Genomic DNA, 115343 nt, shown 5'->3' on the forward strand with positions numbered 1-115343 from the left:
CGAGCGGCTGCGCCGCATGGGCTGGCGGCAGACCGGGCCCGGCGGGGAGGAGGGGTTCGCCGCCGGGCAGCCCCGGTACGTGTGCCAGGTCCCGCTCGGGGACCGCTCCCTGGAGGACGTCCACCGCGGGCTCAACCAGCAGTGGCGGCGCAACATCAAGAAGGCCGAGAAGGCGGGTGTGAAGATCGTCCGGGGTGGCCCGGAGGACCTGCCGGTCTTCTACGGCCTCTACACCGAGACCGCCGAACGGGACCGCTTCGTCCCGCGCCCCCTGCCGTACTTCCAGCGCATGTGGGCCGCTCTCACCGCGGAGGACCCCGACCGGATGCGGCTCTACCTCGCCCACCACGACGGGGACGTCCTCGCCGCGGCCACCATGCTGATCGTCGGCCGGCACGTCTGGTACTCCTACGGCGCCTCCACCAGCCGCAAGCGCGAGGTGCAGCCCAACAACGCCATGCAGTGGCGGATGATGTGCGACGCCCATGAACTCGGCGCGGCCGTCTACGACTTCCGGGGCATCACCGACACCCTGGAGGAGTCCGATCATCTGCTCGGCCTGCTCCGCTTCAAGGTGGGCGCGGGTGGTGAGGCCGTCGAGTACGTGGGGGAGTGGGACTTCCCGCTGAACCGGCTGCTGCACAAGGCGTTCGACATCTATATGGCCCGTCGCTGAGGTCGCTCTCAGGTTCTTCGTCGAATTCCCAGCTTTTCCCAGGGGATTCACAGCGCCCCTTTGCCGTTTTTGCCGTTCGGCGGCTGGAGAAGCGTGTAACTTTTTCGGTGTCGGGTTCCGGACGCGGAATTCGGCACCACAAGAAAAGCGCGAAATCAGGAGTCGGAAATGAGCTTCAAGAAGCTTGCCCCGCTGCCCCCCAAGTCCAAGACGAAGCAGCTCCCGCCGGTGCCGAAGCCGAAGCCCAAGAAGCACGCGCACAAGCCGCTGCCCAAGCCGGTGGCCGGCCGGGACCAGTGATCGGGCGCTGAGCCGGAAGGGGTCGACGGTGCGCCGTCGACCCCTTTTCCTCTTCCTCTGGGAAGGTGATTCGGAAAGGATTTCTGATGGCTGACGAGGGTGAAGGATTCGAGTACGAAACACCCAAGATTCCCGCCCGTACCGCGTTCCGCCGTTTCTGGCCGCTGACGAAGGGGCTCAGGAAATGGCTGCTGGTCGTCTGGCTGTGCACCGTGCTCGCCGCGCTCGCGGAGACCGAGGCCATCCTGCTGTTCGGTGATCTCACCGACCACGCCCTCCAGCAGGGCTCGCTCGCCGCGTTCTGGAGCCCGGCCGTGAAGTGGCTGGGGATCGCGGTGGCCGGCGCGCTCGTCGCGTACGCGGGCAACTCGCTGGCCGCGTGGGCCACCGAGCGCTTCGTGATGCGGCTGCGCGAGCACGTCTTCGACCACGTCCAGCAACTGCCCCCGCACTTCTTCCAGCGGCACCGCCAGGGCGATCTGCTCTCCCGGCTGACCGGCGACGTCGAGGCGATCGAGACCATGGTCGTGTCCGGCCTGGTCGGCGCCGCCTCGGCGGCCTTCTCCGCCCTCTTCTACGCCGTGGCCGCGTTCTGGCTGCGCTGGGACCTGGCCGCCGCCACCTTCGTCCTCGCCCCCCTGTTCTGGCTGGCCGCCCGCCGCTTCTCCGGCTCCCTCAAGGACGTCTCCCGCGAGGGCCGGGTCGCCGACGGCGCGATCACCTCCGTGGTGGAGGAGTCCCTCGGCAACATCGTGCTCACCCAGGCGTACGACCGCCGGGACGCCGAGCGCCGCCGGCTGCGCGAGGAGGCGAACGCCTGGTTCCGCGCCTCCGTCCGCTCCACCCGTCTGAACGAGGCCTACGAGCAGCTGGTCCAGGTCATCGAGACGGTCTGCGTGCTCGCCGTGATCGGCATCGGCGCCTGGGAGATCTCCACCGGCCGGATGACCCTCGGCCAGCTCCTGGCCTTCGCCGCCTTCCTCGGCTACCTCTACCCGCCCGTCCGCGGCCTCGCCCAGCTCGGCCTCACGGTCACCGCGGCCACCGCCGGCGCCGAACGCCTCATCGAGATCCTGGACGTGCGCCCCTCGGTCACGGACCCCCGGCACCGCGCGGAGACGGGCCGCCCGGACGGCACGGTCGAGGTGCGGGACGTCTCCTTCCGCTACCCCGGCGCGGAGACGACCGCCCTGGAAGACCTCTCCTTCTCCGTCAGCCCCGGTGAGCTGGTGATCGTCACCGGTCCGAGCGGCGCGGGCAAGTCCACGGTGTCCAAGCTGCTGCTGCGCTTCTACGACCCGGACCGCGGAGAGGTCCTCCTGGACGGTGTACCCCTGCGGGACTTCCCGCTGGCCCGGCTGCGCGAGTACGTCACCCTGCTCCCGCAGGAGACCCTGGTGCTGCACGACACGGTGCGCGCCAACATCGCCTGCGGCCGGCCCGGCGCCAGTGACCAGGCGATCGAGGAGGCGGCGAAGGCGGCCGACGCCCACGACTTCGTCCTGCGGCTGCCCGACGGCTACGACACCCGGGTCGACCCCCACTCGGCCCGGCTCTCCGGCGGCCAGCTCCAGCGCCTGGCCATCGCCCGCGCCATCCTGCGCGACGCGCCCGTCCTGGTCCTGGACGAACCGACCACCGGCCTGGACGCGTTGGCCGCCCGCCGCGTCGTCAAACCCCTGCGCCGCCTGATGGCCGGCCGGACGACGATCATGATCACGCACGACCTCAACCTCGCTCCCGACGCCGACCGCGTCCTCGTCGTGGACCGGGGCCGCATCGTGGAGACCGGCCGCCACGACGAACTCCTCGCCCGGGGCGGTGCCTACGCCCGGCTGCACCGCTCGCAGAACAACGCGGTGCTGGACACGGGAGAGCTGCGCATGCCGCTGTGGGAGGAGCGGCGGACACCGGCGCCGGGGTACCCGTACGAGTACGGGCAGGGGCAGGGGCAGGGGCAGGGGCAGGGGTACGGGAACGGGTACGCGTACGGGCATGAGGCGTACGCCCAGACGCCCCCGGCGGCACACACCTCGGCGGTACACGCCCCGGCGGCCCACACCCCGTTGGCCCCGGCGCACGTCCCGTCGTACGGGGGCGCGGGACACGTGCCCTCGGCCCTGCCGGACGGCCGTCCGGCAGGGCCGTGACGAGGAGGCGTGGCCGGGCGGCTGATCCCAACATCCGGGACAGTTCCGTCAAGGGTTCACGCACCTGTCGGAGTCCATTACTCTGGACCTGGTAGTACATCGAGATGCACGAATCCGATCAAGCCCAGGACCGCTCGTGACCGCCCCACTCAGCAGCACCACGCCGACCCCGACCACCTCCGGTGACGGCAGGCGTCCCTCCGCCCCGCGCGGCCCGCTCCGCTCACTCGGCTCACTAGGGCCCGTCGGGCTGGTGCTGGCCGGTGGCATCTCGGTCCAGTTCGGCGGCGCGCTGGCGGTGACGCTGATGCCGAGGGCCGGCGCCCTGGGCGTCGTCACCCTGCGCCTGCTCGCGGCGGCCGTCGTCCTCCTGCTGGTCTGCCGGCCCCGGCTGCGCGGGCACTCCCGGGCCGACTGGGGCACGGTGATCGTCTTCGGCATCACCATGGGCGCGATGAACGGCCTGTTCTACGAAGCGGTCGCCCGTATCCCGCTGGGCCCGGCGGTCACCCTCGAAGTCCTCGGCCCCCTGGCCCTGTCCGTCGTGGCCTCCCGTCGCGCGATCAACGCCCTCTGGGCCGGCCTGGCCCTCGCCGGCGTCTTCCTGCTCGGCGGCGGAGGCTTCGGCAATCTGGACCCCACAGGTGTCGGCTTCGCCCTGGGTGCGGGCGCCATGTGGGCGTCCTACATAGTCTTCAGCGCCCGTACGGGCCGCCGCTTCCCGCAGGCGGACGGGCTGGCGCTGGCCATGGCGGTCGCGGCCCTCCTCTTCCTCCCCCTGGGCATCGCCGAGGCCGGCAGCCGGCTCCTGAACCCCACCACCGTCGCCCTCGGCTCGGCGGTGGCCCTGCTCTCCTCGGTCCTGCCCTACACCCTCGAACTGCTGGCCCTGCGCCGGCTGCCGGCCCCCACCTTCGCCATCCTCATGAGCCTGGAACCGGCCATCGCGGCCACGGCCGGCTTCCTGATCCTCGGCCAGTCCCTCACCCCCACCGAGGCCGCCGCGATCACCCTGGTCATCGCGGCGACGATCGGCGCGGTACGCACCCAGACGTCCCGGACGAAGTCCGGCCTGCGGGCACCGGAGGCCTGACGCCCGACGGCAGCCCGGTCCACGGGACCCGCTCACTCTGCGCGTTCCGCCCCTCTCCCGCACACTCCTGTGTGGGGCCTGAAGGGGCGAAGAAGGACGGAAGGCGGATCTCGTGACCGACGCTCGTGACACCGACACCAGCCCGCTGAGGGTCACCGCCCGGGGGCGGGCCGTCCTCGCCGACCCCCGGATCAACCGCGGTACCGCCTTCACCGAGGAGGAGCGCCGCGCCCTCGATCTCGTCGGACTGGTCCCGCCCCGCGTGCTCACCCAGGACGAGCAGGCCGAACGCGCCTACGGCCAGTTCCGGGACCAGGCGGGCGACCTGGCCAGGAGCGTCAACCTGACCGCGCTGCACGACCGCAACGAGGTGCTGTTCTACCGGCTCGTCGGCGACCACCTCGAAGAGATGCTGCCCATCGTCTACACCCCCACGGTGGGCACGGCGATCCGCCGCTACAGCACGGAGTACCGACGCCCGCGCGGGGTCTACCTCTCCGTGGACGCCCCCGGCGACATCGAACGCTCCCTGCGCGCGCACGGCCTCGGCGCCGACGACGTCGACCTGATCGTGGCCACCGACGGCGAGGGCATCCTCGGCATCGGCGACTGGGGCGTCGGCGGCATCGACATCGCCGTCGGCAAGCTCGCCGTCTACACGGCCGCCGCCGGCATCGACCCGCGCCGCACCCTGCCCGTCATGCTCGACGTCGGCACCAACCGCCAGGAACTCCTCGACAACCCCCTCTACCTCGGCAACCGCCACCCGCGCGCCGACCGCGACACCTACGACGCCTTCATCGACGCCTACGTCACCACCGCGACCCGGCTCTTCCCGCACGCCCTGCTGCACTGGGAGGACTTCGGCACCGCCAACGCCCGCCGCATCCTCGACCGCTACCGCGACCAGGTCTGCACCTTCAACGACGACATCCAGGGCACCGGCGCCGTCAACCTCGCCGCCGTCCTGTCCGGCGTCCGCGCCACCGGCACGCCCCTGCCCGAGCACCGGATCGTCGTCTTCGGCGCCGGTACCGCCGGCATCGGCGTCGCCGACCAGCTGCGCGACGCCCTGGTCGCCGAGGGCCTGTCCGCCGAGCAGGCCACCGCCCGCTTCTGGTGCGTGGACCGGTACGGCCTGCTCACCACGGACCAGGGCGACCAGCTCCGGGATGTCCAGAAGCCGTACGCCCGCCCCGCCGACGAGGTCGACGGCTGGCGCCGGGACGAGAACCTGCCCGGCATCCCGCTGGACGAGGTGGTCCGCCGGGTCCGCCCGACCATCCTGATCGGCACCTCCGGCCAGGGCGGCTCCTTCACGGAGGAACTCGTCCGCGAGATGGCCCGGCACACCGAACGCCCGATCATCCTGCCCATGTCCAACCCGACCGACCTCGCCGAGGCCACCCCCGCCGACCTGCTCGACTGGACGGGCGGCAAGGCCCTGGTGGCCACCGGCAGCCCCTTCGCCCCGGTCGAGCGGGACGGTACGACGTACGAGATCGGCCAGGCCAACAACGCGCTGGTCTTCCCCGGCCTCGGCCTCGGTGTGATCGTCGCCCGCGCCTCCCGCATCACCGACCGCATGCTCCGCGCGGCGGCCGACGCGGTGGCCCGCCGGACCGGTGACACGGAGGTCGCCCGCGCCGACGCGCCGGTCCTGCCGCCGATCCGCGACCTGCGCGCCACCTCGGAGGCGGTCGCCGTGGCCGTGGCCCGCACGGCGGTGCAGGAGGGCGTCGCCCGGGCCGGCCTGGACGACGTCGAGGCGGCGGTACGGGCGGCCCGGTGGGAGCCGGTGTACCCGCCGGTGGAAGCGGTGTGACCTTCAGGTCCGGGCGGAGTGACAGCCGATCCGCCCGGACCGCCCTCCCGCTGGCACCGGGCCCTGTCGGCTCGCCAATTCATGCAAGCACGCTTGATTGTTTCTTCCGTCGCTGCCATGCTCCCCCCATGGCCGACCCGACGCCCGTCATCGACGACCTGCGTGCCGAAAGCGGTGGACTCGACCAGCTCGTGGCCGACTTGAACCCTGCCCAGTGGGCCTGGCCCACCCCGGCACCCGGCTGGACCGTCGCCCACCAGATCGCGCACCTCGCCTGGACCGACCGCTCGGCCCTGCTGGCCGTCACCGACGCCGACGCCTTCCGGGCGCTGGTCGAGAAGGCGCTCGCCGCACCCGGCTCGTTCGTGGACGAGGGAGCGGAGGAGGGCGCCGTGCTCCCGCCCGCCGAACTGCTGGCGGCCTGGCGCGGCGGGCGCACCGCCCTCGACCGGGCCCTGCGCGACGCACCGGCCGGTGCCCGGTTCCCCTGGTACGGCCCGCCCATGTCCGCCGCCTCCATGGCCACGGCCCGGCTCATGGAGACCTGGGCCCACGGGCTGGACATCGCCGACGCTCTGGGTGTGGTGGGCCCACCCACCGACCGGCTCCGGCATGTGGCCCGGCTCGGGGTGCGGACCCGTGACTTCGCCTTCGGAGTGCACGGACTGACCCCGCCGGACGAGGAGTTCCGGGTGGAACTGACCGCGCCCTCCGGCGAGGTGTGGGCGTACGGCGACGAGCGCGCCGCCCAGCGCGTCACCGGCCCCGCCCTCGACTTCTGCCTCCTGGTCACCCAGCGCGCCCACCGGGACGACCTCGCGCTGACGGCCACCGGCCCGGACGCCGACCGCTGGCTCGACATCGCCCAGGCCTTCGCGGGCCCGCCCGGCACCGGCCGCCCGCCGAAGGGGACCGGCCGGTGAACCCGCTGCGCATCGGCAACTTCTCCGGCTTCTACGGCGACCGCGCCGACGCCCTGCGCGAGATGCTCACCGGCGGCGAGGTCGACGTCCTCACCGGTGACTACCTCGCCGAACTCACCATGCTCATCCTCGGCCGCGACCGGCTGAAGGACCCGGCCGCCGGGTACGCCCGCACCTTCCCGCGCCGGCTGGAGGACTGCCTGGGCCTCGCCCACGAACGCGGCGTGCGGATCGTCACCAACGCGGGCGGCCTCAACCCCGCCGGACTCGCCGACCGGATCCGGGAGCTGGCGGACCGGCTCGGCATCCCGGCGCGGGTCGCGCACGTCGAGGGCGACGACCTGACCGCAGCCCACCCGGGCGCCCTCGCCGCCCACGCCTATCTCGGCGGCTTCGGCATCGCCGCGTGCCTGCGGGCCGGCGCCGACGTGGTGGTCACCGGCCGGGTGACCGACGCGGCGCTCGTCACCGGCCCCGCCGCCGCCCACTTCGGATGGGGGCCGGCGGACCACGACCGGCTCGCCGGTGCCGTCGTCGCCGGGCACGTACTGGAGTGCGGGACCCAGGCCACGGGCGGCAACTACGCGTTCTTCGCCGAGGGGGACGTACGGCGTCCCGGCTTCCCGCTCGCCGAGATCCACGCCGACGGCACCAGCGTGATCACCAAGCACCCGGGCACCGGCGGCTTCGTGGACGTGGGCACGGTCACCGCGCAACTGCTGTACGAGACCGGCGGCGCCCGGTACGCCGGACCCGATGTCACCGCCCGGCTGGACACCGTACGGCTGAGCCAGGACGGGCCGGACCGGGTACGGATCGAGGGGGTGCGCGGGGAGGCGCCGCCGCCCACGCTCAAGGCCGGGGTCAACCGGCTCGGCGGCTTCCGCAACGAGGTCGTCTTCGTCCTCACCGGGCTGGACATCGAGGCCAAGGCGGCCCTGGTGCGGGAGCAGTTCGCCGACGCGCTCGCCAAGTCGCCGCCGCGGGAGGTCCGCTGGGAACTGGTGCGCACCGACCGGGCCGACGCGGACACCGAGGAGACGGCCAGCGCGTTGCTGCGGCTCGTCGTACGGGACCCGGACCAGCGGGTCGTGGGGCGGGCGCTCAGCGGGGCCGCCGTGGAGCTGGCCCTCGGCAGCTACCCGGGCTTCCATGTGCTGTCCCCACCCGGAAATGGCGCCCCCTATGGGGTCTTCGAGGATGTGTACGTGCCCCATGGGGACGTGGACCACAGGGCCGTCCTCCACGACGGACGCCGTGTCCCCGTGCCGCCGCCCCAGGACACCCGGCCCCTCGACGCCGTGGTGCCCCCGCCCCTTCCGGAACCCCTCCCGCCCGGCCCGACCCGCCGGGCGCCCCTCGGCCTGGTCGCCGGGGCACGCAGCGGGGACAAGGGCGGGAACGCCAACGTGGGGGTGTGGGCACGGTCGGACGAGGCCTGGCGGTGGCTCGCCCGCGCCCTGACCACCGACGCCTTCCGGCGGCTGCTGCCCGAGACCCGCGACCTGCCCGTCACCCGGCACGTGCTCCCGAACCTGCGCGCGCTCAACTTCGTCGTCGAGGGCGTCCTCGGCGCCGGCGTCGCCGCGCAGGCCCGCTTCGACCCGCAGGCCAAGGCCCTCGGTGAATGGCTGCGATCCCGCCACCTGGACATCCCGGAGACTCTGCTGTGACGGTTCTGCGGACCACTCTCGACCCCACCGCCCCCGACCACCGGGCCCACCGCGAAGCCATGCTCGCCAAGCTCGCCGAGCTGGAGGCCGAGCACGCCAAGGCGCTCGCGGGCGGCGGTGAGAAGTACGTCCAGCGGCACCGGGGGCGCGGCAAGCTGCTGCCCCGCGAGCGCATCGAGCTGCTGCTGGACCCCGACACCCCGTTCCTGGAGCTGTCGCCGCTGGCCGCCTGGGGCAGCGAGTACCCCGTCGGCGCCTCCCTCGTCACCGGGATCGGCGTGGTCGAGGGCGTGGAGTGCCTGATCACCGCCAACGACCCGACCGTGCGCGGCGGCGCCAGCAACCCGTGGAGCCTGAAGAAGGCCCTCCGGGCGAACGACATCGCGCTCGCCAACCGGCTGCCCTGCATCAGCCTGGTGGAGTCGGGTGGAGCCGATCTGCCCTCCCAGAAGGAGATCTTCATCCCCGGCGGCGCGATCTTCCGCGACCTCACCCGCCTCTCCGCCGCCGGCATCCCGACGATCGCCGTCGTCTTCGGCAACTCCACCGCCGGCGGCGCCTACATCCCCGGCATGTCCGACCACGTGATCATGGTCAAGGAGCGCGCGAAGGTGTTCCTCGGCGGGCCGCCGCTGGTGAAGATGGCGACCGGCGAGGAGAGCGACGACGAGTCGCTGGGCGGCGCCGAGATGCACGCGCGCGTGTCCGGCCTCGCCGACCACTTCGCCCTGGACGAGCCGGACGCGCTGCGCCAGGCCCGCCGGGTCGTGGCCCGCCTCAACCACCGGAAGGCCCACCCGGACCCCGGCCCGGCCGAGCCGCCCGCGTACGACCCGGAGGAGCTGCTGGGCATCGTCCCCGGGGACCTGAAGATCCCGTTCGACCCGCGCGAGGTCATCGCCCGGATCGTGGACGGCTCCGACTTCGACGAGTTCAAGCCGCTGTACGGCACCAGCCTGGTCACCGGCTGGGCGGCCCTGCACGGCTACCCCGTCGGCATCCTGGCCAACGCCCAGGGCGTCCTGTTCAGCGCCGAGTCGCAGAAGGCCGCCCAGTTCATCCAGCTCGCCAACCAGCGCGACATCCCGCTGCTCTTCCTGCACAACACCACCGGCTACATGGTCGGCAGGGAGTACGAGCAGGGCGGGATCATCAAGCACGGCGCGATGATGATCAACGCGGTCAGCAACAGCAGGGTCCCGCACCTGTCGGTCCTCATGGGCGCGTCGTACGGCGCCGGGCACTACGGCATGTGCGGCCGGGCCTACGACCCCCGCTTCCTGTTCGCCTGGCCCAGCGCCAAGTCCGCCGTCATGGGCCCGCAGCAGCTCGCCGGCGTGCTGTCGATCGTCGCGCGGCAGTCGGCGGCGGCCAAGGGACAGCCGTACGACGAGGACGCGGACGCGGCCCTGCGCGCCATGGTGGAGCAGCAGATCGAGTCCGAGTCGCTGCCCATGTTCCTGTCCGGGCGGCTGTACGACGACGGCGTCATCGACCCGCGCGACACCCGCACCGTCCTCGGCCTGTGCCTCTCCGCCCTGCACACCGCGCCCTACGAGGGCGCGCGCGGCGGCTTCGGCGTCTTCCGGATGTGAGGGATCCCGTGATTTCCAGTGTGCTCGTCGCCAACCGGGGCGAGATCGCCTGCCGTGTCTTCCGCACCTGCCGTGAGGCGGGAATCCGGACGGTCGCGGTGCACTCCGACGCCGACGCGAACGCGCTCCACGCGCGCGTGGCCGACACGGCGGTACGGCTGCCGGGCGCGGCACCCGCCGAGACGTACCTGCGCGGCGACCTGATCGTGAAGGCGGCCCTGGCGTCCGGCGCCGACGCCGTCCACCCCGGCTACGGCTTCCTCTCCGAGAACCCCGGCTTCGCCCGCGCCGTCCTCGACGCCGGCCTGGTCTGGATCGGCCCGCCCCCACAGGCCATCGAGGCCATGGCGTCCAAGACCCGCGCCAAGCGGCTCATGGGCCTCGCACCGCTCGACCCGGCCGCCGTCACCGGCGCCGACCTGCCCGTCCTGGTGAAGGCGGCGGCCGGCGGCGGGGGGCGCGGGATGCGGATCGTGCGCCGCCTGGACGAGTTGCCGGCCGCGCTGGAGGGCGCGCGCGCCGAGGCCGCGAGCGCCTTCGGCGACGGCGAGGTCTTCGTGGAGCCGTACCTCGAACACGGCCGCCACGTGGAGGTGCAGATCCTCGCCGACACCCACGGCACCGTCTGGCCGCTCGGCACCCGCGACTGCTCCCTCCAGCGCCGCCACCAGAAGGTCGTCGAGGAGGCCCCGGCGCCCGGACTCACCACGGCGCTCGCACAGGAACTGCGCACGCTGGCCGTGCGCGCCGCCCGCGCCGTCTCCTACGTCGGCGCGGGCACCGTCGAGTTCCTGGTCGCCGACGGCCGCGCCCACTTCCTGGAGATGAACACCCGCCTCCAGGTCGAACACCCCGTCACCGAGGCGGTCTTCGGCCTGGACCTGGTCGCGGAACAGATCCGGATCGCCGAGGGCCACGCCCTGGAGAGCGAGCCCCCGCGCGCGCGGGGCCACGCGGTCGAGGCCCGCCTCTACGCCGAGGACCCCGCCCGTGACTGGGCCCCCCAGACGGGCACCCTGCACCGCCTCGCCGTACCGGAGGGCGTCCGCCTGGACACGGGGTACACCGACGGCGACACCATCGGCGTCCACTACGACCCGATGCTCGCCAAGGTCGTCGCCCACGCCCCCACGCGCGCGGAGGCGGTCCGCAGGCTCGCGGGCGCGCTGGAGTCCGCCGCGGTCCACGGCCCGGTCACCAACCGCGACCTGCTCGTCCGCTCCCTGCGCCACCCCGAGTTCACGAGCGGACGCATGGACACCGGCTTCTACGACCGCCACCTCGACGCCCTGACCGAGCCCGCTTCCGACCCCCACGCCCCCTTGGCCGCGGCCCTCGCCGACGCCCACGGCCGCTCGCGCTTCGGCGGCTGGCGCAACGTCCCCTCCCAGCCGCAGGTGAAGCGGTACCGGATGGACGGCGAGGAGCACGAGGTCCGGTACCGGCACACGCGGGAGGGCCTGGCCGCCGACGGCGTCCGGGTCGTGCACGCGGACGCGGGTCTGGTGGTGCTCGAAGTGGACGGCGTGCGGCGGAGGTTCGAGGTCGCCCGGTACGGCGACCAGGTCCACGTCAACACCACCCGCCTCACCGCCCTGCCCCGCTTCCCCGACCCGGCGGACCAGCTCGCGCCGGGGTCCCTGGTGGCCCCGATGCCGGGCACGGTGGTCAGGATCGCCGAGGGTCTCACCGAAGGGGCAACGGTTCAGGCGGGCCAGGGACTCATCTGGTTGGAGGCGATGAAGATGCAGCACCAGATCTCGGCCCCGGCGGCGGGAACGCTCAGCACGCTGCATGCCAAACCCGGGCAGCAGGTGGAGCCCGGCATGGTGCTGGCGGTGGTGCAGCCGACCTGAGGGGCGCGGGGAACTGCGCGACCAGCCACCCACAACCCGCACGCGGAGGAATCGCATGACCACCCTCGTCGAATCCGAAGAACACAAGGCCCTACGGTCGGCGGTAGCCGCCCTCGGTAAGCGCTACGGCCGCGACTACCTCACCCGCACGGTCGCCGAGGGCAAGCCGCCCACCGAACTGTGGAGCGAGGCGGGAAAGCTCGGCTACCTCGGCGTCAACCTCCCTCAGGAGTACGGCGGCGGAGGCGGCGGCATAGCGGAACTGTCCATCGTGCTCGAAGAGCTGGGCGCCGCGGGCTCGCCGCTGCTCATGCTCGTCGTGTCACCCGCCATCTGCGGCACGGTGATCTCCCGCTTCGGCACGGAGGACCAGAAGCGGCAGTGGCTCCCCGGACTCGCCGACGGCACCCGCCTCATGGCCTTCGGGATCACCGAGCCCGACGCCGGCTCCAACAGCCACCGCATCACCACCACGGCCCGCAAGGACGGCGCCGACTGGCTGCTCACCGGCCGCAAGGTGTTCATCTCCGGGGTCGACATGGCCGACGCCGTGCTGATCGTCGGCCGCACCGAGGACGCCCGCACCGGACGCCTCAAGCCCTGCCTGTTCATCGTCCCGACGGACGCGGAGGGCTTCCAGAAACGCCCCATCGACATGGAACTCAACGCGGCCGAGAAGCAGTTCGAGCTGGTCCTGGACGACGTACGGCTGCCCGCCGGCGCACTTGTCGGTGGGGGCCCCTCCCACGCTTTCGGCAGTGGGGGAGAGGACGCGGGGCTCCTCCAGCTCTTCGCGGGACTCAACCCCGAGCGCGTCATGACCGCCGCGTTCGCCATCGGCATGGGCCGGTACGCGCTCGCCAAGGCCGTCGAGTACGCCCGCGACCGCACGGTGTGGAAGGCCCCCATCGGCGCCCACCAGGCCATCGCGCACCCCCTGGCGCAGGCGCACATCGACCTGGAGCTGGCCCGGCTGATGATGCAGAAGGCGGCCCATCTCTACGACGCCGGCGACGACATCGGCGCGGGCGAGGCCGCGAACATGGCCAAGTACGCGGCGGGCGAGGCCTGCGTGCGGGCCGTGGACCAGGCCGTGCACACCCTCGGCGGCAACGGGCTCACGCGCGAGTTCGGGCTCGCCTCGTTGATAACGGCCGCACGCGTGTCCCGTATCGCCCCGGTGAGCCGGGAGATGATTCTCAACTACGTCTCCCACCAGACCCTGGGCCTGCCCAAGTCGTACTAGGCGCCCTGTGCGAGGAGGAACCGTGTTCCGCAGCGAGTACGCAGACGTTCCGCCCGTGGAACTCCCCATCCACGAGGCCGTCCTGGGCCGGGCCGCCGCCTTCGGTGACCAGCCGGCCCTCATCGACGGCACGGACGGCACCACCCTCACGTACGAGCAGGTGGACCGGTTCCACCGGCGCCTGGCCGCCGCCCTCGCCGAGACGGGCGTCCGCAAGGGCGACGTCCTCGCCCTGCACAGCCCCAACACGATCGCGTTCCCCACCGCCTTCTACGCCGCCACGCGCGCGGGAGCCGCCGTCACCACCGTGCACCCGCTCGCCACCGCCGAGGAGTTCGCGGGGCAGCTCCGCGACAGCGCGGCCCGCTGGATCGTCACCGTCTCCCCGCTGCTTCAGACCGCCCGCCGGGCCGCCGAACTCGCGGGTGGCGTACGGGAGATCCTCGTGTGCGACAGCGCCCCCGGGCACCGCTCACTGACCGACCTGCTCGCCACCACCGCCCCCGAGCCGGAGACCGGCATCGACCCGGCCGAGGACGTCGCCGCGCTGCCGTACTCCTCCGGCACCACCGGCACCCCCAAGGGCGTCATGCTCACCCACCGGCAGATCGCCACCAACCTCGCCCAGCTGGAGCCCGCCGTCCCGGCCGGACCGGGCGACCGCATCCTCGCCGTCCTGCCGTTCTTCCACATCTACGGCCTCACCGCCCTGATGAACGCGCCTCTGCGCAACGGCGCCACGGTCGTCGTCCTGCCGCGCTTCGAACTGGAGACGTTCCTCGCCGCGATCGAGAAGCACCGCATCACCGGCCTGTACGTGGCCCCGCCGATCGTCCTCGCCCTCGCCAAGCACCCGGCGGTCAGCCGCTACGACCTCTCCTCGCTGAAGTACGTCATCAGCGCCGCCGCCCCGCTGGACGCCCGGCTCGCCGTCGCCTGCGCCGAGCGCCTGGGCCTGCCCCCGATCGGCCAGGCGTACGGCATGACCGAACTGTCCCCCGGCACCCATGTCGTCCCCCTGGACCGGCTGCGCGAGGCCCCCTCCGGCACGGTCGGCAGGCTCGTCGCCGGCACCGAGATGCGGATCGTCTCCCTGGACGACCCCGGCGAGGACCTCCGCACCGGCGAGTCCGGCGAGATCCTGATCCGGGGCCCCCAGGTGATGAAGGGCTACCTGGGCCGCCCCGACGCCACCGCCGCGATGATCGACGCCGACGGCTGGCTGCGCACCGGGGACATCGGGTACGTCGACGCCGGCGGCTGGCTGTTCGTGGTCGACCGGGTGAAGGAACTGATCAAGTACAAGGGCTTCCAGGTGGCCCCCGCCGAACTGGAGGCGCTCCTGCTCACCCACCCGGACGTCGCCGACGCGGCCGTCATCGGCGCGTACGACGAGGACGGCAACGAGGTCCCGCACGCCTTCGTCGTCCGCGCCCCCACCGCCGACGGCCTGACCGAGAACGACGTCCTGCGGTACGTCACCGAACGTGTCGCCCCGTACAAGCGGGTCCGCCGGGTCACCTTCGTCGACACCGTCCCCCGCGCCACCTCCGGCAAGATCCTGCGCCGACAGCTCAGGGAGCACACATGACGGATCCGACCGCACTGATCGGGCGCACGCGCGCGCGTGCCGTCGAGACCCTCAGCCTGGACTCCGCCGGCACCCGCAACGCCCTGTCCGCCGCGCTCGTCACGGAACTCGCCGAGGCCCTGACCGACTGCGCCGAGGACCCGGGCGTACGGGCCGTGGTCCTCACCCACACCGGTACGACGTTCTGCGCGGGCGCCGACCTGCGCGACCCGCCCGACCCCGACGCCCTGGTGGCCCTGCTCCGGCAGATCGTGGAGCTGCCCCGCCCCGTCGTCGCCCGTGTCACCGGCCATGTCCGCGCCGGCGGCCTCGGCCTGCTCGCCGCCTGCGACATCGCCGCCGCCTCCACCGGCGCCACCTTCGCCTTCACCGAGGTGCGCATCGGCGTCGCCCCCGCCGTGATCTCCTTGCCGGTGATCCCGCGCGCCGACCCCCGCGCCCTGGCCCGCTACTACCTCACCGGCGAGCGCTTCGGCCCGGCCGAGGCCGTGCGCCTGGGCCTGCTGACGGTGACGGCGGACGACGTCGACGACGCCCTGGCCCCCGTCCTGGACGGCCTGCGCCGCTCCTCCCCGCAGGCCCTGGCCGAGACGAAACGGCTGCTCACGGCTAGGGTGCTGGAGACATTCGACCGGGACGCGGCCGAGCTGACCGCGCTCTCGGCCCGGCTGTTCTCCTCCCCCCGGGCCCGGGAGGGGATGACGGCCTTCCTGGAAAGACGTGATGCGGCATGGGTGGTGTGAGTACGACGGAACGGGAGCGCGTGCCCAAGCAGGACCGCAGCCGGGCCACCCGGCAGCGGCTCCTGGAAGCCGCCGTGGCCTGCCTCGCCGAGCGCGGCTGGGCGGGCTCCACGGTCGCCGTCGTGGCCGAGCGGGCCGGTGTCTCCCGGGGCGCCGCCCAGCACCACTTCCCGACCAGGGAAGACCTCTTCACCGCCGCCGTCGAGTACGTCTCCGAGGAACGCTCCCTCGCGCTGCGGGCCCTGTTCCCGGACGGCGCCGCCGACCGCCGGGCCGTCGTGTCCGCCCTCGTCGACCTCTACACCGGCCCCCTGTTCCGGGCCGCCCTGCACCTGTGGGTCGCCGCCTCCGACGAGGAACAACTGCGCCCCCGCGTGACCGAGCTGGAGGCCCGGGTCGGCCGCGAGACCCACCGCATCGCCGTCGACCTCCTGGGCGCCGACGAGTCCCGCCCCGGCGTCCGCGAAACCGTCCAGGGCCTGCTGGACATGGCCCGGGGCCTGGGCCTCGCCAACCTCCTCACCGACGACACCGCCCGCCGTGAACGGGTCGTCGCCCAGTGGGCGGCGCTGCTGGAGGAGGCGCTGGGCTGAGGCCGGGCCCGGCCGCACCGGTCCTGCGTACCGGGTCCGGGATCGTGCCGGGGGGCCACCGCGGGGGCGCGTTACCCTTGGCCCATGCTTCCGATGCTCGTTCGCCGCCGCCACGTGGACTACGTGCGCGTCACGAGCATGGGCTGTCGGCACCTCTCCGCCTGACCAGCCCCCTTCTCTCTCTTCCTCCCTTTTTCCGGCACCCGGGGGCCGCCACCACCCCTCGGCGGTCACCCCTGCCCCGTACACCCCGCGGACGCATCATGACCACGCACACAGTGACGTCGTACGACCAGCTCCCGATCATCGACCTGTCGGCCGCCGACGGCGACCCGCGGTCCCGCGCCCTGCTCCACGCCCGGTTGCACAGCGCCGCCCACGACGTCGGTTTCTTCCAGCTCGTCGGCCACGGCGTGACCCGGGCCGAGACCGACGCGCTGCTCACCGCCATGCGGGCCTTCTTCGCCCTCCCCGAGGCCGACCGGCTCGCCCTGGACAACGTCGGCTCCCCGCACTTCCGGGGCTACACCCGCACCGGCGACGAGCGCACCGGCGGCGCCCGCGACTGGCGCGACCAGCTCGACATCGGCGCCGAACGCCCCGCTCGTGTCCCCGGCCCCGGCGAGCCGCCGTACTGGTGGCTCCAGGGCCCCAACCAGTGGCCGGCCGCGCTGCCCGGACTCCGCACGGCCGCCCTGGCCTGGATCGACAGGCTGAGCGGGGTCGCCCACCGGCTCCTGCGGGAACTGCTGACCGCCATCGGCGCCCCGGCCGGCTTCTACGACCCGGTCTTCGGCGACCATGCCCACCCGCACCTCAAGCTCGTCCGCTACCCCGGCAGCGCGGACGACGGCACCGGCCAGGGCGTCGGCGCCCACAAGGACTACGGCTTCCTGACCCTGCTCCTCCAGGACACGGTCGGCGGCCTCCAGGTCCAGCGCGAGGACGGCCGCTTCCACGACGTCCCGCCCATCGAGGGCGCGTTCGTCGTCAACCTCGGCGAACTCCTGGAGGTCGCCACCGACGGCTACCTCCTGGCCACCAACCACCGGGTCGTCAGCCCGCTCGGGGCCACCGAGCGCTTCTCGGTCCCGTTCTTCTACAACCCCCGCCTGGACGCGAGGATCGAGCCGCTCCCGTTCCCGCACGCGGCCAAGGCCCCCGGCATCACGACGGACCCGACGAACCCCCTGTACGCCGAGTACGGCTACAACGAACTGAAGGGCAAGCTGAGGGCCCACCCGCTGGTGGCGCAGCGGCACCACGGGAGCCTGCTGACGCCGGCGTGAGCAGCCGGCCCCGGGGCACGGGCCGTCACGACGCACCCGCGCCCCGGGCACCCCTCTCAGTGGGCGATGTCCGCGAACCCCTCGATGTCCCGCGGGCTGCGCGGACCCGGCCCCACGTACCGGGCGGAAGGCCGCACCAGCCGCCCCGTCCGCTTCTGCTCCAGGATGTGCGCCGACCACCCGGCCGTACGGGCGCACGTGAACATCGACGTGAACATGTGCGCCGGCACCTCGGCGAAGTCCAGCATGATCGCGGCCCAGAACTCCACGTTGGTGGCGAGCACCCGGTCCGGCCGCCGGTTGTGCAGCTCCTCCAGCGCGGCCTTCTCCAGCGCCTCGGCGACCTCGAACCGCGGCGCCCCCAGCTCACGGGCCGTGCGCCGCAGCACCCGGGCCCGGGGGTCCTCGGCCCGGTACACCCGGTGCCCGAACCCCATCAGCCGCTCGCCCCGGTCGAGCGCCCGCTTGACGTACGCCTCCGCGTCCCCCGTGCGCTCGATCTCCTCGATCATCCCGAGCACGCGCGAGGGCGCGCCGCCGTGCAGCGGCCCGGACATCGCACCCACCGCGCCGGACAGCGCGGCGGCGACGTCCGCGCCGGTGGAGGCGATGACCCGGGCGGTGAAGGTGGACGCGTTCATGCCGTGCTCGGCGGCGGAGGTCCAGTAGGCGTCCACGGCCGCCACGTGCTTGGGGTCCGGCTCGCCCCGCCACCGGATCATGAACCGTTCCACCACCGAGTTCGCCTTGTCGATCTCGCGCTGCGGCACCATCGGCAGCCCCTGGCCGCGCGCGGACTGGGCGACGTACGACAGGGCCATGACGGCGGCCCGCGCCAGGTCCTCCCGGGCCTGCCCCTCGTCGATGTCGAGCAGGGGCCGCAGCCCCCACACGGGGGCGAGCATGGCGAGCGCCGACTGGACGTCCACGCGGATGTCACCGGAGTGGACGGGGATCGGGAACGGCTCGGCGGGCGGCAGGCCGGGGTTGAAGGCGCCGTCGACCAGCAGTCCCCACACGTTCCCGAAGGAGACGTGGCCGACCAGGTCCTCGATGTCGACGCCCCGGTAGCGCAGGGCGCCGCCCTCCTTGTCCGGTTCGGCGATCTCCGTCTCGAACGCGATGACCCCTTCGAGCCCGGGTACGAAATCGGACATCAGGCGGCTCCTCGTGATGTGTGGGCGGCGGTCACCCCGGTGATGCCCCGATCTGCCGGTGGTCACCCGTGGTCAACCCAACCGCAAAGGGAGCAGCACGATAACCCCCCGTGCCACAGTTGGGGATACCACACGACACTGAGTGCCATACCCGTTCGATACGGCAAGATGACCGCGTGACCGACCGTGAGCCGCTCCTGGATCCCGTCCTCGATCCCGCCGCCATGCGCAAGCAGTACCGGGCCGACGGCCTCGCCGAACAGGACCTCGCCACCCATCCGATGGACCAGTTCACCCGGTGGTTCGAGGACGCCGCCCGCGCGGCCCTGCACGGCACGCTCTACGAGCCCAACGCCATGGTCGTCTCCACGGCGGACGCCGAGGGCCGCCCCAGCTCACGCACGGTGCTGATGAAGCAGTACGACACCGAGGGCTTCGTCTTCTTCACCAACTACGACTCCCGCAAGGGCCGTGACCTGGCGGAGAACCCGCACGTCTCGCTGCTCTTCCCCTGGCACCCGCTGGCCCGCCAGGTCATCGTCACCGGCACCGCCCGGCGCACCGGCCGCGACGAGACCGCCGCCTACTTCCGCACCCGCCCGCACGGCTCCCGGCTGGGCGCCTGGGCCAGCGCCCAGTCCACGGTGATCGCCTCCCGCACGGAGCTGGACACGGCCTACGCCGCGCTCGAAGCCCGCTACCCGGAGGACGAACAGGTCCCGGTCCCCCCGCACTGGGGCGGCTTCCGCGTCACCCCGGAGACGATCGAGTTCTGGCAGGGCCGCGAGAACCGCCTCCACGACCGCCTGCGCTACGTCGCCCAGCCGGACGGCACCTGGAAGGTCGAACGCCTCAGCCCCTGACCGGGGGCCCGGAGGGGGCGGGCGAGAACGCAGACGACCCGCGGGCTGGGTTCCTCAAGGAGGAGCCGGCCGGACGTACCGGCAGCCCGCGGGTCGGGTGACTGCTTGGGATTGGGCCGGCTGCACGCACCGTTCGCGTGCTGGTCCGGCACCGCACATGGTGTGGTGACGGGCCGCTAGCCCGCAGCCACCTCACGCGTCCGGTTCTCATACATCTGCCGAACCACCTCCCTTCTCGTGTAACCGACACCCTAGGAAGCCCCCGCGACGGACTCAACCCGTTTTTTCACCTGCCGGTTCTCCGCCCGCTCCGACCACCTGTGGACGGCGGTCGACGAGACCGGGCCCCTCGGGCGGCCCGGGGCGTTGACGGGGGCATCGATCCCCGCGAACTTGCGGGAACAGGGTGTGGGGTGTGTCACGTTCCAGTTGAATGAAGGGCAGTGAGCGAACCGAGCGCCGTGCGTGCGCGGACGCGGTCTCCAGGGGGTCCAGGTGAGTGCTTCGCGGCGGAGTGGGGCCACTGATGAACTGGGGCCGGACGAGCCCGGTGAGTCCGGCGGCTCCGACCTGCTCGCCGCGCTGCTCGACGGCATGGACGCGGCGCTGTGCGCCTTCGACGCCGACGGGGTCGTGACCCACTGGAACCGGGAGGCCGAGCGGATCCTCGGCTGGACGGCCGCCGAGGCCGTCGGACGGCACGGGTTCGCCGGCTGGGCGGTGCGCAGCGCCGACGCCGAGGAGGTGCAGGCCCGGCTGATGTCGGCGATGCGGGCGCCGGGCCGGCAGGTGCACGAGTTCGCGCTGGTCACCAAGGGCGGCGGGCGGGTGCTCGTGCGGACGCAGTCGGCCGCCGTACGCGGACCCGACGGGAAGCCCGCGGGGGTGTACTGCGCGTTCAGCGAGGTGCACGCGCAGATCGACCTGGAGCGGTCGATCGCGCTGAGCGAGGCGCTGTTCGAGGACGCGTCCTGGGGAGTCGTCCTGGTCGACGCCGACCTGCGGCCCGCCGTGGTGAACGCGCACGCGGCGCGGGCGCTGGGGGTGGGGCGCACGTCCGTACTGGGACGTCCGCTGGGCGAACTGCTCGCGCAGGGCGTGGAGGAACTGGAGGGCGCGCTGACCCACGTCCTGGCCGAGGGCGCGCCGCCGGCCCCCGCCGATATGTGGGTGACCGTCCGTGCCCCCGAGGGCGAGAAGCGGCGCTGCTGGCGCAGCGGGTTCCTGCGGCTGGCCTCACCGCTCGCCGAGGAGCCGGTGCCGCTCGGGGTGGGGTGGCTGTTCGAGGACGTCACCGAGGCCAAGCAGAGCGAGCAGGAGGCGGCCCTGCTGCGGTTCCGGACCAACCAGCTGCACCGGGCGGCACGGGCCGCGGCCGAGTGCGAGGACCCGGCGGAGGCGGCCACCGTCCACCTGGACTTCGCCCTCGCCGGCTTCGCCGACCACGCCCTCGTCGACCGGGTGGCGGACCGCCCGCGCGCGCAGGGCCCGGACGGCCCGGGTCCCGTCCGGCTGGTACGGCTCGCGGCCACGCCCGCCGGGGCGCCGGGCCCGAGCCTGCTCACGGGCGCGGCCGGGCTTCCCCTGCGCTACCCGGAGGGCCACCCGGCGCTCCGGTGCGTGGAGCGGGGCGGCACCGTGCGCGCGGACGCCGGATCGGTCTCCGCCCAGCGGGCCCGGGAATGGGCGCTGGAGCGCCAGTGGCCCGGCGACGCGGTGCACGCGCTGTGCGTGGTGCTGCGCAGCCGGGGCCGGACGCTGGGCGTCGTGACGTTCCTGCGCGGTTCCGGCCGCAGCCGCTTCGAACGGTCCGACACGGCGTACGCGGAGGACGTGGCCGTACGGATCGCAACGGCCCTCGACCTGGCGGAGACGCTGCGCGACCGCCCGGAGACGCGGGCACCCTGACGGGTGCGGGACGTTCCCGGGGCGCGTGGTCAGTGCCGGTAGAAGATCCGGTCGCCGTACTCCGTCATCACCCGGCCGTTCCACTCGTGGCCGCCGTCGACGTTGCCGGAGCGCAGCAGCGGGGGTTCGACGCCGCGGTCGGCGAGGGTGGCGGCGGTGGTCGCCATGACGGCCTGCATCAGGGCGCTGGTGACGACCGTGGACGCGGGGGCGAAGGGCGCCGGGATGGTGTCGAGGGTGAGTTCCGCGTCCCCGACGGCGATCTTCGAGTCGAGGACGACGTCGCAGTGGTCCTTGAGGAAGGTGCCGGAGGAGTGCCGGGACGTCGTCTCCGAGGCGTACGCCACCGAGGTGACGCCGATGACCTTCACGCCGAGGGAACGGGCGGTGAGGGCCATCTCCACGGGCAGCGCGTTGCGGCCGGACAGGGAGATGATCACGAGGGCGTCACCGGCGCGCAGCGGCGACGTCTCCAGGACGGCGCTGGCGAGACCGTCCACGCGTTCGAGGGCGGAGCCGAGGGTCGCCGGGGTGACGTCGACGCCGACGACCCCGGGGACGGCGAGCAGGTTCATCAGGGCCAGGCCGCCCGCGCGGTAGACGACGTCCTGGGCGGCCAGGGAGGAGTGCCCGGCGCCGAAGGCGAACAGCCGGCCGCCGGCCGCGACGGTGTCGGCGAGCAGGGTGCCGGCCGCGGTGATCGCCCCGGCCTCCTCGTCGCGGACCCGTTGCAGCAGGCCGATGGCGGCGTCGAAGAACAGGTCGGCAGGCGTGCCGTCGCTCATGCGGTGCCCCTTCGCAGCGTCTGTGTCGCGGATCACCGTGCGGTCTGGACCAGTGCGGTGTCAATACGGCCGGGCGGACCCGCCCGGAGGGGCGAGCGGAACCGCGCGACCAGCCACCCGCACACCCGCCCCCGCTCCCGCCCCCGGAACCGCCCCCGCCCCGGGACCGCACCGCACGCCCGAGTCGGCCCCCGTTTTCCCGGTGCCGCCCGCTTGTCAGTGGGATCCGGCAGAATTGGTGCAGGGCCAGCGCACGCGGCCGGCCGCCGGCAGAGGTAATCGAGGGGCACGTATGTCCGGACTGATCGACACCACGGAGATGTATCTCCGCACCATCCTCGAACTCGAAGAGGAAGGCGTCGTCCCCATGCGCGCCCGCATCGCGGAGCGGCTGGACCAGAGTGGGCCGACGGTGAGCCAGACGGTGGCGCGGATGGAGCGCGACGGCCTGGTCTCCGTGGCCAGTGACCGCCACCTGGAACTGACGGACGAGGGCCGCCGGCTGGCGACGCGCGTGATGCGCAAGCACCGCCTGGCCGAGTGTCTGCTCGTCGACGTGATCGGGCTGGAGTGGGAGCAGGTGCACGCGGAGGCGTGCCGCTGGGAGCACGTGATGAGCGAGGCCGTGGAGCGCCGCGTGCTGGAGCTGCTGCGGCACCCCACCGAGTCGCCGTACGGCAACCCCATCCCGGGCCTGGAGGAGCTGGGCGAGAAGGACGGCGCGGACCCGTTCCTGGACGAGAGCATGGTGTCGCTGGCCGACCTGGACCCGGGCTCGGACGGCAAGACGGTCGTCGTCCGCCGTATCGGCGAGCCGATCCAGACGGACGCGCAGCTGATGTACACGCTGCGGCGCGCGGGTGTGCAGCCCGGTTCGGTGGTGAGCGTGACGGAGTCGCCCGGGGGCGTGCTGGTGGGCAGCGGCGGCGAGGCGGCCGAGCTGGAGGCGGACACCGCCTCCCACGTGTTCGTCGCCAAGCGCTGAGACGGAGAGGGCCCCGGCGCTTGCGCGCCGGGGCCTGTCCTCCCCTGTGCTGACCCGGAGCCCCGAGCTCTCAGGGTCATCCCCTCGGACCGGCTTTTCCCCGAGCGGTCCGCCTCCCGCCAGAAGACATCCCCTCGGCTGAGGCGATCATTCCCTGAGGGGTGTCACTCAAATGAGGGGTGTTGTCGGCGGATACCCAATTTTCGAATAGGCATTCGATAGCCTGAAGCGGCTGGGCGACGAGGACGCGGAGCTGGGGGGCCAGGTCAGATGGCACGGCGTATCGAGGTGACGGGAGCGGGCGGGGTGCGCCTGGCCGCCTGGGAGTTCGCCGACCCTCCGAAACCGGAGGCGGATCCGGACGCCGAGGGGGGCGCACAGCCCGGCGCTCCCGGCGTGCTCTTACTTCACGGTCTGATGGGCCGCGCCTCCCACTGGGCGCCCACCGCCCGCTGGCTCGCCGGCCGCCACCGCGCCGTGGCGCTCGACCAGCGCGGCCACGGCCGGAGCGAGAAGCCCCCGCGCGCCGCGTACACCCGCGAGGCCTACGTCGAGGACGCGGAGGCCGCCGTGGAACAGCTCGGCCTCGCCCCCGTCCTCCTCATCGGCCACGCCATGGGCGCGCTGACCGCCTGGCAGCTCGCCGCCAAGCGCCCCGACCTGGTGCGCGGCCTGATCGTCTGCGACATGCGGGCCTCCGCCCTCGGCGCGGCCTCCCAGCGCGAGTGGGCCGACTGGTTCCGGTCCTGGCCCGTCCCCTTCGCCAGCCTGGCCGACGTCCGCAAGTGGTTCGGCGAGGACGACCCCTGGGTGGAGCGCCCGAACCCCGCGCGCGGGTCCTTCTACGCCGAGGTGATGCACGAGTGCGAGGACGGCTGGCGGCCCGTCTTCGACCCCGAACAGATGCTCAGCTCCCGCGAGACATGGATCTACGACGCCCACTGGGAGGAGCTGGCGCAGGTCCGGTGCCCGACGCTGGTGGTGCGCGGCGTGGACGGGGAGCTGGGGCGGGCGGAGGCCCAGGAGATGGTGCGGGTGCTGCCGCGCGGGGAGTACGCGGAGGTCCCGGACGCGGGGCACCTGGCCCACTACGACCTGCCGGTGGCTTGGCGGGCCGCCGTGTCACCGTTCCTCGACGGCTTGCCCGGGGACTGAGCGCCTAGGAGTCCGCCGGGTCGTTCCTCCGCCGGCGGCTGCGGGAACGACCCGGCGGACGAGTGGGCGCACCGGCTAACGATCCCTCCCGCAGGCATAGGCCAGCGGCGAGATCAACTCCTCCGCGTCCGGCAGCCACCGGTTCGCCGGCGTCGGCCGGCGGGCCCACTGCACGGCCCCCCGGGACCCGAACCGCGTGGGCGGCGCCGCCACGTACGCGCCCTCGCCCAGCGTCATGAGGTCCAGTGACGCCGGTGACCAGCCGAGGTTCCGTACCAGCTCCGGCACCTTCGCGGTCGCGCCGGGCAGGACGAAGAACTGCATGCGCCGGTCCGGGGTCAGCGTGACCGGCCCGAGCGTCAGCTCCATCCGCTCCATACGGGCGAGCGCCAGGAACCCCGCGCTCTCCGGGACGGACAGCGCGTCGAACGTCCGGCCCGTCGGCAGCAGGATCGCCGCCGCCGGCTGCTTCTGCCACATCCGGCGCACGCCGGTCGCACCGCCGGTCGCCTGGGTCGCCCAGTCGGGGCGCGCGGGGTGCGCACCCGGCGCAGGGCAGGAGGCGTCGCCGCACGAGCAGCGCTGCCTGCCGTCGACGGCTTCCAGCCAGGTGCCCGGGAACACGTCCCAGTGCCGTTCCTCGGCGTAGCGTACGGCGGTCTCCAGCAGCGATTCCCCGCGCTGCTGCGGGATGTGACCGGCCGTCTGAGTGTCTTGGGCGCCCGCGATCGTCTCTTCCACGTTCCACTCAACTCCCGCGCCCACCTGGAGTTACGGCCGTAACGCGCGCGGGGGAGGAGCATCGATTCGGCAGTCGGGGCGCATGGGTGCATGGCCGGGGGCGCGCGGGAGGGGGCGGGGCGTGAGATGGGTAGCCAGGGATGGGGGCAAGCGTCTTACCCCGGCAAACCGCACATGTCGCGCATTGACGGTATGTCAGCTGGGCAGTGATCTTCCGGCCGGAACTTTGTGCTCCGGAAGATCGCAACATGCTCCAGGGGATCGCACCGCAGGGGGTAGCACATGGCCGCAAGGCCTCTCGTGGCGAGGCAGCCGAACGAACGGTTGCAGGCACTCATCCAGGAAGCGGGGTGCTCGAACGCCGGACTGGCCCGGCGGGTCAACATGTGCGGCGCCGAGCACGGCCTCGACCTGCGCTACGACAAGACGTCCGTGGCCCGCTGGCTGCGCGGCCAGCAGCCGCGGGGCCGGGCCCCGGCGATCATCGCCGAGGCGCTCGGGCGCAAGCTCGGCCGTACGGTCACGATCGACGAGATCGGCATGGCCAACGGCAAGAACCTCGCCTCGGGGGTCGGTCTCCAGTTCTCGCCGACGGTACTGGGGGCCATCGAGCAGGTCTGCGAGCTGTGGCGCAGCGACGTGGGGCGCCGGGACTTCCTGTCCGGCTCCTCCGTCGCCGCCTCCGCGCTGGTCGAGCCGAGCCGCGACTGGCTGATCTCGGCGCCGGACCCGCAGGTGGCCCGGCAGGCGGGCCCGCGGGTGGGCCAGTCCGACGTGGCGGCCGTACGGTCCATGACCCGGGCGCTGGTGGACCTCGACCACCAGTACGGCAGCGGGCATGTGCGCCCGGTCGTCGTGCACTACCTCAACAGCGTCGTCTCCGGGCTGCTCGCGGGCTCCTACCGGGAGGCGGTCGGCCGGGAACTCTTCGCCGCCGTCGCCCGGTTGACGGAGCTGGCGGGGTACATGGCCGTCGACACCGGGCAACCGGGCCTCGCCCAGCGGTACTACATCCAGTCGCTGCGGCTCGCGCAGGCCGCCGGGGACCGTGGATACGGCGGCTACGTGCTCGCCGCGTCCATGAGCCACCTCGCCGCGCAGCTCGGGAACCCGCGCGAGATCGCCCAGTTGGCGCGGGCGGCGCAGGAGGGGGCGCGCGGGCAGGTGACCCCGCGCGTGGAGGCGATGTTCCACGCCGCCGAGGCGCGCGGGCACGCCCTGCTCGGAGACGCGCGCGCGGCGCAGGCGGCCTGCGGGCAGGCGGTCACCGCGATGGAACGGGCGGACGACTCCGCCGGGGACGACCCGGTGTGGATCGCCCACTTCGACGGGGCCTACCTGGCCGACGAGTTGGCCCACTGCCACCGTGACCTCGGGCAGGCCGACCAGGCCGCGCGGTACGCCGAGCAGTCGCTGGCCGGGCACCCGGAGTCCCGGGCCCGCCGGCGCGCCATCGGCTATGTGCTGCTCGCCACGGCCCAGGTGCAGCAGCGCGAGATCGAGCAGGCCTGCACCACGGGCATGAAGGCGGTGGACCTGCTGGAGACGCTCCGCTCCAACCGGGGCGCCGAGTACCTGGACGACCTCCAGCAGCGGCTGGAGCCCTTCCGGGAGGAGGCGGTGGTACGGGAGTTCGGGGCGCGGCTCGATCTCCAGCAGGCCGCGTGAACACCAGCCCCGCCGGCGCGTGAACGAACGGGAAACGGCACCCGGGTGTGCGCCGGGTGCCGTGCACGGCGCATCGCGGAGCGGTGGTGTTACCGCTGTCACAGGGAGGAGGTCGCGAACCGCACTGCGTGGCACGGGGCTCGGGGGAGCCGGTAGCGTGAGCCGACGATTCACAAGGTCCCCCATTAGTAGGAGTCCCGGTGACGCAGAGTGGACAGGGCGAGGAGCCCTCGGCGCGGACCGCGCGCGAAGGCATCGTGCTGCCCTCCGACGGAGGAGAGCCCCTGCTGCCGGGCATGACCGGGACGCCCGCCCCCGTCCACCCGGCCGGCGGACAGTCCTGGGGCGGTTCCTGGGGCCCCGAGCAGCAGGCGCCCCAGTCGGACCAGGGCTGGCCCCCGGCGGCGGCGCCGCAGTGGGACGCCCCCGGCGGCCCCGACCAGCGGCCCCCGTCCGCCGCGAACCCCGGTCCGCTGCCCCCCGAGGGCGCCCCGTCCCCGTCGTACGGCGGCCAGGCCCCCGGCTACGGCGGCCCGACGGCGTCCTACGGCGGCCAGGAGGCGCAGTACGGCGGCGGCCAGGCCGGCCCCGGTGCCTACGGCGCGGCCCAGCAGCCCGCTTACGGCGCGCCCGACCCGTACCAGCAGCACGCGCAGCAGCAGCCGTACCCGGCGCAGCCCGCCGCCGCGCCGCAGCCGCCCGCGTACCCGGCCGCGGGCGCCCCGCTGCCCCCGAACGCGGACGGCGCGACCCAGTACCTGCCGCCGGTCCCCGCCGGCCCCGCCGCGCCCGGCGACGAGGGCGCCACCCAGTACATACCGCCCGTGCCGGCCGCGTCGGCCGACGGCGCCACCCAGTACATACCGCCGGTTCCCGCCGGGAACGGTGTTCACGAGGCGGCCACCCAGTACATGCCGCCGGTCGCGCCCGGCGCGCTGCCGCCGGAGTCGGCCGGCGAGGAGACGCGGTACCTCGGCCAGGCGCCCCGGCAGGCGGCGCCCGCGCCCTCGGACGCGGAGGCCACGCAGTACATCCCGCCGTACGCCGCCCAGGCCCAGGCCCAGGGGGCGGACCGGCAGCCGCCCGCCGAGTTCGACAACCTCTTCCGCGGCGCCCCCGGGGGCGGCGACAGTCCGGCCGGGTCCACCCAGCAGTTGCCGCAGGTGCAGCAGCCGGGCGCTTATCCCGGCCCGGCGCAGTCGTCGTACCGCCCGGCGCAGCCGTCGTACGACGCGGGTCCGGACGACGACGGCGGGCGGCGCCGGGGCCGGTCGCGGGTGCCGCTGATCGCCGCGATCGGCGTCGGCATCGTCGTGCTCGGCGTCGGCGCCGGCGCGCTGCTCAGCGGCGGCGGCGACAAGGACCAGGGCGGGGACGACAAGACGGTCGCCGCCGCCTCCCCGGCCACCCAGGACTCCGCCTCGCCCGCCGTCGACCCCGCCCGGCAGCAGGCCGTCGAGCTGGACAAGCTGCTCGCGGACAGCGGCAGCAGCCGGGCCTCGGTGATCCAGGCGGTGGGGGACGTCAAGCAGTGCGACAACCTCGACCAGGCCGCCTCCAGCCTGCGCGACGCGGCCCGGCAGCGCGGCCAACTGGTCACGCGGCTCGGCAAGCTGTCCGTGGACAAGCTGCCCGGCAACGCCGATCTGAGGGCCGCGCTGACCAAGGCCTGGCAGGCGTCCGCCGCGGCCGACAACCACTACGCGGCCTGGGCGGACCAGGCGAAGGGGCACAAGGTCTGCCGCAAGGGACACGCCCGCACCACCGGCGAGAGGCAGGCCGGCGACCGGGAGAGCGGCACCGCCAGCGCGCAGAAGACGAAGGCGGCGGCGCTGTGGAACGTGATCGCCAAGCAGTACGGCCTCACCCAGCGCCAGCCGACCCAGCTGTGACCGCCGGCCGTCACGGCACGTCGGCGTTCTCCAGGGTCGAGGTCATGTCGGCGATCCCGTGGGCGCCGCCGATGCCCTGGCGGGCCGCGACCAGCTTGCCGTCCCGGACCACCTGGAGGGTGACGTCGGCGTTGACCAGCCGCGGGAAGCCGACCACGGCCAGCTTGCCCTCGTAGGGCCAGTGCAGGGTCGGGGTGAGGCCGCCGGTGGAGACCCGCAGGCCGTCGTTGAGGGTGCGCCGCACGGTGTCGGCGCTCACCTCGCCCTCGCCGATCTTCTCCAGGACGGCCTTGAGCACGGTGTAGGCGATCCACGTGGTCTGCACGCCGGCGTCCGCGGGGTCGATGCGGTTGTCGCCGAAGGCCTCCTCGTTGATCACCTTCTTCATCGGGTCCCAGCGGTGGTCGGAGGCGACCGGGTACCAGCCGGTGATGTACGCCCCCTCGTACGGCCCCGACGCCCCGCCCGTCGTGTTGATGACGGTCTGGTCGACGCTGCCGAGCACGGTCGCCGTGCGCACGGCCGGGAAGTCGTCGCGGGCCCGCCGGAAGGAGTCCATGAAGGTGTCCGTGCGGTCCCCGAGCGCGGGCACCACACAGCCCTTCCGCGTGCCGCCCCCGGTCGCGTGGCGCAGCGCCTGCTCGGCCTGCCCGCCGTACTCGGTGGCGTCGTCCGCGGCGAGCTGGTCGCCGGCGTCCGCGTGGCCGCCCGCCTTGAGACCGGCGTCGAGCATCGCGGGCAGCTGGTCGCCGGCGATGCTGTCCGGGCGGACCAGGACGACGTTGCCGCAGCTCTGCGCGAGGGCCTTGCCGAGGCCGGCCAGGAGGGCGGGCTGGCCGCCGTTGACCGGGTAGGACATGGCGCCGGTGAACTCGTCGTTGGTGACGCCGTAGCCGCCGATGTAGGGGATGCCTGCGCCCTCCAGCGGGGCGAGGTAGGAGTCGCCGAACTGGCTGTAGGAGCCGACGACCGCGACCACGTCCTCGGTCGCGGCGCGCCGGGCGCACTTCGCGGCGCCCACGCTGTCGTTGTGGTCGTTGCAGGTCAGCACCTCCAGCCTGCGGCCGTCGATGCCACCATGGGAGTTGATCCACTTGGCGTAGGCGCGGGCCATCGCGGGCATGCCGGGCTTGTTGGTCGCGTCGGTGTCCTGCGGGGCCCAGGTCATCACCTTGACCGGGTCATCCCCGGAGCCCCCCGTGGCACCGGGGATGACCCCGCATGCGGCGGTGAGCGACGCACAGAGGGCCACCGCTCCCGCCGCGAGGGCGGTGGCTCTGACGGGGCGGGGAAGGGCGGGAAGAGGGCTACTGCGCGTGCGTCGCCTGCCGGTCATGCACACACACGATTCCCTCACAGCGCTAACCCGGGAGTGACCCTTGGTCAACGAAGGGTGACGCGGAGGTGAATTACGGGGGCATGTGAGGCTTCTGGGGTGGGGAACGTACGATCGATGACCGTGCAAGGTTCGGAGAACTCTTCCCGTCGCGGCCGTCGCTCCTCCACCATGGGCGGCATGCCCTTGAACGACATGCCGTGGTGGCGCTGGCGCAGCAATGTGCGCTCGGCGCTGCACATGCTCTCCGACCCGGTGTTCCAGCGGGACGTCTGGCTGGCCGGCGTGGACGGCTACGGTGACGTCACGGACGCCGTGTACCGGCTGGTGGAGGACACCTGGCTGGACAGCTGGTCGGCCGAGAAGTACGTCGGCACCATATTCCGGGACTCGCAGGAGGCGGCGCTCGTCGACACCGCCGTGCTGCGGGTGCTGCGGATCATGCACCAGGTCGGCCCGGACGCGCCCGTCGCCGCCTACCTGGAGCACTCCGGCTGGCCGGACGCGGTGCGGGCGGCCCGGGACGCGCACGTGCGGATGTCGGCGAGCGACGGGGAGGACCCGGACACACCGCCGAAGAGCCTGGACGTGCTGCGGATCATGACGAGGTCCTGACGAGGTCCCGACGGGGCCCTGACGGGTCCTGGCGGGGTCCGCGTGGCGGACGGCCGCCCCATGGCGGGCGGCCGGTGTGGGACCCTGTGGTGCATGACCGATCAGTCCGCCTCTTCCGCCGCCGCACCGGCCGACCAGTACGTCCTCACGCTCTCCTGCCCGGACAAAAAGGGCATTGTGCACGCCGTGTCCAGCTACCTGTTCATGACCGGCTGCAACATCGAGGACAGTCAGCAGTTCGGCGACCACGACACGGGACTGTTCTTCATGCGCGTCCACTTCTCGGCCGAGGCGCCGGTGACGGTGGACAAGCTGCGGGCGAGCTTCGCCGCGATCGGTGACTCCTTCCACATGGACTGGCAGATCCACCGGGCCGACGAGAAGATGCGCATCCTGCTGATGGTCAGCAAGTTCGGGCACTGCCTGAACGACCTGCTGTTCCGGGCCCGGATCGGCGCGCTGCCGGTGGAGATCGTGGGCGTGGTGTCCAATCACACCGACTTTGAGGAGCTGGTGGGCTCCTACAACATCCCCTTCCACCACATCCCGGTGACGAAGGACACCAAGTCGGAGGCCGAGTCGAGGCTGCTGGAGATCGTCCGCGAGGAGAAGGTCGAGCTGGTCGTCCTCGCCCGCTACATGCAGGTCCTCTCCGACGACCTGTGCAAGCAGCTCAGCGGCCGGATCATCAACATCCACCACTCCTTCCTGCCGAGCTTCAAGGGCGCGAAGCCGTACCACCAGGCGCATGCGCGGGGTGTGAAGCTGATCGGTGCGACGGCGCACTACGTCACCGCGGACCTGGACGAGGGCCCGATCATCGAGCAGGAGGTCGAGCGGGTCGGGCACGACGTGACGCCGGACCAGCTGGTGGCCATCGGCCGGGACGTGGAGTGCCAGGCGCTGGCGCGGGCCGTGAAGTGGCACGCGGAGCGGAGGATCCTGCTCAACGGGCGCCGGACGGTGGTGTTCGCCTAGCCGGTCGGGCGCCCCCCCGGGGGCGCGGGGAACCGCGCGAGCAACCCCCGGCCACCCGCAACCCCCGGCCAGCCGCAGCCGCCGACGCGTCCGATCCGGCCCCTACATCCGGCTCAGCGACGCGACCGCGAACAGCACGTCCTTGATCGCCTCCCGGTCGCCCACCTGACCGGCCGCGGCTTCCGCCGGAGGCACATGCCCTGCCGCCAGCTTGCAGAACTCCACGCCGTCCAGGGCCACGTGGGCCACCTCGAAGTCGGCGGAGCCCACCGCCGCCGGTGAGTCGAGGGGGATCAGCCACTCGCCGCCGGCCGGTCCCTCGATCTCCAGGCGCAGGCTGCGGCCGGGCGCGCCCGCCGGGACCAGGTGCGGGGTCCGGCGGCCCGGCGCGGACAGTCCCGCCCGGCGGCGCGCGGCGAGCGCCGTCGGCAGCAGACGGGCCGCGAGGTCGATCATCCGGTTGAGGTGCCGCGGCGCCGGCGGCGCGTACGGATAGTCCACCGCCTCGGCGATGTCCTCGGCGTGCACCCAGCACTCGAAGGCGCGGTCCAGCATCGCGTCGTGCAGCGGCAGCGCGAAGTCGCCGTACGGCACCGTGAGCCCGCCCGCGTGGCCGCCGGTGAAGGACACGGTCCGCACCAGGCTGTGGCTCTGCTCCCGCCACGGCCCCCGCACCGAGCGCGTCGGCGGGAAGTGCGAGGCCCGCCAGTACGCCTCCGTGCGGCCCGCCGGACCCACGGCGCCCTTGTCGGCGTCGGCGACCTCGGCCAGCGGGTCCTCCAGACCGAGCGCCGTCGCGATCAGCCCGTCCACCGACAGCAGGTGCGCGATCACCCCGGCGACGGTCGAACGACGGCTCGTCGGCGCGTCGGCCTCGAACCAGCGCAGCCGCACCGGCGCGTGCCACTCCGCGTCCCCGAAGTCCTGGAGCAGCGCGTCCAGCCGCGCGGTCTCGGCGTCGTACGGCGTCGCCCACCCGGGCACCGGGATGCGCGGCGGCCGGCGGTTCAGGCAGGCGGCCAGGACGCGGGTGCGCAGCGCCGGGTTCAGGTCCAGGCTCTCCGGCTGGTGCAGCAGGCCGACCGCCTCGCGCAGCCGGCGGGCCTCGTCGGCGCAGGATCCGCAGCCGCCCAGGTGCTCCTCGACGGCCGCCGTCTCCGCCGCCGAGCAGGCGGCCAGCGCCCAGGCGCCGAGCAGCGACTTCAGGACGTCGTGCGACAGGTCGAGCGGCACGGGTGCGAGGTCCCCCGGATCGGCGAGGTCGGGCAGCGGGGGCCCGCTGTCCTCCACGGACGCGCGGGGCATGGGTATCCGCGGCGCCGGGGCGGGCCCGGACCCGCCGGCACCGGGCGGCACGTCCCCCGAGCCGCGCCCGTCGGCGTCGCCCCGGGGCCGTTCGCCGCGTGCGGCACCGCCGTGGCCCGCTTCCCCGTAGCCGGCGTGTTCGCCGTACTCGCCGTACTCGTCGTGTGCCCCGGAGCCGCCCGTCCCCTTCACACCGCACCCCGGTATCCCGGCGGTGTGCCGGTGTCGTGGGCGGTGGAGAGGAGTTGGAGGCCGAGGCGGAGCCGGCGGCGGGCCTCGTCCTCGGTGACGCCGAGGTCGGCCGCGGTCTGGCGGTAGTCGCGGCGCTGGAAGTAGGCCAGGTCGAGGGCGGCGCGCAGCGGGGCCGGCATGGAGTGCACGATGTAGTCGGCGCGGGCGGCGACCGAGGCGCGGCGGACCTCGCTCTCCAGTTCCTCGCGCCGCGGCTGCTCCGGTTCCTCCCGGTCGCGCAGCCGCTGTACGGCGACCCGGTGGGTGACGGCGGCGATCCAGGTGCGCAGGGGGCCCTGCTGGGGGTCGTAGGTCTCGGGGTGTTCCCAGACGTGGGCGAAGACCTCGCGGGTGACGGCGTCGGCGTCCTACTCGTCGGAGAGGACGCGGTGGGCGAGGCTGTGCACGAGGGAGGCGAAGCGGTCGTACAGCTCGCCGAGGGCTGCCGCCTCACCGCGCGCGAGCCGTTGCTGCATCTTGCGGTCCCAGCGGGGCGGTACGTCCTTCCTGGCCATGCGGTCCCCTCCCCTCCCCCTGTCCGGCCCGTCCAGCCTGTCGGTCCTGCCCTCTCGAATGTAGTCGGCACGCCTGACGGCGCACGCCCCTTTGTGTCAATGTGCGCCCCTGGAAGGGCCGCAGGTGATAGTGCCCCCTTCACACATCCTTCACGCAAGACGCGTGCACCTCTGATCGAACAGGATCGATAGTGACCGAAACAAGCCCCTAGTCGATCGACTGCCGTTTGTCGCGTCACGTTTCAGGGAACGGCCGCTGGGCAGCCGCGCGACAGGAAACGTAGGAACTGCTTCCGTTTCCGGGCGGTTCCGGGAGATCCGGCGAGCGGAGGGCAGGGCCGTGGCATTCAGCGTGACCGGCGTCGAACAGGGCGAGTGGGCCGTCCTCCGGGTGTCCGGGGAACTGGACCTGATGACCTCGCCGGTGCTGCGCCAACGGGTGCACGACAGCGTCGCCGAGGGGCACCACAGCCTCGTCGTGGACCTCTCCGACGTGTTCTTCTGCGACTCCAGCGGGGTCGGCGTCCTCATCGCCGCCCGCCGGCTGATCCGCTCCTGCCAGGGCCGGCTGCGGCTGATCCTGCCGGACCGGGGAGCCGAGGACGGCTCGCACGTCAACCGCGTGCTCGGCGCGCTCGGCGTGCGCCGCCTCTTCGACGTCCACCCCGACGTGGACTCCGCGACCACGGACGAGGCCGGGCCGCTCTCCGCCTGAGCGGCCGTCACGGCATCGCGACACGGCCACGCTGTTGTCGCGGAATTCCCCCGGTCTTGGCACAACCGCCGGTTTCCCGCCGTCCGCCGGCCGTCCGCGTCGTACGCTCCCTGCCAGGTCACCCCCACCCACGGGCAGGACCACCCGTACGACCCCCAGGTAAGGCGGCCCGAACAGACATGGTCAGCACCGAGTACGAGCGCAGGATCGCCGCCCGGTTCGCCACCTTCGACCAGGACGGCAACGGCTACATCGACCGGGAGGACTTCAACGCGGCGGCCAAGGCGCTGCTCGCCGAGTTCGCCGTACCCGCCCGCTCCGACAAGGGGCAGGCGCTGTACGCCGGCGCGGAGGCGTTCTGGCAGGGCATGGCCGGCATCGCCGACCGGGACGGCGACCAGCGCATCACCCGTGCGGAGTTCGTCACCGGCGCGGTCAAGCGGCTGCGCGACAACCCCGGCCGCTTCGCCGAGATCGCCCGGCCCTTCCTGCACGCGGCCCTGGCGGTGGCCGACGCGGACGCCGACGGCCGGATCGGCACCGCCGACACCGCGCGCGTGCTGCGCGTGTTCCACGTCCCGGAGGAGACCGCCCGCCAGGCCGCCGCCGCCCTCGACGCCGACGGCGACGGCAGGGTCGGCGAGGCGGAGATCGTACCGGCGTTCGCGCGCTACTTCACGGTCCCCGAATAGCGGGGACCCACGGCACGGTCCGGCCGCGGCCGACCGGACCGCCCTCACCCGAACCGCTCCCGCAGCTCGTACTTCAGCACCTTCCGCAGTGTCCCGTTGCGCGGAAGGGCGTCCACCACCTCCAGGCGCTCCGGGAGCTTGTGCACGGACAGTCCTTCCGCGCGGAGGAAGGACACGACATCCGGCAGGGTCAACCCGGCTGTGCCCGGCCGCGGTTCGACCACCGCGCAGACCAGTTCGCCGCGCTCGGCGTCCGGCAGGCCGATCACGGCCGCGTCGCCCACCGCCGGATGCGCGGCCAGCAGGTCCTCGATCTCCTTGGCGGAGATGTTCTCGCCCTTGCGGATGATCACGTCCTTGAGCCGGCCGGTGAGGACGAGGTGGCCCGACGGCGTCAGGTGCCCGAGGTCGCCGGTGCGCAGGAAGCCGTCGGCGTCGAAGGCGGCGGCCGTCTGCGCGGGATCCAGGTAGCCCCGGCAGACGGCCTCGCCGCGCAGCCGTATCTCGCCGTCGGTGATCCGGACCTCCATGCCCCGCGCGGGCCGCCCCTCGGTCGTGGCCAGGTTCTCGGCTGTGTCCTCCGGGTCGCCCATGGTGATCATCGGGACCTCGGTCATGCCGTAGCCGTGGGTGAGCTGGACGCCCATCTCGCGGACCACGGCGTGGTACAGCCCGGGCGGCTTCGGGGCGCCGCCGCCCGCGAGCAGCCGCAGGGTGGGGATCACCTTCTCGCCCGGCCGTCTGCGCTGCTCGGCCAGGAACAGGGAGTAGAAGGCCGTGGAGCCGCCGGCCACGGTGACCCCGTGCCGCCGGTACTCCGCCAGCGCCTCCGGCAGCGCGAAGTGCTCGCACATGAGGGCCGGGAAGCCGTAGAGCAGGAGCATCACCGTGTAGTCGGGGCCGCCGATGTGGGCGTAGGGGAAGGCCATCGAGCCGACGTCGTCCGCCGACAGGCGCAGGGCGTGTGCCAGGCAGGAGCCGCCCGCGATCAGGGAGCGGTCGGTGTGCAGCACGCCCTTGGGGTCGGAGGTGGTGCCCGAGGTCCAGTAGATCCAGCGGACCGAGGTGCCCTCGGCGGGCGGCGGGGGCAGGACGGACGGGTCGCCGTCGGGGAGGTCGTCGTACGCCTCGAAGATCCCCCTGGCGCCCAGCCGCCGGGCCGTCTCCGTATGGTCGTGGCCCCGCCACACTCCCGGTACGGCGAAGAACTCCGCCTTCGACCCGCGCAGCGCGAAGCCGACCTCACGGTCGCGGTAGAGGGGGATGACCGGGGACTGTACGGCGCCCAGGCGGGCCAGCGCGAAGGACAGCAGGACGGTCTCGATGCGGGTGGGCAGCTGCCAGGCGACCACCGTGCCGGGGCGCACGCCCATGCCGTACAGGCCGGCCGCGACGCGCTCGGCCCGGGTGCGCAGGTCGCCGAAGGTGAGCACCCGGTCCCCCTGGAGCAGGACCGGCCGGCCGGGGGTGAGGTCGGCGCGGCGGGTGACCAGCTCCCACAGCGTGCGGGCCGAACCCAGGGCCTGCGGAGTCTCGTTCACGGCTGCCCCCTGCTTGGCTGACGACTCGTCAGATGTCATGCTATCTGACGGGCCATCAGATCAGCAGGGCCCAGTCGAGCACCGTCCGGCGGAGGGGACCCATGGCGACCGAACTGCCCCGCATCATCAGCGTCGACGACCACGTCATCGAGCCCGCCCACCTCTTCGAGACCTGGCTGCCCGCCAGGTACCGGGACCGGGGGCCCCAGCCGCTGACCGCCGGGATCGGGGAACTCGCCTATGTCGGCGGGAAGTACCAGATCACCATGGACCCGGCGGGACAGCCGACGGACTGGTGGATCTACGAGGACCTGAAGTTCCCGTACAAGCGCAACATCGCCGCCGTCGGCTTCGACCGGGACGAGATGACCCTGGAGGGGATCACCCGGGAGCAGATGCGGCGCGGCTGCTGGGACCCCGGGGCCCGGCTCGCCGACATGGACCTCAACCACGTCGAGGCCAGCCTCTGCTTCCCGACCTTCCCGCGCTTCTGCGGGCAGACCTTCGCCGAGGCCCACGACAAGGAGGTCGCCCTCGCCTGCGTGCGCGCCTACAACGACTGGATGGTGGAGGAGTGGTGCGGGGACAGCGGCGGCCGGCTGATCCCGCTGTGCCTGATCCCGCTGTGGGACGTCGGGCTGGCCGTCGCCGAGATCCGGCGCAACGCGGCACGCGGCGTGCGGGCCGTCACCTTCTCGGAGATCCCCACCCACCTCGGGCTGCCCTCCATCCACTCCGGCTACTGGGACCCGTTCTTCGCCGTCTGCCAGGAGACGGAGACGGTCGTCAACATGCACATCGGCAGCAGCTCCCAGATGCCCGCGGCCTCCCCCGACGCGCCCCCCGCCGTCCAGGCGTCCCTGAGCTTCAACAACGCCATGGCCTCGATGATGGACTACCTCTTCAGCGGGGTCCTGGTGCGCTTCCCCCGGCTGAAACTCGCCTACTCGGAGGGCCAGATGGGCTGGATCCCGTACGCCCTGGAACGCGCCGACGACGTGTGGGAGGAGCACCGTGCCTGGGGCGGGGTCAGGGACCTGGTCCCCGAGCCGCCGTCGACGTACTACTACCGGCAGATCTTCTGCTGCTTCTTCCGCGACAGGCACGGCGTCGCCTCGCTGGACGTCGTCGGCCGCGACAACGCCACCTTCGAGACCGACTACCCGCACGTCGACTCGACCTTCCCGCACACCAAGCAGGTCGCCCTCGACCATGTGAAGGGCCTGGACGACGAGACCGTCCACAAGCTGATGCGGGGCAACGCCATCCGCATGCTCGGCCTGGACCTCGACCGGTGATGGACCTCTCCCGCACACCCGAGGAGGAGGAGTTCCGGACCCGGCTGCGGACGTGGCTCGCCGCGGTGCTGCCCACCCTGCCGGCCAGGCCGTCCCCGGACGACTGGCCCGGCCGCCGCGCCTACGACCTGCGCTGGCAGCGGATGCTGTACGACGCCGGGTACGCCGACGTGCACTGGGACGCCTCCCCGACCGTCCGGATGATCTTCCTGGAGGAGACCGAGAGGGCGGGCGCGCCCTACGTGGGCGCCAACTTCGTCGGACTGCTGCACGCCGGACCGACGATCGCCGCCGAGGGCACCGCCGACCAGCGGGCCCGCTGGCTGCCGCCGATCCTGCGCGGCGAGCAGGTGTGGTGCCAGGGGTTCAGCGAGCCGGACGCCGGCTCCGACCTCGCGTCGCTGCGCACCCGCGCGCACAGGGACGGCGACCACTACGTGGTGACCGGGTCCAAGATCTGGACCTCGCACGCGGAAGTCGCCGACTGGTGCGAGCTGCTGGTGCGCACCGACCCGGACGCGCCCCGGCACCGGGGCATCACCTGGCTGGCCCTGCCGATGGACGCCGAGGGCGTCACCGTACGGCCGCTGCGCACGCTCGCCGGGTCGGCGGAGTTCGCCGAGGTGTTCCTGGACGAGGTGCGGGTGCCGGTCGCCAACCGGGTCGGGGAGGAGAACGACGGCTGGCGCGTGACCATGGTGACCCTGTCCTTCGAACGCGGTACGGCCTTCGTCGGCGAGGTCGTCGCCTGCCGCCGGGTGCTGGGCGAACTCGCGTCCGCCGCACGGGAGAACGGCCGCTGGGACGATCCCGTGCTGCGGCGCCGGCTCGGCCGGCTGGACGCGGAGTTCCGCGCGCTGTGGCGGCTGACCCAGTGGAACGTGAGCGAGGCGGAGGCGAACGGCGGGGTGCCCGGCGTCGGCGGCTCGGTCTTCAAGCTCCGCTACTCGCACGCCCGGCAGGAGCTGTACGACGCCGCAGCCGAGGTCCTCGGCCCCGACTGCCTGGATCTGGACCGCCCCTGGGTGCTCGACCGGCTGTCCTCGCTGTCGTACACGATCGCCGCCGGCACCTCGCAGATCCAGCGCGGCATCGTGGCCGAGCGGATCCTCGGCCTGCCCAGGGGGAGATGACGTTGCGTCCTCGGCCCACACGGGATCGCGCGGACCGCGCGGAGGGGAGGTCCGGTGCGTTTCCGGCTCACCGATGACCAGCGGGCCCTGCGGGCGGGTGTGCGGGACCTGCTGGAACGCCGCTTCGGGCGGGAGGCGCTGCGCGCGGCCGTCGCCGCGCCGGGCCGGCTCGACCGGGCGCTGTGGCGGACCCTCGGGGAGGCCGGGTTCTTCGCCCTGCGGCTGCCCGAGGCGGACGGCGGGGTCGGACTGGGGCTGCCCGAGGCCGTGCTGGCCTTCGAGGAGGCCGGGCGGGCCCTGCTGCCCGGCCCGCTGGTGGCCACGCATCTCGCGGCCGGCGGTGTGCCCGGCGCGGCGGGCGGGGAGACGGTCGTGGCGGCCGTCGACGGCGGGCTGGTGGAGTGGCTGGAGGCGGCGGACGTCGTCCACGGGGACGCCTCCGGTGCCGTACCGCTGCGGTCGGTGGACCCGCTCACCCCGCTGCACCGGGTGCCCGCACCCGGCCCCCCGGATCCCGTCGCCGTGCTGCTGACGGCCGCCGAGCAGCTCGGCACCGCCGGACGGGTGTGCGAGCTGGCCGTGCAACACGCCCGGACCCGAGAGCAGTTCGGGCGGCCCGTCGGCGCCTTCCAGGCGGTCCAGCACCTGTGCGCGGACCTGCTGGTGCGGGCCGAGACCGCACGCGCCGCCGTCTACGCCGCCGCCGTCACGGCCGACCCCGCCGACGTCGCCGCCGCCCGGCTGCTCGCCGACGAGGCCGCCGTGCGGGGGGCCCGCGACTGCCTCCAGGTGCACGGCGGCATGGGGTTCACCTGGGAGGCCGACGTGCACCTGCACCTGAAGCGGGCGTGGGTGCGGGCGCGGCGCGCCGGGGGGAGCGCCGAGGGCGAGGAACTGCTCGCCGCCGCGCTGGCGCGGTGAGCCGCCGGTGGCTTCCCGGGCCGCCGTACCCCGGAAGTCATGGCCCACGATGGTGCGGATGGTGGCCTGTCGGCGTCACGGAGCGTTGATACCGGGTTGTGTCCTTCACGGGACTCGTCACGGCCCGGAGTCGGTGTCCGCTCGGGTACCTTGTGTGAGATGCGAGTGGCTGCGCGGACGAGCCGGGCCGGCGGTGCCCCTGGGGCGGTGCCGGGTCGCGCGGTGTGCGCCGCAGCTCGCGGGGCCGTCAGGCCCGTTGTCCCCGTCTGTTCGACTCCCCGGCACGAGCGTCGCACAGTATGCCCTACGCGTACTCCTTCGCGCGGGAATATGCCCGAAGCGCTTGTTGGGGTGACTGTACGTCAACCATGCTGTCTCGCAAGGGAGTCACGGTCCGTGACCCTTGCTCTGGCCGTTGTTCTGGCCATGCAGAAAATGGCTGGGATCGTGGCCCTCGTGATCGCCGCCGCGGCTGAGACCGCGGCGCGCGGTTGGCGCGGGGTCATGGATCCGCCGGTTCGGATGGTGTGAGCGGTGCAGGTGCTTCAAGTGCAGCTGGAGATCCGGCCCGACCCCGCGGAGGTGGGACGGGCGAGGAGGTGGGCCCGCTCGCGGCTCGCGGGATCGGGGATAACGGCCGACGAGCCGCTGGCCGAGACCCTGATCCTGCTCGTCTCCGAGCTGGTGACCAATGCCGTGGTGCACACCGGCCGGCCGGCCGTGCTGCGGCTGTGTCTGCCGGGTCCGGCGGCCGAGAAGTGTCCGTCGGCCACGGTGCGGGTCGAGGTGACCGACCGCAGCTCGCGCGCGCCCGTGCCCCGCTGCGCCGACGACGACGCCACCGGCGGCCGGGGTCTGGCCCTCGTGGACTGTCTCGCCGACCGCTGGGGCTGGAGCCCCGAGGGCGCCGGCAAGAGCATCTGGTGCGAACTGGACCGCTGTTCACAGCCCCGGCAGAGCGCCGCGCTGGCGTGCGGGGGCGGACTGTCCGCGTACGAGGGTCTCGCCTTCGAAGCGGTGTAGCGGCCCTGGGCGGTGGTGCGCCGGGGGGTGCGCCCGTGCGCGGGTGCTGTGAGCGGGGCTGCCGCAACACGGGTCCGTACCGGCGTTGACGTTCCCTGGGTGCCTGATCAGGCTGGGGTGCGTCGGTCCGCCGCGAGGGGACGGCGAGGGCCCGAGGCGACGGCGGTCCCCGCCGAGTGCGGGTCGTATCGGACGGCGGCGCGTGCGCGTGACGGTGGGGGGCACGCGCCGCCGACCGCGGACGCGCCGCCGCCGTTCACAGGATCGCCACCGGGGCCACCGGTGTCCCCGTCGCGCCCACGAACGGCTCGGGCATCGCCGACAGCAGGAACGTGTACCGGCCCGTTTCTCCACAGGCTGTGGACAACTCTTCGAGATTCCAGTTCTGGCCCTGGAGCATCCCCATCTCCACCAGGTGCAGCGCGTGCACGGGCAGCCACAGGTCCTCGATCTCGGGCGGGAAGACCTCGAACGTGAGCGTGTCGTTCGCGACCGCCGCCACGTTGCGCGCGTGGAACCACTCCGGGCAGCGCACCGAGAGCCCCGGCGACGGATAGCCGTAGCCGTGCTTGTCCCCGGACAGGTACACCCGCACCTGTCCGGTCCGTACGAGCACGATGTCACCGGCACGCGCGCGCGTACCGGCGAACTCCTCGGCCGCCTCCAGGTCCTCGGGGGTGACCGCGTGGCCCCCCGGCAACCGGTCCACGCCCCGTGCGCGTGCCACGTCCAGCAGCACCCCGCGCGAGACCAGGTGCCGCACCTTGTCGATCCCGCTGAACTCGGCACCGCCGTGCGCGGTGACCGTGTGCGCGGGGCGGCCGTTGTAGAGCTTCCCCGAGTGCGAGACATGGGTCAGCGCGTCCCAGTGGGTGCCGGCCTGGAGCCCCATGGTCACCGCGTCGTCGCTGCACGCCACCGTGCCCGGCCCGAACAGCTCCTGGTTGAGCTGCACCATCGCGTGCAGCGGGTTGACCCGGCCGGCGATCATCCCCGTCTGCACACCGTCCTGCGCCAGGGGGAGGGCGAGCGGGACGCGGCGCCCGGTGCGCACCTCGCGGACGGCCTCCCGCACGACGTCGTCCGTGATCAGGTTCAGGGTGCCGATCTCGTCGTCGGCGCCCCAGCGTCCCCAGTTGTTCACGCGCCCCGCGATCGTGTGGAACTCCTCCGGCAGTGCCATCCGGTGCCTCCCCGGGGCTTGTGCCCGCGCGGTCGGCGGGTCATAAAATCTAACGCACCGTCAATCTAACAAACCGTCAGAAACTGCGGGAAGGGGCCGGGCGTGGGGAACTTCTTGGCCGGCAAGGTCATCGCCGTGACGGGTGCCGGGCGCGGGATCGGACGGGCGGTCGCGCTGGCGGCGGCGGCCGAAGGGGCGAAGGTCGTCGTCAACGACTACGGCGTGGCCGTGGACGGCGCCTCGCCCACCAGCGAGGTCGCCGAGGCCGTCGTCAAGGAGATCGAGGTGGCGGGCGGCGAGGCCGTCGCGGTCGCCGACGACATCTCCACCATGGCGGGCGGACAGCGGGTCGTGGACACGGCGGTGGAGACGTACGGCCGGGTCGACGGGGTCGTGTGCGTGGCCGGCATCCTGCGGGAGCGGATGCTGTTCAACATGACCGAGGAGGAGTGGGACCCGGTCGTCGCCACCCACCTGAAGGGCACGTTCACCGTGTTCCGGGCCGCCTCCGCCGTCATGCGCCGGCAACGCTCCGGCACCCTCATCGGCTTCACCAGCGGCAACCACCAGGGCTCCGTCGCGCAGGCCAACTACAGCGCGGCCAAGGGCGGGATCATCTCCCTCGTGCGCAGCGCCGCGCTCGGCCTGCACAAGTACGGGGTGACCGCGAACGCGGTGGCACCGGTGGCGCGTACGCGGATGTCGGCGAACGTGCCGGTGCGGCTGGCGGAGATCGGCGAGCCGGAGGACGTGGCCGCGCTGGTGGTGTACCTGCTGTCCGAGCGGGCCGCCGCGCAGGGCATCACCGGGCAGGTGTACACGGTCGCCGGGGCGAAGATCGCGGTGTGGGCCCAGCCGAGGGAACTGCGTTCCGTCTACGCCGAGGGGCCCGGCTGGACGCCCGAGCGGATCGCCGAGGTCCTGCCGGGGTCGGTCGGGGCGGATCCGATGCCGATGCTCTCCGAGCTCGCGGCGATGGAGGAGGCGGCGCGGGGATCGTACCGGCCCAACGCACAGTAGCCCCGGGGAGCTCGCGCGGCGGGCCGGCACCCGGCCGACACCTACGCCGGTCACCGATCAGAGGTGGTGGACATGGAGTTCGGGTTCAGTGACGAGGATGAGGGGTTCCGTGCCGAGGTGCGGGGCTGGCTGGGCGAGCACACCCACGCCTCGATGACGAGGCGTGCCTGGGAGAGGACCCTTGGTGCCGCCGGCTGGATCGGGCTCGGCTGGGCGGAGGCGGGGTACGGCAACCGGACCGTGCCCCTCACCCAACAGGTCGTCTGGGCCGAGGAGTACGCCCGGTCGGCCGCGCCCCCGCGCTCCGGGCACATCGGGGAGAACCTGCTCGCCCCCACCCTCCTCGCCCACGGCGACGAGGAGCAGAAGAACCGCTTCCTGCCGCCGGTCGCCGCCGGAGAGGAGCTGTGGTGCCAGGGATACAGCGAACCCGGCGCCGGCTCCGACCTCGCCGCGGTGCGCACGGCGGCGGTGCGGGACGGGACGTCGTACCGGATCAGCGGACAGAAGATCTGGACCTCGCTCGCCCATGAGGCCGACTGGTGCTTCGTGCTGGCCCGGACCGACCCGGACGCCCGCCGCCACCACGGCCTCAGCTTCCTGCTCGTGCCCATGGACCAGCCCGGCCGCGTCGAGGTCCGCCCCATCCGGCAGCTCACCGGCACGAGCGACTTCAACGAGGTCTTCTTCGACGGGGCACGCGCGCGCGTGGAGCACGTCGTCGGGGGAGAGGGACAGGGCTGGCGGGTGGCGATGAGCCTGCTCGGATTCGAGCGCGGGGTCTCCACCCTGGCCCAGCAGATCGGCTTCGCCCAGGAGCTGGCGGGGGTCGTCGCGGCTGCCGTGGAGACCGGGGCCGTACGCGATCCGGTGCTGCGCGCCCGGCTCGTCCGCCAGTGGGCCGAGCTGCGCGCCATGCGCTGGAACGCCCTGCGCACCCTCGGTGGCTCCGCCGACCCGGGCGCGTCCAGCGTGGCCAAACTGCTGTGGGCGAACTGGCACCAGCGGCTGGGCGAGCTCGCCGTCCAGGTCAGAGGCGCGGCGGCGGCCGTGGGCCCCACGGACTGGTCGCCCGTCTCGCCGTACGCGCTCGACGCGGACCAGCACCTGTTCCTGTTCTCCCGGGCCGACACCCTCTACGGCGGCTCGGACCAGATCCAGCGCACGATCGTCGCCGAGCGCGTGCTCGGTCTGCCGGGTGAGCCGAAGGGGGCCGTGTGATGCGGGGTGTGGTGTTCGACGGCAGGCGGGTCCAGGTCGTCGACGATCTGACGGTACGGCAGCCGGGCCCCGGCGAGGTGCTCGTCGCCATCGCGGCGGCCGGGCTGTGCCACAGCGATCTGTCGGTGGTGGACGGCACCATCCCGTTCCCGGTACCGGTGGTGCTGGGCCATGAGGGCGCCGGGATCGTGGAAGCGGTGGGGGCGGGCGTCACCCATGTCGCGCCCGGTGACCATGTGGCCCTGTCCACGCTCGCCCACTGCGGGACGTGCGCGGACTGCGACCGGGGACGGCCGACCATGTGCCGGCGGGCCATCGGGCGCCCGGCGAAGCCGTTCACACGGGGCACGGGCCCGGTGCACCAGTTCGCCGCCAACTCGGCCTTCGCGGAACGCACGGTCGTCAAGGCCGTGCAGGCCGTGCGCATCCCCCGGGACATCCCGCTGACCTCCGCCGCGCTGATCGGGTGCGGGGTGCTCACCGGCGTCGGCGCGGTCCTGAACCGGGCGCGGGTGGACCAGGGGGACAGCGTGGTCGTCATCGGCACGGGCGGGATCGGGCTGAACGTCCTCCAGGGCGCGCGGCTCGCGGGCGCCCTCGCCGTCGTGGCCGTCGACGCCAATCCCGCCAAGGAGGCGGTGGCCCGGCAGTTCGGCGCCACCGACTTCCTGACCTCGGCGGACGGCGTGCGGGACCTGCTGCCCACGGGGGCCGACCACGTCTTCGAGTGCGTGGGCCGGGTGGAGCTGATCCGCCAGGCCGTCGACCTGCTCGACCGGGGCGGACAGGCGGTCCTGCTCGGCGTGCCCCCGGCCACGGCCGAGGCGTCCTTCCTCGTCTCCTCCCTCTACCTGGACAAGTCGGTCCTCGGCTGCCGGTACGGCTCCTCGCGTCCCCAGCGGGACATCGCGCTGTACGCCGAGCTGTACCGCCAGGGGCGGCTGATGCTGGACGAGCTGGTGACGGAGGTCCATCCGGTGGAGGACTTCGAGAAGGCACGGGCTCAGGCGGAGGCGGGCCGGGTGGCGCGGGCGGTACTGACGTTCTGACGGCTGGTGAGCCCCCGTCAGGTGCCCCGGCCGAAGTTGTCCACAGGCTCGGGACGAGGAGGCGGCGGTTGTCGGTGGCGGCCCCTACCGTCGAGGCATGAGCTACCGCGATGTCGTCTCCCGGCGGGTCCTGGCCTGGGCCCTGGTGGCCGTCGGCGCCCGCATGCCGGTGGCCATGGCCCCGCTGGCCCTGGTCTTCCTGGTCCGCGAGCGCCCCGGCGGCTACTCCCTGGGCGCGGCCCTCGCCGCCGCCTACGTCATCGGCGAGATCATCGGCGCCCCCGTGCTCGGCATGCGCCTGGACCCCCGGCGGGCCCGCCCGCACCTGGCCGCCGGACTCGTCGCCGGTGCCGCCGGATGCGCGGGCCTCGGCGCGTTCCCCGGCGCGCCCGCCGCGCTGCTCACCGCCTTCGCGTTCCTCGCCGGGGCCGGGCCCGCCGCCGCGCCCGGCGGGCTGCGCACGTGGCTCACCTCCCTGGTGCCGGCGCACGCGGCGGCCCAGGCGCTGTCCGCCGAGTCGGTGCTCACGTTCGGCGTCTGGGCCGTCTCCCCGGCCACCGTCACGGGGCTCGCCCTCGGCGCCGACCCCCGCCTCCCGCCGCTGCTCGCCGCCGCACTGATGGCGTCGTCCGCCGCGGGCCTGTGGCTGCTCCCGGCCGGCTGGGCGGCGGACGGGCCCGGCGGTCCGGCCGAGAGCGGCGACCGGGACGGCGGGGGCGCGTCGAAGCACCGCCTGCTGGCCCGGGCCTGGCCGGTGTACGTCACGGGCGCGGCCAGTCTGTCCCTGCTGGCCCTCGCCGAACTCGTCCTGCCCGCCCTGCTCGAACAGCGCGGCATCGGCGTCGGCTGGGCGGGCCCGCTGCTCACGGTGATGGCGGCGGCCTCCGCCGTCGGCGCCTTCCTGTACGGCCTGCGGTCCTGGCCGGGGCTGCTCCGCACCCGCAGCGCGCTCCTGATGACCGGCATGTCGGCCGCGGTCGCCGTGGTCGCCCTGATACCCGGCACGCCGGGCATCGCGGCGGCGCTGGCCGTGGCCGGGCTGCTCCAGTCCGGCGCGATGCTCACCCGGAACCTGTCCCTGCGCGAGGTGCTCCCGCCGCACGTCCTGGCCGCCGGCTACTCGGTCATGTACGCCGCCGTGGGCGCCGGTTACGCGGCGACCGGTTCGCTCGCGGGCGCCCTGCTGCCGCACACCGCGCCCTCCACGGCGATCCTGGCCGGGGTGGCCCTCACCCTGCTGCTGACGGCGGTCGGCTGGTGGGGTGAGAGACGGACCGGCCGGTCAGTGCCGGGTGCCGACGCGGTCCTGCCGCTCGGCGCCGCCGGTGCGGAAGGCGCGCCGGTAGGCGGTGGGCGTGACCCCGAGGGCGGCCTGTAGGTGCTGGCGCATCGACTGGGCCGTGTTGAAGCCCGAGTCCCGGGCCACCTGGTCCATCGACAGGTCCGTGGACTCCAGCAGGTGCCGGGCGCGCTCCACGCGCTGCTGGGTGAGCCACTGGCCGGGGCTGATGCCGACCTCCTCGCGGAAGCGGCGGGTGAAGGTGCGTACCGACATGGCCTCCTGCTCGGCCAGGTCGCGCAGCTGGATCGGCTCGTGCAGCCGGCCCAGCGCCCAGGCGCGGGCGGCGGTCGTCGTGGCGACCTGCGGGTCGGGGACCGGGCGGCGGATGTACTGGGCCTGGCCGCCGTCGCGGTGGGGCGGTACGACCGTGCGGCGGGCCACCTCGTTGGCGACGGCCGTGCCGAAGTCGCGGCGGACCATGTGCAGGCACAGGTCGATCCCGGCGGCGACCCCGGCCGAGGTCAGCACGTCCCCGTCGTCGATGAACAGCACGTCCGCGTCCACCTCGACCTTCGGGAACATCCGCTGGAAGCGCTCGGCGTCGGCCCAGTGCGTGGTGGCCGGGCGTCCGTCGAGGTAGCCGGCGGCGGCGAGGACGTAGGCGCCGGTGCAGATGGAGGCCAGCCGGGTGCCGGGGCGGACGCGGGCGAGGGCGGCGGCCAGTTCGTCGGTGAGCCGGCCCTCGTCGTAGAGCGGGCCGAGTTCGTAGGACGCCGGGACGATCACCGTGTCGGCCGTCGCCAGCGTCTCCGGGCCGTGCGCGATCTGCACGGCGAAGTCGGCGTCCGTCTCGACCGTGCCGGGCGGCCGGACCGAGCAGGTCACGACCTCGTACAGGTGCCGGCCCCGGGCGTCCCGGGGGCGGCCGAAGATCCGGTGCGGGATGCCCAGTTCGAAGGGCAGTATGCCGTCCAGGGCGAGGACGGCGACCCGGTGCGGCCGGAATTCCCCTGCGGCTGCGCTCGTCATGGCCCGATCATAGCGAAGTATGTCCAGCGGGCCACTCGATGCACGGGCATGCGCACGGGAGGGTGGGGGCGTGACTCAGACAACCCCAGCCGCCGCTCCCGTCCAGGTCCCGCCCGCCCGGCGTGGCCGCGTGCACCGTGCCTGGTTCGTCGCCGCCGTCACGTTCGTCACGATCACCGGCGCGGCGGCCTTCCGATCCCTGCCCGGCCTGCTCATCGACCCGCTGCACCAGGAGTTCGGCTGGTCGCGCGGCACGATCGGCGCCGCCGTCTCCGTGAACCTCGCGCTCTACGGCCTCACCGCGCCCTTCGCCGCCGCGCTGATGGACCGTTTCGGCATCCGCCGGGTGGTGGCCGCGGCGCTGACCGTGATAGCCCTCGGCTCCGGCCTGACCGTGTGGATGACGGCGGCCTGGCAGCTGCTGCTGTGCTGGGGCCTGCTGGTGGGGCTCGGCACCGGCTCCATGGCACTGGCCTTCGCGGCGACGGTGACCAACCGCTGGTTCACCGAACGGCGCGGTCTGGTCACCGGCATCCTCACCGCCGCCTCGGCCTCCGGCCAGCTGGTCTTCCTGCCGCTGCTGTCCTGGATCGTCGAGCGCCACGACTGGCGGCCCGCCGCGGTCACGGTCGCCCTGGCCGCGTTCGCCGTCGTCCCCTTCGTCTGGCTCCTGCTGCGCGACCACCCGGCCGACGTGGGCGTGGCGCCGTACGGGGCACGGGAGTTCGTGCCCAAGCCGGCACCCGTCACCGGCGCCGCCCGCCGCACGCTCGGCGTCCTGTCCACCTCCGCCCGCACGGGCACCTTCTGGCTGCTCGCCGGCACCTTCGCGATCTGCGGTGCCTCCACCAACGGCCTGGTCCAGACGCACTTCGTGCCCGCCGAGCACGACCACGGCATGCCCGTGACGACGGCGGCCTCGCTGCTCGCGGTGATCGGTGTGTTCGACGTCGTCGGCACGATCGCCTCCGGCTGGTTCACCGACCGCTTCGAACCGCGCCGCCTGCTCGCCGTCTACTACGCCCTGCGCGGCCTGTCCCTGCTGTTCCTGCCGATGCTGCTGGGCCCCGCCGTCCACCCGCCGATGCTCTTCTTCATCGTCTTCTACGGCCTCGACTGGGTCGCCACCGTCCCGCCGACCCTGGCCCTGTGCCGCGAGCAGTTCGGCGAGGACAGCGCCATCGTCTTCGGCTGGGTGCTCGCCTCCCACCAGGTCGGCGCGGCCGTCGTCGCCTACCTCGGCGGAGTCGCCCGGGACGCCTTCGGCTCCTACGACGTCGTCTGGTACGCCTCCGGCACGCTGTGCGCGGCGGCGGCCCTGATGGCGCTGGTCATCCGGCGCACCACACCGGCCGCCCGCACACTCGCCGTATCCTGACCGCACCACTGAACGCACCCCGCGGAAGGGAAAGTCCGTGACACTCGGCATGGTCCTCTTGCGGCCGAGATCACGTCCCTGCGGCGCCTGACCCCGCGCTGACGGTCAGGCTCGGCCGCCGTCGAGCCGCGCGAACCGCCCCCGGTGGAAGAGCAGCGGCTCCGCCGTGCCGTCCGCGTCGAGGGCGGCCACCCGTCCCACGACGACGAGGTGGTCGCCCCCGGTGTGCACGGCGTGGACGGCACAGTCGATCCAGGCGGCGGCACCGGCGAGCCGGGGCGACCCGGAGACGGGCGCCGGGTCGTACGCCACCCCGGCGAACTTGTCGGCGCCGCTCACCGCGAAGGCCCGGCACAGTTCGTGCTGGCCGGCGCTGAGCACGTTGACGCAGAAGACGCCGGCGCGTGCGATGCGCGGCCAGGTCGTGGACGTACGGCCCACCATGAAGCAGACGAGGGGCGGTTCCAGGGAGAGGGAGGAGAAGGACTGGCAGGCGAACCCTGCGGGCCCGGGTTCACCCCCGGTCGCGGGCGCGGTGATCACGGTGACCCCGCTGGCGAAGTCCCCCAGCACCCGCCGGAACTCCGTCTGCCCCACCGGAGCCCGCTCACCGTCCCGCACACACCGCAACTCGGGCCGCGGCAGGGCCTCCACGGGCCTGCCCCCCAGATACCGAACGGCGAAGGCCGCCGCGCCTGCGTGTCCCATCACCCGTCCATTGAAGCTGACGGAACGTCAGATCGGAAGGGGGTGGAACGGGCCGTCAACGGCCCCGGAACCGCGGGTCCCCGCGTGCGGCGAACGCGCGGAGGCCCTCCCGGGCGTCCTCCGTCGTCATGTTGAGTTCCTGGGCCCAGGACTCCGCGGCGAAGGCCGTGGCGCGGTCGGTGTCCAGGGAGGTGTTCACCAGGTGCTTGGTGAGCGCGAGGGCCCTGGTCGGGGCGGAGGCCAGCCGGGCCGCCCAGGCGCCGGCCGTCTTCTCCAGGTCCGCGTCCGGGAGGACCCGGTTGACCAGGCCCAGGCGTTCCGCCTCCGCTGCCGGGAGCGCGTCGGCGAAGAACATCAGTTCCTTCGCCCGGTGCGGGCCGACCAGGCGGGGCAGGAGGTAGGCGCCGCCGCCGTCGGGGACCAGGCCGCGGCGGGCGAACACCTCGATGAAGCGGGCCGATCCGGCGGCCAGGACCAGGTCACAGGCGAAGGCCAGGTGCGCGCCCAGGCCGGCCGCCGTACCGTTCACGGCGGCCAGGACCGGCTTCTCGCAGTCCAGCACGGCGCAGATCAGGCGCTGCGCGCCCCGGCGCAGCACCCGGGCCACATCACCGGCGATCCGGTCGCCCGAGCCGGCCCCGCCCCGCAGGTCCGCGCCCGCGCAGAAGCCCCGGCCGGTGCCTGTGAGGACCACCGCCCGGACGTCCGGGGACGCCGACGCCTCCTCCAGCAGGCCGATGAGGTGGTCCCGCATGGCGGGGGTGAGGGCGTTCAGGGCCTCGGGACGGTTCAGGGTGATGTGGGCGACCCGGTCACGGACCTCGTGCCGTACGGGCTCGTTCACGGACCCGTCACCGGCGTCACCGCGTCCCTGCGGCTCGCCGACCGTCCCGTCACCAGCGCGTCCGGCGTCACCGCGTCCGGCGTCACCGCCTCCCCGCGGCCCGTTCACCGGCACACCGCCAGCGCGTCGAGGGCCACCGCGCCCTGGCCCCGGGGCAGCACCATCAGGGGGTTGATGTCCAGCTCGGCGATGTGCGAGCCCAGTTCCAGGGCCATGCGCTGGACCCGCAGGACGACCTCCACCAGCGCGTCCACGTCGGCCGGCGGGCGGCCCCGGACGCCGTCCAGCAGGGCCCGGCCGCGCAGCTCGGTGAGCATGGCGTGGGCCTGGTCCTCCCCGAACGGCGGGACGCGGACGGCCGTGTCGTGCAGCACCTCGACCAGGATGCCGCCGAGCCCGACCGTCACCGTCGGCCCGAACAGTTCGTCGTGGGTGATCCCGGCCACCATCTCCACGCCCTGCTCGACCATCTGGCACACCAGGACGCCGTCCAGCCCGACGCCCTCGTAGCGCGCGATGTCGGTCAGCTCCCGGTAGGCGTCGCGGACCTGGCTCGCCGAGGTCAGGCCGATCTTCACCAGGCCCAGCTCGGTCTTGTGGGCGATCTGCGCGCCGGACGCCTTCATCACCACCGGGTAGCCCACCTGCCCGGCCGCCCGCACGGCCGCCGCCGCGCTGGTCACCAACTGCTCGCGCGGCACCCGGATGCCGTACGCCCGCAGCAACTGCTTGGCCGCGTGCTCGCTGAGCTGCCGGCCGGGCTGCATCAGGGCCTCGGCCTTGCGGAAGGAGGGGGACGGGGTGCGCGGGGCCATGTCGAAGGGGGAGCGGTAGTCGGTCACGAAGCGGTGGTGGTCCAGCCAGGCCCGGACGGCGGTCAGACAGTTGCCGACCGTGCGGAAGGTGGCCACGCGCGAGGAGCCGAGCAGGACGTCCCGGTACGCCGGCTCGGTGCCGGCCGGTGAGCCCCACACCACGCACACCAGCTTGTCCGTCTCCTCGGCCGCCTCGACCAGGTCCTTCACGAGCCGGTCGCTCAGCGGCGGGAACGGGCCCGTGACCGGGCAGATCAGGACGCCCACCGCCGGGTCGGCGAGCAGCGCGTCGATGATCTTCCGGCCGCGCCGGTCACCGACCGGGTGGCCGCCGTTGTCCACCGGGTTGGCCACGCTCAGATACCCCGGTATCCACTGGTGCAGCTCGGCCTGCTTCTGCGGCGACAGCGTCGGCAGCCGGAGCCCCGCCCCGGCGGCCAGGTCGGCGACGTGCGCGCCCGTGCCGCCGGAGATGGAGCAGATGACCACGCCGTCGGCCCGTGGCGCCCGCGCCCGCGCCAACAGGGCGGCGGTGTCCTGGAGTTCGTCCAGGGCGTCGACGCGGATCACGCCGTACTGCCGCATGGCCGCGTCCACCACGTCGTCGGCGCCGGTGAGCTTGCCGGTGTGCGAGGCGGCCGTCCGGGCGCCGGTCTCGGTGCGGCCCACCTTCACGGCGACGACCGGGACCTTGCGGCGGGCGGCGCGGTCGGCGGCCAGCAGGAAGGCGCGGCCGTCCTTGAGCCCTTCGACGTATGCGGCGATGGCGCCGACCTCGGGCTGCTCGGCGAACCAGGAGAGGAAGTCGGCGGTCTCCAGGTCGGCCTCGTTGCCGGTGGGCGCCCAGTGCGAGAGCCGGATGCCGAGCTCCTGGAGGGCGAAGACGGGCCGGCCCTGGTGTCCGGACTGGGTGATCAGCGCGATGGCCGGCCCGGTCAGATCGTCCCGGAAGCGTTCGAAGGCGTTGAGGTTGGTGTTCGGCCCGAGCAGCCTGATGCCCGAGCGCCGTACCGCCTCGGCCAGCCGTTCCTGCGCCTCGGCGCCCGCCCGGCCGGTCTCCGCGAACCCGGAGGCGAAGGCGACCGCGAACCGCACCTTCGCCTCGCCGAGTTCCTCGATCAGCGGCAGCGGGTCGGCCACCAGCAGCACGGCCAGGTCGACCTGTTCGGGCAGTTCGGCCACGGAGGCCGCGCAGGGCAGGCCGAACACGGCAGGCCGGGTCGGGTGCACCGGGTGCACGCGGGCCCCGACCCGCCCGGCCCAGTCCAGCAACTGCCGGGTGATCCCGGTGTTCGGCCGGCCCTCGGCGTCCGACGCGCCGATCACGGCGACCGACTCGGGCCGGAAGAACCGGTTCAGGTCCGGTACGTCCGCGTGCAGCGGGCGCCCGCTGACATCGAGGTCCGCCACCCGGTCGTGGACGGCGGGTCCGGGCCGCTGGTCGCCGCAGGCGATGACCCGGGCCCGGCGGGAGTCGGTGGTGAGGGTGCCGTGGGTCGATCCGAGCATCGTTCCGCCCGCCTCCTCTGAGACAGCCACCAGTACCTGACGCCATGTCAGGTTACTGAACTGACGGAGTGTCAGGAACGGGTCGGTACGGCAAAGTTGCCGCGCGGCTAAGCCGGCCTCTTGTCGACCGCCCTCGCGACCGCCTTCGCGATCCGCCCCGCGTCGATCGCCAGCTCCCGGAGCATCCCGCTGAGGGGATTGGTGAACCCGGTGAAGTACAGGCCGGGCGCCTGCGCGGACGTACGGCCGCCGTGCACCACCGGTCTGCCGTGCCCGTCCAGCACCCCGAGGTGCCCGACCAGCCCCTCCAGCGCCCGCACGTACCCGGTCGCCGCGATCACCGCGTCGGGCGAGACCCGGCTGCCGTCGGCGAGGACCACCTCGCCGTCCTCGAACGCCTCCACGGCCGCCACGATCTCCACCTTGCCCGTGCGCACGGCGTCGATCAGACCGGCGTCCTGGACCGGGATCGCGCCCTGCTTCACCCTGCTGTACAGGCCGGTGTCCGGACGCGGCAGCCCGTGCGCGGTCAGGTCCGGGGTGCTGAGCCGCCCCACCGGTCCGGCGAGCCGGTCCACGAGCCACACCGGCAGCCGCCGGACCAGCACGCCCGAGTACTGGGAGGCCCAGCCGAGCGTCGACCGGCGCAGGATGTGCGGCGCCGTGCGCACCGCCAGCCGTACCCGCGCGGCCCCGCCCTCCACCAGGTCCACGGCGATCTCCGCGCCCGTGTTGCCGACGCCGACGACGAGCACGTCACGGCCCCGGTACGGCCCGGCGGCGCGGTACTCGCCCGCGTGCAGGAACTCGCCGCCGTACGACTCCCGGCCCGGCCAGTCGGGGATGCGCGGGGTGTGGTTGAAGCCGGTGGCGACGACCACCGCGCTGCCGGTCAGCTCCCGGCCGCCGGAGGCGCGCAGCAGCCACCCGGTGCCGTCCCCGCTCCGCTCGACGCGGTGGACCTCCACCCCGGTGACGATCTCCAGTGCGTGGTGCTCGGCGTACTTCTCCAGGTAGCGGACCACGTCGTCCCGGGAGACCCAGCGGCCGAACTTCCGGGGGATGGCGAGCCCGGGCAGCGAGGACAGCCGCCGGGTGGTGTGCAGGCGCAACCGGTCGTAGTGCCGGCGCCAGGAGGCGCCCACCCGGTCGGACTTCTCCAGGACCACGGCCCGCACGCCCCGCGCCCGCAGCGCGTACGCGGCGGCGAGACCCCCGGGACCGGCGCCGATCACATAGACCGGGCGGCCGGCGGGGGTCGGCGGGAGGGGGACGGGCGAGGGACGGGAGACGGCCATGAGCGGGAGCGTAATCACACACCCGGTTGATGGGTCTCGGTCAAGACCGGAATTGGTTGCGGATTGATCACGGGTGTACGGGAAGGGTGTCCCGGCCGTGAAGGAAGGCGCCCGCACCGGCCGTGGCGCCGATGCCCATGACGACCGCTCGTGGCCTCGCGCCGGCGAACGTATCGAGGACTCACGGGTGGGCATCGCGGCACATCTGACGTACCGTCAGATCCATGGACGCTCTATGGCTGGACGGCGCTCAGTGGCTGGCCGTGCTGCGCATCGGCCTCGGCCTGTGGTGGCTGGAGAGCTGGCGGCACAAGGACAAGAAGGCCTGGTTCGAGCGGGGCAGCGGGATCGCCTGGGCGGCGGACGTGGCCGCGAGACACCGGTGGACCCCGGTCCGGGCGGGCTTCGACACGGTGGTCGGGCCCCACCCGAAGCTGATGGCGTACGTGGTCGCCTACGCCGAACTCTCCCTGGGCCTCGGCCTGGTCGCCGGCTTCCTGACCCCGGTGGCCCTGCTGGGCGGCCTGCTGCTGAACCTCCTCTACTTCGTCCTGATGATCCACGACTGGGCGGAACAGGGCCAGAACTCGATGATGGCCCTGATCTCCCTGGTCGGCTTCTTCGGGATGTCCTGGCAGACGTGGTCGCTGGACGCGGCGCTGGGCTGGTTCTGATGGACGGCCCGCGCCACGACGTCCCGCGTCATGACGTCCCGGAGCCCGACGCCCTCACCCGCCCCTACTGGGAGGCGGCGGCGCGCGGCCGGCTGCTGGTCCGCCGCTGCGGGGCCTGCGGCCGGGCCCACCACTACCCCCGGGAGTTCTGCCCGCACTGCTGGAGCGAGGAGGTGTCCTGGGAGGAGGCGAGCGGCCGGGCCACGCTCTACACGTGGTCCGCGGTGCACCGCAACGACCTCCCCCCGTTCACCGGCCGCGTCCCCTACCTGGCCGCGGTGGTCGACCTGGCCGAGGGCCCGCGGATGATGACGGAACTGGTGGACTGCCCGCAGGACGGCCCGCGGGCCGGGATGCCGCTGGAGGTGGCGTTCCGGGACGGCGTACCGGTGTTCCGGCCGGGGCCGGGGCGTGCGGCGGGGCCGGCCGGCTGACCCTCACGGCCACAACAGCGCCCTGCTCCAGCCGAACCCGGTGCTGCGGTACTCCAGGCGCACGTGCCGCCGTTCCGCGTCCCCCTGGAAGAACTCCACCGTCTCCGGGTGCAGCCGGTACAGGGTCCAGGTCGGCGACGGCTCGGCGGGGTTCTCCCGGGCCCGCTCCCAGGCCGCGTCCGAGGCCCGCCGCAGCTCCTCCGTGGAGGACAGCTCCTCGCTCTGCCGGCCGGTCAGCGCGGCGGCCAGCGCGCCCGTGGACCGCGCGTGCAGATCGGCCTGGCTCTCCTCGGCCGGCGCCGACGTCACCGGCCCGCGCACCCGCACCTGGCGGCCGAGCACCGGCCAGTAGAAGGCGAGGGCGGCGTACGGCCGGGCGCTCAGCGCGCGGCCCTTGCGGCTCGTGGCGTGGGTGGCGAAGGACCAGCCGTCCGCGTCGGCGCCGTGCAGCATCACGATCCGCACGTCCGGCCTGCCGTCCTCGTCCGCGGTCGCCAGCGACATGGTGTGCGGCTCCGGCTGCCCCGCCGCGACGGCCTCCGCGAACCAGTTCGTGAACAGGGCCAGCGGAGTGGGCGGGGCGGTGTCCGGGTCGAAGGGCCGCAGCTCGGTCACCTGGGCGTCCCAGACCCGCAGCGACCGGAGCAGCTCGTGAAGATCGTGCTGTGCCATGGGGCGAGTATCACCCGGGCCGGCTCGCGACCCGGGCGGCACAGGGCCCGTACCCTCACTCCCTCCCCAGCACCACGGTCCCCGAGGAGCAGAACCACCCCCCGGTCCCGGAGGCCACGCCCAGCCGGGGCAAGCCGCCGTCCCGGCGCCGCACCTGCCGCTCCCCGGCCTCCCCGCGCAGCTGCCGTACCGCCTCCACCAGCAGGAACAGCCCCCGCATGCCCGGGTGCTGGGCCGACAGGCCGCCGCCGTCCGTGTTGACCGGCAGCTGACCGCCCCGGACCAGCAGCCGGTCCTCGCCCACGAACGCGCCGCCCTCGCCCTTGGCGCAGAAGCCCAGGTCCTCCAGGGTGACGAGGGTCATGTAGGTGAAGGCGTCGTAGATCTCCGCGAAGTCGATGTCCGCCGGGCGCACCCCGGCCCGCCCGAAGGCCAGCCGGCCGCTCACCGCCGCCGGGGAGACCGTGAAGTCCGGCCACCCGGACAGGGTGGCGTGGGAGACGTGCTCGCCGGTGCCGAGGACCCAGACCGGTGCCGTACGGCAGTCCCGTGCGTACTCCTCGGCCGCCAGCAGGACCGCCGCGCCGCCGTCCGAGCGCAGACAGCAGTGCAGCTTGGTGAAGGGGTCGGCGATCAGCGGGCCGGACAGGACGTCGTCGACGGTGACCGGGGTGCGGAACATCGCCTCCGGGTTGAGCGCCGCGTTCGCCCTCGCCTGGACCGCCACCCGGGCCAGCTGCTCGACCGTCGTCCCGTACTCGATCATGTGCCGGCGGGCCGCCATCGCGTACTTGGCGATCAGCGTGTGGCCGTACGGCGCCTCGAACTGGAGCGGGCCCCCGGCGCCGAAGGACAGGGTGCCCGTGCGGCGGCCCGCCCTGACGTCCGCGCGGGCCGTCGAGCCGTACACCAGCAGGACGGCGTTCGCGTGGCCCGCCGCTATCGCGTCCGCCGCGTGCGCCGCCATCACCTCCCAGGTCGAGCCGCCGACCGAGGTGGAGTCGACCCAGGTGGGCCGCACCCCCAGGTACTCGGCGACCTCCACCGGGGCCAGCGTGCCGAGGCCGGCGGAGGCGAAGCCGTCGACCACCGTGCGGTCCAGGCCCGCGTCGGCGAGGGCCCGCCGGGCCGCCTGGGCGTGCAGCGCGTACGCCGTCGCGTCGTCCACGCGTCCGCAGTCGGACAGGGCCACGCCGACCACGGCGACCTTCCTGCTCCCGCGCGCCATGAGAGGGCTCCTCCCTCTGTGCATCTCGTTCCGACCTGCCTAATATGACGCACCGTCAGATGGGGAGGGAAGGCCATGGACACGCGCCTCACCGCCGAACAGGACGAGATCCGCCGGACCCTGCGCGAGCTGCTGCGCACACGCTGCGGCCCGACGGAGGTGCGGGCCGCGCTCGACACGCCCGCCGGTCACGACCCCGGCCTGTGGCCGGCCCTCGCCGGCCGGCTCGGCCTGCCCGGGCTCGCCCTGCCCGAGCGGTACGGCGGCGTCGGCTGCACGGTCACCGAGCTCGCCCTCGCCTGCGAGGAGACGGGACGCGCCCTGGCCCCCTCGCCGCTGCTCGCCACCTGTGTCCTCACCGCCCCGCTGATTCACGCCCTCGGCACCGAGGCCCAGCGCGCCGGGCTGCTGCCGCGCATCGCCGCCGGGACCCGCACCGCCGCCCTCGCCGTCTCCGGGCCCGCGCTCGCCACCGCCCTCGCCCTGACCGGCGCGAACGACGGCTACAGCGCCGGCGGCGGACGGGCCGGCGGGGTGCAGGCGCGGCGGGCGGCGGACGGCTGGCGGCTGTACGGGGAGGCCGGGCAGGTGCTGGACGGGCACAGCGCGGGGGTGCTGCTCGTCGCCGCGCACACCGGGGGCTTCGCCCGGTCGCGGACCCTGCTGTTCCTGGTGGCGGGCGACGCCCCGGGGCTGCTCCGGGTCCGGCAGACCACGCTGGACGCCACCCGCCCGCAAGCGCGCGTACAACTCAGGGACGTACCGGCGGAGTTGCTGGGGTCGCAGGAGACGGACGTCCTCCCCGCCCTCGCCCGGACCGGGGACGCGGCGGCCACGGTGCTCGCCGCCGAGGCCGTGGGGGCGGCCGGCCGCGTCCTGGAGCGGACCGTGGAGTACGCGGGGCAGCGGATGCAGTTCGGCCGGCCCATCGGGTCCTTCCAGGCCGTGAAGCACCGGCTGGCGGACGTGTACGTGGCGGTGCAGGCGGCACGCTCGGCCGCGTACTACGCCGCCTGGGCGGCCGGCCGGGGCAAGCCGGCCGGCGGCCTCGCGCTCGCGCAGGCCCTTGAGGCGCTGCGCCACGCCGCCGCCGAGGGCATCCAGCTGCACGGCGGCATCGGCTTCACCTGGGAGCACGACGCCCACCTGTACTTCAAGCGGGCCGCCGGCGACGAGCTGCTGTTCGGGCCGGTGCACCGGCTGCGGGACCGCGCCGCCGAGACGGCGGGTCTGTTCACGACCGGGGAGGTGGCCGTCTGATGGCCCGCACCGCCGGCGCCCGGCTCCGGCACGCGCTCTCCTGCGCCGGCGTCCGGCTCGTCCAGAAGGTCTCCTCCACCCGGCTGTTCGCCAAGGCCGCCCCGCACGTCGTCCCGGCCCTCGACCGCAACGTGCACCGGCTCACCCGGGGAAGACTCCTGCTCAGCGCCCAGCTGCTGCCGGGCGTGATCCTCACCTCCACAGGAGCGAGGACGGGACGGCCCCGCCGGACCCCGCTGGCCTGCATGCCCGAGGAGGACGGCAGGACCTGGATCCTGATCGGCTCCAACTTCGGCCGTCCCGGCCATCCCGCCTGGACCCACAACCTCCTCGCCCACCCGGAGGCCTCGGTGAGCTGGAAGGGCCGGGACATCCCGGTCACCGCCCGGCTGCTCACCGGGGCGGAGCGGGACACCGTCTGGCAGGCACTGCTGGCGTTCTGGCCGCCGTACGCCACGTACCAGGCGCGCGTGGAACGGGAGATCCGGCTGTTCCGGCTCACCGGGAACCCGGACTAGAGCGTCGCCAGTCGTTCCACCAGCAGCAGCGCGCCGATGCCCAGCATCGCCGCGCCCGAGGTGCGGGTCACCGCCCGGGCCGCCGTCGGGCGGGCCCTGAGGAGGGTGCGGGCGAGCGTGCCCACGGCGAGGTAGACGGCCGCGCAGCAGGCCATGTGCAGCAGGCCGAGGGTCGCCGTCTGCGCGGGTACGGGGAGGTGGGCGCCCTTGAGGGTGAGGAACTGGGGGAGCACGGAGAGGTAGAGCATCAGGCCCTTGGGGTTCAGGCCGCTGATCGTCGCGCCGCGCGAGAACAGGCGGCCGTCGGGCGTCGCCGTGGTGTCGGCGTCCGGGACCGCCGGGTGGCGCAGGACGCCCCAGCCCAGCCACAGCAGGTAGCCCGCGCCGGCCACCGTCAGGGCCGTCAGCAGCCGGGGCGAGCCCGCCACCAGCACCGCCAGGCCCGCCGTCGCCAGGGCGGTGTGCAGGGCGTAGCCGCAGACCAGGCCCGCCACCGCGCGCAGGACCGAGCCGCCGCGCAGGGCGGTGGCGATGACGTACGCCCAGTCGGCGCCCGGTACGCACACCAGCAGCAGGTCCACGACGAGGAAGGAGAAGAGCAGCCCGGAGTCCATACCGGGGACATTAGGCGCGAATATCCCGAAAGTGTTCCCGAAGTTTGCCCATGATCGCGCGCTCTGCGCAAATATCTTCTTCATGGACGACGTGGACCGGAAAATCCTTGCGGAGCTGCAACAGGACGGGCGGCTGACCGTGACCGAGCTGGCCGCCCGGGTGCGGCTCAGCGTCTCGCCCTGCCACCGGCGGCTGCGCGAGCTGGAGCGGTCCGGCGCCATCCAGGGCTACCGGGCGATGGTGGACCCGGCCTCGCTCGGCCTGAACTTCGAGGCGCTGGTCTTCGTGTCCATGCGCCAGGAGGACCGGGACACGGTCGCCGAGTTCGAGCGGGCGGTCGGTGAGCTGGAGCACGTGCTGGACGCCCAGCGGCTGTTCGGCGAGCCGGACTACCTGCTCCGGGTGGCCACCGCCGACCTGGCCGCCTTCCAGCGGCTCTACGACGAGCGGCTGGCGACGCTGCCGGGGGTGCAGCGGCTGACGTCGACGCTCGTGATGAAGCACGTGGTCCGGGACCGGCCGTTGCCGGCGTAGACGGCAGGCGGTGGCTCACCGTGTGAACCACCGCCTGCCAGACAGGACTTGGACCCTGACAATGGGGGCGTGACTACTTGGAGGGCTTCCTGCCCGTCACGCCCAGGTGCACCAGCATCGCCAGATTCGGCTTGAGTTCGGCCGGCTTCACACCCCAGGACGAGAAGCCCTTCTGGTGGGACGCCACCGCCGCGAGCATCGCGACCAGCGAACCGGCCACCGCCGCCGGGTTCACGTCCTTGTCGACCCGGCCCTTGGACTGGAGGTCCGCGATGGAGTCCGCTAGGGAGTTGTTGACCGAGTTAAGGATCTTCATACGGATCTTGTAGAACCGTTTGTCCCCCTCGGCCGCACCGAGGTCGACCACGCGCAGGATCGCGTCGTTCCTGCGCCAGAAGTCCAGGAACCCGTCCACGAGTTCCTGCGCCGTCTGCCAGCCCGACTTGCCGGTCCAGGTGCGCCCTTCGAGGAGTTCGGTCAGTCCCGCGCCCTCGGCCGCCATCTGCTCGGCGATCTCCAGGACGGCACCTTCGACGTCCGGGAAGTACTGGTAGAAGGTCGCGGGCGAAGTGCCCGCCTTCCGGGCGACATCGATGACCTTGACGTCCCGGTACGGGGAGGAGCTGAGCATCTCGCTGAGGCAGTCGAGCAGCTTCTGCCGGGTCGCCTGCCCACGCCGGCCGGCCACGCGGCCGTCGACGGTACGCACTTGTCCTGTCATGTCGTCAGCTTACCGAGGGGTGATGGGAGCGCGATTCGGCCGACTGCAAATGGGGTGCACGGGGGAAACGGGGATGGTGTGCCTGGTCTGCGCGGTGCGCGCGACCCGGTTACTTTGGCGACATGGCCGAAAACAGGGCATCCACGAACGAAGAGACATACGGGGAGGGCGTCCCCTGCTGGGTGGACGCCCAGCTGCCCGACGTCGAGGCGGGCAAGCGGTTCTACGGTGAGCTTTTCGGGTGGACCTTCGAGGAGGCGTACGGCTCCACCGTGTGGGCCCTGCTGGACGGCGACCCCGTCGCCGCGCTGGCCCCCAAGACGGACGGCCGGATGCCCACGGTCTGGACCGTCTCCTTCGCCACCTCGGACGCCGGGGCCCTCGGCCGGCGGATCACGGCGGCCGGCGGGCAGGTGGTCACGGCCCCGTACCCGGTGGACGGCCTGGGCGTCGCCGCCCTGGCCGCCGACCCCGAGGGCGCGGTCTTCGGCCTGTGGCAGCCCGGCACCCATCGCGGCTTCGGGCGGCGGCGCCGGCCGAACACCTTCGTCTGGGCCGAGCTCTACACCCGGGACACCGCCGCGGCCAACACCTTCTACGGCGGTCTCTTCCACGACGCCCTGTTCGGCACCGACGCCGAGCCCGACTTCGGCCGCGCGGAGGTCACCGACGTCTTCCCGGCCGAGATGCCCCCGCACTTCCTCGTCCACTTCCGGGTCGCGGATCTGGGGGACGCCCTCGGGGCCGTCCACCGGCTCGGCGGGCGGGTGCAGGCGCCACCCTTCGGGACGTCGTACGGAGTGGTGGCCGTCGTCACCGACAATCAGGGGGCGTCGTTCGCACTGCTCCAGCGCTGATGCACCCCCTTTGGGGTGTTTCAGTGTGAGACACCCTGATTGTCACCGGGTTCGCAACCAGCCGCCCGGCCAGGAAGAATCAGGGTGCGTGCCGCCATGGCGGTGCGGTGGTGAGACGCTGCACTTCGGTCGCGTACATATGGAGAGTGGCGCGGCTCGTACGGGGAGGTGGCAGGCAGTGGTGGATCAGCTGACGCAGCACGATCCGCGGCGGATCGGGCCGTTCGAGGTGCTGGGCCGGCTGGGCGCCGGCGGCATGGGGCTGGTCTATCTCGCGCGCTCGGCGTCCGGCCGGCGCGTGGCGATCAAGACGGTGCGCACCGAGCTGGCCGAGGACCAGCTCTTCCGCGTCCGCTTCACCCGCGAGGTGGAGGCGGCCCGTGCGGTCTCCGGCTTCTACACCGCGGCCGTGGTCGACGCCGACCCGCGCGCCGCCGTGCCCTGGCTGGCCACCGCCTACGTCCCCGCCCCCTCGCTCGAAGAGATAGTGAACGAGTGCGGGCCGCTCCCGGCCCAGGCCGTGCGCTGGCTCGCGGCCGGCGTGGCGGAGGCCCTCCAGTCCATCCACGGCGCCGGGCTGGTCCACCGCGACCTCAAGCCCTCCAACGTGCTCGTGGTCGAGGACGGCCCCCGGGTGATCGACTTCGGTATCGCCTCCGGCGTCTCGAACACCCGTCTGACGATGACGAACGTCGCCGTCGGCACCCCCGCCTACATGTCCCCGGAGCAGGCCAAGGACTCCCGCAGCGTCACCGGCGCCAGCGACGTCTTCTCGCTCGGCTCCATGCTGGTCTTCGCGGCCACCGGCCACCCGCCCTTCCACGGCGCGAACCCGGTCGAGACCGTCTTCATGCTGCTCCGCGAGGGCCCCGACCTCACCGGCCTGCCGGACGAGCTGCGCCCGCTGATCGAGGTCTGCATGCAGATGGAGGCCACGGGCCGCCCCACCCCGGCCGACCTCCAGGCCCAGCTCGCCCCGCACCTCTTCGGCTCCGGCTCCGACGACAGCGGCACCGCCTCCGCCTGGCTGCCGGAGAAGGCGGTCGCCCTCATCGAGGCCCGCCGCGGCGGACGCCCCGCCGTCAAGCCCGCCCCGGCCCCGACCGGCGGCCCGCGCAGCGGCGGCCGGCAGGCCGTGCCCCCGCCCCCGCCGTACGACCCGCCGGTCCCGGCGCCCGCGAGCGCCGCGCTCCCCGTCCCGGTCGGCGCCCCCGACACCGGCCCGGTCCGGCTGGCCGGCGCCCAGGTGCCCATCGGCCCCGGCCCCCGGGTCGCCGACGCCCGCGCCGCCGCCGTCAAGGCGCCCCCGCCCGAGGCCGGCCTGGTGGCCAGCTGGTCCCGGCCCCGCCCCGGCGTGGCCGGTGCCGACCCCGCCGTACCGCCCGTGCCGCCGCAGCCCCCGGAGACGGCGGCCGGCTGGCGCCCCTGGCGGTTCCGCATGTCCAACGACGTGTGGGGCACCCCCTCCGTCGCCGGCGACCTGGTCTACGTCACCTCCTTCGAGGTGCACGCCCTGGACGTGGCCACCGGCCGCCGCCGCTTCAAGACCCGGGACGTCGCCTGGTCCATGGCGGTCGCGGACGGCCGTATCCACGCCTCCGACGGCCCCACCCTGTTCGCCCTGGACGCCCGCGAGGGCACCGACCTGTGGCGGCTGTCCACGGACGCCTGGGTGTACTCCCTCAAGGCCGACCGCGGCACCGTCGTCACCGGCACCCGCGGCGGCGGCGTCCAGGCATGGGAGGCGACGAGCGGGCAGAAGCTGTGGGAGATCACCGGCTGCCAGACCGACTTCGAGTCCCCGGAGGCGGGCGCGGTCGTGCACGACGGCACGGTCTACGTCTGGCAGGACGCCCGGCTGCGCGCCCTGGAGGCCCGCACCGGCGAGGAGCGCTGGTCGTACCCCATCGGTGACGCGGCCTCCTGCGGTGGCGTCCCGGTGCGGCTGGTCCCGGCCCCCGACGGCTGCGTCTACGTCTCCGCGGGCACCCGCGTCCTCGCCATCGAGGCGGTCAGCGGCATGGTCCGCTGGCACTTCGAGGCCCCGGCGGTCTTCCTGAGCCCGCCGGCCTTCGCCCCGGGCCCGGCCGTCACCGGCGGCGGCGTCTACCTCGCCGACTACCTCGGCACGGTCTACGCCCTCGACGCCGCCGACGGCCGCGACCGCTGGCGCATCGCCACCGAGGCGCGCTCCTCCGTCGAGCCGGTCCTGGTGGCCGCCGGGCACGTGCACGTCGGCAGCGGCAAGGGCCTGTACACCCTGGACGCGGTCACCGGCACCCCCAAGTGGCGCTTCCAGGCGGGCGGCGACGTCGTGGGCGCGCCCGCGGTGGCGGAGGGCCGCATCCACTTCGGCTCCACCGACCACCTCCTCTACACCCTGAAGGCCGACGACGGACGCCTGCGCTGGAAGCTCGCGACCGGCGGCGAGATCACCGGCTCCCCGGTGGTCAAGGACGGCGTGGTGTACGCGTGCAGCAAGGACCGGTGCGTGTACGCGCTGGACGCGGAGAAGGGCACGGGCACCGCGCGGACCGCCTGAGCGGGAGACGGCCGTCGTACCGGTTGCACGGAAGGGCCTGGGACGGCGGCCGTCGTCGCGGGGGAGCGGCATGGTCTCCACCGCTCTCAGGGCAGACGCTACGCCGGGCACGCGGCGGTCGCCACACAGTGACATGACCGTGACAGGCATCCCCTAGAGTGCTCGGCATGCATCGACGGGGACACATGCTCAGACTGACGGCGGTATCGGTCCTGGTCGTCCTGGCCCTGACCGGATTCAGCAGCCGCGGCCACGGACACGGCGGCGGCCACGGCAGCGGCGGCGGGTGCAGCAGCTCCAGCCAGGACCACGACAGCTCCTCGTCCACGTCGTCGGGCGGTGGCTACGGCTCGGGCACGCACCGCGACTACGACGACTACGACGACGACTCCTACGGCGACGGCACCTCCGGCAGCTCGTCCGGCGGATCGACCCCCTCCGGCCACCAGGACGGCACGGCACGGCTGGTGAGCTGCGCGACGGTGGAGAAGCCCTACGCGACCATCGAGGTCACCAACCCGAACGCCACGAAGAGCAGCTTCGACGTCCACATCACCTTCGAGGACGCGGACGACATGACGGTCAACGGCACCATCAAGGAGGTCGGCGTGCCCGCGCACGGCACGAAGACCGTCCGGGTGCCGGTGGACAACGCGAAGGAGAGCGCCCCGGAGGTCGACCACTGCGACCTGGACCCGGTCGCCTCCTACAACTGGTGAACCTCACCGCGTCCTGAACCCCGCGCGGCGGGCGGCGAACAGCTCCGCCTGCCGCGCGCCCGGCAGGTTCCCCAGCGAGATCAGATGCGGCGCCTGCGCGAACGCCTGGGCGAGCCCGGCCTCCCGGGCCGCCCACAGCGCCCGCACGGTCCCCTGCACGGCCTCGGCCGGATACCCGGCGATGACGGTGGCGCACTCGACGGCCGCCACCAACGCCCTGCCGTCCTCAGTGAGTTCCGACACGAGACCGACCTCGTGCGCCCGCCGGGCCGACAGCCGCTCGGCGCTGCCCATGAGCACCATCCGCGCCACCTCGCCGTACGGCATGCGCTGCGCCATGAGCATCGACTCGTAGGCGCTGACCATGCCGTAGGTGGTGTGGGGGTCGAAGAAGGCGGCGCCGGCCCCGGCGACGACGAACTCGCACTCCCCGAGCAGGTAGAAGGCACCCCCGCAGGCCATCCCCTCCACCGCGGCGACGACCGGCTTCCACAGCCCGTTCGCCTTGGGCCCGGCGCCCAGCAGCGGATCGTCCTGCATGTACGGCGAGCTGGGCTGCGGCACGACGGCGTCCCGGTCGATGCCCGTACAGAACGCCCGCCCCCCGCTCCCGGCGAGCACGACGGCCCGCACGGAGTCGTCGAACCGCAAATCCCGCCAGACACGCCCCAGTTCCCCGACCATCTCCAGATCGACGGCGTTGAGCCGCTCGGGCCGGTTCAGCGTGACGACGGCGACCCCCGCGCCCTCGTCGACGTCGAGCCGGACGGTGGTCACACCAGCACCCACTGCGGCAGCCCCCCAAAGAAGACCGCCCGCACCCGGGCGCCGATCCGCAGACGCGCCGGATCGACGGAGTTCAACGGGGCCCCGGCCCGCGCCACCACGTTCCCCACGAGCCGTATCCGCGGGGCCTCCTCCAGCTCCACGACGACCACCGGGTACGGCGCCTGCTCCGCGTAGTCCGGCAGCAGCGGCGGATGGGGCACGACGTACGACCACACGCGCCCGCGCCCCGACACCGGCCGCCACTCGCTCGCGAACGACTGGCAGTGCGGGCAGCAGGGCCGGGGCGGGAAGCGGAGCTCACCGCAGTCGGCGCAGCCCTGGACGCGCAGCTCGCCGCGGGCCGCGTACTCCCAGAAGGGCGCGCCGTCGGCGTCGGTGACGGGACTCAGCATGGCGGTCAGCTCCTGAGGAGGAGAGCGGAGGTGGGGACGCCTTCACCGGCCGTGACCAGGCAGGTCGCGGCGCCCGGGACCTGGGCGGTACTGGTCCCGCGCAACTGCTTGACGCCCTCGTTGACGAGGTTGAAGCCGTGCACGTACGCCTCGCTGAGCCCGCCCCCGCCGGTGTTGAGCGGCAGCCGCCCGCCGGTCTCCAGGGCCCCCTGCTCGGTGAAGGCGCCGCCCTCGCCCCGCCCGCAGAAGCCGTAGCCCTCCAGGGACAGCGGGATCAGCGCGGTGAAGGCGTCGTAGATCTGCGCCACGTCGATGTCCTCCGGCGTGAGGTCGGCGTGCTTCCACAGGTGCCGGGCGGCGGTCCAGGCGGGGCCGGTCAGGGGGTCGTCGTTCCAGTAGTTGACCATGCCGTGGTGCTGGGCGGGCAGCCCCTGCGCGGCGGCGTGGACGTACACGGGCCGCTGCCGGCAGTCCCGGGCGCGCTCCCTGCCCACCACCACACAGGCCAGGGCGCCGTCCGTCTCCAGGCAGTTGTCGTAGAGGCACAGCGGCTCGCTGATCCATCGGGAGGTCATGTACATCTCCCGGGTCAGCGGCCGTTCGTACATGACGGCCGCCGGGTTCTGATTGGCCCGGTTCCGGCAGGCCAGCGCGACATTGAACAGATGGTCGCGCGTCACGCCGTACTCGTGCATGTACCGCCGGGCCAGCACCGCGATCTCGTCGACGGGCCGGAGCAGCCCGAAGGGCCGGGTCCACTGGGCGGGAGTCGGCAACTGCACGGCCGTGTCCGTCCACGGCCGGGGCCCGCTCCCCCTCTTCCTGGACCGCCACGCGACCCCCACCGTGGCCTGCCCGGAGGCGATGGCGGCGGCGAGGTGTCCGACGGTCGCACAGGAGCCGCCCCCGCCGTACCCCACCTTGCTGAAGAAGGTCAGGTCCCCGAACCCGACGGCCTTCGCCAGCTCCACCTCATCGGTCCCCTCCATGGTGTAGGAGGCGAGCGCGTCGACCTCGCCGGGCGCGATCCCCGCGTCGTCGAGCGCGGCGAGCACGGCCCGGCAGGCGAGCGTCTTCTCGTCCTCGGCCAGCCGCCGGGCGAACGCGGTCTGCCCGATCCCGACGATGGCGGCGGCGTCCTTGACCCCTGCTCCTGCCACGGCGGAGCACCCCCTCTCCTGACAGGGCGTCAGATTACCGCTAACCTGACGATCCGTCAGCTACTCGCGCTCCTGGGGAGGCCGGCCCATGACGCCGTGGGAAACCATCCCGGAACTGGTGCGGTCGGCGGCCGAGCGGTACGCGGACACCGAGGCCGTGGTCGAGGGCCGTACGCGGATCACGTACGCCGGACTGGGCACCCGCGTCGAACGCGCGGCGGCGGCCTGCCTGGCGAGCGGGGTGCGGGTGGGCGACCGGGTCGCCGTCTGGGCCCCCAACACCCTGGACTGGATCGTCGCGGCCCTGGGCGCGGTCTCGGCGGGCGCGGTGCTGGTGCCGCTGAACACCCGCTTCAAGGGGGCCGAGGCGACCGACGTACTGCGCCGCAGCGGGGCGAGGCTGCTGTTCGTGACGGGGACGTTCCTGGGCACGTCGTACGTGGCGTCGCTGAGACGGGCGGCCGGAGCCGGCGAACCGGCCGAGGGACGCCCACTGCCCGCCCTGCCGGCCCTGGACCGGGTGGTGGTCCTCTCGGACGACGCGCCGCCCGACTTCGAGACGTGGAAGAACTTCCTCGCGGCGGGCGAGGGCGTGCCGGGGCCGGACGTGCGGGCCCGCGAACGCGAGCTGACCGGCTCGACGACCTCGGACATCATCTTCACGTCGGGTACGACGGGCCGCCCGAAGGGCGCGGTGATCACCCACTCCCAGACCCTGCGCGCGTACGGGACCTGGGCGGACCTGGCCGGCCTGCGCCGGTCCGACCGCTACCTGATCGTCAACCCCTTCTTCCACACCTTCGGCTACAAGGCCGGGGTGCTCGCCTGCCTGATGCGCGGGGCGACGATGATCCCGCAGCCGGTGTTCAACGTGGAGACGGCCCTGGCGAACATCGCGGCGGAACGGATCTCGGTCCTGCCGGGCCCGCCGACCCTGCACCAGCAGCTCCTCGACCACCCCGCCCGGGAGGCCCACGACCTGTCGACCCTCCGCCTGGTGGTGACGGGCGCGGCGGTGGTCCCCCTCCGCCTGGTGGAACGCCTGCGCGAGGAACTCGGCGTCGGCACGGTCCTGACGGCCTACGGCCTCTCGGAGGCCACCGGAATCGTCACGATGTGCCGCCGCGACGACGCCCCCACGGTGATCGCCTCCACCTCCGGCCGCCCGATCCCCGGCACGGAGGTGAAGGTGGCCGCGCCTCCCGGCACCCCGGGGGAGGTGCTGGTCCGGGGCTTCAACGTCATGCGGGGCTACTACGAGGACCCCGAGGCCACCTCCGAGGCGATCACCCCGGACGGCTGGCTGCGCACGGGCGACGTGGGCGTCCTGGACGAGGCGGGCAACCTGCGCATCACGGACCGCCTGAAGGACATGTTCATCGTGGGCGGCTTCAACGCGTACCCAGCGGAGATAGAGCAGCTCCTGTGCACCCACCCGGACGTCACGGACGCGGCGGTCATCGGCGTCCCGGACCCCCGCCTGGGCGAGGTCGCGAAGGCCTACGTCGTCCGCCGCCCCGGCGCGGCACTGACCTCCGACGACGTGATCGCCTGGTCCCGCCGCGAGATGGCGAACTACAAGGTGCCGCGATCGGTGGAGTTCGTACGATCCCTCCCACGCAACGCAAGCGGAAAGGTCCTGAAGGGGGAGCTGAGGGGGAAGGGGTGACCTGGACCGGCGCCGATCGGTTGCCGTCGGGCGCGCACCCGGCGCCAGGGGGGCGCGGTGATTGGCGGATGTGGGCCACACTCATCGGCCCTCCCCCCACCAGACCTGCCCGGTTCTTGGCCCGGATCCGCCCATCACCCTCTGACGGGGCAGGGCGAGGCGCCCCAGGGAGTCCGCGGGGAAAGCCGCAGCCGCCGATCCACCCGGCGTGCACGCGAGGCGCTGCCGCTCCCGCCCCCCCACCCTTCCACCCGCTGAACCGGCCCGGCGTGCTGGCGAGGCGCGTTCGCGCCCCCGAGCCCCGACACTGGCCGGGAAGCGAGCGGCCCAACGGTCACTTGGGATCGCCGGTCAGGGAAGCCAGCGTGGCCCTGATCTCCGCGACCATGCACGCAGGCCGCCGGAAGACGTCCTCGGCGCTGAAGCGGGGGAGGCTGCGGGGTGCCGTGGTAGGCGTACCCTTCGATCTCCACCGCGAGCCCTGCCGCCCGGAAGAGGAAGTCGACGAAACGGCGAGCTCCGTCCGGGGTGCGCAGCTCGGCTTGGCTCTCCGGGTGCAGTTCGGCGTCGTACATGCGCAGTCGGGCGACCGTCTTGGCGGGGGAGCCGGCGAGCGGGTCGGTCAGCCGGAGCCAGTTCAGGGCCCGGACCGACCCCTGCGAGGTCTTCCCCAGCATGGCGGCGATCTCGTCCTTCCGGACCAGCGGTGCGCGTCGCACTAGCTCGACCCTGCGGTGCGTCAGGGCCGAGTCCACGGCGACGATCGCCGAGTCACGCGGGCCGCAGCGGAGAAGGTCGGCGCACGTGCGGATCGGGGTGGTGAGCCGTAGCCCCTGCCTCTCCACCGCGTCACTCCTGCCGAGCGGCATCCGGTGCACGCGCACGCCGCTGCCCAGGCGGTGGCTACTGAGGTGTGGGTCGATGAAGTCCAGCGGCGCGTTGCGACCGGCGCCGAGCAACTCGACGCGCCAGAGAGCAGCCGCCGAACCATGACTCACGACGAGTCGCGGCAAGCGGAGTTGGACGGCCCGGAGGTGCGCGAGCAGGTCCGGGCCGCGCCCCGGCTCGACCCAGGCACCGTGCCGGAGTTGCGTCCACCCCTCCGTCCGCAGCGCGCGCGTCAGGCTACGCCTGGGCCAGCCGGCCGCTCCGGTACGTGAGGTGGGGAGGACGCCTCTGTCCGCCAACGCCCTCAGGTCCGTCCGCTCCACACGGGCAAGATCGCAGAATCCGTGCCCTGCGGATAACCGGGGGTCAGCCCTTCAGGGAGTCGAGGAAGGCGCTCCAGGCGAGGGGGCGGAAGAGGAGTACGGGTCCGTTGTGGGGCTTCTTGGAGTCGCGGACGGGGATGACGCGGGGAACTCCGTGGGCGACTTCCACGCAGTCGGCGCCTTCTCCGTTGCTGTAGCTGCTCTTGCGCCAGGTGACGGAACTCAGGTCAATCCCCTTGCTGTGCTTCATGTCCGTAGTTCCTCGCTGCTTCTTCGATCAGGGACAGGGACGCCTCAGGCGGAAGTGCGACGGCCCTGAGCAGATCGTAAGAGCTGCGGTACCTCTTCACGAGGGCCGGATAGTCGACAACCTGCCCGTCGAAGTTGCTCTCCGTCCACACCAGAGGGGGTGCGTCAGGGAAGGTCATGATCTTGGCCATGCCGTACATGAACGGGTGCGCGGCGGTTGTTCGCGGGACGACCTGCAAAATGCTGTCCGTGGACTGGACCACGTCGAGGATGTGTTCCGACTGGTCGGCCATCTGCTCAGGGGGGAGCAGTGGATGCCGGATGACCGCCTCGTGGAGGATCGCCCAGTAGGCAGGGCGGTCCGCGCGGCTCCACAGCTCCGCCCGCTTCAATCGCGCGCGGGCACGCTTCTCGATCAGCTCTTGTGACGGCAACGGCTGCACGTGGCGCATGAGCACCCGCATGTACGGCTCGGTCTGTAGAAGTCCAGGAATGACGTTGGGCGCCCACTCCTCCAGGGTCTCCGCCTGTTTCTCCAGGTCCGGCATATCCTCGAAATACAGGGCATGCCCCGACCGCCGTGCCTTGGCGGCATCTTCACACCGCCGCTCGAAAAACCCGTCCGTCCCCAGCACCTTGTCGACGTGCCGGGCCAGATCCACCGGCATCCGCCGCTCTCCCCGCTCGATCTGGCTCAGGAACGGCACGCCCCGGAAGCTTCCCTCCGCCAGCTGCTCCAAGGTCAGCCCCGCCAGCTCACGCTGATAGCGCAACTCGGCGCCGTAGAAGGAGGGGACGTTCGCCGAGGCGTCAGTCTCTTTGCGTGGGGGCATGACTCGTCACCGCCGTTTGCCACTTGCGCTTGCGCAGCCGAAACCTCTTCAAAAGGTACCGGCGTGGGCATCACTGTGTGACTGTTTCATCACAGAGAGCACAGGAAGGCGTACGCAACCGTGTCGTCCTCGAAACTCCCCTCCGCCCAGCGCGGCAACTCCGTCTACGACACCACCCTCTGCGTGGACGACCTGCGAGAGGCGCTCTCCGCCCACGGCATCACCTTGCCCTCCCTCCAGGTGGACCTGCCGAGCTTCGCGGGCAGATACGAACCCCCGGCCGGCCTGGTCGCGCTCGGCAACTGCAACACGGCGACGGCGCGCAAGCTGGCGAGGGCGCTGCGGGGTGAGGAACGCGCGCCGGACCGGCCGACGCTGGACGTCGAGGTCGTCGCCGTACCGAAGGCACTCCAGGGGCTGCGCCGTACCGTCCGCCGTTACCTGGAAGCACCCTGCGCCGACGTCCAGCTCTGTGTCACCGAACTGGTCGGCAATGTCATCCGGCACGTGGGGGAGGGGGTTTGTGTCCGCGTACGGGTGGCCCGGACGGACGGTGGGCGCATCCGCGTCGAGGTCACCGACCCGGAGGCGAAAGCCGTGCCCGTACTCCTGCCCGCCGCGGACGACGCCGAGGCGGGCCGCGGCCTCGCCCTGATCGACGCGGTGACCCTCCGGTGGGGTGTGGAGCAGGGGGTGGAGAAGACCGTGTGGTGTGAGCTGGCGGAGGGGGAATGACCGGTCGCCTCGGCGGGGCACACGGCAAGGGGCCGAGCTTGCGCCCGGCCCCTCGAAGATGTGCCGCCGTGTTACGGCATGTGGTTGTCCTGCGTAGTGACGACCGTGGTCTGGCTGTCCTGCGGGGTCACGGGCGCGTGATTTTCTGCCAGCGCAGGGCTCGCAGCAGCGGCGGTGGCTCCGAGGATCAGGGCGGCGGTGGCCACGATCTTCTTGGTGAGTGTCATAGCGTCCTCCCGTTGGTGAACGGTTATCGGCGGGCCCGACGTTAGCTCTTGAGGTGGGTGTTGTTCGATGAATTCGAACAGTTCCCGCCGCAGAACGGCTGGATCTTGCTCCGCACACACCTCGGCCGCGGCGGCTCCCCCTCCGCGCCGCCGCGGCCGATCCCCGTCGGAATGGAAGTCCTCAGGACTTACTTGCCGTCCAGCTCCAGCTCCAGGGCGGGCGGGACGGGCGAGTGGTTGTCCATGGTGGTGATCGCGTCGTCGATCGGCGGGACGGGCGAGTGGTTGTCCATGGTGGTGATCGCGTCGTCGATCGGCGGGACCGGCGAGTGGTTGTCCAGCGTGATGATGTCCTCGGACTTCTTCTTGGCCTCGGCCATGTGCACGGCTCCCCTGAAGGTGAGTTGGATCTGAGCGGGCCCCTGCCCGGCAACTCCCCCGAGTGCTCCCGAGCAGGGACCTGACAGGACTCTCGCATATCTGCCGAGTCCCTCGGCGGCCCGCCTGCCCCCCGACGCGACGGGTCGATGGGTTGAGCATGCCAGCGAGGCATAAACAATCGATGAACGCCGCTGTCGCCCGTCAGGCTGTGGAGACCGGTGACAGCAGCGCCCGGACGGCGTCGGCCTCCGGAGCGCCGGATTGCTCATAGAGAGGCAGCGCCTCGAGCCAACAGACCCGTGCGCGGTCGACCTGGCCCAATCCAGACAACGATCGGCCCAAGGCCGTGAGGACGCCGGCGCGCACCCGGTCACCGCCGATGCATCCAATGGCCAGTGCTTGCTCCGCGTGTTTGGCGGACAACGTGTGTTGCCGCCCCACGAGGTGAGCCTGCGCGATACGGAAGTGAGTCGTCCCCTCCCACAGACGCTGCCGGTTCGTCTGGAACGTGTTCAGGGCGTCCGTAAGCTGCGCGAGGGCCTCGGACGGACGTCCAGCCTCGGTCAGCGCGAGCCCCAAGGCGTACCGGGCATTTGCCAGACGGACGGTGGCTCCCAGGCGGTCGTACAGATCGATTCCCTGCTGGGCGAGCGTTATCGCATGACCGGTGCGTCCCATGGCCAGGTGGATGCGCGACAAGTTGCACAGAGCGCTTGCTTCACCTGCGAGGTTGCCATCCTGACGCGACGCTTCGATGGCGCGCATGAGGTGTTGCTCGGCGTCCGCGTAACGGCCCTGGTTTAGGCCGATGATTCCCCGGTCGTTGCTCGTCCAGAAGACCGGCGTGGGATCTTCGGCTGTGTCCGCGAGCAGGCCCGCCAGTCGGGCTTCCTCGTCGGCCTCGCTGTAGCGGCCCGCCACAAGGTGGACGTTCGTGAGCACGGTACGGGCGCGGCCTTCAGCGTGCGCGTCGCCCGACGCCTGGGCGGCATCTCTGGCGGTGAGCGCGACAGACTCGTACTGCTTGGAGTTGGCCCCTGACTCCCCTAGATCTTTGGCAGCCCATAGAAGGTCCACGCCCCGGCGGATTCTGAGGTCACCCAGGGCCTGACGAGCCGATGCCAGCACGCAGTTGGCCTCGCAGTACAGCCAATCCAGTGCCTCTTGGCGATTGCCGAAAATCAACCCCGGGTACTCGGTCGGCTCCAGGTGCTCCACCAACCGGTCCCCCGGCCGCTCCATCGCATAAACCCGCGCCGCCGTAGCCAGATAAAAGTCCAGCACCCGGGACATGGCCGCCTCCCGCTCGCTGGGCGGCCACTCGTCCCTCTCCGCGCAAGACCGTGCGTACAGCCGGACCAGGTCGTGGAAGCGGTAGCGGCCCGGGGCCGCCGACTCCAGGAGTGACGTGTCCACCAGGGACTCCAGCAGGTCCTCCGTCTCCTCCGTGGGGAGGTCCAGGACCGCGGCGGCAGCGGCGAGCGAAATGTCCGGGCCGTCGGCGAGGCCCAGCAGGCGGAAGGCGCGAGCCTGGGCCGGTTCCAACTGCCCGTAACCCAGCTCGAAAGTCGCCTTCACCGCCAGGTCCCCGGCCTGCAACTCGTCCAGGCGGCGCCGTTCGTCCGCCAGCTTGGCCGCCAGGACGGAGACCGTCCAGGTGCGGCGGGCCGCCAGGCGGGAGGCCGCGATGCGGATCGCCAGCGGGAGGAAGCCGCAGGCCGCCACCACGTCCAGCGCGGCCTCGCGCTCCGCCGCCACCCGTTCCTCGCCCACGATCCTCGTGAAGAGGGCCAGCGCCTCGTCCGGGGACATGACGTCCAGGTCGACCAGGTGGGCACCGGCGAGGTCGAGCATGCGGACGCGGGACGTGACCAGGGCCGCGCAGCCCTCCGTCCCTGGCAGCAGCGGCCTCACCTGCGCCGCGTCCTTCGCGTTGTCCAGCAGGACCAGGACCCGCCGGCCGTCCAGGACGGAGCGGTAGAGCGCCGAGCGTTCCTCCAGGGAGTCGGGGATCGCGGTGTCGGGCGTGCCCAGCGCCCGCAGGAAGGAACCCAGGACCGTCTCCGGTTCGGCCGGGCGGGGGCCCGCGCCCTGGAGGTCCACGTACAGCTGGCCGTCGGGGAAGACCGGACGGGCCCGGTGGGCCACGTGGACCGCCAGCGTCGTCTTGCCCACGCCGCCGATGCCGGCCAGGGCCGAGACCGCCATCACCCGGCCCCCCGCCTCGGACGCCGAGGACAGCACCTCGGTCAGGTCCGTCACGAAGGAGGCACGGCCGGTGAAGTCGGGGACGGAGGCGGGGAGCTGGGCCGGGCGGACCGGGCCCGCCGTCGGCTCCGTCACCGGGGCGGACGGTTCCGCCAGGGCCGGGTCCGCCTGGAGGATGCGCTGCTGGAGTTCGCTGAGTCCCGGGCGGGGGTCGACCCCCAGCTCCTCCGACAGCAGCCGGCGGGTGTCGGCGTAGACCGCGAGGGCCTCCGCCTGGCGTCCGCTCCTGTACAGCGCCAGCATCAGCAGTTCGCGCAGGCGCTCCCGGAGCGGGTGCGCCGCCGTCAGGGCCGTCAGTTCCGAGACCGCCTCCGCGTGGCAGCCCTGTTCCAGGTCCAGGTCCAGGCGGGTCTCCAGCAGGCCGAGCCGCCACTCCTCCAGGCGGGCCCGCTGGGCCTCGGCGTACGGGCCGGGGACGCCGGCCAGGGGTTCGCCGTCCCACAGGTCGAGGGCCTGGTTCAAGAGCGATCGGGCTCGGCTCAGGTCACCCGCACCCCGCGCCTTCTCCGCCTCCGCCGCCAGGTCCTGCGCGACCGCCAGGTCCAGGGCGCCTTCGCGCAGGCCCCGGATCGCGTACCCGCCGGACTCGCTGATCAGGACGCCGTGGCTGAGCACCTTGCGCAGCCGGGAGGCGTACGTGCGGACCGCCGCCAGTGCCTGGGACGGCGGCTCGGGCCCCCACAGCGCGTCGATGAGCTCCGCCGCCGTGGCCGTGCGGCCCTCGCGCAGCAGCAGGGCGGCCAGCAGGGCGCGCTGCTGGGGGGAGCCCGTGCTGAGCGCCTCCTCGCCGTGCCAGGCCCGCACCGGACCGAGCACGCCGAAGCGCAGCGGGCCGGGCTCCGCGACGGGCGCGGAGCCGGCACGCCGCTGCTCGGGTACTCGCGGCCCACCGTCCATGCGTTCGTCCCCCTCGGCATCACGAACAACCCCGTCAGTTTGCCTTGTTCCGGGCGGTTGCGTCAGCCGTGGGAGACGCCGATCACAGCGGGCCGCACCTGGGTGCACAGAGCCCTCACAACCTCTCCGCATCCGGGCTGTCGGACACCGGTAGCTGACGGTTCGTCAGATCGGCGCTACCGTGCAGGACATGGAGACCACACAGTTCCCGATGATCATCTCCGTCGACGACCACACCGTTGAGCCGCCCGGGGTGTGGCAGGACCGGCTGCCGAGGAAGTACCGGGACACCGGGCCCCGGATCGTGCGCGCGCCGCTGAAGGAGATGACCTTCCTGGGCGGCCGTTTCAAGCCGGTCATGGGCACCCCGGGCAGCGACGAAGGCCCCGTCGGCGACTGGTGGGTGTACGAGGACCTGCGCCGGCCGCTGACCCGCCTCGACACCGCCGTGGGCTACGCCCGGGACGAGGTCCGGCTGGAGGTGATCACGTACGAGCAGATGCGGCCCGGGTCGTACGACGTGCCCGCCCGTCTCGCCGACATGGAGGTCAACCACGTCCAGTCGGCGGTCTGCTTCCCCACCTTCCCCCGCTTCTGCGGGCAGACCTTCACCGAGGCCGCCGACAAGGACCTCGCCCTGCTCTGCGTCCGCGCCTACAACGACTGGATGGTGGAGGAGTGGTGTGGGCCCGAGGCGCACGGGCGGCTGATACCGCTCACGCTCATCCCCCTGTGGGACGCCGGGCTGGCCGCGCGGGAGGTGCGGCGCAACGCCGAACGCGGGGTCCGGGCCGTCGCCTTCTCCGAGATACCCCCGCACCTGGGCCTGCCGTCCGTGCACACCGACGACTGGGACCCGTTCCTCGCGGCCTGCGACGAGACCGGCACCGTCATCGCCATGCACATAGGGTCGTCGAGCCGGATGCCCTCGACCTCCGCCGACGCCCCGCCCGCCGTCGGCTCCACCATCACCTTCGCCAACTGCTGCTTCTCGATGGTCGACTGGCTGTTGAGCGGCAAGTTCGAGCGTTTCCCGCACCTCAAGGTCATGTACGCCGAGGGACAGATCGGCTGGATCCCGTACATCCTGGAGCGCGCCGATGTGGTGTGGGAGGAGAACCGGGGGTGGGGCGGGGTGGCCGGCAAGGTCACCCGGCCGCCGTCCGAGCTGTTCGCCGAGCACGTCCACGGCTGCTTCTTCGACGACGCCTTCGGGCTGAGGAACCTCGACGCCATCGGTGTCGGGAACGTCCTGTACGAGACCGACTACCCGCACTCCGACTCCACCTGGCCCAAGTCCCGCGAGGTCGGCGAGGCGCAGATGGGGCACCTGCCGGCCGATGTGGTCGAGCGGATCGTCCGGGGGAACGCCATCGAGCTGCTGGGGCTGACCCCGGAAGGGCTGTGGCGGGGGTGAGCGCCCTGGCGTACGGCATCCAGCTCCCCGTCCAGTCGCAGAGCACCCTGTACACGGAGGAGTGGGAGACCGGGGCCGGGCCGCAGGACCTGGTCGCGGTGGCGCGGGCGGCGGAGGAGGCCGGGTTCGCGTACGTCGCCTGCTGCGACCACGTCGCCGTACCGCGCCGTCTCGCCCCGGCCATGAGCACGGTCTGGTACGACCCCGTGGCCACCCTCGCCCACCTCGCCGCCGTCACCGAGCGGGTACGGCTGCTCAGCCACGTGGCCGTCGTCGGGCTCCGGCACCCGCTGCTGACCGCCAAGCAGTACGCCACCCTCGACCACCTCTCCGGCGGGCGGCTGGTCCTCGGCGTGGGGGCCGGGCACGTGCGGGAGGAGTTCGAGGCGCTCGGAGCCGACTTCGAGCGGCGGGGGGCCGTGCTCGACGAGAGCATCGACGCCCTGCGGGCCGCCCTCGGGCCCGACGAGTTCCCCGAGCACCACGGGAAGCACTACGACTTCGCCGGCCTGGGCCAGCGCCCCCGCCCCGCGCAGCCGCACGTCCCCCTGTGGGTCGGCGGCTCCTCGCCCGCCGCCGTCCGCCGGGCCGCGCTGAAGGGCGACGGCTGGCTGCCGCAGGGCGATCCGCGGGAACGGCTGCCGGCGCAGATCGGCAGGATCCGGCGCCTTCGGGAGGACGCCGGCCTCGACGGGCCCTACACCGTCGGCGCCCTCACCGAGCCGCTGTACGTGGGCACGCCCGCCTGGGAGGTGGGGCGGCGCACGGTCACCGGCCCCCCGCGGGCGCTCGCCGAGTCCCTGCGCGCCTACCGCGCGATGGGCGTGGACCAGATCCAGGTGCGGTTCCGCAGCCGCAGCCGCGCCGAGCTCACCGACCAGGTGGCGGCCTTCGGAGCCGAAGTGGCTCCCGACCTCTGAGGAGTACGGCATGGGCAAGCTGGACGGACGCGTCGTGATCGTCACCGGGGCGGCGCGCGGGCAGGGCGAGCAGGAGGCGCGGCTGTTCCGGGCGGAGGGCGCGCGGGTGGCCGTCGCCGATGTGCTGGACGAGCGGGGGGAGGCCCTCGCCAAGGAGATCGGGGCGCTGTACGTCCATCTCGACGTCGGTACGGAGGACGGCTGGCGGGAGGCCGTGGCCGCCGTCAAAGGGGCGTACGGCCGCATCGACGGACTGGTCAACAACGCGGGCATCCTGCGCTTCAACGCCCTCGTGGACACCCCGCTGGACGAGTTCATGCAGGTCGTACGGGTCAACCAGGTCGGCTGCTTCCTGGGGATCAAGGCCGTGGCGCCGGAGCTGGCGGACGGGGGCACGATCGTCAACACCGCCTCCTACACCGCTCTGACCGGCATGGCGGCCGTGGGGACGTACGCCGCCACCAAGCACGCCGTGCTGGGGCTGACCCGGGTGGCCGCGCTGGAGCTGGCGGGCCGGCGGATCCGGGTCAACGCCATCTGTCCGGGCGCCGTCGACACCGCGATGTCGAACCCGGCCCGGCTGGACCCGGACGCCGACCCGGAGGAGATGGGCCGGGCCCTGGACGAGCTGTACCGGGGGCTCGTGCCGCTGGGCCGGATCGGCCGGCCGGAGGAGGTGGCCCGGCTCGCCCTCTTCCTCACCTCGGACGACTCCTCGTACATCACCGGGCAGCCGTTCGTGATCGACGGCGGCTGGCTGGCGGGCGTCAGCGTCATCTGAAGCCCGACCTGACCGGCCGTCAGCTCTTGACGGTGGAAGCGGCCGGTGCGACAGTCGGCCGACGAACGGTATCTGACGGTGCGTCAGACAACTTGGGACGGTGAACCGCCGTGGAATTCGGGCTCTTTGTACAGGGATACGTGGGCAAGCGCGCCGAGACCGACCCGCTGGCCGAGCACAAGGCGCTGATGGAGGAGACCGAGTACGTCATCCAGGCGGACAAGTCCGGCTTCAAGTACGCCTGGGCCTCCGAGCACCACTTCCTGGAGGAGTACTCCCACCTGTCCGCCAACGACGTCTTCCTCGGCTACCTCGCGCACGCGACCGAGCGGATCCACCTGGGCTCCGGGATCTTCAACCCGCTGGCCCCGGTCAACCACCCGGTGAAGGTCGCCGAGAAGGTCGCCATGCTGGACCACCTCAGCGAGGGCCGCTTCGAGTTCGGCAGCGGGCGCGGGGCCGGGTCCCACGAGATCCTCGGGTTCATGCCGGGCGTGACCGACATGAACCACACGAAGGAGATCTGGGAGGAGACGATCGCCGAGTTCCCGAAGATGTGGCTCCAGGACGAGTACGCGGGCTTCCAGGGCAAGCACTGGCAGCTCCCGCCGCGGAAGGTCCTGCCGAAGCCGTACGGGAAGTCCCACCCGGCGATGTGGTACGCGGCCGGGTCCCCGCCGTCGTACGCCATGGCCGCGAGGAAGGGGCTCGGGGTGCTCGGCTTCAGCATCCAGAAGGTCTCCGACATGGAATGGGTGCTGGAGCAGTACAAGTCGGCGATCGTGGACGCGGAGCCGGTGGGGGACTTCGTCAACGACAACGTGATGGTGACGACCACCGCGATCTGCGCGCCCACGCACGCCGAGGCGATCGAGACCGCGGTGCGCGGCGGGCTGCACTACCTGCCCTCGCTGGTCTTCCGGTACCACGACACGTTCCCCCGGCCGGAGGGGTTCCCGGTGTGGCCGGAGACGCTGCCCGAGTACACACCGGAGTTCGTGGAGCTGCTGATCGAGGAGGAGCTGCTGATCTGCGGCGACCCGGACGAGGTGCTGCGGCAGTGCAAGCGGTGGGAGCAGGCGGGCGCCGACCAGTTGAGCTTCGGGTTGCCGGTGGGCGTGCCGAAGGAGGAGACGCTGCGGACGATCCGGCTCATCGGCGAGCACGTCATTCCGAAGATCGACACCGACCCGGTGCACCGGACCACCAGGTTCCGGCAGGCCGTGTAAGGGGGTTCCCGGCATGCTGGACCACCTCGTCAAGGGCGCTATCGTCGTCGACGGCACCGGCGCCCCCGGCTACACCGCCGACGTCGGCATCCGCGACGGACGGATCGCCGTCATCGGAAACGTCACCGAGGAAGCCCGCACCACGGAGGACGCCGCCGGACTCGTCCTCGCCCCCGGCTTCGTCGACCCCCACACCCACTACGACGCCCAGCTCTTCTGGGACCCGTACGCCACGCCCTCGCTCAACCACGGGGTCACCACCGTGGCGGCCGGGAACTGCGGGTTCACCCTCGCGCCGCTGAACCCCGCCCGCCCGGGGGACGCCGACTACACGCGCCGCATGATGTCCAGGGTCGAGGGGATGTCCCTGGTGGCGCTGGAGCAGGGCGCGCCCTGGAGCTGGCACGGGTTCGGGGAGTACCTGGACGCCCTGGAGGGGCGGATCGCGGTGAACGCCGGGTTCATGGTGGGGCACTGCGCGCTGCGGCGGTACGTGATGGGGCCGGAGGCCGTCGGCGGGCAGCCGGACGAGGAGCAGCTCGGTGCGATGCTCCGGCTGCTGCACGAGGCCATGGACGCCGGGGCCTGGGGGCTGTCGACCACACAGTCCGGCACGCACTCCGACGGCGACGGGCAGCCCGTGGCCTCCCGGCACGCGCGGCCGGAGGAGCTGCTGGCGCTGGCGCGGGCCGTCGGGGAGCACGAGGGGACGCAGATCGAGGCGATCGTCGCCGGGTGCCTGGACCAGTTCAGCGACGCCGAGATCGAACTGCTGGCCGAGCTGAGCACGGTCGCCGGGCGCCCCCTGAACTGGAACGTGCTCACCGTCGACGCGGCCGTCCCGGAGCGGGTCCCCCGGCAGCTGAGCGCGAGCGAGCGGGCCCGGAAGGCCGGCGGGCGGGTCGTGGCGCTCACCATGCCGATCCTCACCCCGATGAACATGTCCCTCGGCACCTTCTGCGCCCTCAACCTCATACCGGGGTGGGGCCCGGTCCTGGGGCTCCCGGTGCCCGAGCGCATCGCCCGGCTGCGGGACCCGGACGTCCGCGCCGGGATGCTGCGGCGGGCCGGGTCGAAGGAGGCCGGCGTCTTCCGGCGGCTCACGGACTTCGGGCGGTACGTCATCGGCGACACCTACAGCGAGGCCAACCGGGGGCTCACCGGACGCGTGGTGCGCGACATCGCCGCCGAGCGCGGACAGGACCCCTTCGCCTGCCTGGTGGAGATCTGCGCCCACGACGAGCTGCGTACGGTCCTGTGGCCCATGCCGACCGACAACGACCCGGCGTCCTGGGCGCTGCGCGCCGAGACCTGGCAGCACGAGGACGTCCTGCTCGGCGGCTCGGACGCGGGCGCCCACCTGGACCGGATGTGCGGGGCGCCGTACACCACCCGGTTCCTCGGGGACTGTCTGCGCGGGCGGCGGCTGGTCGGTCTGGAGCGGGCGGTGCGGATGCTGACGGACGACCCGGCGCGGCTCTTCGGGCTGCGGGAGCGGGGCCGGGTGCGGGAGGGCTGGCACGCGGACCTCGTCCTCTTCGACCCGGAGCGGATCGACGCCGGCCAGGCCCGGCTGGTGCACGACCTGCCGGGCGACAGCCCCCGCCTGGACTCCCGGGCGGTCGGGGTGCGGGCCGTGTGGGTCAACGGCGTGGAGGCGATCCGGGACGACGTGGTGACCGGGGCCGTACCGGGCCGGGTGCTGCGGTCCGGGCGGGACACGCGGACGGTGAGCACGCGGTGAGCGCGGCCGGCGGGCACGCGGCGGGCGCGGGCGGTGCGCACGCGGGGGGTGAGGGGCAGCCGCTGTTCGTCGGCGGCCGGTGGGTGGCGCCGGACGCCGGGCACTACCCGGTGACCGACCCGGCCACCGAGGAGACCGTCGGCTGGGCGCCGGAGGCCTCGACCGCGCAGGCGCGGGCGGCCTGCGCGGCGGCCCGGGAGGCGTTCGGGGCGTGGTCGCGGACCCGGCCGGAGGAGCGGGCCGCGCTGCTCGGGCGGGCCGCGGAGATCATCCGGGAGCGGCTGGTGCCGTACGCCGACCTGGCCCGGTCCGAGACCGGCGCGACCACCGGGACGGCTCGCACCATGCAGGTCGGGGTGGCCGCGGCCCGCTTCCGCCGGTACGCGCGCGTGGAGCCCGCCGAGTGGGCCGTCGCCCCGCAGATCAACGAGGCCGGGCCGATGGGGAGGGCCGGGGTGATGGGGGCGCTGGCGGTACGGCAGCCCGTCGGGGTCGTCACCTGCGTCACCTCGTACAACAACCCGTGGGCCAACCCGGCCGGGAAGATCGCCCCGGCGCTGGCGATGGGCAACACGGTCGTGGTCAAGCCCGCCCCGCAGGACCCCCTCTCCGTGTACCGGATGGCGGAGGCGCTGGAGGCGGCCGGGGTGCCGCCGGGCGTGGTGAACGTCGTCTCCGGGCGGGACGTGTCCGTGGGGGAGGCCGTGGTGGCCTCCGGTGACGTCGACATGGTCAGCTTCACCGGGTCCACGGCCGTCGGGCGGCGCATCGGCGAGGTGTGCGGGCGGGACATGAAGCGGCAGCTGATGGAGCTGGGCGGGAAGGGGGCCGCGCTCGTCCTCGACGACGCCGACCTGGCCTCGGCCGTCGCCGGCATCGGCACCACCTTCTCCTTCTACAGCGGCCAGATCTGCACGGCCCCGACCCGGGTACTGGCCCAGCGCGGGGTGTACGACCGCCTGGTGGAGCACCTGGCCGCATACGCGGGCCGCCTGAAGGTGGGGGACCCGGCGGCTGCGGACACGGTCGTGGGCCCGCTGATCTCGGCCGAGCACCGGGAGCGCGTGGAGTCGTACGTCGAACTCGGCCGCGAGGAAGGCGCCGTGGTCGTGACGGGCGGCGAACGACCGCCCCTGGAACGGGGGTTCTTCGTCGCGCCCACCCTCCTCGCCGACTGCGCGAACGACATGCGGGTGGCGCGGGAGGAGATCTTCGGGCCCGTGGTGGTGGTGGTCCCGTTCGACGAGGAGGAGGAAGGGGTGGCCCTCGCCAACGACTCCGACTACGGCCTCATCGACTACGTCTGGTCCGGCGACGTCGCCCGCGCCTTCCGGGTGGCGCGGCAGCTGCGGGCCGGCGGTGTCGGCATCAACACCGTCGGGCGCAACATGGAGGCCCCGTTCGGCGGCTTCAAGAAGAGCGGTGTCGGCCGGGACGTCGGCGTCCACGCCCTGCACGCGTACAGCGAGGTGCAGTCCCTGGTGTGGCCTGGCTGAGGGACCTGCGGGCGACGGGGCTCAGTCGGTCAGGTCCACCCGTACGGTCAGCAGGTCCGTGCCGAGCGCGCGTACCGCCGCGCTGTTGAGGCGGGGCAGGGTGCGCAGCCGGGCCGCGGGGTCGTCGTCGGGGAGCAGGTGGGCGGTGCCGTGGTGCCAGCGGCCGGCGATGCGGACCCGGACCGTGGGATCGGCCTGGATGTTGCGCACGTACTGCGACTTCAGGCCGAACTCGGAGACCAGCCAGTAGGAGCTGCCGACGCGGCGCCCGCCGACCGGGGTCCGCCGGGGCAGGCCGGACGTCCGGCCGGTGGTCTCCAGCAGGTTCTGGAACGGCAGGCGCCGGATGAGCGGGTTGGCGACGTACCGCTGGAAGCGGGTCACGACGCGGTGCTTGCGGTCTGCGCGGCCTGACATGACTCCGGCTCCCCTGTTCTCTCCCGGTACGAGGACGCCAGCCTCCACCACGCCACGACGGAGCGCAACGGGGCCACGCCCCGGACCCGCCTCACCGAGCCGTCTCACCGAGCCGTCTCGGGCCCCCCGGATTCCGCGGGTCCGAGGAAGACCGGGTTGGTGAACGCGGCCATCGCCCCCGGCACCGGGCCGAGCGCCGCCTCGTGCCGTAGTTCGGCCCGCACATAGGCCGCGCGGTCCGGGGTCGTGCGCCACTCCACGGTGCCCGTGCCGGACACCGGCAGCGGTTCGCCGGTGTACAGCACGCCCTGGTCGGTGACGAACCGCACCGAGCAGCGCGGCGCCCCGGACACCTCCAGCCGGACGGTCACCGGGGTGTCGTTCGGGACCGCCAACCGCTCCCCGATCCCGGCCCGTTCACCCCCTTCGGCCGTCACGGAGAACGCCAGCGAGACCTGCCGTGACTCGGCCACGTACGACCGCCCGGCCCGCAGCCCCTCCTGGATCGCCTCCCGGGTCAGGTCGTCGGCGAGGACGACCGTCTGGGGCAGCCCGACGACGTCCGGGGCGCGATGGGCGTCGCTGTTGCCCATCGCGGGCAGCCACGCCCGCTCGCCCCGCGCCGACGCCACCAGCACCGCGTCCCAGGCCGCGAGCGCCAGTTCGTCGTCGGGTGTCCAGGGCCCGTTCCACACCTCCACGGCGTCCGCCCGCGCGAACCCGAACTTCCAGCCGCAGCCCACGCAGTCGGCGTGCGGATGGGCCGGGACGACCAGACCGCCGGCCCGCCGGATCTCCCGGGCGAAGTGCGCCCAGCGGCCGTCCCTGGCCCGGTAGCGCCAGTCGACGAAGGTGCCCGGCTCGGTGCCGAGCGCCAGGACGTGCCCGTTCCTGGTGGTGACCTCCTCGCCGAGCAGCACCAGCAGGTCGTCGCCGGCCGCGTCGGCCCAGTGGGCGTGCGAGGCGGACGTGTTGTGGTCGGAGCTGTTGAGGAAGTCGAGCCCGGCCGCGCGGGCCAGGTCCGCGATCTCGGCCGGGGTGCGGCGCCCGTCGGAGTGCCAGGAGTGCAGATGGCAGTCGCCCCGGTACCAGTCCCGCCCCCGCCCCCGGGCCCGGTCCGGCGGGTACACCGGCTCGGGCGTCTCCCCGGCGGCCCCCTCCGTCAGCGTGACGGTCACCTCGTACGACAGCCCCTGCGGCGCCACGGTGTACGGCCCGAGCGCGATGGACCAGGTGCCGGGCGTCAGCGGCCCCGGGAGATACCCGGGCGTGGCCGCGTCCGCCCGCACGAAGAACTCGCCGCGTGCGCCACCCGACCACCCCCGGAACCCCCGCCCGCCCAGCTCGGTACCGCGCGTGTCGAACAGCCCGATGTCGAGGGCGTTGCCGGGGGTGCCGGGCGGGACGGGGGGTTTGTCGTAGGTGTAGGCGACCTTCAACTCGCGTGTCCCCGGTGGTACGTCGAAGGGGAGGTACACATAGTCCGGGGACCCTGGGCCGAGAGTGCCGCGCAAGCTCGTCACAGGGCCCACGGTAGGCGCCCTGAAGGGCGCGGGACAGTATCCGTACGCGGCATCCGTGCGCGGCTTCGCCGCGTGGGCGCGACAAGCCGCGACGGACCCGCGCGCACCCCTGACGAGCGACCAACCGGTCGGTACGATGCCCCATGCGCATCTCCGTCACGATCTTCCTCACCGACGAGACCATCACCCCCACCCACCTCGCCCGCGAACTGGAACAACGCGGGTTCTCCGGCCTCTACCTCCCGGAACACACCCACATCCCGGTCGACCGCACCACCCCCTACCCCGCCGGCGGCGACCTCCCGCGCGAGTACGGCCGCACCCTCGACCCCTTCGTGGCCCTGGCCCAGGCGGCGGCCGTGACCCAGCGGCTGGCGCTCGGCACCGGCATCACCCTCGTCGCCCAGCACGACCCCATCGACCTCGCCAAGCAGATCGCCTCCCTCGACCACCTGTCCGGCGGCCGTTTCACCCTCGGCCTCGGCTACGGCTGGAACGTGGAGGAGGCCGCCGACCACCACGTGACCTGGCGGACCCGCCGGGAGCTGGTCCGGGACCGGATGGCGCTGATGCGCGCGCTGTGGAGCGAGGAGCCGACCGCGTACGAGGGGGAGTTCGGCACCGTACGGGCCAGCCTCGCCCACCCCAAGCCCGCCCAGAAGCCGCGCGGCCCGGTCGTCGGCCCGCGCACGCTCGTCGGCGGGGCCGCCGGACCCGGGCTGTTCGCGCACATCGCCGAGTACGCCGACGGCTGGCTGCCGATCGGCGGGCGCGGACTCTCCGAGTCGCTGCCCGTGCTGCGCTCGGTGTGGGCGGACGCGGGCCGCGACCCGGCCGCCCTCCAGGTCGTCCCGTACGCCGTCCAGCCCACCCCCGGCAAGCTCGCCCACTACGCCGAACTGGGCATCGAGGAGGTCGTGGTGCAGTTGCCGCCGGCCAGGGAGGCGGAGGTGCTGCGGGCGCTCGACGCCTACGGCCCCCTCCTCCCGGACAGTGCCCCGCAGCAGTGATCAAACGCGAACGTATGCTCAAGGAATGACGACTTCCGCGACCTCCGGAACCGGCCCCACCGAGAACTCCATGCGTCGCGCCCTCAAACGCGCCCGGGACGGCGTCGCCCTCGACGTCGCCGAGGCGGCGGTGCTGCTCCAGGCGCGGGGTGAGGACCTCACCGACCTCGCCGCCTCCGCCGCCCGGGTGCGGGACGCGGGCCTGGAGGCGGCGGGCAGGCCCGGCGTGATCACGTACTCGAAGAGCGTCTTCGTCCCCCTCACCCGGCTGTGCCGGGACAAGTGCCACTACTGCACGTTCGTCACCGTGCCCGGCAAGCTGCGCCGCGCCGGGCACGGCATGTTCATGTCCCCCGACGAGGTGCTGGACATCGCCCGCAAGGGCGCCGCCCTCGGCTGCAAGGAAGCCCTGATCACCCTCGGCGACAAGCCGGAGGACCGCTGGCCGGAGGCGCGCGAGTGGCTCGACGCGCACGGCTACGACGACACCATCGCCTACGTCCGCGCCATCTCCATCCGCATCCTGGAGGAGACGGGACTCCTTCCCCACCTCAACCCGGGCGTGCTGACGTGGACCGACTTCCAGCGGCTGAAGCCCGTCGCGCCCAGCATGGGCATGATGCTGGAGACGACCGCGACCCGCCTGTGGTCCGAACCGGGCGGCCCGCACCACGGCTCCCCGGACAAGGAACCGGCCGTCCGGCTGCGCGTCCTGGAGGACGCCGGCCGCTCCTCCGTCCCCTTCACCTCCGGCCTGCTCATCGGCATCGGCGAGACCTACGAGGAGCGCGCGGAGTCCCTGTTCGCGCTCCGGAAGGTCTCCCGGGCCCACCACGGCATCCAGGAGCTGATCATCCAGAACTTCCGCGCCAAGCCGGACACGGCGATGCGCGGCATGCCGGACGCCGAACTGGACGACCTGGTCGCCACGGTGGCCGTCGCCCGGCACATCATGGGCCCCTCCGCCTGCCTCCAGGCCCCGCCGAACCTGGTCGACGCCGAGTACGAGCGGCTGATCGGCGCCGGCATCGACGACTGGGGCGGGGTCTCCCCGCTGACCATCGACCACGTCAACCCCGAACGTCCCTGGCCGCAGATCGAGGAACTCACCGAGCGCTCCCGCGCCGCCGGCTTCGAACTGCGGGAACGCCTCTGCGTCTACCCGGAGTTCGTCCGCCGCGGCGAGCCCTGGCTGGACCCGCGGCTGCGCCCGCACGTGTCCGCCCTCGCCGACCCGGAGACGGGCCTCGCCCTGCCGGACGCGCCGGTCACGGGCCGGCCCTGGCAGGAGCCCGAGGAGGTGTTCACCGCCACCGGCCGCACGGACCTGCACACGTCCATCGACACCGAGGGACGTACCGGCGACCGGCGCGCCGACTTCGACGAGGTGTACGGCGACTGGGAGGCCCTGCGGGAGGCGGCGGCCCCCGGCATGGCCCCCGAACGCATCGACGCCGACGTGCGCGAGGCGCTGCGCACGGCGGCCGACGACCCCACCCGGCTGACCGACGCCGAGGCCCTCGCCCTGCTGCACGCGGACGGTCCGGCGCTGGACGCGCTGTGCCGGGTGGCCGACGACGTCCGCAGGTCGGCGGTCGGTGACGACGTGACGTACATCGTCACCCGGAACATCAACTTCACCAACGTCTGCTACACCGGCTGCCGGTTCTGCGCCTTCGCGCAGCGCCGCACGGACGCGGACGCGTACACGCTCTCGCTGGAGCAGGTCGCCGACCGCGCCCGGCAGGCGTGGGACGTGGGCGCGGTCGAGGTGTGCATGCAGGGCGGCATCCACCCGGACCTGCCGGGCACCGCGTACTTCGACATCGCGAAGGCGGTGAAGGACCGCGTCCCCGGGATGCACGTCCACGCCTTCTCCCCGATGGAGGTGGTGAACGGCGCGACCCGGACCGGCATGTCGATCCGCGAGTGGCTCACGGCGGCCAAGGAGGCGGGCCTGGACTCCGTGCCCGGTACGGCTGCGGAGATCCTGGACGACGAGGTCCGCTGGGTGCTGACCAAGGGCAAGCTGCCCGCGGCCACCTGGATCGAGGTGATCCGCACCGCGCACGAGCTGGGCATCCGCTCCTCGTCCACGATGATGTACGGGCACGTGGACCAGCCCCGGCACTGGCTCGGCCATCTGCGCACACTGGCCGGGCTCCAGCGCGAGACGGGCGGCTTCACCGAGTTCGTCACGCTGCCGTTCATCCACACGAACGCGCCGGTGTACCTGGCCGGCATCGCCCGCCCCGGCCCGACGCTGCGGGACAACCGGGCGGTGACGGCGATGGCCCGTCTCCTGCTGCACCCCTGGATCCCCAACATCCAGACAAGCTGGGTCAAACTGGGCACCGAGGGGGCGGCGGAGATGCTCCGCTCCGGCGCGAACGACCTCGGCGGGACGCTGATGGAGGAGACGATCTCCCGCATGGCGGGCTCCTCGTACGGCTCGTACAAGTCGGTCCGCGACCTGGTCGCGGTGGCGGAGGCGGCCGGCCGCCCCGCGAAGCCGCGCACCACCCTCTACGGCGAGGTACCGGAGGAACGCCGGCGGGCGGCCGAGGCGTCCGACGGGCACCTGCCGGACCTGCTGCCGGTCCTGGACTGAGCGGCCTCCCGGACCGATCCCCCTCCGCGGACTGAGTACGATGATCCGACCCCTTGTGCCGAGAAGGGGGACCCGTAGCGGAGGAGATGCGTCCCGTGGCTGCCCGACTGCCCTCGTGGGCCTGGGTCACCGGTCTGACGGCGGGGGCGACCGCTGCCGTCGTCGCCCTCGCCGTGCAGGCGAACCACGGGCCGCATCCCACGGCCGCCGTGACCAGGCCCAGCGCGTCGGCAACGGCGAGCCCCCACGCGACGCCGACGCCGAGGACGCCGTCCGCCCCCGCCCTGCCGGACGAGTCCGGCGAGGGCCGCCGGATCGTGTACGCGCTCGGTGAGAAGCGGGTCTGGCTGGTCGACGCGACCGGCAAGGCGGCCCGCACGTTCACGGTGTGGCCGGGCACGGTGAGCCCGCAGCCCGGCCGCTACTCGATCACCCTGCGCACCCAGTCCCTCAAGGGCTCGGACGGCGTGCAGATCGAGCACATCATGTACTTCACCAAGGTGAACGGCGTGAACATCGCCTTCTCCAACGCCCTCGACGGCTCCTCGCCCCCGCCCGCGAACGGCCAGAAACTGGGCGGCATCCGCCTCCACAAGGAGGACGGAGCCGCCCTGTGGGCCTTCGGCGACCAGGGCACCCGGGTCGCGGTGGTCAAGTAGCGTCCCCGCGGGGCCGGGGAGTGGCCGTCGACGTGGTGCGGTCCGGCGGGACCGGGACCGCGGTCGCCGTCGGCAGATCCCCTTCCGGCCGGCGCGCGCCGGTCCACTCCGTGGCGCCGTCGACCCGTACGTCCGCCAGGCCGGCCCCGGCGAGGTCCGCGCCGGTCAGATCCGCTCCCCGCAGGTCCGCCTCCGTCAGGTCGGCCTCCCGCAGGTCCGTCTTGTACAGATTGGCCCGGGACAGATCGGCGCCGCGCAGGATCGTCCGCCGCAGCGCGGTGCCCCGCAGGTCCGCGCCGGACAGCTTCGTGCCCTCCAGGTCACCGCGCGAGAAGACCGCGCCGGCGAGCAGCGCACCGCTCAGATCGGCGCCCTTGAGATCGACGTCGGCCAGCTGGACGCCCCGCAGATCGATGGCCCGGTCCCCGTCGTGCCCGGGATCGCGCTGACCGAGCACGGACAGCGCCGCCTGGATGTCGGGTGCCTTCTCGGCCGAGGTCGCCTTCTTGGCCGCGTGGGCGCGGATGTACTGGGACAGGTCGTAGATCACGGCCGGCTGCTGCCGCGGCGAGTCCTCCATGATGCCCTGCAAGGAGAAGATCGCCCCCCTGCGGATGTTGGCGGAGCCGTCGTCCAGCCGCTCGATCGCCTTGTCGTACCGGTCCGCGATCTGTCCCTGCTCCGAGATGGTCAGTTCCTCGGACACCTGCGTGACGGACACCCAGGTGAAGACCAGGGTGGCGACCGCCGTCAGCCCGGGGAGCAGCATGGCGAGGAGCCCCGCGCGCCGACCCCAGCCTTCCGGGCCGGCCGCCGGACCGGTCCCCGCCTCGGCCGCGCCGCCGGTCCCCGCCCCCGCCGCGCCGCCGGTCCGCTCCGGAGCCCTCGGGCGGTGCCCCGGGCGGCGCGCGCCCAGCGGAGCCCGGGACCGCTGCCCGGCCGCCCGGCCGGCCCGCGCCCGGCGCTCGGCGATCCGCCGCAGCTGTCCGCTCCGCGCCCCCGCCCGGGGTATGCCCCGCGTCATGCGGAGTCGGCCCGCCGGACCGGACCCGGCAGCAGGTTGACGATCAACGCGACACCGCTGAGCAGGAACACGCGGGTCGCCGCCTCCAGGCCGTTCCACGTCTTCGATTGCCACATCGCGAACCACTCACCGCCGATCGCGATGAACCCGGCGCCGAAGAGCAGCAGGAGCATCAGCAGACCGTAGGTGGACCAGCGCCGGGCGAGGTCGTCCTTCCGCCGCGCCCACAGGTACGTCCCCAGGATGAGCAGCAGGGCCGCCACCGTCTCCCACACGATGACGAGGACGTACGCGGTGTCCTGAAGCGCCGTACTGGTGACGGCCCGCCACATCAGATCGTCGTCCTTGAACGTCGTGTCCATCGCCAGCACATGCCGCACGAACTGCTGGTTGGTCCCGAAGTCCGTGATGTTCCCGAGCGCGACCAGGGCGATGTAGAGGGCGAGTATGCCGGTGAGCACACCGGCGGCAAGCCTGAGGCCGGTGTGCTGGGTGGGAGTGGTGGTCATGGCTGGATTCTTCCCGGTGGCCGCCCCGGTCCGCCGTACGCATTGCGCCAGAATCCGGCCGGGAGGCACTCAACGGACCGTCCCGGGTCGATTACAGTGCTGGGCGTCGTACAGGCGGACGGTGCCAGGGGAGGTCTGGTGGGGGCGACAGCCGGTGCCGTCTGGGGGCGTGCCGAACAGCAGGACTTCCGGAGCCGGGTGCGGGGCACGCTGCTCGGGGCCGCGGTGGGCGACGCGCTGGGCGGGCCCGCCGATCCCCTGTCCCTGGCGGAGATCCGGGCCGCGTACGGCGGTGAGGGCCTGCTGGACCTGGCCTTCGGGCACGGGCGGCGCGGCACGGTCACCCATCACACCCAGCTCACCCTGTTCACCGTGGACGGGCTGATACGCGCCCAGGTGCGCCGCGACACCGGCGCCTGGCACCCGCCGACCGATCTGCACCGGGCCTATCTGCGCTGGGCGGCCACCCAGCGGGACTGGGGGCCCGACGAGCGCCGCAAGGACGACGGCTGGCTGGCCCGCGAGGAGTGGCTGTACGCCCGCCGGGACCCCGCCCGCGCCCTGCTCATCGGGTTCGGCGACGACACCATGGGCACGCTGGAGTCCCCGAAGAGCCCGGGGGAGCTGGGGCCGGAGGCGGTCGCCCGCTCGGCACCCTTCGGCCTCCTCGTCGGCTGGGAGCCCCAACTGGTCGTCCAACTGGCCGTGGAGTGCGCCGCCCAGACCCACGGCCACCCCATCGCCTACCTGTCGGCGGGCGCGTACGCCGTGATCGTGCACGGGCTGGCCCGCGGCGACAGCCTGGACGGTGCCGTGCAGCGGGCCCTCGCGCTGCTCGCCGTCCGCCCCGGCCACCAGCCGGTCTCCGACGCCCTCCAGCACGCCCTCGGCGCGGTACGGCAGGGCATGCCGACCCCGGCCCGGGTGGAGGAGCTGGCCGGTGACGGTACGGCGGACGGACTGCTGGCCGCCTCCGTGTACTGCGCGCTGGTGGGGGAGGACGTACGGCACGGGCTGTGCCTGGCGGTGAACCAGAGCGGCCCCTCCGCCGCGGCGGGTGCCCTCACCGGGGGCCTGCTCGGTGCCCTGCACGGCGAAACGGCCCTCCCGCCGGCCTGGCTGGCCGAACTGGAGGGCCGCCCCACGATCCTGGAACTGGCCGACGACTTCGCGATGGAGATGACCCAGGGCCCCGCACTGCACGGCCCGGCCGGCTCGTCACCGGGGTGGCTGGCCCGGTACCCGCGGGCGTAGGCGCGGCTTACGGCAGCGGACCCTACGGCGCTCCCACCACGTCGTCGCCCGCCGTGGCCGGCACCGGCACCGCCGCCACCGCGTCCCCGTCCGTGTTGACCTTCTCGATGACGGCCATGCGGGCCGGGGTGTCCTCCGGCTTGAGGTGGCCGATGAGGATGTACAGGACCAGGGAGACCGCGAGCGGGATCGAGACCTGGTACTGGAGCGGGACGCCGCCGTCGACGCTCCAGTTGATGGGGTAGTTGACCAGCCAGAAGGCCAGCAGACCCGCCGCCCAGCTGGTGAGCGCCGCCGTCGGGCCGGAGCGGCGGAACGGGCGGAGCAGGCCGAGCATCATCGGGATCGCGATCGGTCCCATCAGACCGGCCACCCACTTGATGACGACGGTGATGATGTCCTTGAAGGTGGGGGAGTTGACCTGGGTCGCGACGGCCATGGACAGGCCGAGGAAGACGACCGTCGTGACGCGGGCCGCGATCAGTCCCGAACGCTCGTTCCAGCCCCGTGCCTTGGCCGACAGCACCGGTGCCACGTCCCGGGTGAACACGGCGGCGATCGCGTTGGCGTCGGAGGAGCACATCGCCATGGTGTGGGAGAAGAACCCGACGATGACGAGGCCCAACAGGCCGTGCGGCAGCAGTTGTTCGGTCATCAGGGCGTAGGAGTCGGAGCCGTCCGGCTTCTGCGCGTGGACCAGCAGCGGGGACATCCACATCGGGAAGAACAGCACCACCGGCCAGACCAGCCACAGCACCGCCGACAACCGGGCCGAGCGCTCGGCCTCGTGGGCGCTGCCGGTGGCCATGTAGCGCTGGGCCTGGTTGAGCATGCCGCCGTTGTACTCGAAGAGCTTGATGAAGAGGAACGCGAGGAGGAACACCGTGCCGTAGGGGCCGACCAGCGGCTTGCCGTGACCGTGCAGGGCCGGCTCGTCCCAGGCGCCGAAGAAGCCGATGTTCTTGTCGTTCAGCTTCAGCACGACCGCCACGAACATCGCGACGCCGGCGAGCAACTGGATGACGAACTGGCCGAGTTCGGTCAGCGCGTCCGCCCACAGGCCGCCGATCGTGCAGTAGACGGCGGTGATCGCGCCGGTGATGAGGATGCCCTGGTTCAGCGAGATGCCGGTGAAGACGGACAGCAGGGTGGCGATGGCCGCCCACTTGGCGCCCACGTCCACGATCTTCAGCAGCATGCCGGACCAGGCGAGCGCCTGCTGTGTGGAGAGGTTGTAACGGTTCTTCAGGTACTCCAGCGGGGAGGCCACATGGAGCCGGGAACGCAGTCGGTTGATGCGGGGCGCGAACAGCTTCGACCCGATGGCGATGCCGAGCGCGATGGGGAAGGACCAGGTGATGAAGGAGGTGACGCCGTAGGTGTAGGCGATGCCCGCGTATCCGGTGAACATCACGGCGCTGTAGCCCGACATGTGGTGCGAGATGCCGGAGAGCCACCAGGGCATCTTGCCGCCGGCCGTGAAGAAGTCGGAAACGTTGTCCACGCGCTTGTGCGACCAGACGCCGATCGCGACCATCACACCGAAGTAGCCGATGAGCACGGCCCAGTCGAGACTGTTCATGTGCCCGATCGTGGGTCTGCTCACATGAACACGACAAGCAAGCGTAAGGTCAAGTCAGAGTAAAATTGTTCTGCTTGCTGATCTGCGTTCATTAACGTGAACAACCCGACGAACCTGGGGAGTTGGGTCAGCGCATCAGCTCGCCCGCGTTGACCAGCAACGACTGACCCGTGATCGCCCGCGCCCGGTCCGAGGCGAGGAACACCGCCGCATCCGCCACATCCCCGTCGGTGGCCAGCTCCGGCAGTGCCATCCGCTCGGTCAGCCGCGCCAGCACCTCCTCCTCCGGCACCCTTTCCGTCAGCGCGGTGAACTGGACGTACGCCTGCACCGGCGGCCCCCACATCCAGCCGGGCAGCACGGAGTTGACCCGGATCCGGTACGGCCCCAGCTCCCGCGCCAGCGAGTACATCGCGCTGGTCAGCGCCCCCTTCGAGGCGGCGTACGCGGCCTGCTTCACCTGCGAGGGCGCGGCCACGGCCGACTGCGTCCCGATGAACACCACCGACCCGCCCCCGCCCGCCTTCAGCGCCGGCAGACAGGCGCGGGTCATCCGCAGCGTCCCCAGCAGGTTCACGTCGACGACCGACTGCCAGGTCGCGAAGTCGGCGTCCTCCAGCCCGCCGAAGTACGAGTCCCAGGCGGCCACCTGCACCACGGCGTCGATCCCGCCGAACCGCTCCCGCGCCAGCGCCGCCAGCGCCTCGCACTGCCCCTCGTCCGTGATGTCCGTCGCCCGGAACGCCGTCCGCGTGCCCCCCGGATCGATCCCGGCCGCGCTCTTGGCGAGGTTCGCCTCCGTGCGCGCCCCGAGCACCGCGTTCCCGCCGTCCCGCACGACGGCCGCGGCCACCTGGTGGCCGAGCCCGGCCCCGACGCCCGAGACGACGACGGTCTTGCCCGCGAGCAGGGACATGGCCCCTCCTTCGGTATGGCGCTTCTTCTGACGGAGCGTCAGAGTATGGGCGACCGCAGGAAAGGGGAACCGCATGAGCGAGGACACCCGCAGCGAGCGGTACGCCGAACTGGCCGCCGTCGGCCCGTACGGCGTCCGCCCCGGCCACGCGCTGATCACCATGGTCGAGCCGCACCCCGGCCACGAGTACGCGTACAACCGCTGGTACGAGGACGACCACTACTACGCCGGCGCGATGGCCATGCCCTGGATGTACGCGGGCCGCCGCTGGGTCGCGACCCGGGAACTGCAACTGCTGCGCTACCCGGAGAAGTCGGCCGTCGCCCAGCCGGTCACCGCCGGCTGCTACCTCTCCACCTACTGGATCACCGCCGGCCGCTACGACGACCACATGAAGTGGACGGTCGCCATCAACAAGCGGCTCAACCGGGACGCCCGCGTCTACCACGACCGCACCCACGTCTTCACGGCCTTCCAGGACCACGAGACGACGGTGTACCGGGACGGCGCCGCCGGTCCCCGGGACTTCCACGCCCTCGACCACCCGTACCCGGGCCTGGTGCTGGAGGTGATCGACGCCGAGTCGCCGCAGCGGCGGGCGGCACTGCTGGAGTGGTTGCGCGCCCGCCATCTGCCGCGCCGCCTCGCGGGCTCCCCGGCGGCGATGGTGACCGTGTTCCGGCCCACCCCGCTGCCGGGCGACCGCATGACCTACGTCCGGCAGGTCGAGGGCGTGGACACCCGGCTGACCCTGCTGTGGTTCCTGGAGCGGGACCCCCACGCGTGCTGGGAGGAGCACTTCACGGGGCTGGACGGGCAGGTGGCCGCGGCGGGGCTGGGCCGGGTGGAGCTGGTGGCGCCGTTCATCCCGACGGTGCCGGGCACGGACACGTACGCCGACCGGCTCCGCTGACCGTCAGGGCTTGCTCAGTTCGTCGGGGCACGGCGTACCGCGCGGCAGCTGGTACGGCGCGGCCAGCCGGTACGTGCCCGGCTTCGGCGCGAGCAGCGTGGTCCACTTGTCCCCGTCGACGTCCTCCGGCGTGGCCATCAGGCACGCCTTGACCTTCTCGTAGGACTGGCTCCTGCCGTGCTCGTCGACGATGCTCAGCCACGGCGAGTACGGGATCCGGATCAGGATCCGCCCGGCCTTGCGCACCCGCAGCGTCATCTCGCCCTGCTCGGCCCGGTCCACCACCGCGTTCGGCTCGGCGAGCGGCGCCGGATCGGTCACCTTGAACAGCTGCCAGTTCGCGTCGCCCCAGACCTGCTTCAGATACGGCATCCCGCGCCGCAGCAGCTGCCGCTCGCGCACGCCGCCGTCACCGTCCGGGTTGTCCTTCGGCAGCACCACGTAGTGCACGGCCCACCGCTGGAGCCACTCGTGGTAGTTCGCCGAGTTGAGCGTGTCGTCGTAGAAGAGCGGGTTGCGCTCCATGTCGGCCTGCCGGTTCCAGCCGCGGGCCAGGTTGACGTACGGCGCGAGCGCGGAGGCCTCGCGGTGCGAGCGGGCCGGGACCACCTCGACCCGGCCCTTCTCGGCGCCGGCCTTCTGGAGCTCGTTGACCAGCGGGGCGAGTTCCCGCGCCCAGGAGGCGGCCGGGGTGGTGTGGAGGATGTCGTCCACCGACTTGAAGCCGAGCCAGCCGGCGAAGCCGAGGAAGGCCAGCACGGTCACGTACCACTTGCGGGACTTCGGCACGGTGTACGGCAGCGCCGCGATCAGGGTCGCGCCCGCGAACAGCATCGGCAGCCGCGAGATGTTGGACCCGATCTGCGAACTGATCAGCCACACCAGGACGACGGCGACGCTGTAGACGGCGGCGGTCAGCCGGACCGTCACCCACTCCTTCGGCACCAGGAACAGGCACAGCAGGCCGTACGACAGCGGCATGATCACCGAGCCGAACCCCATCGGCTGGGTGCCGGAGAACGGGAACAGCCAGGCCGACACCGCGACCACCGCCGCCGGCGCGAGCCCCAGCGCCCACGCGCCCGGCCGCCGCTTCTGGAGGAACAGGGCGACCGCGACCAGGCCCACGAACAGCCCCGCGACCGGTGAGGCCATCGTGGCGAGCGCCGCCAGCGGGGCGGCGACCAGGGCCTTCGCCCAGCGTTTGAACCGCCACCGGTACGGCCAGCAGAACACCGCCGCGACCGAGCCGAGCGCGAACATCGTGCCGAGCCCGAAGGTCACCCGGCCGGAGATCGCGTTGCACAGGAACGCGAAGACCCCGGCGAGCGAGGCCCACAGCGGGTTCTTCACCGCCCGGCTGCGGATCAGCACCGTGGTCAGCAGACCGGCCGAGACCGTCCCGGCGATCATCATCGTCGTCCGCACACCGAGCACCGACATCAGATACGGCGACACCACGCTGTACGACACCGGGTGCATGCCGCCGTACCAGGCGAGGTTGTACGCCGAGTCCGGGTGCCGGCCGACGAACTCCGCCCACGCGTCCTGCGCGGCGAGATCGCCACCGCTGTTCGCGAACGTGAAGAACCAGATGATGTGCAGCACGCCCGAGAGCGCCGTCATCGACAGCGCGGGGTGCCGGAGCAGCCGCTGTCTGAGCGGTTCCAGGGCGGCGAGCAGACGGGCGCGTCCGCCGGGGCGCGCCCCGGCGTCGGGCCCGGCGGCACGCCGGTCCGGGTCAGTCGTGGACAGACGTATTCGCGGGCCGGATCCCGGGCCCGGATCCGCGTCGTCGGCGTGTGTCGGCTCCGCTGTGGCCACCTGAAGGCACTCCCCGTGTCCCGTCTTCTGTTCTCGGCCGCTTCCCTAGGAGTACCCGGCCGCGTTCCGTTCAGTTCGCCGTCCTGTCCCGGGACCGGCGACCTGCCCCGATTCGTGACGCTAGCACGCACCCCGCCACGGGGCTCCCGGGTGGGGGCTCCATGACGGGGTGCGCGGGGGGCGTACGACCCCGGCCCGGCCGGTCAGCCCAGCCGGGTCAGCTTGGCGCCGATACCGGGCTCCGCCAGGTCCTTCTGGAGGGCCACCGGGACCTTCACCGCACCGGCCGAACCGTCACCCACGGTGAGCGTCCCGACCCGGGTGCCGGCCTTCGCGCTGTGCGGCACGGTCCCGGACGCGAAGGACAGCTTCACCTTCATCCCGGCCCAGCCGGCCGCCGTGACGTCCTTCGTCACCACGACCGGGGTACGGCCGCCGAGCCGGTCGTCCACGTACCCGACGACCTCCCCCTTCTTCACGATCTTCGCCGAGGTCAGCGCGTCCTGGGCGGCGAGCAGCGCCGTCTTGCTGACCGCGTTGACCGTCTTCAGGATCTCCGGCTTGTGCTGGCCGAGGATCGCGCCGACGATCGTCACCGTCTGCCCGCCGACCTGCTTGCGGGAGGCGAAGAGCAGGTTGCCGCCGGCCGCGGTGGTGCTGCCGGTCTTGATGCCGATCGCGCCGATGCGGTACGGCAGCTCGTTGTAGTTGGGCCAGAACTTGCCGGAGGGGTCCGTCCAGCTCGCCGCGCTGCTGATCGCGACCAGGGCCGGGACCTTCACGAACGCGCGGCCCAGCTTCACCTGGTCCTCGGCCGTGGAGACGGTGGTCTCCTTCAGCCCCGAGGGGTCGGTGTACGTCGTGTCGGACATCCCCAGTTCCCTGGCGGTGGCGTTCATCTTCTTGACGAACGCCGCCTCCGAGCCCGCGTCCCAGCGCGCGAGCAGCCGCGCGATGTTGTTGGCGGAGGGGATCAGGACGGCCGACAGGGCCTGCTTCTCGGTGAGGGTCTCACCGGCCTTGACGGTGTCGAGCGTCGACTCGCCGGCCTTGTTGTAGCCGCCCTCCTTCTCGGCCGTCGGGTCCACCTTGATCTTCGGGCCCTCCTCGCCCGCCTTCAGCGGGTGGTCCCTGAGGATGATGTACGCCGTCATGGTCTTGGCGACCGAGCCGATGGCCACGGGGGTCTGCTTGCCGAAGTGCCCCATCGTGCCGACGCCGTCCACGTCCATCCAGCCCTGGCCCTCGCCGGGCCAGGGCAGCTGGGTGCGGTCGCCGGCGAAGGTGTAGCTGTCCTTGCCGGTGAGCGCGAGGGTGGGCGTCGGCAGCGGGCGCACGGCCTGTACGACCGCAAAGATGATCGCCAGGAGCAGGACCAGCGGGGTCCAGATCTTGATCCGGCGCACGAGCGTGCGGACCGGGGTCTCCGGGGGCGGGGGCGTGTTCGTCAGCTCCGCCAGCAGGTCCAGCGGGGGCTTGGGCGGGAGCGGCTGCTGGGTGGTGCGCTCGGGGCCGACCTGCGGGACGGGGGTGGTGGCGTCCGGGGCCTTGGCGTTGGCCTGGGCGGCCGGCTTGCGCAGGTCGTCCTTCAGCGCGACGAACTTGCTGGTGCGTTCGGGGGCGGACTCGGACCCGGAGTCGGACTCGGGGGCGGCCGGCTTGCCGCCGAGCTTGAGCATGGTCGTCGGCTGGTCGACGGGGGGTGTCTTGGGGCGGACGGCCTTGAAGACGGTGGTGGGCTGGTCGACGCCGGTCTTCTTGGGGGCAGGGTCCTTGGCGCCGGTGTCCTTGGCTGGGGGGTCCGTGCGGGGCCCGTCGTCGTCCGCCGCCTCGGCTTCGCCTTCGGCGTCCTCGTTCCCACCCGCACCACCTGTGCGGCTCTCGTCGTCGGCCGCGGGTGGCCCCTGTGGGGCGTCCCCGCCATCGGCGGCCTCCGGTCCGTCCCCGTCCTCAGCCGCCTCGTCCTCGGTGGCCGCCTTGGCGCCTGCCGCGCTCTCCGCGTCCGCGTCAGCGTCCGCCTCGTTCTTCGCGTCAGCGTCAGCGTCCGCGTCGGCCTCGGCGTCGGCCTCGGCGTCCTCGTCCCCGGTCGGTTCGGCGCCGTCGGTGTCCTTCGCCTCGGCCTCCGTGCCCGTGTCGGACGGGGCGTCAGTCTCGGCCTTCGCGTCGGCGGAGCCCTCCGCCGCGGTCTCCCCGTCCGCATCCGCATCCGCGTCGGACGGCTCCTCGGCCTCGCCCTCCGCCTCGGACGAGGCGTCGGCCTTCGGGGCCTTCCCGTCGGTGTCGTCGGCGTTCGCGGGCGTGTCCGGGCTCGGTTCGCGTACCCAGGTCGACACCGCCGCCTGGAGGGCGGTGTCCTCGGGGTCGGCCGACTGCTCCCGCTCGGCCGGGGTTTCGGGTCGTACCGTCAGGACCTTCGTCGCCGTGTCGCCGCCCGACGACTTCCGTTCGCGGGACACCCCGAGACGCGGATCGCGCGCCTCGGGAACCGAACCCGCGCTCCCCGACGTCGGTTCCGCCGACGACTCGCGCTGCTTCGACCTGTCGGGGGACTCGCCCGCCACCGATGCCTCCTCCATGCGCCGCACGCCTTCGCGCGCGCCCTGTCCGAACCATGTACCAGTGTCCTGTGTGAGGACTTGGCCCCTGCGGTAGACGAGAACGACATACCTACCGGTTCCCTCACGAACCGGTCACGCACCCTCGACAGACCAATGTGAGAGGGGTCACCCTGTCATTCATCCACGCGGGGAGGCATGGATGGGCAGGAGCCGCAGAACACTTCCGGAGGAGCTTCTGTTGCTCGCACTGGACCCGGCCACGGGTACCACTGCGCAGCCGCAGTCGCTCGACCTCGGTCTGGCCGGTGCACAGCTAGTGGAGCTGGCGCTGGCCGGACGGATAGCCCCAGACGGGGATCGTATCGCCGTGGTGGTGCCACGGCCGACAGGAGATCCGACTCTGGACTGCGCGTTGGAGTTGCTGCGAAGGCGTGGCGCTCCCGTGCGTGCCGTCCACTGGATCGGCGGGCCCCGGCTGGGGCTCAGGCAGACCTACCTCTCGCATCTGGAGCGGTGCGGCATGGTCGCCGCCGTACCCGGCCAGATGTGCGGGGTGCTGCCGACGACGCGTTACCAGGCGACGGACACCGCCATCAGCCGGGAGATCCGCTCCCGGCTGGACTCCGCGATCCGCACCGGCGTACCGCCGGACCCGCGGACCGCGGCGCTCGCCGCCCTGGCGCACGCCGTCGGGCTCGGCAAGCACCTGTATCCCGGGAACGAGGGCCGGTCGTCCCGGTCCCGGTTGCGGGATCTGATCCGGCACGACCCCATGGGCGGGCTCGTCGCCCACGCCGTCATGGACGTGCAGAACGGCGCGGCGGCCCAGCCGCGCCGCGGCCCGGCCCCGGCCGGCCGGCAGGCCGCGCCCGGCGCCAGGCCCGCGCCGGAACCCGCACGCGGGGTTCCGATGCAGCCGCGTCGCGGGTCCATGGCACGCGCCGTGGCCCACTGAGCCGTAACCCCGGTCCCCACAGACCCGGTTCGGGAGCCGCAGGTCCGAGCGGGGCGGTGAGATCCTCTGGTCTCGCCGCCCCGCTCGACCGCGTCCCCGGCCGCATATCCACGGTTTCCCAGCGGTGGAAAGCGCCTTGGTGGCAGTCTGCTCAACAGCAGATACGCAAAGTGTCAAGCAACAGGCAGGCAGCCGGAGGTGCGCGTCCCGTGGCGTCCAATGTCAATCCCACCGTCAGGCGGCGCCGGCTGGGCCAGGAGCTGCGCAGGCTCCGTGAGCTCAAGGGCATGACGGCCGAAGAGGTGGCGGAGCGGCTGCTGGTGTCGCAGTCGAAGATCAGCCGGCTGGAGAACGGCCGGAGAAGCATCAGCCAGCGCGACGTGCGCGATCTGTGCGGGGTGTACGAGGTCGAGGACCAGCGGATGGTCGACTCGCTGATGGAGATGGCCCGGGACTCCCGGCAGCAGGGCTGGTGGCACACCTTCGGCGACATCCCGTACAGCGTGTACATCGGTCTGGAGACGGACGCCGAGTCGCTGCGGGTGTACGAACCCCAGTTGGTGACCGGGCTGTTGCAGACCCGGGCCTACGCCGAGGCGCTGGTGCAGGGCGCGTTGCCGGAGACGTCGACCACGGAGATCGAGAAGCGTGTCCAGGTGCGGATGCGCCGACAGGAACGCATCACCGCCCAGGCCAATCCGCTCCGGCTGTGGGTGGTGCTGGACGAGGCCGCGCTGAAGCGGGTCGTGGGCAGCCGGCTGGTGATGCGGGAACAGCTGGAGCACCTGATCGAGATGTCGCAGCTGCCGCACGTCACCGTGCAGGTGCTGCCCTTCGACGTGGGCGCGCACCCGGGGCTCAACGGCCAGTACGCGATCCTGGAGTTCGCCGACGCGGCCGACTCCAGCGTGGTGTACCTGGAGGGCGTGACCAGCGACCTGTACCTGGAGAAGGCGCAGGACGTGCAGAAGTACGCCGTGATGTACGAGCATCTGCGGGCGCAGTCCCTCAATGTGGAGGCGTCCCGGAAATTCATCGCGGACGTGGCGAAACTGTACGCCGACTGATCCTGGGTCATGCGGGGCGCGGGATCGTACACCGCCGGTCCACTCCAATGGAAGGCTCACCTGGAATATGCCATCCGGTCGAGTGAACGGCTCCTCCGCAGCAAGCAGTTGCCCGGTAGCGTCGATCACGCCAGTCAGACGACATGGTTGGCGTGAACCGCACTACCGCAACTCGCAACAGGAGTGGACATGGCACTGATTCAGGGCGCTTCGGAGACCTGGATGAAGTCTTCCTATTCCGCGGGCAACGGCGCCTGCGTCGAGGTCAAGTCGCCCACCGCCGCCGAACTCGCCGTACGCGACTCCAAGACGCCCGAGGGGCCGATCCTGGCCTTCCCCGCCGACGCGTGGAACGCCTTCGTGTCCTCGGTCAAGGCGTGAGGGGTTCTCCCTGACCCTGGTCCGCACGACAACTGCACACGCACCACCAGGAGAGCCCTCTCGACCAGTCGCCGTCCTTGCCGAGAGGGCTCACCGCCTTCCACCGGGCCACCGGGGCCCGAGCCGTGCTCAGCCGAGCTGGGCCTCGATCGCGGAGACGACCTCGGCCGACTCCGGCTCGGTCTGCGGCGAGAACCGCGCGACGACCTGACCGTCCCGGCCGATCAAGAACTTCTCGAAGTTCCAGCGGATGTCCCCGCTGTGCCCCTCGGCGTCGGCGAAGCCCACGAGCCGCTCGTACAGCGGATGCCGGCCCGCCCCGTTCACCTCCACCTTCTCCGTCAGCGGGAAGGTCACGCCGTAGGTCGCCGAGCAGAACTCCGCGATCTCCTCGGCGGTGCCCGGCTCCTGCCCGAGGAACTGGTTGCAGGGCACGCCCAGCACGGTGAAGCCCCGCTCGGCGTACTGCTCCTGGAGCTTCTCCAGTCCGGTGTACTGCGGGGTCAGCCCGCACTTGGAGGCCACGTTCACGATGAGGACGGCCTTGCCCGCGAACCGCGACAGATCCGCGGAACCGCCCTGGAGGGCCCCGATCTCGACGTCCAGCGGAGAGCCGCTGTGCTCAGTAGTCGTCATGCCCGGATGCTAGCCCCGCCGGACCATCCCCCTCTGCCCGGCCTCGCCCAGGAGGCGACCGGTTTCCTCGCCCGGTGTCGCCCGGCGTCGCTCAGGACGTCACCAACCCCCTGTGTCATCGCCCCCCGCCTCGACCAGGACCTCGCCGGCCGCCGTCCGCACGTACAGCACCGATCGCCCGGCCCGCCGACGCGTCACCAGCCCCGCCTCCCGGAGCACCTTCAGGTGCCGGCCCACCGAGCCCAGACCCTGGCCGGTCACGGCGGTCAGCTGGGTGGTGCTCAGGGGGGAGCCGAGGAGCACCAGCACCGCCGCCCGGCCCGGCCCGAGCAGCGCGCCCAGCCCGGTGGGCACCACCCGGTCGGCGTTCCCGGCCAGGACACCGGCACAGGGGTAGACCACGGCGTACCGCTCATCGTCCTCCCAGGCCACCCAGCCCGTGCGCTGCGCGGTCACCGGCACGAACACCAGCTCGGCACCGGAGATCTCGCGCGGCGGGTACTCGTGCAGGTTGATCTGGAACCGGTTGTCCCCGAGCCACCGCGTGCCGCCCGGCCGCAGGGAGTCCAGCACGCTCGCCCAGCCGCCCCGGCTCGCCTGCGCGGTCCGCGCCACCACATCCGCCTCCAGCACCCGCCGGCGCCGCCCCCAGTACGGTCGTACGGTCTCCTCCCACACCCACTCCAGCAGTACGGCCGCCCGTTCGGGCAGGTCGTCCCGGTCCAGGTCGGCGGGGAGCGGTCCGGCGAGGGAGAGCCGCAGGTGCGCGCGGGCGTCCGCCGGCCGGGTGGCGCGGACCCGGGCGATCCCGTCCCGGAGGCTCTCGCCGTCGCGGGGCGTGGGCGTGAGGAAGTCGGCGATCCACTCCCGCCCCAGCCCCGCCCGCACCAGCCGGGCCGTCACCGGGTCGGCCGCGAGCGTGTCCCGGTAGGCGGGCAGGTGCGTGCCCAGCCAGGAGTGCTCACCGGGGTGCGTTCCCTGCCCGGCGTGCAGCAGCTTCAGCGCGGCGAAGGTCTCGGCGAGCGGCGAGATGACGAACCGGCTCCGGGCCAGGGTGTCCGCGTTGAGCTGCCACCACCCCACGAGCGCCTCCTCGTACGCCGCGTACGGACCTTTCGCACGACGGCGAAACAATAACGAGCCCGCCGCGGCCCGCCCGAGACTCCGCGACATGCCCGGTTACCGATCCCTGTTCCGCACCCCCGAGTTCACCGCGCTCTTCCTCGGCACCGCCGCCCAGACCGCCGCCGGGACCGTCGGCGGCCTCGCCCTCGGCACGCTCGTGTACCGGGCGACCGGCTCCCCCCTCCTGTCGGCGCTGAGCATGTTCGGTCCGTCCCTCGCCCAGGTGCTCGGCGCGACCCTCCTGCTCTCCGGCGCCGACCGGCTGCCCCCGCGCACCACCCTCACCGCCGTCTCGCTGGCCTTCGCCGCCGGTACGGCGGTGCAGGCGCTGCCCGGTCTGCCGCTCGGCGCGCTGTTCACCGTCGTCCTGCTCCTGGGTCTGGTCGCCTCACTCGGGGGCGGGGTCCGCTGGGGGCTGCTGAACGAGATCCTCGCCAAGGACGGCTACCTGCCCGGGCGTTCGCTGTTCAACATGATGAGCGGGCTCATGCAGATCGCCGGGTTCGCCACCGGCGGCGCCCTGCTCGCCGCCCTCTCCCCGCGGGCCTGTCTGCTGCTGGCCGTGGCCCTGTACCTGACGGCCGCGCTCGTCCTGCGCCTCGGTCTGACCGCCCGGCCGCCCCGGGCCACGGGCCGCCCCTCGCCGTCGGCGACCTGGCGCGCCAACGCCGAGCTGTGGTCGTCCCGTCCGCGCCGCCTCACCTACCTCGGCCTGTGGCTGCCCAACGGCATGGTCGTCGGCTGCGAGTCCCTCTACGTGTCGTACGCACCGCACGCGGCGGGCACCCTGTTCGCGTGTGCCGCGCTCGGCATGTTCGCCGGGGACGTGACGGTGGGCCGTCTGCTGCGGCCCGCGGTCCGGCGCCGGCTGGCGACCCCGCTCCTGCTGCTGCTCGCGACGCCGTACCTGGTGTTCTCCGCGCACCCGCCGGTGCCGGTGGCGGTGGTCTGCGTGACCGTGGCCTCCGCCGGTTTCGGCGCGAGCCTGGTCCAGCAGGAGCGGCTGATGAGCCTGACCCCCGGCGACCTGGCCGGCCAGGCGCTGGGACTGCACTCGGCCGGCATGCTGACCTGCCAGGGCGTGAGCGCGGCGCTGGCCGGCGCGGTGGCCCAGTTCACCTCGCCGGCCATGGCGATGACCGCGATGGCGGCGGCCTCGCTCTGCGTCACGCTGGCGCTGGCCACGGCCGCCCGCCGGACCCCGGCCCGGCCCTCCGCCGAGCCCGCGCGGGAACGCTCTGCGTTCTGACGCCGACGCGGCCGACGGGGCCCACCGCAGGGGCGCCCGACCCCGTCGCTCCGCATCCCGGCACCGGTCGACTCCGGCTCGACAAACGCCCCAACGACCACGGCGGCTCCGCACACTGACCGTCATGGCCCTCTACGACGCACTCGGCGCCGCATACGCCCGGACGCGGCAACCCGATCCGCGGATCGCCGCCCAGATCCATGCCGCGGTCGGGGACGCGACAGACGTACTCAACGTGGGGGCGGGCGGTGGCTCGTACGAACCACCGCGGACGGTGCTGGCGGTCGAACCCAGCCAGGTCATGATCAGCCAGCGTCCGGCGGGAGGCGCTCCGGCGGTGCGGGCCGTCGCGGAGCACCTCCCGCTGCGCGACGGCGCCGTCGACGCCGTCATGGCCCTGCTGACCGTCCGCCACTGGGTCGACCTGGCGGCCGGCATCCGCGAGCTGCGCAGGGTCGCCCGCCGCCGCGTGGTCGTCCTGACGTGGGACCAGCGGATCTTCCGCGAGCGGTTCTGGCTCGTACGGGACTACCTCCCGGAGGCAGCCGCGTTCGACGACAGCCGGGCCGTCCCGACCGACCGGCTGATCGACCTGCTCGGCGGGGGCCGCCAGGAGCCGGTCCGCATCCCCCACGACTGCGTCGACGGCTTCGGGGCCGCGTACTGGCGCCGCCCGCACGCCTACCTCGACCCACAGGTGCGCGCGGGGATCTCCATGCTGGCCCAGACCGGCGACGACGCGCTCGCGCCGGGCCTGACCCGGCTCGCGGACGACTTGGCGGCAGGCCGCTGGCACACCCGCCACGCCGAGTTGCTCGGGCTCGAAGCGATGGACGTCGGTTACCGGCTGATCGTGGCCGACCACTGACCAGACCACTGACCAAAGGGACCCGTCACAGACGCAGCTCCCGAGGCGGGCTCTCCGCGGCCAAGCGCAAGAACACGCCGCGCCGCACTCGTGGATGCCGCTGGAGGCCATCTAGGTCGAAGAGTTACAGCAGGTGTGGACTCGGTGAGCGCGCTGGACAACCCCTTGGGAGAGGCCGGGGCGTCCCGCGGCTTCCCACACCGGGCCGGCGGCTGCCCGTGTGCCCGCCGGCCCCTGGCGACCGCAGGCAGCCCGGCCACGGGTCGCCCGTCAGACCTCCGCGCGGCTCACAGTGCCTCCCCGGTTCACCGTTACGCGGACCGGTTCCGTCTGGGCGCGGCCGGCGCGGGAGGTGCGGGGCTACGGCGTCAGGCGCCTGGTCCGAGGCCGCGAGCGTGTCGAGACGGTGCACCGGGAGCGCCCTTGCTAGCGTCCGCTTCGCATGAAGTCCATAAAGGACTGATTTGCACCCATTGGCGGTGAGAGGACAGGGACCATGAACGACTTTTCCCGTCGCGGACTGCTCAAGACGACGGCGGTCGCAGGTGCCGGCGCGGTCGTAGTGCCGGCCGTCGCGGCGGCCGAAGCCCCCGGTGCGAGTGCGGTGACCGAGGCCACCGTGAGCGGGGGGCACGGGGCACAGTGCCGGCCGGCGAAACTGACCGGCCGCATCGTCCGCCCCGACGACCCCGGGTACACGGACGCGCGCCTCGGCTGGGACCAGCTCTTCTCCCACTATCCGCTGGTCATCGTCTTCGCTCAGAACACCCAGGACGTGGTCAACGCCCTGACGTGGGCGCGGCAGAACGACGTCGCGCTGCGCGTGAGGAGTGGCCGCCACAGCCTGGAGGGCTGGTCGAACGTCGACAACGGCCTCGTGATCGACATCAGCGAGCTGAAGTCGGTCCACATCGACGCCTCCGCTCGTGTCGCGACGGTCGGCGCCGGACTCAACCAGCTGGAAGCGGTGACCACGCTCGCGAAGCGGAACTTCGCGGTGACGACCGGTACCGAAGGCAGCGTGGGCCTGGCCGGCGCGACGCTCGGCGGCGGCTTCGGCTTCCTCACTCGCTGGCTCGGCATGGCCTGCGACAGCCTGATCGGCGCCGAGATCGTCGTCGCGGAGGGCGGCGAGTGCGCCAAGGTGATCAAGGTCGATCTGCACCACCACGCCGACCTGCTCTGGGCGCTGCGCGGAGCGGGCAACGGCAACTTCGGAATCGTCACCTCGCTCACCTACAAGCTGGCCCCGCTGAAGAGCGTCACGTATCTGACGGCCACGTGGGACGGAATCGGCGACCTGCGCAGGGTCTTCCAGGCTTACCAGCGCACGATGCCGTTCACCGACAACCGCCTCGGCACCCAGCTCGAAGTCCACCCGCACCAGATCCTGCTGTTCGCCGTTCTTCCGGAAGGAACACCCGCGGAGGCGAAGAAGCTGCTGGCCCCCCTCCTGTCGATCGACAGCCCCAAGGTCAAGACGCAGGTGGGAAACTGGGGCGACGTGTATGCGGGATTCCAGACCCCGATCACGCTCGAACCCGCGAACTGGAAGTTCTCCTCGCAGTTCGCCAAGAAGCCGTTCCCGACCAAGGCGATCGACGTGATCGCCTCGTTCATCAGGAAAGCCCCTACGGACGACAGCAACTACTTCGTCCAGGCGTTCGGGGGCACGGTCAGGAAGAGCCCCCGCGGCGGCACGGCGTTCCCGCACCGCGACGCGCTCTTCTACGCCGAGCCCGGCGCCGGCTGGGGCAAGCGCAGTGACCGGCCGGGCGTCTGCGACCCGCTCACCCCGCAGGCCCAGGCCTGGATCGCCGAATTCAGCCAGGCACTGCGGCCCTACGTGGACGGCGCCTACGTCAACGTGCCGAACATCGGCATGCAGGAGTGGGAGACCGCCTACTGGGGCTCCAACTTCGGCCGACTGCGCAGGATCAAGGCGGATTACGACCCCCGCAATGTCTTCCAGTACGACCAGAGCATCCCGCCCGCGTCCTGCTGAACGAGCCGTCCTGAACCCCCTCCTGCCGAAGAGCGCGGTGAGGGGGCTCAGTTATGACCTGTCCGTCCTGAACCTCTCGCCCGACAGTCGCTTCGTCCGCAACTGCGCCCTGCGCCCTGCGCCCTGCGATCGAGAACACCAGCAGCCTCGCCCCGCGTCGAAGGACGGAATTCCGATCGGAGTCGTACCGCCCCGCAGCGCGTGGCTGCGGGGCGCCTGGTGGGGTTCAGTCGACCATCTGCCCGTCGTACCTACCGCCACTGCACGTGTTGTTCGCCCAATTGACCGTTCCGCCGCCCTGCTCACACTCGCCCGGGGTGAGGCTGGCGGCGGTGGCGGTGGCGGCGCCTGTGAGGCCGAGTCCGGCGAGGGCTGCCGTGGCGATGACGGCGGCGAGGATTCGTCGAATGCGCATTTGGTTCGCCTTTCACGGATTGCCTCGATTGGGACACTACTCAGCCAATTGTTCATCCATGTGGGCGACACGTCATGTTGGGCCGTCGGGGGGACATTGCCGTCGGGAGCGGGGCCGGTGACGCGCCCCGTCATTCAGGCCCTCGCGGGCGGTGCTGCGCGTGGCTACCTCGCGTCCCGCCCCCTGCTTTCGGGCCGCTAGGGCAGGTTGCGACGGACCAACGCCTGAGCGAATGGTTCTCCGGTGGCCCGGGCATAGGCCATCCGCTCGCGCACCTCGCTGAGGGTGCGTGGGCGGTAGCCGGGGCCGCCGCAGCAGCTCTTGTGGAAGCGCACACCGGCGTGCAGCAGCACGGAGAGGGTGCGCCAGGCGGCGGTGTCCCGCCCCTTGGGTGCTGCGAAGGCGGAGCCGACGTGGATCAGTGGTTCGGCGCAGCGTGGACAGACACGGCCGTGGTCGTGGTAGCCGGGGTAGGGCTGCTTGTACGAGGCCCGGCAGGGCAGGCAAACGTACGACGTCTTTCCATGGGCCATGCGGGAAGCGTAGAGCCGCCGCAGGTCGGACTCGACAGATTTCCGGCATGCTGCGTCGCCTCTTCAGCAAGGTGGGCCGGCGACGGGCGACCGTACGTGCTTCTACTCGTGGCCGCGGAGTTCTGCGTCGAGGGCGTCGGCAGCGTCCCCGTCGGCCCGCCTCGCGTGCAGCACGACGGACGTCCCTCAGTCCGCCCATCTCCTCAAGATCGCCGCTGCTCAGGATCAGCTGTCCGTGGCAGCCCCGGTAGCGAGGCCCAAGGGAAGCCAGCATCAGGCTCTCCGAGCGGTCGACCAGCTTCTCGTACCGACACCGGACCAGCTCATCTTTGACGGGCATGCTGCACAGCTCCCACCATCGGTGCGCACGGCATGTGTGCCATATGTGCGCTGCGAGTACGAAGGCCCTTCCGTCCGTCGGACGGAAGGGCCTCGACCAGGCGTTCCTCTGTGCCCCCGGCAGGATTCGAACCTGCGACACCCGCTTTGGGAGTTCGGTCTGATCGCCTGTCCGCCCGTGCTGCGTGGGGCGGCCGTGGCCGTGTCAGACTGCACCGCGCCGCCGCTGTCCGCTGTCGCTGATGTCAGCCATGGATGTCACCTCACACCGGCTGGGGTCACTTGCGCCGCTTGCGTGTCTTCGCCTTGCGTTCGGCTTCCTTGCGCTTCTCGATGGTGTACGACGACCACTCGCCACGGTGCAGGTTGCATCGCGACGCACCGACCATCGCCAGCCGCCGGCACCGAGTGCCCTTCTCCGTGAGCGCTCCACACCTGGACTGCGTACGAGCCACGTCTCCCACCCCCGGTCTCGACCGTCGTGCGGACCAGTGCAGGATTGCCGGGCACATGTCCATAGTGGAAGGCGCACTGCTCCGCGCAGCGGTGCACGGCGGCCCAAGGAGGTTGCTCAGGGGCGCACGCTTTCCAACTGTGGTGGTGGGGTCCTGGGCATCGTTCGGGGCCGTTCACCTGGGTTCATGGGCGGATGGCCACTGGCGTGGGGACGGCTCCGGGTCTCGTCTGAATGACCGTGAACGGGGCTGAATGAGACGGAAACTGAGACGGCCGCGCTCCTCCGCAGCATGGGAGACGGCCCGCGGCCGGCTGCCGAAGTCACCGTCATTCGTGGAGCTAAGCCACCTTGGGGCGCGCCGCACGCATGCCTGAGGCGGGCTCCTGTGCATCGTCGAGTAGGAAGATCTCGTCTTCCCTGAAGTCTGGGGCCTGGAAGGGGTTTGTCGTCGGAGGCGGCGATGCCGCAGTGGAGTAGCGGGGTTGCTTTTCCAGAGCGGAGAACAGCGACGTGGGATTGATGAGAGGTCTCTCTTTCGTTACAGGTCCCTCATGGGGCCTGGAGTGCCGTGACCGGGCACAGTGGTCCTACAGCTTGGTCATCTTGGCGTACGGGCTCAAGATCCGCATTTGCGCCGAGCCGAAATCCACCAGCGCCGCGATTCCGTCCTCGACGCTGATTACCCGGCCGAGACCGTGCACGTCATGGGTAACCTGGTCGCCCGTGGCGAAGTGCTTGGGAGCCGGTGTGACCGGGGCCTTGAAGGGGCTGGTAGGCAAGTGACGCTTCGGTGCAGCAGGCTTTGTCATGACTCAGTATGAGCCTACGTGTATCCCGCTCGCTGTGGCCGTCGACACAGATCCGGACGAGAGCAACCGCGTCATGCCACTGACCTGCGGTTTCGAGACTTGGTGAGGCGAAACTCGGCCGCAGACTCCTTCGCTGACCGTGGCTGATCTCTGTACTTGGCACGGTTGGGGCACGAACCTCAGCCGACGACAGTCAGCCACGATGGTGAGTGCGCCGACCGATCAGGCGCGCGGGCGCTCCCGCCACGCGTGGCATCCGTGGCACGAGAAAGGCCCCCCGTTCGAACAGAACGGGGGGCCTCTTACCCCTCTGACCTGCTGTTCAGGTCTGTGCCCCCGGCAGGATTCGAACCTGCGGCACCCGCTTTAGGAGTTTTCTCCGAAGGCGCCTGTGACCTGCGGAAACGCTCGCTACAGGGCGCCTGGCCTGGGAAGACACTCCTCCGTGGTTCTCGTGTGGTCACGGGGTTTCCCGGCTTCATGTGTGCTGGATCCGTTCCGGTCGGGGCCGGTCGACAGAAGGGCGAGTTCAGAGACGCCGGCGCGCGTGGCACCAGGAGTAGCGTGGCAGCTGCGAGGCGGTCCCGTTGTCGCACCTGCCCTACAGACGGGTGGTCCTCATGACCAGCTCGGATACACCTCCTGTTCCCCGGCGTCTGCCCAGCGCTCACCGGGCCGAGGGGGGGCGATGAGGGCACTCAGCAGGGCGGGCAGCTCGGCAACCCATGTCGCGCGAGCGCGGCCACCACGCACCATCGAGGACACCTTCACGTGATGCGGTCGTCTCCAGCCGGAGAAGCGCACAACCCGGCCGAACGGCCTCGTGGACACCCCCGCGTGGGGCTGGACACCGCAGCTTGGGAAGGTCTCCCGACGCGTATCCTCGTGGACGACCGCGTGGTCCACATCGATTCCTTCCTGGTGGGTGACAACACGGTCCTGATCACCCGGGGCGACCGGGACATCTTCTCGCTGCTGGTGGTCCCGCCGGACGCGGCACCGGACGCCGCCCGCACCGCGATGGCCCAGGCGGTCCGGGCGGACAACATCAGCCAGGCGGAACAGATCCTCATCGACACCGGGAGCGGGCGCGGTTCGCCGGGCTGACGGGTCACCGCCGGGCGCGACCGGCGCAACGGTGTCGGGACGGCGGGGGCGATAGGTCAGCCGCGCCGCTCGACCAGCGCAGGTCTTCACGACCGCCCCGAGCCATCCACGCCGCGGTTCCCTCAAGAGAGGCATTCCGTCATGGTCCTATTCCTGAGCGTGCTCGTCGCCGCAGTCGCTCTGATCGCCATCGGGGCCGGCGTCGTCGGCACGCTCTGTCTGACCTCCGCCGGTGTACTGCCCCTCATCGCCGATCTGCTCTACCTGGCGGCCCGCTCCGTGTGGCGATCTCCTCGGCGCCCGGCCCGCTGAGGCCGCGCTCCTCCCGGTCTCGTCGCACGGAGCAGACGGGCAGAGCCCGTGTCCGTGAGCAGTCGTTCGGTCTGCGGGCAGGGGTGGTGCAGCCGCAGGGACGCGTGGGTCTCGGCGGCGTGCCGTGACACGTCGAGGAAGACGCGCAGGCCGCTGCTGTCACAGCGGTCGACGGTGGTCAGATCGACGTCGATGAGGATGATGCCGTCCTGCAGGCACCCCTCCAGCGCGGCGCGCACCTGGGGCGCGGTGGAGGGGTCGATCACACCGGCCAGGGTGACCAGTGCCCGCCTGTCCCGGTCGTGCCGGTAGATGTTCAGCTGTGGAAGAGTCATGGCGCCTCGGTTCGGAAGTTGCTCAGATGCCCCGGTCCGCGGGTCCTGGCCGCGCCCCGCCCGGTCCGGGGCCCGGCTGTAACGCCGGTTCGCGTCGCCGCGGGCGGAGCCGACGGCTCCGAGGCGCGGCCGGGCGGCCGGCTGGGAGCCCGGATGATCACCTGAAGTGCGGGGTACGGCTGTGGCGCACAGCGGCCGCGGCGGCCGGGCCGGGGGGTGCTGTACCGGTACGCGGCGATCCTGTCGGCGTGCTGGAGGTCGAGCCGGTGGATCACGTACGCCGCCACTGCGGCGAGGACCAGGAAGGCGGCGGTCGTCAGGAAGGCGTTCACGGCGGCCACCTCACATACCGATGATCAACCGGCTGACCGGCCCCGGCGTACCGGTCTGTCCGGGAACGGTCGCGGACACCGCCGAGGCGCCGCCCTCGTACTCCCACGCCTCCTCCGCGTCCAGTGGCCGGTCGGTGGCTGAGACGCCGTGCCGGGCGTCCTCCGCTGCGATCAGAGCGCTTGCGGTCAGGGGCGGGCCGTCGTCCTCGGACGCGGCTGCCATCAGCCGGGCCGCCGACTCCGCTCCGGTCCCGGGCGGGACGACGAGGAGATCGAAGCGGCCGGTGCCGTAGGAGAGCAGCAGCAGCTTGTGCGGGTCGATCTCCGGGGTGAACCAGCCGACCTTGACGATGTGCCCGCTCACGGGAATCTTGCGGGGGATGACCGGCCAGTGCTCAGGGTTGACGGCGATGCGGGTGATGCGGCCCCAGAGGGGATCCAACACGTCCGTGAGCGCGGGCAGTTCGCTCAGCAGATCCCGGGACCGGGGCCACCAGGCTCCGTCCAGGAGTCCCCGGGAGGTGCTGGCGGTCTTCAGTGCGAGACGCGCGGCCGGGGCTGCGACGGGCTCGGCGTGCGGCAGGGTGGGAAGCAAGGTCGCCGACATGATGCGGACCCGTCTCCGGGCCGCCTCCGCGGCGGCCCGGGTTTCATCTTTCGCCGGGGACGACCCGGCGTGGAAGCCGGTGTGCGGGATGCCCTCGGTACTGTCCACACTACTCCGCGTTTCGCTGCGGCGCGGAGCGGCGGCCGCACGGATGTGGAGTACCGGCGGGGTATCTCCCGCACTGTCTCAGCGCGTGCCGGAGTTTCCGGGACTGTGTTCCGGGTTCCGGTCCTGCGCCCCCGGTGCGCGGGGAGTCGCTGTTGTGCGAGGAGCGTTCACCAGTTGGGCGGTCCCTTCCTGATCACGGGTCCGCGCGGCTTCTACTGCGCCACCGTCGGGCCGGACGGTGGCGGACCGGCGTGACCGCTCGCCGGGCGTGACACCGGCCTGTACTCCTCCCGGCCGTCCGGGTGGCCGCCCTGCTGGGGGACGGACCCGAGCCCTGTTCCCTGCCCCGGCGCCGGCACGTTGCCTCGGCTGGCACTGCGCCGAAGGAGGTGAGGCAGGAATGTGTAGAAGCGGTCGGGGAGGAACACTGCGTCAGCGACGATCATCGTGCCCGAGAAGAGCGGCAGTCCGAGAACCACGGCGATGGCGACGTGCATGCCCAGCAGCACGGCCAGGACGGGGTACTTGAGCCGGCCGAAGAGCACGAACGGAAAGGCGACCTGGGTGAGAACGGTCAGATAACCGACGACCGCCATCGCGAGCGGATACCGGTCCATGGCGTGGGACAGCTCGGGCCACGGCTGGAAGAGCTCCAGGTTCAGCACATAGTGCAGGGCGGTGCCGTCGTCCCAGAACGAGCCCTGAACCTTGTACAGACCGGCCGATCCGTACAGGAAGCAGACCTGCGCCGCGATCACGAGGACGCCGCAGTTGTGCACCACGGTGACCAGCGTCCGGCGGGCCGCACGCAGGTCCTCCGCGACAACGCTCCGCGTCCGCGCACCGTCCGTGCGCGCCGCCTTGATCCGCTTTCGGCGTGCGTCCAGGGACCAGCGCCGACCGCACGCGGTGAGCACGAGGTAGAGGGCCATCAGGAGCAGGAGATTGTCGCCCCCGTCCGTCATGAAGATCGCCCTGGCGTGGAAGGAGACCACCACGGCGGCGAACAGCACGGACGTGGCCCGGGTCCGCCAGCCCAGCATGAAGAGCGCGGACGTCAAGAGGGCCAGCACATAGCAGAGCTCGAAGTAGGCACGGCTGTCCGACAGGAGCAGGAAGCTCCACCAGCCTGTCTGGTCGAAGAGCTGTGCCGCCAGTGCGGGTGTCCACGGGGAGCCGGGACCCCAGATTTCGTACCGGTGGGGGAACTCCCGCAGGAGGAAGACCAGGTAGAGCAGCCCGTACCCGATCCGCAGAACCGACGTGGCGTACAGGGACACCGGTCGGCCGGTGAGAAGGTCCCAGACGCCCTCGGTCCGTGCGAGGAGCAGACGGTGGACGGTGGCGGGGACCGATGCCCCGCCCACGGACCCGCCAGGTACGGT

General features: G+C 72.7%; 103 protein-coding genes and 3 pseudogenes (2 of these 106 only partly in view). 62 read left to right on the top strand and 44 right to left on the bottom strand.

The window, feature by feature from the left end; all coding sequences use genetic code 11:
- The 14 genes from IE294_RS11270 to IE294_RS11330 form a co-directional block, all read left to right on the top strand.
- Positions 1-676, top strand: the 3' portion of a protein-coding gene (locus IE294_RS11270; RefSeq protein ID WP_189884888.1) for a lipid II:glycine glycyltransferase FemX. It extends 443 nt beyond the left edge of the window; 676 of the gene's 1119 nt are visible here — the last part of the coding sequence; the start codon falls outside the window, past its left edge; the stop codon is at positions 674-676.
- 168 nt (positions 677-844) lie between these two features.
- The gene (locus tag IE294_RS49020; RefSeq protein WP_268252784.1) at positions 845-976 is read left to right on the top strand and encodes a hypothetical protein; all 132 of its coding nucleotides are present in this window, start codon (positions 845-847) and stop codon (positions 974-976) included.
- 86 nt (positions 977-1062) lie between these two features.
- Positions 1063-3126, top strand: coding sequence for an ABC transporter ATP-binding protein (locus IE294_RS11275; protein ID WP_229917128.1), 2064 nt, complete (start codon positions 1063-1065; stop codon positions 3124-3126).
- 136 nt (positions 3127-3262) lie between these two features.
- Positions 3263-4219 (top strand): EamA family transporter, encoded by a 957-nt coding sequence (locus IE294_RS11280; protein ID WP_189884890.1) that lies wholly within the window; start codon positions 3263-3265, stop codon positions 4217-4219.
- 112 nt (positions 4220-4331) lie between these two features.
- Positions 4332-6044 carry an NAD-dependent malic enzyme gene (locus tag IE294_RS11285; RefSeq protein ID WP_189884892.1) on the top strand — a complete coding sequence of 571 codons (1713 nt, stop codon included), beginning with the start codon at positions 4332-4334 and terminating at the stop codon, positions 6042-6044.
- A gap of 128 nt (positions 6045-6172) precedes the next feature.
- The gene (locus IE294_RS11290; protein ID WP_189884894.1) at positions 6173-6967 is read left to right on the top strand and encodes a TIGR03084 family metal-binding protein; all 795 of its coding nucleotides are present in this window, start codon (positions 6173-6175) and stop codon (positions 6965-6967) included.
- The gene (locus IE294_RS11295; protein ID WP_189884895.1) at positions 6964-8640 is read left to right on the top strand and encodes an acyclic terpene utilization AtuA family protein; all 1677 of its coding nucleotides are present in this window, start codon (positions 6964-6966) and stop codon (positions 8638-8640) included. Before IE294_RS11290 ends, IE294_RS11295 begins: the two co-directional genes overlap by 4 nt.
- Complete coding sequence (locus IE294_RS11300; RefSeq protein WP_189884897.1) at positions 8637-10235, top strand: acyl-CoA carboxylase subunit beta; 1599 nt, start codon at positions 8637-8639, stop codon at positions 10233-10235. Before IE294_RS11295 ends, IE294_RS11300 begins: the two co-directional genes overlap by 4 nt.
- An 8-nt stretch (positions 10236-10243) precedes the next feature.
- The gene (locus tag IE294_RS11305) at positions 10244-12091 is read left to right on the top strand and encodes an ATP-binding protein (protein ID WP_189884899.1); all 1848 of its coding nucleotides are present in this window, start codon (positions 10244-10246) and stop codon (positions 12089-12091) included.
- 55 nt (positions 12092-12146) lie between these two features.
- Positions 12147-13337: an acyl-CoA dehydrogenase family protein gene (locus IE294_RS11310; protein WP_189884901.1), complete on the top strand. Its 1191-nt coding sequence runs from the start codon at positions 12147-12149 to the stop codon at positions 13335-13337.
- A 22-nt stretch (positions 13338-13359) separates the two neighbouring features.
- The gene (locus IE294_RS11315) at positions 13360-14928 is read left to right on the top strand and encodes a 4-coumarate--CoA ligase family protein (protein WP_189884903.1); all 1569 of its coding nucleotides are present in this window, start codon (positions 13360-13362) and stop codon (positions 14926-14928) included.
- Entirely contained in the window at positions 14925-15671 is a 747-nt protein-coding gene (locus IE294_RS11320) for an enoyl-CoA hydratase family protein (protein ID WP_189884905.1), read from the top strand. The genes IE294_RS11315 and IE294_RS11320 overlap by 4 nt, the downstream gene beginning before the upstream one ends.
- On the top strand, positions 15659-16264 hold the full coding sequence (locus tag IE294_RS11325; protein ID WP_014673352.1) for a TetR/AcrR family transcriptional regulator: 606 nt from the start codon (positions 15659-15661) through the stop codon (positions 16262-16264). Before IE294_RS11320 ends, IE294_RS11325 begins: the two co-directional genes overlap by 13 nt.
- Before the next feature lie 263 nt (positions 16265-16527).
- The gene (locus tag IE294_RS11330; RefSeq protein WP_189884907.1) at positions 16528-17553 is read left to right on the top strand and encodes an isopenicillin N synthase family dioxygenase; all 1026 of its coding nucleotides are present in this window, start codon (positions 16528-16530) and stop codon (positions 17551-17553) included.
- 56 nt (positions 17554-17609) lie between these two features.
- Here IE294_RS11330 and IE294_RS11335 read toward each other — a convergent pair whose 3' ends face one another.
- Entirely contained in the window at positions 17610-18710 is a 1101-nt protein-coding gene (locus IE294_RS11335) for a citrate synthase 2 (RefSeq protein ID WP_189884909.1), read from the bottom strand.
- Positions 18711-18886: 176 nt separating this feature from the next.
- On the opposite strand from IE294_RS11335, the gene pdxH reads away from it, so the two are divergent.
- Positions 18887-19573: a pyridoxamine 5'-phosphate oxidase gene (gene pdxH / locus IE294_RS11340; RefSeq protein ID WP_189884912.1), complete on the top strand. Its 687-nt coding sequence runs from the start codon at positions 18887-18889 to the stop codon at positions 19571-19573.
- A gap of 495 nt (positions 19574-20068) precedes the next feature.
- The gene (locus tag IE294_RS11345; RefSeq protein ID WP_189884914.1) at positions 20069-21481 is read left to right on the top strand and encodes a PAS domain-containing protein; all 1413 of its coding nucleotides are present in this window, start codon (positions 20069-20071) and stop codon (positions 21479-21481) included.
- A gap of 29 nt (positions 21482-21510) precedes the next feature.
- On the opposite strand, the gene IE294_RS11350 is transcribed toward IE294_RS11345, so the two are convergent.
- A complete protein-coding gene (locus IE294_RS11350) occupies positions 21511-22266 on the bottom strand; it encodes an SIS domain-containing protein (RefSeq protein ID WP_189884915.1) in 756 nt (251 codons plus the stop codon).
- Positions 22267-22558: 292 nt separating this feature from the next.
- Between IE294_RS11350 and IE294_RS11355 the strand changes: the two genes are divergently transcribed.
- Entirely contained in the window at positions 22559-23251 is a 693-nt protein-coding gene (locus IE294_RS11355; protein ID WP_014673345.1) for an iron-dependent transcriptional repressor DtxR, read from the top strand.
- A gap of 270 nt (positions 23252-23521) precedes the next feature.
- Positions 23522-24406 (top strand): alpha/beta fold hydrolase, encoded by an 885-nt coding sequence (locus tag IE294_RS11360; protein ID WP_189884917.1) that lies wholly within the window; start codon positions 23522-23524, stop codon positions 24404-24406.
- A 75-nt stretch (positions 24407-24481) separates the two neighbouring features.
- On the opposite strand, the gene IE294_RS11365 is transcribed toward IE294_RS11360, so the two are convergent.
- The gene (locus tag IE294_RS11365; RefSeq protein ID WP_189884919.1) at positions 24482-25147 is read right to left on the bottom strand and encodes a bifunctional DNA primase/polymerase; all 666 of its coding nucleotides are present in this window, start codon (positions 25145-25147) and stop codon (positions 24482-24484) included.
- Between the two features lie 282 nt (positions 25148-25429).
- On the opposite strand from IE294_RS11365, the gene IE294_RS11370 reads away from it, so the two are divergent.
- Complete coding sequence (locus IE294_RS11370; RefSeq protein ID WP_189884921.1) at positions 25430-26815, top strand: NsdA family TPR-like regulatory protein; 1386 nt, start codon at positions 25430-25432, stop codon at positions 26813-26815.
- Positions 26816-27015: 200 nt separating this feature from the next.
- Complete coding sequence (locus IE294_RS11375; RefSeq protein WP_189884922.1) at positions 27016-28707, top strand: hypothetical protein; 1692 nt, start codon at positions 27016-27018, stop codon at positions 28705-28707.
- A 10-nt stretch (positions 28708-28717) separates the two neighbouring features.
- On the opposite strand, the gene IE294_RS11380 is transcribed toward IE294_RS11375, so the two are convergent.
- The gene (locus tag IE294_RS11380) at positions 28718-30043 is read right to left on the bottom strand and encodes an ABC transporter substrate-binding protein (protein ID WP_189884924.1); all 1326 of its coding nucleotides are present in this window, start codon (positions 30041-30043) and stop codon (positions 28718-28720) included.
- A gap of 117 nt (positions 30044-30160) precedes the next feature.
- Between IE294_RS11380 and IE294_RS11385 the strand changes: the two genes are divergently transcribed.
- The gene (locus IE294_RS11385) at positions 30161-30658 is read left to right on the top strand and encodes an SCO4402 family protein (protein ID WP_189884926.1); all 498 of its coding nucleotides are present in this window, start codon (positions 30161-30163) and stop codon (positions 30656-30658) included.
- A 93-nt stretch (positions 30659-30751) separates the two neighbouring features.
- Positions 30752-31636: a formyltetrahydrofolate deformylase gene (gene purU / locus IE294_RS11390; RefSeq protein ID WP_189814436.1), complete on the top strand. Its 885-nt coding sequence runs from the start codon at positions 30752-30754 to the stop codon at positions 31634-31636.
- 102 nt (positions 31637-31738) lie between these two features.
- On the opposite strand, the gene IE294_RS11395 is transcribed toward purU, so the two are convergent.
- Both IE294_RS11395 and IE294_RS11400 read right to left on the bottom strand, forming a co-directional pair.
- The gene (locus tag IE294_RS11395) at positions 31739-32992 is read right to left on the bottom strand and encodes a zf-HC2 domain-containing protein (RefSeq protein WP_229917140.1); all 1254 of its coding nucleotides are present in this window, start codon (positions 32990-32992) and stop codon (positions 31739-31741) included.
- Between the two features lie 137 nt (positions 32993-33129).
- Positions 33130-33687, bottom strand: a pseudogene (locus IE294_RS11400) (RNA polymerase sigma factor).
- Positions 33688-34027: 340 nt separating this feature from the next.
- On the opposite strand from IE294_RS11400, the gene IE294_RS11405 reads away from it, so the two are divergent.
- Positions 34028-34402, top strand: coding sequence for an STAS domain-containing protein (locus IE294_RS11405; protein ID WP_189814434.1), 375 nt, complete (start codon positions 34028-34030; stop codon positions 34400-34402).
- A gap of 179 nt (positions 34403-34581) precedes the next feature.
- On the top strand, positions 34582-35094 hold the full coding sequence (locus IE294_RS11410; RefSeq protein ID WP_189884928.1) for an EF-hand domain-containing protein: 513 nt from the start codon (positions 34582-34584) through the stop codon (positions 35092-35094).
- A gap of 44 nt (positions 35095-35138) precedes the next feature.
- On the opposite strand, the gene IE294_RS11415 is transcribed toward IE294_RS11410, so the two are convergent.
- Complete coding sequence (locus IE294_RS11415; protein ID WP_189884930.1) at positions 35139-36635, bottom strand: class I adenylate-forming enzyme family protein; 1497 nt, start codon at positions 36633-36635, stop codon at positions 35139-35141.
- Between the two features lie 101 nt (positions 36636-36736).
- Between IE294_RS11415 and IE294_RS11420 the strand changes: the two genes are divergently transcribed.
- From IE294_RS11420 to IE294_RS11435, 5 genes are all read left to right on the top strand, one after another.
- A complete protein-coding gene (locus tag IE294_RS11420) occupies positions 36737-37933 on the top strand; it encodes an amidohydrolase family protein (protein ID WP_189884932.1) in 1197 nt (398 codons plus the stop codon).
- Positions 37933-39066, top strand: a complete 1134-nt coding sequence (locus IE294_RS11425) for an acyl-CoA dehydrogenase family protein (protein ID WP_189884933.1) — start codon at positions 37933-37935, stop codon at positions 39064-39066. Before IE294_RS11420 ends, IE294_RS11425 begins: the two co-directional genes overlap by 1 nt.
- 54 nt (positions 39067-39120) lie before the next feature.
- Positions 39121-39987: an acyl-CoA dehydrogenase family protein gene (locus IE294_RS11430; RefSeq protein WP_189884935.1), complete on the top strand. Its 867-nt coding sequence runs from the start codon at positions 39121-39123 to the stop codon at positions 39985-39987.
- Between the two features lie 396 nt (positions 39988-40383).
- Positions 40384-40518 (top strand): hypothetical protein, encoded by a 135-nt coding sequence (locus IE294_RS49025; RefSeq protein WP_268252785.1) that lies wholly within the window; start codon positions 40384-40386, stop codon positions 40516-40518.
- An 18-nt stretch (positions 40519-40536) separates the two neighbouring features.
- The gene (locus IE294_RS11435) at positions 40537-41010 is read left to right on the top strand and encodes an ATP-binding protein (protein ID WP_189814636.1); all 474 of its coding nucleotides are present in this window, start codon (positions 40537-40539) and stop codon (positions 41008-41010) included.
- A gap of 256 nt (positions 41011-41266) precedes the next feature.
- Here the strand turns inward: IE294_RS11435 and IE294_RS11440 are convergent, their stop codons facing one another.
- On the bottom strand, positions 41267-42193 hold the full coding sequence (locus IE294_RS11440) for a cyclase family protein (RefSeq protein ID WP_189884937.1): 927 nt from the start codon (positions 42191-42193) through the stop codon (positions 41267-41269).
- 102 nt (positions 42194-42295) lie between these two features.
- On the opposite strand from IE294_RS11440, the gene IE294_RS11445 reads away from it, so the two are divergent.
- The 4 genes from IE294_RS11445 to IE294_RS11460 all read left to right on the top strand — a co-directional run bounded on the left by IE294_RS11445 (position 42296) and on the right by IE294_RS11460 (position 46861).
- Positions 42296-43213 (top strand): SDR family NAD(P)-dependent oxidoreductase, encoded by a 918-nt coding sequence (locus IE294_RS11445; protein ID WP_189884939.1) that lies wholly within the window; start codon positions 42296-42298, stop codon positions 43211-43213.
- Positions 43214-43285: 72 nt separating this feature from the next.
- Positions 43286-44434, top strand: coding sequence for an acyl-CoA dehydrogenase family protein (locus tag IE294_RS11450; RefSeq protein ID WP_189884942.1), 1149 nt, complete (start codon positions 43286-43288; stop codon positions 44432-44434).
- Positions 44434-45483: a Zn-dependent alcohol dehydrogenase gene (locus IE294_RS11455; protein ID WP_189884944.1), complete on the top strand. Its 1050-nt coding sequence runs from the start codon at positions 44434-44436 to the stop codon at positions 45481-45483. Before IE294_RS11450 ends, IE294_RS11455 begins: the two co-directional genes overlap by 1 nt.
- Before the next feature lie 97 nt (positions 45484-45580).
- Positions 45581-46861, top strand: coding sequence for an MFS transporter (locus IE294_RS11460; RefSeq protein WP_189884946.1), 1281 nt, complete (start codon positions 45581-45583; stop codon positions 46859-46861).
- Here the strand turns inward: IE294_RS11460 and IE294_RS11465 are convergent.
- Positions 46766-47794, bottom strand: a complete 1029-nt coding sequence (locus tag IE294_RS11465; RefSeq protein ID WP_189884947.1) for a GlxA family transcriptional regulator — start codon at positions 47792-47794, stop codon at positions 46766-46768. The genes IE294_RS11460 and IE294_RS11465 overlap by 96 nt on opposite strands.
- 70 nt (positions 47795-47864) lie before the next feature.
- Here IE294_RS11465 and IE294_RS11470 point away from each other — a divergent pair, with 70 nt between their 5' ends.
- On the top strand, positions 47865-49172 hold the full coding sequence (locus IE294_RS11470) for an MFS transporter (RefSeq protein WP_189884949.1): 1308 nt from the start codon (positions 47865-47867) through the stop codon (positions 49170-49172).
- 105 nt (positions 49173-49277) lie between these two features.
- Here the strand turns inward: IE294_RS11470 and IE294_RS11475 are convergent, their stop codons facing one another.
- From IE294_RS11475 to IE294_RS11490, 4 genes are all read right to left on the bottom strand, one after another.
- Positions 49278-49880, bottom strand: coding sequence for a flavin reductase family protein (locus IE294_RS11475; protein ID WP_189884950.1), 603 nt, complete (start codon positions 49878-49880; stop codon positions 49278-49280).
- Positions 49881-49935: 55 nt separating this feature from the next.
- The gene (locus tag IE294_RS11480; protein ID WP_189884952.1) at positions 49936-50724 is read right to left on the bottom strand and encodes an enoyl-CoA hydratase/isomerase family protein; all 789 of its coding nucleotides are present in this window, start codon (positions 50722-50724) and stop codon (positions 49936-49938) included.
- Between the two features lie 104 nt (positions 50725-50828).
- The gene (locus IE294_RS11485) at positions 50829-53048 is read right to left on the bottom strand and encodes an acetate--CoA ligase family protein (protein ID WP_189884954.1); all 2220 of its coding nucleotides are present in this window, start codon (positions 53046-53048) and stop codon (positions 50829-50831) included.
- A gap of 107 nt (positions 53049-53155) precedes the next feature.
- Positions 53156-54346: a flavin-containing monooxygenase gene (locus IE294_RS11490; RefSeq protein ID WP_189884957.1), complete on the bottom strand. Its 1191-nt coding sequence runs from the start codon at positions 54344-54346 to the stop codon at positions 53156-53158.
- Positions 54347-54570: 224 nt separating this feature from the next.
- Between IE294_RS11490 and IE294_RS11495 the strand changes: the two genes are divergently transcribed.
- Together IE294_RS11495 and IE294_RS11500 are read left to right on the top strand one after the other, a co-directional pair.
- Entirely contained in the window at positions 54571-55020 is a 450-nt protein-coding gene (locus IE294_RS11495; RefSeq protein WP_189884959.1) for a DoxX family protein, read from the top strand.
- On the top strand, positions 55020-55454 hold the full coding sequence (locus tag IE294_RS11500; RefSeq protein WP_189884961.1) for a Zn-ribbon domain-containing OB-fold protein: 435 nt from the start codon (positions 55020-55022) through the stop codon (positions 55452-55454). Before IE294_RS11495 ends, IE294_RS11500 begins: the two co-directional genes overlap by 1 nt.
- 3 nt (positions 55455-55457) lie before the next feature.
- Here IE294_RS11500 and IE294_RS11505 read toward each other — a convergent pair whose 3' ends face one another.
- Both IE294_RS11505 and IE294_RS11510 read right to left on the bottom strand, forming a co-directional pair.
- Positions 55458-56126, bottom strand: a complete 669-nt coding sequence (locus tag IE294_RS11505; protein ID WP_189884963.1) for a pyridoxine/pyridoxamine 5'-phosphate oxidase — start codon at positions 56124-56126, stop codon at positions 55458-55460.
- A 55-nt stretch (positions 56127-56181) separates the two neighbouring features.
- The gene (locus tag IE294_RS11510; RefSeq protein ID WP_189884965.1) at positions 56182-57354 is read right to left on the bottom strand and encodes a thiolase C-terminal domain-containing protein; all 1173 of its coding nucleotides are present in this window, start codon (positions 57352-57354) and stop codon (positions 56182-56184) included.
- Between the two features lie 75 nt (positions 57355-57429).
- On the opposite strand from IE294_RS11510, the gene IE294_RS11515 reads away from it, so the two are divergent.
- Positions 57430-58614: an acyl-CoA dehydrogenase family protein gene (locus IE294_RS11515; RefSeq protein WP_189884967.1), complete on the top strand. Its 1185-nt coding sequence runs from the start codon at positions 57430-57432 to the stop codon at positions 58612-58614.
- Positions 58614-59132: a nitroreductase family deazaflavin-dependent oxidoreductase gene (locus tag IE294_RS11520; protein WP_189884969.1), complete on the top strand. Its 519-nt coding sequence runs from the start codon at positions 58614-58616 to the stop codon at positions 59130-59132. Before IE294_RS11515 ends, IE294_RS11520 begins: the two co-directional genes overlap by 1 nt.
- On the opposite strand, the gene IE294_RS11525 is transcribed toward IE294_RS11520, so the two are convergent.
- Positions 59129-59746, bottom strand: a complete 618-nt coding sequence (locus IE294_RS11525; RefSeq protein ID WP_189884971.1) for a LysE family translocator — start codon at positions 59744-59746, stop codon at positions 59129-59131. The two genes, IE294_RS11520 and IE294_RS11525, sit on opposite strands and share 4 nt — an antisense overlap.
- Before the next feature lie 82 nt (positions 59747-59828).
- Between IE294_RS11525 and IE294_RS11530 the strand changes: the two genes are divergently transcribed.
- Positions 59829-60281 (top strand): Lrp/AsnC family transcriptional regulator, encoded by a 453-nt coding sequence (locus IE294_RS11530; RefSeq protein WP_132785335.1) that lies wholly within the window; start codon positions 59829-59831, stop codon positions 60279-60281.
- A 73-nt stretch (positions 60282-60354) separates the two neighbouring features.
- On the opposite strand, the gene IE294_RS11535 is transcribed toward IE294_RS11530, so the two are convergent.
- Entirely contained in the window at positions 60355-60990 is a 636-nt protein-coding gene (locus IE294_RS11535; RefSeq protein WP_189885224.1) for a TetR family transcriptional regulator, read from the bottom strand.
- A 134-nt stretch (positions 60991-61124) separates the two neighbouring features.
- Between IE294_RS11535 and kbpA the strand changes: the two genes are divergently transcribed.
- The 3 genes from kbpA to IE294_RS11550 all read left to right on the top strand — a co-directional run bounded on the left by kbpA (position 61125) and on the right by IE294_RS11550 (position 65120).
- Positions 61125-61859 carry an AfsK-binding protein KbpA gene (kbpA, locus tag IE294_RS11540; protein WP_189884974.1) on the top strand — a complete coding sequence of 245 codons (735 nt, stop codon included), beginning with the start codon at positions 61125-61127 and terminating at the stop codon, positions 61857-61859.
- 178 nt (positions 61860-62037) lie between these two features.
- Entirely contained in the window at positions 62038-64401 is a 2364-nt protein-coding gene (gene afsK, locus IE294_RS11545; protein WP_189884976.1) for a protein serine/threonine kinase AfsK, read from the top strand.
- Between the two features lie 167 nt (positions 64402-64568).
- Positions 64569-65120, top strand: a complete 552-nt coding sequence (locus IE294_RS11550; protein ID WP_229917129.1) for a hypothetical protein — start codon at positions 64569-64571, stop codon at positions 65118-65120.
- Between the two features lie 3 nt (positions 65121-65123).
- On the opposite strand, the gene IE294_RS11555 is transcribed toward IE294_RS11550, so the two are convergent.
- The 3 genes from IE294_RS11555 to IE294_RS11565 are packed head-to-tail and all read right to left on the bottom strand — an operon-like array spanning position 65124 to position 67461.
- Positions 65124-65897 (bottom strand): enoyl-CoA hydratase/isomerase family protein, encoded by a 774-nt coding sequence (locus IE294_RS11555; RefSeq protein WP_189884978.1) that lies wholly within the window; start codon positions 65895-65897, stop codon positions 65124-65126.
- Positions 65894-66301 (bottom strand): Zn-ribbon domain-containing OB-fold protein, encoded by a 408-nt coding sequence (locus tag IE294_RS11560; RefSeq protein ID WP_189884980.1) that lies wholly within the window; start codon positions 66299-66301, stop codon positions 65894-65896. The genes IE294_RS11555 and IE294_RS11560 overlap by 4 nt, the downstream gene beginning before the upstream one ends.
- A gap of 5 nt (positions 66302-66306) precedes the next feature.
- The gene (locus IE294_RS11565; RefSeq protein ID WP_189884982.1) at positions 66307-67461 is read right to left on the bottom strand and encodes a lipid-transfer protein; all 1155 of its coding nucleotides are present in this window, start codon (positions 67459-67461) and stop codon (positions 66307-66309) included.
- Positions 67462-67549: 88 nt separating this feature from the next.
- Between IE294_RS11565 and IE294_RS11570 the strand changes: the two genes are divergently transcribed.
- Positions 67550-69130, top strand: a complete 1581-nt coding sequence (locus tag IE294_RS11570) for a FadD3 family acyl-CoA ligase (protein WP_189884984.1) — start codon at positions 67550-67552, stop codon at positions 69128-69130.
- Positions 69131-70384: 1254 nt separating this feature from the next.
- Here IE294_RS11570 and IE294_RS11575 read toward each other — a convergent pair.
- Positions 70385-70591 carry a DUF397 domain-containing protein gene (locus IE294_RS11575; protein WP_189884986.1) on the bottom strand — a complete coding sequence of 69 codons (207 nt, stop codon included), beginning with the start codon at positions 70589-70591 and terminating at the stop codon, positions 70385-70387.
- Positions 70569-71423, bottom strand: a complete 855-nt coding sequence (locus IE294_RS11580) for a helix-turn-helix domain-containing protein (RefSeq protein ID WP_189884989.1) — start codon at positions 71421-71423, stop codon at positions 70569-70571. The genes IE294_RS11575 and IE294_RS11580 overlap by 23 nt, the downstream gene beginning before the upstream one ends.
- A gap of 120 nt (positions 71424-71543) precedes the next feature.
- Between IE294_RS11580 and IE294_RS49320 the strand changes: the two genes are divergently transcribed.
- A complete protein-coding gene (locus tag IE294_RS49320; protein WP_189884991.1) occupies positions 71544-72158 on the top strand; it encodes an ATP-binding protein in 615 nt (204 codons plus the stop codon).
- 71 nt (positions 72159-72229) lie between these two features.
- Here IE294_RS49320 and IE294_RS11590 read toward each other — a convergent pair whose 3' ends face one another.
- The 3 genes from IE294_RS11590 to afsR form a co-directional block, all read right to left on the bottom strand.
- A complete protein-coding gene (locus IE294_RS11590) occupies positions 72230-72385 on the bottom strand; it encodes a hypothetical protein (RefSeq protein WP_189884993.1) in 156 nt (51 codons plus the stop codon).
- Positions 72386-72573: 188 nt separating this feature from the next.
- Positions 72574-72765: a regulatory protein AfsS gene (afsS, locus tag IE294_RS11595; protein WP_189884995.1), complete on the bottom strand. Its 192-nt coding sequence runs from the start codon at positions 72763-72765 to the stop codon at positions 72574-72576.
- A gap of 202 nt (positions 72766-72967) precedes the next feature.
- The gene (gene afsR, locus IE294_RS11600; RefSeq protein WP_189884997.1) at positions 72968-75931 is read right to left on the bottom strand and encodes an SARP-family global regulator AfsR; all 2964 of its coding nucleotides are present in this window, start codon (positions 75929-75931) and stop codon (positions 72968-72970) included.
- 190 nt (positions 75932-76121) lie between these two features.
- Here afsR and IE294_RS11605 point away from each other — a divergent pair, with 190 nt between their 5' ends.
- The 6 genes from IE294_RS11605 to IE294_RS11630 all read left to right on the top strand — a co-directional run bounded on the left by IE294_RS11605 (position 76122) and on the right by IE294_RS11630 (position 83518).
- Positions 76122-77348 (top strand): amidohydrolase family protein, encoded by a 1227-nt coding sequence (locus IE294_RS11605; RefSeq protein WP_373315808.1) that lies wholly within the window; start codon positions 76122-76124, stop codon positions 77346-77348.
- 5 nt (positions 77349-77353) lie between these two features.
- Entirely contained in the window at positions 77354-78268 is a 915-nt protein-coding gene (locus IE294_RS11610) for an LLM class F420-dependent oxidoreductase (RefSeq protein WP_189885228.1), read from the top strand.
- Positions 78269-78278: 10 nt separating this feature from the next.
- A complete protein-coding gene (locus IE294_RS11615) occupies positions 78279-79049 on the top strand; it encodes an SDR family NAD(P)-dependent oxidoreductase (protein ID WP_189885001.1) in 771 nt (256 codons plus the stop codon).
- Between the two features lie 110 nt (positions 79050-79159).
- On the top strand, positions 79160-80278 hold the full coding sequence (locus IE294_RS11620; protein WP_189885003.1) for an LLM class flavin-dependent oxidoreductase: 1119 nt from the start codon (positions 79160-79162) through the stop codon (positions 80276-80278).
- Between the two features lie 13 nt (positions 80279-80291).
- Positions 80292-82022, top strand: coding sequence for an N-acyl-D-amino-acid deacylase family protein (locus IE294_RS11625; RefSeq protein WP_189885004.1), 1731 nt, complete (start codon positions 80292-80294; stop codon positions 82020-82022).
- 62 nt (positions 82023-82084) lie between these two features.
- Complete coding sequence (locus tag IE294_RS11630; RefSeq protein WP_189885230.1) at positions 82085-83518, top strand: aldehyde dehydrogenase family protein; 1434 nt, start codon at positions 82085-82087, stop codon at positions 83516-83518.
- A gap of 21 nt (positions 83519-83539) precedes the next feature.
- On the opposite strand, the gene IE294_RS11635 is transcribed toward IE294_RS11630, so the two are convergent.
- Together IE294_RS11635 and IE294_RS11640 are read right to left on the bottom strand one after the other, a co-directional pair.
- On the bottom strand, positions 83540-83935 hold the full coding sequence (locus tag IE294_RS11635; protein WP_058080909.1) for a nitroreductase/quinone reductase family protein: 396 nt from the start codon (positions 83933-83935) through the stop codon (positions 83540-83542).
- Positions 83936-84039: 104 nt separating this feature from the next.
- A complete protein-coding gene (locus tag IE294_RS11640; protein ID WP_229917130.1) occupies positions 84040-85458 on the bottom strand; it encodes a CehA/McbA family metallohydrolase in 1419 nt (472 codons plus the stop codon).
- 143 nt (positions 85459-85601) lie between these two features.
- On the opposite strand from IE294_RS11640, the gene IE294_RS11645 reads away from it, so the two are divergent.
- From IE294_RS11645 to IE294_RS11655, 3 genes are all read left to right on the top strand, one after another.
- Complete coding sequence (locus IE294_RS11645) at positions 85602-86468, top strand: LLM class F420-dependent oxidoreductase (RefSeq protein ID WP_189885007.1); 867 nt, start codon at positions 85602-85604, stop codon at positions 86466-86468.
- A gap of 25 nt (positions 86469-86493) precedes the next feature.
- A complete protein-coding gene (locus IE294_RS11650) occupies positions 86494-89079 on the top strand; it encodes a bifunctional FO biosynthesis protein CofGH (RefSeq protein WP_189885009.1) in 2586 nt (861 codons plus the stop codon).
- 86 nt (positions 89080-89165) lie between these two features.
- Positions 89166-89738: a hypothetical protein gene (locus IE294_RS11655; RefSeq protein ID WP_189885011.1), complete on the top strand. Its 573-nt coding sequence runs from the start codon at positions 89166-89168 to the stop codon at positions 89736-89738.
- Here IE294_RS11655 and IE294_RS47510 read toward each other — a convergent pair.
- Together IE294_RS47510 and IE294_RS11670 are read right to left on the bottom strand one after the other, a co-directional pair.
- The gene (locus IE294_RS47510) at positions 89731-90762 is read right to left on the bottom strand and encodes a pentapeptide repeat-containing protein (RefSeq protein WP_229917131.1); all 1032 of its coding nucleotides are present in this window, start codon (positions 90760-90762) and stop codon (positions 89731-89733) included. The genes IE294_RS11655 and IE294_RS47510 overlap by 8 nt on opposite strands.
- Positions 90759-91271: a DUF2165 domain-containing protein gene (locus IE294_RS11670; protein WP_189885013.1), complete on the bottom strand. Its 513-nt coding sequence runs from the start codon at positions 91269-91271 to the stop codon at positions 90759-90761. Before IE294_RS11670 ends, IE294_RS47510 begins: the two co-directional genes overlap by 4 nt.
- A gap of 138 nt (positions 91272-91409) precedes the next feature.
- On the opposite strand from IE294_RS11670, the gene IE294_RS11675 reads away from it, so the two are divergent.
- The gene (locus tag IE294_RS11675) at positions 91410-92525 is read left to right on the top strand and encodes an ADP-ribosylglycohydrolase family protein (RefSeq protein ID WP_189885015.1); all 1116 of its coding nucleotides are present in this window, start codon (positions 91410-91412) and stop codon (positions 92523-92525) included.
- 22 nt (positions 92526-92547) lie between these two features.
- On the opposite strand, the gene IE294_RS11680 is transcribed toward IE294_RS11675, so the two are convergent.
- The gene (locus IE294_RS11680) at positions 92548-94107 is read right to left on the bottom strand and encodes a sodium:solute symporter family protein (RefSeq protein WP_189885017.1); all 1560 of its coding nucleotides are present in this window, start codon (positions 94105-94107) and stop codon (positions 92548-92550) included.
- A gap of 127 nt (positions 94108-94234) precedes the next feature.
- Entirely contained in the window at positions 94235-95023 is a 789-nt protein-coding gene (locus IE294_RS11685; protein WP_189885019.1) for an SDR family oxidoreductase, read from the bottom strand.
- Positions 95024-95096: 73 nt separating this feature from the next.
- Between IE294_RS11685 and IE294_RS11690 the strand changes: the two genes are divergently transcribed.
- Positions 95097-95936 (top strand): hypothetical protein, encoded by an 840-nt coding sequence (locus IE294_RS11690; RefSeq protein ID WP_189885022.1) that lies wholly within the window; start codon positions 95097-95099, stop codon positions 95934-95936.
- Between the two features lie 3 nt (positions 95937-95939).
- Here IE294_RS11690 and IE294_RS11695 read toward each other — a convergent pair whose 3' ends face one another.
- Complete coding sequence (locus tag IE294_RS11695; protein WP_189885023.1) at positions 95940-97760, bottom strand: DUF8823 domain-containing protein; 1821 nt, start codon at positions 97758-97760, stop codon at positions 95940-95942.
- A gap of 203 nt (positions 97761-97963) precedes the next feature.
- Positions 97964-100336 (bottom strand): D-alanyl-D-alanine carboxypeptidase, encoded by a 2373-nt coding sequence (locus tag IE294_RS11700; protein WP_229917132.1) that lies wholly within the window; start codon positions 100334-100336, stop codon positions 97964-97966.
- Between the two features lie 181 nt (positions 100337-100517).
- Here IE294_RS11700 and IE294_RS11705 point away from each other — a divergent pair, with 181 nt between their 5' ends.
- From IE294_RS11705 to IE294_RS11715, 3 genes are all read left to right on the top strand, one after another.
- Entirely contained in the window at positions 100518-101273 is a 756-nt protein-coding gene (locus IE294_RS11705; RefSeq protein ID WP_189885025.1) for a GOLPH3/VPS74 family protein, read from the top strand.
- Positions 101274-101482: 209 nt separating this feature from the next.
- Positions 101483-102340, top strand: a complete 858-nt coding sequence (locus IE294_RS11710) for a helix-turn-helix domain-containing protein (protein ID WP_189885027.1) — start codon at positions 101483-101485, stop codon at positions 102338-102340.
- Between the two features lie 189 nt (positions 102341-102529).
- Positions 102530-102721, top strand: a complete 192-nt coding sequence (locus IE294_RS11715) for a DUF397 domain-containing protein (protein WP_030642837.1) — start codon at positions 102530-102532, stop codon at positions 102719-102721.
- Positions 102722-102850: 129 nt separating this feature from the next.
- On the opposite strand, the gene IE294_RS11720 is transcribed toward IE294_RS11715, so the two are convergent.
- Both IE294_RS11720 and IE294_RS11725 read right to left on the bottom strand, forming a co-directional pair.
- Positions 102851-103357 (bottom strand): glutathione peroxidase, encoded by a 507-nt coding sequence (locus IE294_RS11720; RefSeq protein WP_229917133.1) that lies wholly within the window; start codon positions 103355-103357, stop codon positions 102851-102853.
- 99 nt (positions 103358-103456) lie between these two features.
- A complete protein-coding gene (locus IE294_RS11725) occupies positions 103457-104440 on the bottom strand; it encodes an ArsR/SmtB family transcription factor (RefSeq protein WP_189885028.1) in 984 nt (327 codons plus the stop codon).
- A gap of 88 nt (positions 104441-104528) precedes the next feature.
- Between IE294_RS11725 and IE294_RS11730 the strand changes: the two genes are divergently transcribed.
- The 3 genes from IE294_RS11730 to IE294_RS11740 all read left to right on the top strand — a co-directional run bounded on the left by IE294_RS11730 (position 104529) and on the right by IE294_RS11740 (position 108604).
- Entirely contained in the window at positions 104529-105731 is a 1203-nt protein-coding gene (locus IE294_RS11730) for an MFS transporter (RefSeq protein ID WP_189885030.1), read from the top strand.
- A 124-nt stretch (positions 105732-105855) separates the two neighbouring features.
- Positions 105856-106599, top strand: coding sequence for a methyltransferase domain-containing protein (locus IE294_RS11735; protein ID WP_189885032.1), 744 nt, complete (start codon positions 105856-105858; stop codon positions 106597-106599).
- Between the two features lie 496 nt (positions 106600-107095).
- Positions 107096-108604, top strand: coding sequence for an FAD-binding oxidoreductase (locus IE294_RS11740; RefSeq protein WP_189885034.1), 1509 nt, complete (start codon positions 107096-107098; stop codon positions 108602-108604).
- A gap of 226 nt (positions 108605-108830) precedes the next feature.
- Here the strand turns inward: IE294_RS11740 and IE294_RS11745 are convergent, their stop codons facing one another.
- The 5 genes and pseudogenes from IE294_RS11745 to IE294_RS47515 all read right to left on the bottom strand — a co-directional run.
- Positions 108831-109019, bottom strand: a complete 189-nt coding sequence (locus IE294_RS11745) for a hypothetical protein (protein ID WP_189885035.1) — start codon at positions 109017-109019, stop codon at positions 108831-108833.
- Positions 109020-109216: 197 nt separating this feature from the next.
- A complete protein-coding gene (locus IE294_RS11750) occupies positions 109217-109552 on the bottom strand; it encodes a deoxyxylulose-5-phosphate synthase (RefSeq protein ID WP_189885037.1) in 336 nt (111 codons plus the stop codon).
- A gap of 617 nt (positions 109553-110169) precedes the next feature.
- Positions 110170-110346: an HGGxSTG domain-containing protein gene (locus tag IE294_RS11755; RefSeq protein WP_189885039.1), complete on the bottom strand. Its 177-nt coding sequence runs from the start codon at positions 110344-110346 to the stop codon at positions 110170-110172.
- A 589-nt stretch (positions 110347-110935) separates the two neighbouring features.
- A complete protein-coding gene (locus IE294_RS11760) occupies positions 110936-111157 on the bottom strand; it encodes a hypothetical protein (RefSeq protein ID WP_189885042.1) in 222 nt (73 codons plus the stop codon).
- 690 nt (positions 111158-111847) lie between these two features.
- Positions 111848-112013: pseudogene (locus IE294_RS47515) on the bottom strand (DUF5994 family protein); the annotation flags it as partial.
- Here IE294_RS47515 and IE294_RS11765 point away from each other — a divergent pair.
- A pseudogene (locus tag IE294_RS11765) lies at positions 111992-112264 on the top strand (DUF5994 family protein); the annotation flags it as partial. The pseudogenes IE294_RS47515 and IE294_RS11765 sit on opposite strands and share 22 nt — an antisense overlap.
- A 260-nt stretch (positions 112265-112524) precedes the next feature.
- Here the strand turns inward: IE294_RS11765 and IE294_RS11770 are convergent.
- The 4 genes from IE294_RS11770 to IE294_RS11785 all read right to left on the bottom strand — a co-directional run.
- Positions 112525-112911 carry an STAS domain-containing protein gene (locus tag IE294_RS11770; RefSeq protein ID WP_189885046.1) on the bottom strand — a complete coding sequence of 129 codons (387 nt, stop codon included), beginning with the start codon at positions 112909-112911 and terminating at the stop codon, positions 112525-112527.
- Positions 112908-113243: a hypothetical protein gene (locus tag IE294_RS11775; protein ID WP_229917134.1), complete on the bottom strand. Its 336-nt coding sequence runs from the start codon at positions 113241-113243 to the stop codon at positions 112908-112910. The genes IE294_RS11770 and IE294_RS11775 overlap by 4 nt, the downstream gene beginning before the upstream one ends.
- Positions 113244-113253: 10 nt before the next feature.
- On the bottom strand, positions 113254-113958 hold the full coding sequence (locus IE294_RS11780; RefSeq protein ID WP_189885048.1) for a DUF5994 family protein: 705 nt from the start codon (positions 113956-113958) through the stop codon (positions 113254-113256).
- Positions 113959-114170: 212 nt separating this feature from the next.
- A protein-coding gene (locus IE294_RS11785; RefSeq protein WP_189885050.1) for an HTTM domain-containing protein crosses the window boundary here: on the bottom strand, positions 114171-115343 show its 3' portion. 39 nt of this gene lie beyond the right edge of the window; the window shows 1173 of its 1212 coding nt (coding positions 40-1212); its start codon lies off the right edge, out of view; it ends in the stop codon at positions 114171-114173.

Origin of the sequence: Streptomyces canarius, assembly GCF_014650735.1 — a bacterium.
Classification (GTDB): domain Bacteria; phylum Actinomycetota; class Actinomycetes; order Streptomycetales; family Streptomycetaceae; genus Streptomyces; species Streptomyces olivaceoviridis.

Bases quoted from the DNA above. Each gene is read 5' to 3' on its own strand.
- IE294_RS11335 (WP_189884909.1), bottom strand. From the start codon at position 18,710: ATGTCCGATTTCGTACCCGGGCTCGAAGGGGTCATCGCGTTCGAGACG.
- IE294_RS11690 (WP_189885022.1), top strand. From the start codon at position 95,097: ATGAGCGAGGACACCCGCAGCGAGCGGTACGCCGAACTGGCCGCCGTC.
- IE294_RS11645 (WP_189885007.1), top strand. From the start codon at position 85,602: ATGCGCATCTCCGTCACGATCTTCCTCACCGACGAGACCATCACCCCC.
- IE294_RS11310 (WP_189884901.1), top strand. From the start codon at position 12,147: ATGACCACCCTCGTCGAATCCGAAGAACACAAGGCCCTACGGTCGGCG.
- IE294_RS11440 (WP_189884937.1), bottom strand. From the start codon at position 42,193: ATGGCACTGCCGGAGGAGTTCCACACGATCGCGGGGCGCGTGAACAAC.
- IE294_RS11735 (WP_189885032.1), top strand. From the start codon at position 105,856: ATGGCCCTCTACGACGCACTCGGCGCCGCATACGCCCGGACGCGGCAA.
- IE294_RS11420 (WP_189884932.1), top strand. From the start codon at position 36,737: ATGGCGACCGAACTGCCCCGCATCATCAGCGTCGACGACCACGTCATC.
- IE294_RS11475 (WP_189884950.1), bottom strand. From the start codon at position 49,880: ATGGGACACGCAGGCGCGGCGGCCTTCGCCGTTCGGTATCTGGGGGGC.
- IE294_RS11580 (WP_189884989.1), bottom strand. From the start codon at position 71,423: ATGCCCCCACGCAAAGAGACTGACGCCTCGGCGAACGTCCCCTCCTTC.
- IE294_RS11650 (WP_189885009.1), top strand. From the start codon at position 86,494: ATGACGACTTCCGCGACCTCCGGAACCGGCCCCACCGAGAACTCCATG.
- IE294_RS11570 (WP_189884984.1), top strand. From the start codon at position 67,550: ATGACGCCGTGGGAAACCATCCCGGAACTGGTGCGGTCGGCGGCCGAG.
- IE294_RS11530 (WP_132785335.1), top strand. From the start codon at position 59,829: ATGGACGACGTGGACCGGAAAATCCTTGCGGAGCTGCAACAGGACGGG.
- IE294_RS11720 (WP_229917133.1), bottom strand. From the start codon at position 103,357: ATGACGACTACTGAGCACAGCGGCTCTCCGCTGGACGTCGAGATCGGG.
- IE294_RS11425 (WP_189884933.1), top strand. From the start codon at position 37,933: ATGGACCTCTCCCGCACACCCGAGGAGGAGGAGTTCCGGACCCGGCTG.
- IE294_RS11635 (WP_058080909.1), bottom strand. From the start codon at position 83,935: ATGTCAGGCCGCGCAGACCGCAAGCACCGCGTCGTGACCCGCTTCCAG.
- IE294_RS11715 (WP_030642837.1), top strand. From the start codon at position 102,530: ATGGCACTGATTCAGGGCGCTTCGGAGACCTGGATGAAGTCTTCCTAT.
- IE294_RS11550 (WP_229917129.1), top strand. From the start codon at position 64,569: ATGCATCGACGGGGACACATGCTCAGACTGACGGCGGTATCGGTCCTG.
- IE294_RS11740 (WP_189885034.1), top strand. From the start codon at position 107,096: ATGAACGACTTTTCCCGTCGCGGACTGCTCAAGACGACGGCGGTCGCA.
- IE294_RS11490 (WP_189884957.1), bottom strand. From the start codon at position 54,346: ATGGCCGTCTCCCGTCCCTCGCCCGTCCCCCTCCCGCCGACCCCCGCC.
- IE294_RS11465 (WP_189884947.1), bottom strand. From the start codon at position 47,794: ATGACGAGCGCAGCCGCAGGGGAATTCCGGCCGCACCGGGTCGCCGTC.
- IE294_RS11455 (WP_189884944.1), top strand. From the start codon at position 44,434: ATGCGGGGTGTGGTGTTCGACGGCAGGCGGGTCCAGGTCGTCGACGAT.
- IE294_RS11370 (WP_189884921.1), top strand. From the start codon at position 25,430: ATGGCCGCAAGGCCTCTCGTGGCGAGGCAGCCGAACGAACGGTTGCAG.
- IE294_RS11355 (WP_014673345.1), top strand. From the start codon at position 22,559: ATGTCCGGACTGATCGACACCACGGAGATGTATCTCCGCACCATCCTC.
- IE294_RS11700 (WP_229917132.1), bottom strand. From the start codon at position 100,336: ATGGAGGAGGCATCGGTGGCGGGCGAGTCCCCCGACAGGTCGAAGCAG.
- afsR (WP_189884997.1), bottom strand. From the start codon at position 75,931: ATGGACGGTGGGCCGCGAGTACCCGAGCAGCGGCGTGCCGGCTCCGCG.
- IE294_RS11325 (WP_014673352.1), top strand. From the start codon at position 15,659: ATGGGTGGTGTGAGTACGACGGAACGGGAGCGCGTGCCCAAGCAGGAC.
- IE294_RS11505 (WP_189884963.1), bottom strand. From the start codon at position 56,126: ATGGCACAGCACGATCTTCACGAGCTGCTCCGGTCGCTGCGGGTCTGG.
- IE294_RS11705 (WP_189885025.1), top strand. From the start codon at position 100,518: ATGGGCAGGAGCCGCAGAACACTTCCGGAGGAGCTTCTGTTGCTCGCA.
- IE294_RS47510 (WP_229917131.1), bottom strand. From the start codon at position 90,762: ATGACGCGGGGCATACCCCGGGCGGGGGCGCGGAGCGGACAGCTGCGG.
- IE294_RS11560 (WP_189884980.1), bottom strand. From the start codon at position 66,301: ATGCTGAGTCCCGTCACCGACGCCGACGGCGCGCCCTTCTGGGAGTAC.
- IE294_RS11495 (WP_189884959.1), top strand. From the start codon at position 54,571: ATGGACGCTCTATGGCTGGACGGCGCTCAGTGGCTGGCCGTGCTGCGC.
- IE294_RS11515 (WP_189884967.1), top strand. From the start codon at position 57,430: ATGGACACGCGCCTCACCGCCGAACAGGACGAGATCCGCCGGACCCTG.
- purU (WP_189814436.1), top strand. From the start codon at position 30,752: ATGACCGATCAGTCCGCCTCTTCCGCCGCCGCACCGGCCGACCAGTAC.
- IE294_RS11380 (WP_189884924.1), bottom strand. From the start codon at position 30,043: ATGACCGGCAGGCGACGCACGCGCAGTAGCCCTCTTCCCGCCCTTCCC.
- IE294_RS11730 (WP_189885030.1), top strand. From the start codon at position 104,529: ATGCCCGGTTACCGATCCCTGTTCCGCACCCCCGAGTTCACCGCGCTC.
- kbpA (WP_189884974.1), top strand. From the start codon at position 61,125: ATGGCCGAAAACAGGGCATCCACGAACGAAGAGACATACGGGGAGGGC.
- IE294_RS11275 (WP_229917128.1), top strand. From the start codon at position 1,063: ATGGCTGACGAGGGTGAAGGATTCGAGTACGAAACACCCAAGATTCCC.
- IE294_RS11525 (WP_189884971.1), bottom strand. From the start codon at position 59,746: ATGGACTCCGGGCTGCTCTTCTCCTTCCTCGTCGTGGACCTGCTGCTG.
- IE294_RS49020 (WP_268252784.1), top strand. From the start codon at position 845: ATGAGCTTCAAGAAGCTTGCCCCGCTGCCCCCCAAGTCCAAGACGAAG.
- IE294_RS11760 (WP_189885042.1), bottom strand. From the start codon at position 111,157: ATGACAAAGCCTGCTGCACCGAAGCGTCACTTGCCTACCAGCCCCTTC.
- IE294_RS11290 (WP_189884894.1), top strand. From the start codon at position 6,173: ATGGCCGACCCGACGCCCGTCATCGACGACCTGCGTGCCGAAAGCGGT.
- IE294_RS11590 (WP_189884993.1), bottom strand. From the start codon at position 72,385: ATGACACTCACCAAGAAGATCGTGGCCACCGCCGCCCTGATCCTCGGA.
- IE294_RS11460 (WP_189884946.1), top strand. From the start codon at position 45,581: ATGAGCTACCGCGATGTCGTCTCCCGGCGGGTCCTGGCCTGGGCCCTG.
- IE294_RS11685 (WP_189885019.1), bottom strand. From the start codon at position 95,023: ATGTCCCTGCTCGCGGGCAAGACCGTCGTCGTCTCGGGCGTCGGGGCC.
- IE294_RS11605 (WP_373315808.1), top strand. From the start codon at position 76,122: ATGGAGACCACACAGTTCCCGATGATCATCTCCGTCGACGACCACACC.
- IE294_RS11410 (WP_189884928.1), top strand. From the start codon at position 34,582: ATGGTCAGCACCGAGTACGAGCGCAGGATCGCCGCCCGGTTCGCCACC.
- IE294_RS11670 (WP_189885013.1), bottom strand. From the start codon at position 91,271: ATGACCACCACTCCCACCCAGCACACCGGCCTCAGGCTTGCCGCCGGT.
- IE294_RS11385 (WP_189884926.1), top strand. From the start codon at position 30,161: ATGACCGTGCAAGGTTCGGAGAACTCTTCCCGTCGCGGCCGTCGCTCC.
- IE294_RS11510 (WP_189884965.1), bottom strand. From the start codon at position 57,354: ATGGCGCGCGGGAGCAGGAAGGTCGCCGTGGTCGGCGTGGCCCTGTCC.
- IE294_RS11770 (WP_189885046.1), bottom strand. From the start codon at position 112,911: ATGACTCTTCCACAGCTGAACATCTACCGGCACGACCGGGACAGGCGG.
- IE294_RS11615 (WP_189885001.1), top strand. From the start codon at position 78,279: ATGGGCAAGCTGGACGGACGCGTCGTGATCGTCACCGGGGCGGCGCGC.
- IE294_RS11330 (WP_189884907.1), top strand. From the start codon at position 16,528: ATGACCACGCACACAGTGACGTCGTACGACCAGCTCCCGATCATCGAC.
- IE294_RS11360 (WP_189884917.1), top strand. From the start codon at position 23,522: ATGGCACGGCGTATCGAGGTGACGGGAGCGGGCGGGGTGCGCCTGGCC.
- IE294_RS11575 (WP_189884986.1), bottom strand. From the start codon at position 70,591: ATGAAGCACAGCAAGGGGATTGACCTGAGTTCCGTCACCTGGCGCAAG.
- IE294_RS11680 (WP_189885017.1), bottom strand. From the start codon at position 94,107: ATGAACAGTCTCGACTGGGCCGTGCTCATCGGCTACTTCGGTGTGATG.
- IE294_RS11450 (WP_189884942.1), top strand. From the start codon at position 43,286: ATGGAGTTCGGGTTCAGTGACGAGGATGAGGGGTTCCGTGCCGAGGTG.
- IE294_RS11500 (WP_189884961.1), top strand. From the start codon at position 55,020: ATGGACGGCCCGCGCCACGACGTCCCGCGTCATGACGTCCCGGAGCCC.
- IE294_RS11745 (WP_189885035.1), bottom strand. From the start codon at position 109,019: ATGCGCATTCGACGAATCCTCGCCGCCGTCATCGCCACGGCAGCCCTC.
- IE294_RS11320 (WP_189884905.1), top strand. From the start codon at position 14,925: ATGACGGATCCGACCGCACTGATCGGGCGCACGCGCGCGCGTGCCGTC.
- IE294_RS11350 (WP_189884915.1), bottom strand. From the start codon at position 22,266: ATGAGCGACGGCACGCCTGCCGACCTGTTCTTCGACGCCGCCATCGGC.
- IE294_RS11625 (WP_189885004.1), top strand. From the start codon at position 80,292: ATGCTGGACCACCTCGTCAAGGGCGCTATCGTCGTCGACGGCACCGGC.
- IE294_RS11655 (WP_189885011.1), top strand. From the start codon at position 89,166: ATGCGTCCCGTGGCTGCCCGACTGCCCTCGTGGGCCTGGGTCACCGGT.
- IE294_RS11750 (WP_189885037.1), bottom strand. From the start codon at position 109,552: ATGGCCCATGGAAAGACGTCGTACGTTTGCCTGCCCTGCCGGGCCTCG.
- IE294_RS11520 (WP_189884969.1), top strand. From the start codon at position 58,614: ATGGCCCGCACCGCCGGCGCCCGGCTCCGGCACGCGCTCTCCTGCGCC.
- IE294_RS11485 (WP_189884954.1), bottom strand. From the start codon at position 53,048: ATGCTCGGATCGACCCACGGCACCCTCACCACCGACTCCCGCCGGGCC.
- afsS (WP_189884995.1), bottom strand. From the start codon at position 72,765: ATGGCCGAGGCCAAGAAGAAGTCCGAGGACATCATCACGCTGGACAAC.